Here is a 109,075-nt window from a genome sequence, read left to right as displayed (position 1 = left end):
CGCCTGGTTCGAGGACTACCTGGAGGCAGAGGCGACGGCCGCCGGGATCCACGCGTACGAGAACCAGCTGATCCCCGGACTGCTCCAGACCCCGGACTACGCACGAGCGGTCTTCAACTGCGCCAACCCGCCCTGGGACGACGACGAGCGGGAGTCCATGATCGAGACCCGTATGGCGAGACACGCGGTGTTCCGCCGAAAGCCGTTCACGCTGATCAGGTTCGTCCTGGAGAAGATCGCGCTCACCCGCCCCATCGGCGGACCGCAGATCCTCAAGGACAACCTGATCCACATCCTCGATGTAGCCCGTCTCCGCAACGTCGAGATCCAGGTCATGTCGGAGAACCGGGAGACACACGCCGGTCTCAGCGGCCCGTTCACGCTCCTGGAGACGGAAGGACGCAAGGAGCAGCTGGTCTATGTCGAGGGGCAGAGCGGGAGGTACTTTCTCACCGAACAGCCCGAGTTGGGTGATGCCTTTGCTCGATACGGTTCGCTGCGGGCCCAGGCACTCACGCCGGAAGAGTCAACAGAATTCATCGAACAGGTGGCACGGAAACTATGAGCAACGACCTCAACTGGTTCAAGAGCAGCTACAGCGGCCCACAGGGCGGCGATTGCGTCGAGGTCGCCATCTCATCCGCCCCCGACTCCGTCCACGTCCGTGACTCCAAGGACACCGCCCTCCCCTCCCTCTCCGTCTCCCCCGGCGCCTGGGCCGCCTTCCTCGACCGGATCAGCTGACCCAGGCGCCCGGGGCACGGCGGCCTCAGCGGTTCGCGAGGCGGTTCAGGTCCGTCTGGGTGCCCTTGAAGACGTCCGCGTTCACCGGGGCCTTGATGGCGTCGAAGAGCGCGGACTCCGTGTACTGCCACATCAGCCAGCTCGACGAGCCCGCCGGCAGCGGCGGCTCGGTGATCGTCTGGCGGTAGTCCGCGAGCTGGAGGCCGTACCCGGCGAAGGCCGTCGTCGAGCCCATGCAGTCGTCCAGGAACGACTTCTGGGTGTAGATGATCGGCTTCCGGCCGAACGCGGCCTCCACCCGGTCCAGCCAGGCCGTCACATCGGCGACCGAGCCGTACACCGGGCAGCGGCTTGTACCGTCGTCCATGCGCTCCAGGTCCAGAACGGGCGGCAGGTCCCCGGGGCGGTGGCCGGTGTAGCCGGTGGCGCGTACGGCGGCGATGAAACGGTCCGCCTGCGCAGGCCCCGTCGGCGCCGTCGCGGCCGTGTAGAAGTGGTACGGGGCGACCGCGAGGCCCGCCTGACGCGCCGCTTCCAGGTCGGTGGCGAGGTACGCGTCCGTGACGTTGAGGCCCCGCGTGGCCCTGACCGTCGCGAACTCGACGCCCTCCGCGCGCAGTCGCTTCCAGTCGATCGCCGCGCCCCCGGGGTGCTGGTACACGGAGGTGTCGACGCCGTCGACGGCGTAGCCCGCCGGGCGGGGCGGTTCACAGTAGGTCCCGCGCGCGGACCAGTCGGCGAGCGCGGCCCAGGTGTTCGGGCCGACGACCCCGTCGGAGCCCAGACCGGCGCACTGCTGGAACTGGACGGCCCGGGTCTCGGTCTCTCCGCCGAAGTCACCGTCGACCGCCAGCGGCGGGTAGTAGTCGGGGTTCATGGTCAGGTTCAGCCGGCACTGGGCCTCCTGGACGTCCACGCCGGTCGCACCGCGCCGCAGGGTCGGTTGTGCGTCGGAGTATCCGCACGCGGCGGCCGTCGGCCGGTCCGGGGCGCGGTGCGGGGTCGCGCCGACCGCCGTCGCCGTCGTCGCCGTCGTCGCCGTCGTCGAGGCGAGCAGCAGCGCGATCGACGCTCCCGTGAGGGTGAGTAACTCTCGGAGCTTGGTTCGTCCCATCGGTTCTCCCTGTGACTCGTGTGATTGCCGTGGCGTGCGTGTCGAGTCGTCGCTCGACGACATGCGGGCGGGCCCCCAACGACGGGACTCACCAAGGTCGTTCTGGCACATTGGGACGCCGGGGCGCCGGGGGCGTTCCGGACCTCGTCAGGAGTTCGTCTTGAATCGATTCACCGAGGCAGAGCGGTTCGCGTCCCGGCTGCGTGAGTTACGCCGGCGAGCCGACTACAGCTACGAGACCCTCGCCCAGAAGACCGGCATCAGCCGTTCCAGCGTCCACCGCTACTGCACCGGCTCCTCCGTGCCTCAGGACTACGGACCCGCCCACCGCATCGCCGTCACCTGCGGAGCGACCCCCGCCGAGCTGCGCGAGCTGCACCGGTTGTGGGCCCTGGCCGACGCGGAACGAGCCGAAGCCGCCGAACCGGCGGAACCGGCTGAACCGGCCGAACCGGCTGCACTGACAGAACCGGCCGGACAAGGCTCCCCCGAGGAGGAGGACACGCCGGCGTCGCGGCGGTCCCGGCGGCCGCTCGTCCTCTCCCTCGCCGTCGCCGGGCTCGTCCTCGCCCTCACCGCCTGGGGCGTCTCCGCCCTCTCCTCCCCCACGGAGGGCGGCGCACCGGACGGGCGGCTGCTGTTCTCGGACACCTGCGGGCCCGTGATCAGCATGGGGCAGAACGACGCATGCGTACGGGACGTGCAGCAGCGGCTCCGCGACCACGGCGCCCGCATCGGTGTCGACGGCTCCTTCGGGCCGGAGACCCTGCGCCGGGTCACGGCGTTCCAGGTGCTCACCGGCCTCGTACCGAACGGGGTCGTGGGAGACCCGACGAAGAAGGCCCTCCACGAGTCGACCGTCCGCATGGAGACCTGGTCGCCCGAGAAGGTGCGCCAACGGGTCCGCGAGGTGTTCACGGAGGCCCCCGACGACGCCGTGGCCATCGCCGACTGCCAGTCCTTCCTCGATCCCCTGCACATCCTCCCGAACACCAACGGCAGCAGGAACTGGGGGCTCTTCCAGATCTCCGACGCCCGCCTCGCCGAGCTGGGCGGCACGCCCGCCCAGGCATTGGATCCAGAATGGAATATCCAGGCCGCCCACAAGCTGTGGAGCCGCGAACGCGACTTCGGTGACTGGCCCCACTGCGAGCGCGCCCTGAAACCGACCCCGGTCACGCCCTCGGCGTCCGCGTCAGGCTGACGACGAGCGCGCGCCCGCCTCACCTCCCCCGTGAAGAGGTGAGGCAGGCGCGTGCGGATCAGCCGATGTAGTTGGCGAACCGCGCGAACGCGGCCTTGGTGCCGGCCCCGGCGATGCCGTCGATCGGACCCGTGTAGTCGAAGCGCGCCTTCAGGAACCGCTGCAGCGCCTTGATCGTGTTGGGGCCGGTGATCCCGTCGATGGAGTCGTTGTAGTCCCAGTGCGCCCTCAGGAAGCGCTGCATCGCCTTCCAGCTCTCGGTGCCCAGCTGCCCGTCGATGGCACCGTTGTAGTCCCAGCTGGTACGCGCCAGCCAGCGCTGGATGTTCTTGGCCTGCGTCTCGGTCAGGCCGAGGTTGTTCGTCGCCAGCGTGCCGAAGGCCTCCGCGCTCACCGCCTGCTGAGGCGCCTGCGGGGCTGCCGCGAAGCCGGTGCCCGCCGTCGCGAGGGTTCCCGCCGCCAGGCCGGCGACGGCGGTGGCACTGACGATGGCCCTCGTCAGAACGCTCGGTCGCATGTGCTTTCCCTTCATTCGGTGACGCTGCCCGTGTCGAACGAGAACGACGCTGGCAGGACGTCCCGAACCGCCGCAACGCACAGCGCCCCCCTGGGACGGTGGGACGGTCCCAGCCCCCTGAACAGGGCGAATGCCCCGCCCGCTGGGACGGGGCCGGGACGCGGACCTCGCGCGCGTGTCAGGCGAGGGTGGCGAGCAGGTCGTCGCAGGCCTGTTCGCAGGAGCGGCACGCCTCCGCGCAGACGCGGCAGTGTTCGTGCATCTGCGCGTGCGTCTCGCATTCCTCGGCGCACGCCTTGCAGACCATCGCGCACGCCTGGAGCATCGCGCGGGCGACGTCGGCGTCGTAGCCGGTGTGACGGGAGAGTACGGACGCGGTGGTGGTGCAGATGTCGGCGCAGTCCATGTCGGTGCGGATGCACTTGGTCAGGTTCCCGACCGCGCCTTCGGAGAGACAGGCGTCCGCGCACGCGGTACACGCCTGGGCACAGGCGACGCACTCCTCGATACAGCGGGTGAGCCTGGCCCGGTCCATGTCGCCCAGGTCGGCCGGGAAGGTGGCGAGCATGTCCTTGACGGTGGTGGTGCTGGTCATGGCAGGTGCCTCCGGGATCCCGGCAGAGGCCGACGGACCCCGGACAGGCCGCCGTACCCCCGCCCTGTCCCTCCAGCTAACCCCTTCCGGCGCGGACCTGCCTGGGCAGAGACGGAGAGCCTCGCCGTTCACGGCGTACGAACGCACATGACAGCAGAACGCGTTGATCGTCTACCCTGACCGCCGTCGGAGCCGGTAGTGCTCCACAGGGGCCTGGAAGACCAGGGAAGACAAGGGGACCGGGGATGGGGACGACGGATGTGCAGGCAGGAAACGTGACGAGACCGGTCGCCCAACCCGGCCGGGGCCGGCGTATCGGCTGCCTCGCGGCCGCGATCGTGGCCGTGCTCGCGCTGGTCGGCGGCCTCGTCTCCGGCGTCCTGATGATCACCGGGAACATGCCCGGCGACTCGATGGACACCGCCTGGGAGACGCCGACCGACTCGGCGGCCGCCGAGCACGGCAACGGCAGCTGGCAGGTCGGCGACATCCTGGTACACAGCCGCTTCGACGCGGTCACCGGCTACGGCATGCGGACCGGGAAGCAGCACTGGCAATACGTGCCGCCGGGCCGGTCCGAGATCTGCTCCACGTCCACCCCCGACGACTCCGTGCTGCTCCTCGTACACGGGGAAAACATCACAGCCCGCCAGGCCGAGGGCTGCGCCGACATCACCGCGCTCGACCTGAAGACCGGAAAGGAGCTGTGGAGCGGCTCCCGCAAGGCCTCCGCCAAGGCCACCGCAGGCGGTCCCTGGAGCGACACAGTGGCCGCGGGCGGCGGACTCGCCGTCGTCCTCGACACGTGGACGGACGAGCTCGGCAAGGCGGTCGCCGATGGGCGGAAGGCGATCCGCGCCGTCAATCTGCGAACCGGCGAGCGCCGCTGGTCGGCCACCCTTCCGAAGGACTGCCGGCCGTTCGCCGTCGGGGCCGCGAAGCGCAGGGTCGTCGCGGTCCTCAGCTGCGGGCAGGAGAACCGGACGGAGCTGACGGCCGCCGTCCTCGACCCGGCGACCGGCACGCTGCTCCACAACGAGCCGCTGGACGCGCGCCGCCCGGTCGCCTCGCTCTCGTCGTCGTCCTCGGTCCGGACGGCATTCCTGTCAATCGACCCGCTGGTGGTGTCCGTCCGTCCCTTCTATGACACCGAGTCCGGCACCGGCGCCTTCTTCTCCTTCGGCGCGGACGGTCGGCGGCAGTCCCGGATCGAGATCTCCGGCGAACACGGGAAGATCGTCGCCGCCAAGCCCTCCAAGGTCGCCGTCGACGGCGAACGCCTCTACGCGGTCGCCGAGTTCGGCAAGTCCTCCACCAGCTCCCGGGTCGTCGCCATCGACCTCAGGACCGGCCGCCTCGCCTGGCAGGCGGACTCCGGCCGGGGTGACACGGTGGCGCTCGCCGTCCACGACGGCAAGGTCACCGTCCTGCACCAGGACCGGGGCAGCTTCTCCGAAACGCTGTACGTCCTGGACGGTGCCACCGGCGAGGAACTGGACGACCGCGCCTTCTCCGTCGACGTCGACCACGACGACGGCTGGCTGGCCGGCCTCTTCGACCGCGACGGGCTGCTGATCGTCTCCCGCTACGACACCGAAGGACCGGGCCGGCCGTTCGCCGCGTACGAACGCTGGTGACCGAGGCGGTGGGGCGCGAGGTCGCCCGGTACGACGGAGGCCCCCACCCCGGCGTACCGGGGTGGGGGCCTCCGCTTCACGCGGTCGGAACGATCAGAAGGTGCCGTTCAGGCCCCACCAGTTGACGTCGTCCACGACAGCCGCGTTGAACGTGCCCGTGCCCTTGCCCGGGTAGAGGACCAGGCAGCCCACGCCGTCGCACTCGGCGGAGGTGTAGCTGCTGCCGCTGACCGTCGCCAGGTCGTTGCGGCCGTCGGCGTTGAAGTCGCCGACCGCGAGGAACGAGGCCATGGGGTTCCAGCCGGAGCCGATCAGCACGCGGGCGCCGAAGGTGCCGGTGCTGGTCGCCGGGTAGAACCAGAGCTTGCCCGTGGCGCCCTCGCGGGCGATCAGGTCGGCCCGGCCGTCGCCGTTCATGTCGCCGGGGGCGACCAGCGCGTTCATCGCGTTCCAGCCGCCCGAGCCCATGAGCTTGCGCGCACCGAGGGTGCCCGCCGAGGTGCCCGGGTAGAGCCACAGCTTGCCCGTGGACTTCTCGATGGTGAGGAGGTCCGAGCGGCCGTCGACGGTCAGGTCACCGAAGGCGGTGAGCTTGTCCATGGCGTTCCAGCCACCGGAGCCGATGAGCTTGCGGGCGCCCAGCGCGCCCGTACCCGTGCCCGGGTAGAGCCACAGCTTGCCGGTGGCGGTCTCGCGGGCGATGACGTCCTCGCGGGCGTCGCCCGTGAAGTCGCCGTGCCGGGTGAGGGCGTTCATGGCGTTCCAGCCGCTGCCGAGCAGCTTGCCCGTACCGTCGCCGGGCAGGAACCAGAGACGGCCGGCCTTGTCGCGGGCCATGACGTCCGGCTTCTTGTCGGCGTTCAGGTCACCGAAGCCCGCCACCTTGGTGCCGGTCGCCGCGTGCCACTCCGGGTACGCGGGAAGGACGCACTCGCGCTCGGTGGGCACGAACTTCAGCGAGCTGACCGAGTCGCTGCCGGGGCCGCCCCACTCGCTGCCCGACGGGCTGGAGGGAATCACACCGGCGCCCGCGTCGTCGCCGTAGTTCGGGTCGTCGTAGAGGCAGGCGAACTTGCTGGTGCGGTTGACGACCGAGCGGAACGTGTTGTCCCACGTCCCGAGCGTCGCCGTGTTCACGTTGGTCTTGTACATCGTGCCGGTGCCGTTGTCGGTCTTCCAGGCGCAGAAGTAGCCCGACGGGCAGTCGCTGACCGCGGCCTGGGCGGGTGCGCCCGTACCGAGAAAGCCGGCCGACGTGAGCCCCAGCGCCGTGGCCACCGTGGCCAGGCGCCGCAGCATGGATGTGCGCATGCATGTCCTCTCTGAGGCGGCGCGGAGAAGACCTCGGACGCGCCGCGAGAGGGAGACGCTATCCGGTCGCACGGACCCCTCCGACACGAGGGTCCGTGCGCGCCCGGAATGCGCGGCCTGGAGGAAAACACCCCTTTTGGGGGCCCCTTACGGCGTGAGGACGCCGTTCAGGAAGGGCTCCACGGTCTCTGCCCAGGCCTCCGGGTGCTCGTAGTGGAGGAGGTGGCCCGCGTCGGGGATCTCCGCGTACGCCCCGTGGGGCAGCACGCGGACCATCTCCTGGGCTTCGGCGCGACCCAGCTCGCCGTCCAGACCCCGGACGACGAGGGTCGGGCAGCGGACCTGGGCGAGCGAGTCCCAGTGGGCGTCGTGCACCCAGGTCGCGCGGGAGGTCAGCATCTGCGCGGGGTCGAAGACCGGGCGCCAGCCGTCGGGGTGCGCGGCCATGACCTCGGCGAAGAAGGCGCCCCTGGCCGGGTTGGGGCGCTCCACCCAGGCGTCCTCCTCGCCGAACCAGCGGCGGACGGCGTCGAGGGACGGGAAGGGAGCGGGCCAGCTCCGGAACCAGTCCTGCCAGGCGCGCTGCGAGGCGGCGCCGAGGGCCGAGGCCCGCATGTCGCAGATGACGAGGGCGCGGACGAGGTCGGGGCGGTCGGCGGCCAGCTGCCAGGCGGTGAGGGCGCCCATCGAGTGGCCGACGAGGGTGACGGGGCCCAGGCCGAGCTGCTCGACGGCCGCGGCGGCGTCCGCCACGTACGCCTCGCGGGTGAAGGGGCCTCCGGCCGGCTTCTCGCTGGCGCCGTGGCCGCGCTGGTCGAGGGCGACGACGCGGTGGCCGCCGGTGAGCCGGCGGACGGCGGGGGCCCAGTGGGCGGCGTGGCCCATCAGGCCGTGGAGCAGTAAGACGCCGGGGGCGGCGGCCGGGACGGTGAGGGGACGGGCGGGGCGTGGCACGGGGCCGGAGCCCGCGCCGGGGCCCGCGCCCGGGGTCGCCTGGCGGGCGATCCGTGGGGCGGTCGTCGTCCCTGGTCCGGGCGTGAAGTCCCAGGCCGCGAGGCGTACCCCGTCGGCCCCGGTGACGTCGAGTCGTCGCGCCATCCCTGGCACCCCCTCTGATTCCCGTCTGACCCCGCCAGATGTCTGCCGTCCGGCCGCGCCAGACTATCGAACTCGCATTCGAAAATGCGCTCCTGCCACGCAACACCCCTCGTTCGAGTGACACGGCTCAAGGATTGGCAGCCGCGGCCGAGGGGAGATCTTCAACGGGAGGCGGACCGCTCGGGGAAACCGGTCCGAAGGGAACGACCTTGAGAGCTCGGGGCTCCAGGTCGGAACAGGGGAGGACAGGCCCCGGCGCCCCAGGGCGCCGGGGCCCTCTGCCGTCCGGGCCCCTCCGCCCACCGGGCCGGGCGGCATCCGGCGTACGGAATCCGTCCGTCGCATGGCCCCACCCCTCCCCGGCACCGCACCGCTCAGCCCAGCGTGGCACGGCGAGGGCGCGCGCGGGGCCATTCCGGCGTAAAGCGGGGCGCACGGCGGGAGGTTGACACGTAATCGAGACGCGTGAGGGGCGTCCCGCCGGTCGGCGGGACGCCCCTCACGCGTCTCGGTACAGCCTCAGCGCTTCGCGACGAACACGTGCGCCGCGACCTCCGCGTCCAGCTCCGCGGCCTCGCCGCTGCTGCCCACGAGGACACCGCCCGGGGACTCCGTCACCGACACCACGGAACCGGGCTGCACGCCCGCGCGCCGCAGCGTGTACATCAGCTGGGCGTCCGTCTGGATCGGCTCGCCGATCCGGCGCACGACCACCGTCTTGCCGCCGCTCGCGTCCAGCTCCGCGAGGGACACCATCGAGTCGTCGAGGAAGGCCTCCGCCTCCGCCTTCTCGCCGAGCTCCTCCAGACCCGGGATCGGGTTGCCGTACGGCGACTCCGTCGGGTGGCGCAGCAGCTCGAGCACCCGCCGCTCCACGGCCTCGCTCATCACGTGCTCCCAGCGGCAGGCCTCGGCGTGCACCTGCTCCCACTCCAGGCCGATCACGTCGACGAGCAGGCACTCCGCGAGGCGGTGCTTGCGCATGACGCGGGTGGCGAGGCGGCGGCCCTCGTCCGTGAGCTCCAGGTGCCGGTCGCTGGCCACGGCCACCAGGCCGTCGCGCTCCATCCGGGCGACCGTCTGGCTCACCGTCGGGCCGCTCTGGTCGAGCCGCTCGGCGATCCGGGCGCGCATGGGGACCACACCTTCCTCCTCAAGCTCGAGGATGGTGCGGAGATACATCTCCGTTGTGTCGATCAGTCCGGACATACGTGCCCCTCGATGAGTCGTGCGCTGGCCCTGCCCCAATTCTGACGCATCGGGCGGACAACCGGGCCGCACCGACCGAAGGGCGGTATTGACAGAGCAATGGTCCAGACCGCACCGTGATCGGCGACCACGACGAGAAGGAGCCACCGCCATGGGCGAGAGCAAGCTGGCCGGACAGTTCTTCGACGCCGCGATCGGCCTGCTCAAGGAGGTCCGGGACGGGGACTCCGAGGAGATCGCCGCCGCCGGAGCCGCGATCGCCGAGGCCGTCGCGAACGGCAACCGGCTCTTCGCGTTCGGCGCCGGCCACTCGTCCCTCGCCGCCCAGGACGTCGTCTACCGGGCCGGCGGACTCGCCCTGATGAACCTGCTCGTCGTGCCCGGCGTCGTCGGCGTCGACGTCATGCCGGCGACGCTCGGCTCCGCCCTCGAACGGGTGGACGGCCTCGCCGGAGCGGTCCTGGACTCCTCCCCCGCCAAGGCGGGGGACGTCCTGATCATCATCTCCCTCTCCGGACGCAACGCCCTGCCCGTGGAGATGGCGATGAACGCCCGCGCCCTCGGCCTCACCGTCATCGGCGTGACCTCCGTGGCGTACGCGACGGAGACGAAGTCCCGGCACGTCTCGGGGACGTACCTCAAGGACCACTGCGACATCGTCCTCGACTCCCGTATCGCCGTCGGGGACGCCGAACTCACCCACGAGGGCATCGAGGCCCCGTTCGCCCCCGCCTCCACCGTCGTCACGAGCGCCCTCATGCAGGCCACGATGGCCGCCGCCGCCGAGGACCTCGTCCGGCGCGGCATCGAGCCGCCGCTGCTGCGCTCGGGGAACGTCGACGGCGGGCACGAGTGGAACGGCCGCGTGATGACGGAGTACGGCGACCGGATCTTCTACCGGCACTAGGCCGTGTCCGGCCCGGCCACCAGGTCCAGGGTCGACGCCACTCTCGACGCGACCGCCTCCGCGAAGACCACGTCCTCCCGTTCGAAGGGGGCGCGGCAGGCGGCGCGCAGGAAGGTCAGGACGCCGAGGGTCCGGCCGCGGGAGCGCAGGACCACGCAGACCGCGTGCGCCGCGTCGCCCGGCCACTGGTGGGCCTCCGCCCACACCTCGGCGGTCCGGCCCGCGCTCGCCCGTACCGTGCCGAGCCGGTCCCAGGCCTGGAGCGCCGGATGCCTCGGGCCGTACCGCAGCGGGATGCCGCCGCCCACCACCGGCGAGGCCGGTCCCGGGGCGCCCGCCGGAGTGGCGAGCGCCCGGGTCAGGCGCCGCTCGCCCGCGATCCGGTCGACCAGGGCGTGGTCGGCGAACCCGGCCAGGGCGAAGTCGAGCAGCACGGTCGCCGCCTCCGCCGGGTCCTCGCACTCCGCCGCCGCCGCGCCCGCGCGGTGCAGCTGGCTCCACCGGAACCGCAGCCGGTCCGCGTCGCGCGCCGCGAGCCGCTCCTCCGTCACGTCCTGGAACAGCCAGGCCACACCCAGCGGCACCGGCTCCTCCGCCATCGGCGACGACAGGCGCAGGAAACCGCTGCGCCAGCACCGGCGCCGCTCCCCCGTCGACGTCCTGAGCGTCACCCACACCTCCGCGGGCGCCGGCGGCGAGCCCTCCGCGAGGACGTGCTGCAGCGCGCCCTCCAGCTCCTCCGCGCCCTGCACGACGACATCGCCGAGCGGGCGCCCGAGCAGGGACGTACGCCCCGTACCGAAGGCGCGCGCCGCGTGGCCGTTGACCATGGCGGGGCGGAGATCGGCGTCGACGAGGACGACCCCCCAGGACGCGTCCTCGAAGAGCGCCTCGCTGAGCGCCACCGAGCGTTCCAGGTCGAGCTGGACATGGACCTCGCTGAACGCGCAGTACACCCCCGCCGGGCTGCCGTCCGCCCCGCGCACCCCGGCGGCCTGGCTCCGTACGAGCACCCGGCCGCCGTCCTTGCGGAGCAGCGCAAGTTCGTGGACCTGCCGCCCGGGGCCCCGCATGGCCCCCATCACCCGGCGCAGGGTCTCCTCGGCGTCCGCGCTGCGCGCGGCCCACCCCTCGAAGCCGCGCCGCCCGACGGCCTCTTCCGCGGACCAGCCGAGGATCCGCTCGGCCTCGCGGTTCCAGTGCGTGATCGTCCCGTCGGCGTCGAAGGCGCAGAGCGCCGCGTCCATCCCGTCGAGCAGCGCGGCCAGCAGATCGGCCCCCGCCCCGGGAACGGGAACGGAAGCGGTTTCGCTCGTGGATCCCGTGAAAGCACTCATGCCGCACCCCCCATGCTGCGGCCATTCAACTGGAACGTGACGCAGAGCACATCAGGTTCACCGAAATCGTTGCATCGCGGAAACGGAGTCGCACAGACGCGTACGCGCGCGTGCTCAAGGCGCCAGGCGCTCCACCCGCCACGTCTCGCCCCGCGTGTCCCCCGGGCCGTCCTCGCGGACGTAGCGGAGACGGTCGTGGAGGCGGTTCTCGTGGCCCTGCCAGAACTCGACCGCGTCCGGGACGACCCGGAAGCCGCCCCACTCCGGCGGGACCGGCACCTGCGCCTCCGCCGGGTAGCGGGCGGCCAGTTCCTCGTACCGCCCGAGGAGTTCGGCGCGGGAGGCGATCACCGAGGACTGACGGCTCGCCCAGGCTCCGAGCTGCGAGCCGTGCGGGCGGGTGCGGAAGTACGCGACCGTCTCGTCGCGGCCGACCCGCTCGGCGCGGCCCGTGACGATGACCTGGCGGGCCAGCGGGTGCCAGGGGAAGAGCAGCGAGCAGTACGGGTTGGCCGCGAGCTCCGCGCCCTTGCGGGAGTCGTAGTTGGTGAAGAAGACGAATCCGGCCTGGTCGTAGTGTTTCAGGAGGACCGTGCGGGAGGACGGCCGGCCGTCGGGGGTGGCCGTGGAGACGATCATCGCGTTCGGCTCGTGGATCGCCGGACTCGTGGCGGTCTCCTTGAACCAGCGGGCGAACTGCGCGATCGGCTCGGGTGCGAGGTCGGCCGCCGAGAGTTCGGTGGTGCGGTACTGCTCGCGCATGTCGGCGGGGTCCAGGGCGTCGTTCGCGGCGTTCACGGCGTTTACGCGGGGATCGTCCACGGCGTCTGTGAGGGGATCGTTCGCGGGATCGGTCACGGGATCGGTCACGAGGACCATCCTGCCGCAGCGCCTCATTCTGCCCGGCACCCCGTGCCGCCAATCCTCACTCGCCGGATCGGCGCAGTGTGCCGGATGTCACGCTTCCCCGCATCATCGGAACCGTACAGACTCTTGGGCTGGACGACTGTTGAATCCCCACCATCGACCACCACCTGGTTGATCGATCATCGATAGAGGAGCCGCCTGATGTCCGACTTCGTACCCGGCCTCGAAGGCGTCGTCGCGTTCGAGACGGAGATCGCCGAACCCGACAAGGAAGGCGGCGCCCTCCGCTACCGCGGCGTCGACATCGAGGACCTCGTCGGTCAGGTGTCGTTCGGCAACGTCTGGGGCCTCCTCGTCGACGGCGCCTTCAACCCCGGACTCCCCGCCGCCGAGCCGTTCCCCATCCCGGTGCACTCCGGCGACATCCGCGTCGACGTCCAGTCCGCGCTCGCCATGCTCGCGCCCGTGTGGGGCCTCAAACCGCTCCTCGACATCTCCGTCGAGCAGGCCCGCGACGACCTCGCCCGCGCGGCCGTCATGGCCCTCTCGTACGTCGCCCAGTCCGCCCGCGGCCAGGGCCAGCCCATGGTCCCGCAGAGCGAGATCGACAAGGCCGAGTCCGTCGTCGAACGCTTCATGATCCGCTGGCGCGGCGAGCCCGACCCGAAGCACGTCAAGGCCGTCGACGCCTACTGGACCTCCGCCGCCGAGCACGGCATGAACGCGTCCACGTTCACCGCGCGCGTGATCGCCTCCACCGGTGCCGACGTGGCCGCCTCCCTCTCCGGCGCCGTCGGCGCCATGTCGGGCCCGCTGCACGGCGGCGCGCCCTCGCGCGTCCTCGGCATGATCGAGGAGATCGAGCGGACCGGCGACGCCACCGCGTACGTCAAGCAGGCCCTCGACAAGGGCGAGCGCCTGATGGGCTTCGGCCACCGCGTCTACCGCGCCGAGGACCCCCGCGCGCGCGTGCTCCGCCGTACGGCCAAGGAGCTCGACGCCCCGCGCTACGAGGTGGCCGCCGCGCTCGAGAAGGCCGCCCTCGAGGAGCTGCACAGCCGGCGCCCCGACCGGATCCTGGCGACGAACGTCGAGTTCTGGGCGGCCATCGTCCTCGACTTCGCCGAGGTCCCGGCGCACATGTTCACGTCGATGTTCAGCTGCGCCCGTACGGCCGGCTGGTCGGCGCACATCCTGGAGCAGAAGCGCACCGGACGCCTGGTCCGCCCGTCCGCCCGCTACACGGGCCCGGGCAAGCGGGACCCGCGCGACATCGAGGGGTACGGGGACATCGTCGGTTAGCGGATGGAGGGCGGGGCGGATGAACGCCCCGCCCCGCCCACTCCGACGAACGGGCCGCTAGACCAGCTGGGCCTGTGGGCTCGGCTGGGTCGGGCGGCCGTCCGGGTGCAGGAGGAGCTCCGCGTGGTGGCGTGCCGCCACCAGCGGGTGGGCCCGGAGCTTGCCCTTCAGGGCGTTGAACCCGTACTCCGCGAACAGCGGGTTCGCCGGGTCGGCCGTGACGCCCGGCGCCGTCGCCGCGTGCGGGAAGGCCAGCGGCGCGATCCGGGCGTCGAGCCGCGGGTTGTAGAAGAAGGGGACGGAGAACCGTTCCGTCGCCCCGGGCGGCGAGACCACCCGGTGGTTCGTCGCGAGGAGGTAGCCGTTCGTGGCCACCTCGAGCAGCTCGCCCAGGTTCACCACGAACGCGCCCGGCAGCGGCGGCACGTCATGGAAGTTCCCGTCCTCCCGCTGGACCTGGAGCCCGCCCACCTGGTCCTGGAGCAGCAGCGTGAGGAAGCCGTAGTCCTTGTGCGCGCCGACGCCCTGGTCGTCGCCCTCGCCGCTGCTGCCGGGGTAGCGCACCAGCTTCAGCTGCGGGTGGGCGCGCGGGCCGAAGATGTCGTCGTAGAAGTCCGCGGGCGCCCCGATCGAGGCGAGCAGCTCGTGAAGGAGCCGCTCGGCGACGCCGCTGAGCCGGTCGATCCAGTGCAGGGCGGCGGTGCGCAGCTCGGGGAGCGCGGCCGGCCACTGGTTGGGGCCTTCGAGCCACCAGTACGGGGCCTCCCAGGGCGCGGGGTGGTGCGCGGGGCGCTCGGCGCCGATGTCGAGCTGGTCGCGCCAGTCGCGGGCGCCCTGGGTGCGCTCGTCGCCGATGCGGGTGTAGCCGCGGAAGTGCGGCGAGTTGAGGTTGTCGAGGGCGAGCCGGTCGGCCTCGGGCAGCGCGAAGAAGGCGTGCATCGCGGAGGTGAGGGCCCGGGTCTCGGCCTCGGTCACGCCGTGCCCGACGAGCTGGAAGAAGCCGACGTCATGGGCGGCCGAGTGGAGCTGCGCGCGCAGGAGCCTCCGGGCCTGGGGGTCACGGTCGGCCGCCGAGAGGTCGACGATGGGGAGCTGGGACGGGTACGAGCTGTTCGTCATGGGTGCATCCGCGGGGTCTACGGGTGCCCGGGGCGGCCGCCGAGGGTGGGGCGGGGGCCACGGGTGCCGGTCGGCTTGGGCTCGGACGAGGGACCCAGGGGGCGCGGTGGTGGTGCGCCCGGGAGGGTCAGGCGGAGCGGCGACAGCTCATGCTCGTGACGCGGACGAAGTCCACGTGGCGACGGCGTACGAGCGTAGGCATGCGACCAGAGTACTGCGGGCCCCGGAGATCGACTGTGGCCCGGGTCACGTCCGGCGCATCCGCCTCCGGGTCTGTTCAAAGTGCCGGGCGTGCGCGAAGATCGCCGCCACCGCGTGGTGCGTACACGCCAAGCTTCCCGTCGCAGCATCCCATCGCAGGAGGATGTCCATGACCCGCCGCACCTCTCGTGGCCTGGTCGCCGCGGCCGTCGCCACCACGGCCGTCGCCACCGCCGCGCTGTTCCCGTCGGCCGGAGCCTCCGCCGCCTCGCTCCCCCAGGCGCGTGTCTTCATGGTCAACCCGGTCCAGTCCACCGGCGACCAGTCGCTCACCGACCACAAGGACGCGGTGAGCGACGTCCCCGCCTCCGCGTACGCCCTCGTCACGCTGCGGAACCTCGACGCGAGCGGTGGCCTCTCCGGCCGGTGGGCCGACGTCCGCTCGGAGACCGGCAAGCCCGCCACGATCGCCGGCGCCACCGCGTACAACCGCTCCGACGACCAGTTCGAGCAGGTCATGGCGTACTTCTGGGTCAACGAGGCACAGGAGTACCTCCAGGGCCTCGGCTTCGGCACCGAGCTGCCCGGGGCCAACGACCGCGTGCAGCCGGTCCGGCTCAACCAGTGGGGCGCCGACAACTCGTACTTCACCGACAAGAAGGCCGAGATCCGCTTCGGCAAGGGCGGCGTGGACGACGCCGAGGACGCCGAGGTCATCGTCCACGAGTACGGCCACGCCGTGCACCACGCCCAGGTCCCCGGCTTCGGCACGACCGCCGAGTCCGGCGCGATCGGCGAGGCCTTCGGCGACTACCTGGCCGTGGCCGTCGGCACGCACGCGATCGAGAAGTACGGCTGGCCGCTCAAGGCCGACCAGGCCTGCGTCGCCGACTGGGACGCCACGGGCTACAGCGAGGCCCCGCACTGCCTGCGCCGCCTCGACGGCACCAAGACGTACGCGGACCGGGAGGGCGAGGTCCACGCCGACGGCGAGATCTGGTCCCGGGCGCTCCTCGACATCCGCACGTCCCTCGGGGCGCGGACCGCCGACCGGATCATCGTGAACGCGCAGTTCGGCTTCGCGCCCGACACCAGCTTCGCCGACGCGGCCCGCAAGACGGTCGAGACGGCGCAGAAGATGTACGGCACGTCGGCGGCGAGCGCCGTACGCGCGGCCTTCCAGGCGCGGGAGATCCCGGGCGTCTAAGGAAGCAACGCCTCGTTCACGAGCCGCGCCCACTGGGACACCACCCGTTCCCGGCGGGCGCGGTCGTCCGTCAGGAGCGTGGCGAGGCCCAGACCCCGCGCCATGTCCAGGAGGCCCTGCACGGTCTCGCGTACGCCCGGCCGGGACTCGTCCGCCCCCAGGACCTCGACGGCGATCCGGTGGGACTCGCGGCCGACACGGGCCTCCAGCTCGGCGACCCGGTCGCGGAGCTGGTCCTCGTTGGCGGCGGCGACCCACAGGTGGAGGGCGGCCCGGAAGAGGGGGCCGGTGTAGAGGCCGACGATGCCGGCGACGGCCTCCTCGCGGTTGTCGGCCGGGAGGGCGCGCAGGGCCTGGGAGCGTTCCTCGGCGACGTACTCGACGGCCGCCGTGAACAGGTCCTCGCGGGTCGGGAAGTGGTGCTGGGCGGCGCCCCGGGACACCCCGGCCCGTTCCGCGACGACGGCGACCGTCGACCCCGCCCAGCCGTGCTCGGCCAGGCAGGCCACGGCGGCCTCGAGCAGCCGCTGCCGGGTGGCGCGGCTGCGGTCCTGCTTGGGGTTCCGGTCCGGCCTGGGATTCCCGTCCTGCTTGGGGTTCCGGTCCGGCTTGGGTGCGGTCAGAGCCGCCATGCGGGGTCCCGTCGTTCGAGGAAGGCCGTCATCCCCTCGCGCGCCTCGGCGGAGGCGAAGAGCGTGGCCGAGGTCCGCACCAGGTCCTCCGCGTCGCGTTCGAAGGTCTCCAGGACTCTAGCGCTGACCAGCCGCTTCGCCTCGCGCAGGCCCTGCGAGGAGGCGGCGCGGAGGGAGTCGAGGATGCCGGGCAGGTCCTCCTCGCCCGCCGTCACAAGGCCCAGGGCGACGGCCTCGGGAACGCCGAACCGCTCCCCCGTCAGGTAGTAGCGGGCCGCCGCGCGCGGTTCCAGCTTCGGGAGGAGCGTGAGGGAGATGACGGCGGGCGCGACGCCGATCCGTACCTCCGTGAGGGCGAAGTCCGCGCCCTCCCCGGCCACCACGATGTCGCAGGCGCCGAGCAGCCCGAGGCCGCCGGCCCGGGTGTGACCGCCCGCGGTGACATGGCCGACGACCGGCTTCGGCAGCTCGACGACCTGTCGGAGCAGGTCCACGAAGACGTACGGGCTCGGCGGCGCCTTCAGGTCGGCGCCCGCGCTGAACGTGGTCCCGGTGTGGGTGAGGACCACCGCCCGGACCGCCGGGTCCTTGCCGCAGGCGGCGAGCGCGTCGGCGAGTTCGGTCACGAGCGGCGCGGAGAGCGCGTTGCGGGTGGCCGGGGAGTCCAGGGCGAGGGTGGTGATCCCCCGCTCCTCGGTGACGGCGACCAGGGTCATGTGCGGTCCCTCAACTCTCGGTCTCGGAGCGCGGCCGGTACGGCTCAAGAAGACCTTGGCAGCACTTCACCGAAAGAAACAAGCATGCATGCCTGATTCGAGGGGGCGCGCGGACCGGGGTTGTACGGGCCCGATACCGGATCGGCGGTCCGATGAAAAGGTTGTACGCGAAAGATCTTCATTTCCGGCGCCCGCAGGCCTTACGATCCGGACGTTTTCGGGACCCCTGCCTCAAGGTCCCCTTCCCCCGCCACGTCCCAGGAGGGACTTTGCACCACACGCACCGCCCGCGCCGAAGCCATCGGCTCGCGGCCTGCACGGCGTTCGCCCTCACCGTGGGCCTGGTGTCCGCAGGACCGGTCTCCACCGCCGTCGCCGCCCCCGCCGGAGCCACCGCCGCCGCGAAGCCCCGGTTCGACCTGGACGGTGACGGTCGCGGCGACCGGATCTACCGTTCGGCCGCCACCGGCAAGCTGACGATCGTCCTGTCGAAGACGGGCACCAGCGCGCCGTTCACGATCAGCCATGACGACGCCGAGGGCGCCGACGGCATGGAGATCCTGCCTGCGGACGACCTCTGGGGCACCGACACCCCGGACCTGCTGACCCTCCGCTCCGACGGCTCGCTCCGGCTGCACGCCACCACGAGCCCCACCGCCACCGACCGCGGGGCCGTCTGGCAGGGCAACGGCTGGCAGATCTACAACAAGGTCCTCGCCCCCGGAGACCTCACCAAGGACGGGTTCCAGGACCTGCTGGCCCGTACCCCCTCCGGCACGCTCTACCTGTACGTCGGCAAGGGCAGCGTCGTCGACTACACGGGCCCCTTCAAGTCCCGGATCAGGATCGGCGACGGCTGGCAGGCCTACGACCAGCTCGTCGGCGCCAACGACGTCGACGGCGACACGATCGCCGACCTCGTCGCCAAAACGCCGGCCGGCGACCTCTACTTCTACAAGGGCACCGGCTCCGCCACCGTCCCCTTCAAGCCCCGCGTCAGGGTCGGCGGCGGCTGGAACGACTACAACCAGGTCATCGGCGCCGACGACCTCAACGGCGACGGCAGGGCCGACCTGCTGGCCCGCACGCACAGCGGCGCGTTCTACCGGTACCTCTCCGCGGGCGGCGGCACGTTCACGACCCGGACGTACTTCGGCGGTGGCGGCCAGAACCTCTCGTACTACCTCGGCCAGGGCGGCGTCCCCGCCTTCGGCAAGCACAGCCTCTTCACCGTGAACGCGGCGGGCACCGCCTACACCTACGGGACGCTGACCAACGGCACCCTGACCGCGGCCAAGCAGTACGGCCAGGCCGGGGCGTACGGCCAGGAGCACTGGCGGATGACCAGCACCCACGCGCTGGACTCCGCCGACCGGGCCAACGTGCTGACCTCGTACAACCCCGGCCTGATGAGCGACCGCGGCGGCGAGGTGTCCACCAGCGCGGACTTCTACCAGAAGTACGCCGAGACGGTCTCCGTCGGTGACGTCAACGGCGACGGCAGGGCCGACATCCTCGGTCTCGACCCGTATGGCGCCCTGTTCCTCCACCCGGGCCTGAAGTACCAGAACCCGCCGCGCGTCGGCGCGGGCGTGAAGGTCGCCACCGGCTGGCAGACGGACCTCCTGGTCGGCGCCGGGGACATCACCGGTGACGGCCGCCCCGACCTCGTCACCCGGGACGGCGCCGCCCTGTACGTGCACCCGGGCACCGGCTCGGCCACCGCGCCGTTCGCGACGCGCGTCCTCATCGGAAAGGGCTGGGACGGCTACGCGCACCTGGCCGGACCCGGTGACATCAACGGCGACGGCCGCGCCGACCTGGTCGCCGTCACCCCGGCCGGTGACGTGTACCGCTACACGGCCACGGGCCTGCGCGGTACGTCCACCTTCAGCGCCCGCGTCAAGGTCGCGTCGGGCTGGAAGTACGACCACATCAGCTGACGGCGCGGGCCCCGGCTCCCCTCGACAGGGAGACGGGGCCCGCGGTGGGCTCTCGGGCCCGTCAGTTCTCGCAGGCCACGCCGTCACCGTCACGGTCGAGGTGGCTGCCGTAGCCGGGCTCGCCCGCGCGGATGGGATCGGCTCCGGCGTCCCGTACGGCCGTGCAGTTGCGGTAGTACACGCTGTCGCCGCCGGTCGTGCCCTCGTCGGCGTCCTGCGTGGGCTCCGGCGCACGGGTGCGCATCGGCTCCGGAGTGGGCGTCGGCCGCCGCGTGGTGGGCGCGGGCTTCGGAGTCGGCTTGCGCAGCACCTCGTTCGGCGACTTCGGGCAGGGGACGCCCGGCCCCGTCAGGTACACCACCGGCACCGCGGACGCGAGGGCGGCACCCGCGTCCGGGCGCTGGAAGCAGACCGTCCAGGTGTCGTAGTCGGCCGGAAGGTCGACGTCCTTGTAGGCGCCGTAGGCCCGGCCCAGATTCTCGGAGATGAACCGCTCGGCGTCCGCGTAACTGCCCCCGACGAGGCGGGGCATCGCCACGACCGTCGGGGTCGGGCTCGGAGTCGGGGTCGGCGTCGGGGTCGCGGTGGGGCTGGGCGTCGCAGAGGCCGTCGCCGACGGCTTCGGCGCCGCCTTCGCGTCGTCCTTCGTCTCGTCCGCCGAGGGGACGAGGAAAGGCAGCAGGAACCACAGGCCGGACAGCACGGTCGCCACGATCTTCTGCGACTGCTTCCAGAGGCTCGTCCAGGCGAGGGCTATGCCCCCGGGCGGGAAGATCACCAGCAGGACGATGATCAGCGCGGGGTGCTGCCACCAGCGGCGTCGCGGAGGCGCGTACGGGTGGGAATGCGGGGGCGGATACACGTACGTCTCTCCCGGGAAGCGTGAACTGCGCGTGTACGAAGTGGCGAGATCGTACACAGTTCGTTCACGAACGGCGCCTCTCCGTCAGCAGATCGAGACGCCGGCCCGCCCCCGCCCTCCCTCAGTACGACTTCGGCAGCCCCAGGGAGTGGGTCGACACGAAGTTCAGGATCATCTCCCTGCTGACCGGGGCGATCCGCGCCACCCGGGACGCCGTGATCAGCCTGGCCAGGCCGAACTCCTTGGTGAGACCGTTGCCGCCGAGGGTGTGCACGGAGGTGTCGACGGCCTTCACGCACGCCTCCGCGGCCGCGTACTTCGCCATGTTCGCCGCCTCGCCCGCGCCCAGGTCGTCGCCCGCGTCGTACAGCTTCGCCGCCTTCTGCATCATCAGGCGGGCCAGTTCCAGCTCGATGTGGGCCTGGGCCAGGGGGTGGGCGATGGCCTGGTGCGAGCCGATGGGCGCCTTCCACACCTGGCGCTCCTTCGCGTACGTCACGGCCTGCGCGAGCGCGTACCGGCCCATGCCGATCGCGAAGGCGGCCGTCATGATCCGTTCCGGGTTGAGGCCCGCGAAGAGCTGGAGGAGGCCCGCGTCCTCGTCGCCGACGAGGGCGTCCGCCGGCAGGTGCACGTCGTCGAGGGTCAGCTCGAACTGCTTCTCCTGGGCGGCGAGTTCCATCTCGATGTGGCGGCGCCCGAAGCCGGGGGTGTCACGCGGGACGATGAAGAGACAGGCCTTGAGGTTGCCGGTACGGGCGTCGGACGTCCGGCCCACGATCAGGGTCGCGTCCGCGATGTCGACGCCGGAGACGAAGACCTTCCGGCCGTTGAGGACCCAGCCCTCCTCGGTACGGGTCGCGGTGGTCGTGATGCGGTGCGAGTTCGAGCCCGCGTCGGGCTCGGTGATGCCGAACGCCATCGTCTTCGTTCCGTCCGCGAGGCCCGGGAGCCACGACCGCTTCTGCTCCTCCGTACCGAAGCGGGCGATGACCGTGCCGCAGATGGCGGGCGAGACGACCATCATCAGGAGCGGCGCCCCGGCGGCGCCCGCCTCCTCCAGGACGATGGAGAGTTCGGCCATGCCGCCGCCCCCGCCGCCGTACTCCTCGGGCAGGTTCACGCCCAGGTAGCCGAGCTTCCCGGCCTCCGCCCACAGGGCCGCCCGGTCGAAACCGGCGCCGTGGCGCCGCCCGAGCGCGGAGACGGCGGCGCGGAGTTCGGTGTGTTCCTGCGGCTCGATGTCGGTGCTCATACGGGGTCTTCCTCCTGTGCTTCGGTCGAGACATCGGTCTGTACGACGGCGAGCAGGGCACCGACCTCGACCTGGCGGCCGGGGGCGGCGTGGAGCGCGGTGAGCGTGCCGGAGGCGGGGGCGATGACGCGGTGCTCCATCTTCATGGCCTCCAGCCAGAGGAGCGGCTGCCCGGCGGCGACCCGGTCGCCGACGGCGAGGCCGTCCGCGACCCGGACGACGGTGCCGGGCATGGGGGCGAGCAGGGAGCCGGGTTCCCGCTGGTCGGCGGGGTCGGGGAAGCGGGGGCGGGCGGTGAGCCGGTGCGCGCCGACGTGGACGGCTTCGCCGTACCGGGCGACGTCGAAGTCCCGTACGACACCGGCGATGTCCAGGCGTACGCGACGGGGCTCCGCCGACACGACCCGCACGCCCTCCGGGGCCGTGACCTCGTACCCGCCTCCCCGGCTCGGCCGGTAGCGGACCTCGTGCTCCCCGTACGCCTTCACCTGGTCCTGCGAAGGAAGGTTCCGCCAGCCGCCGAACCTGCCTCCGGCCCCGGCGGCCTCCGCGAGCGCGGCGGCGACGGCCGCGTACGCCTCGCCGTCCCGGGGGCGGGTCAGCGCCTCCAGGTTCCGCCCGTAGAACCCGGTGTCCAGCCGGTCGACGTCCCGGAACTCCGGGTGCCGCAGCGAGGCGACGAGCAGGTCCCGGTTGGTGGTGGGCCCGTGGATCACCGCCCGTTCAAGGACGTGGGCCAGCTTGCGCACGGCCTCGGCACGCGTCGGCGCGTGCGCCACGACCTTGGCGAGCATGGCGTCGTAGTGCACCGGCACGGTGTCCCCCGAGGCGTACCCGGTGTCGACGCGGACGCCGGGCCCGGCCGGGAACTCGAACCGGTGCAGGACACCCGTCTGCGGTGTCCAGCCCGTGGCGGGGTCCTCGGCGTAGAGCCGCGCCTCGACCGCGTGACCGGTCTCCGTCACCTCCTCCGGCACACAGGACGACAGCGGCGCGCCCTCCGCGACGGCGATCTGGAGGGCGACGAGGTCGACGCCGTACACGGCCTCGGTCACCGGGTGCTCCACCTGGAGCCGGGTGTTCATCTCCAGGAAGTGCCAGCGGCCGTCCTCGTAGAGGAACTCCACCGTTCCCGCGCCCACGTACCCGACCCGCGACACGGCCTCCCTCACGCGCGCGTGGAGCTCACCGGTCCCGTCGGTGCGCAGGCCGGGGGCGGGCGACTCCTCGATCACCTTCTGGTGGCGGCGCTGGAGCGAGCAGTCACGGGTGCCGAGCAGCAGGACGGCGCCGTGCGCGTCCGCGAGGACCTGCACCTCCACGTGCCGGCTGTTCTCCACGTACGGCTCGACGAAGACCTCCCCGTCCCCGAAGGCACTCGCCGCCTCCGCCGACGCGGCCGCCAACTCGCCTTTCAGATCGGCCAGTTCCCGTACGATCCGCATGCCCCGGCCGCCGCCGCCCGCCGCCGCCTTCACCAGGACCGGAAGGTCCCCCTCGGTGACCTCGGTGAGCGGCTCGGCCCCCATGAGCTGCTTCGCCCGGGTCTTCGAGGCCATCGCCTCGATCGCCTCCGGCGGCGGCCCGATCCACACCAGCCCCGCGTCGAGCACGGCCCGTGCGAAGGCGGCGTTCTCGGAGAGGAAGCCGTAGCCGGGGTGGACGGCGTCCGCGCCCGCCGCGAGCGCCGCCTTCACCACCAGGTCGCCGCGCAGGTACGTCTCCGAGGGCGCGGCCCCCGGCAGCCGTACGGCCGCGTCGGCCTCCCGGACGTGCAGGGCGCCGGCGTCCGCGTCGGAGTACACGGCGACGGTGGCGATGCCGAGCTCACGGCAGGTGCGGAAGACACGGCAGGCGATCTCGCCCCGGTTGGCGACGAGGACGGAGGTGATCAGCCGGGGTGCCTCGGAGGTGATCAGCGGGGGTGCCTCGGAGGTGGTCAACGTAGGTGCCTCACATTCGGAAGACGCCGAAGCCGCCGCGCGCGCCCTCGACCGGTGCCGTGTGGATCGCGGAGAGGCACAGTCCGAGGACCGTGCGGGTGTCGCGGGGGTCGATGACCCCGTCGTCGTAGAGCCGCCCCGAGAGGAACATCGGCAGCGACTCGGACTCGATCTGCGCCTCGACCAGGGCGCGGAGACCGGCGTCGGCCTCCTCGTCGTACGGCTGCCCCTTGGCGACCGCGCTCGCCCTCGCCACGATCGACAGGACCCCGGCGAGCTGCTGCGGGCCCATGACGGCGGACTTGGCGCTCGGCCAGGCGAACAGGAACCGGGGGTCGTACGCCCGGCCGCACATGCCGTAGTGCCCGGCGCCGTACGACGCTCCCATGAGGACCGACAGATGGGGGACGCGGGAGTTCGACACCGCGTTGATCATCATGGCGCCGTGCTTGATGATGCCGCCCTGCTCGTACTCCCTGCCGACCATGTAGCCGGTGGTGTTGTGGAGGAAGACGAGCGGGATGTCCCGCTGGTTGGCGAGCTGGATGAACTGCGCCGCCTTCTGCGACTCGGGGCCGAAGAGGACGCCCTGCGCGTTGGCGAGGACGCCGACGGGATAGCCGTGCAGGCTCGCCCAGCCGGTCACCAGGCTGGGCCCGTACAGCGGCTTGAACTCGTCGAAGTCGGAGCCGTCGACGATCCGGGCGATCACCTCGCGCGGGTCGAACGGGGTCTTGAGGTCGCCGGGCACGATCCCGAGGAGTTCGTCCTCGTCGTACTTCGGAGGCTCTCCGGTGACCGGATCGGGATGCGCCTTGCGGTGGTTGAGGCGGGCGACGATCCGGCGGGCCTGGCGGATCGCGTCGGTCTCGTCGACGGCGTAGTGGTCGGCGAGCCCGGACGTCCTGGCGTGCATCTCGGCACCGCCGAGGGACTCGTCGTCGCTCTCCTCCCCCGTCGCCATCTTCACGAGCGGCGGACCGCCGAGGAACACCTTCGAGCGCTCCTTGATCATCACGGTGTGGTCGGACATCCCGGGGACGTACGCGCCGCCGGCCGTCGAGTTGCCGAACACGACCGCGACGGTGGGGATGCCGGCGGCGGAGAGGCGCGTGAGGTCGCGGAAGAGCGCCCCGCCGGGGATGAAGATCTCCTTCTGGGAGGGGAGGTCGGCGCCGCCGGACTCGACGAGCGAGATCACGGGCAGCCGGTTGGCGTACGCGATCTCGTTGGCCCGCAGAGCCTTCTTCAGCGTCCACGGGTTGGAGGCGCCGCCGCGCACGGTCGGGTCGTTGGCGGTGATCAGACACTCGACGCCCTCGACGACCCCGATCCCGGTGATCAGGGAGGCGCCGACCGTGTAATCGCTGCCCCAGGCGGCGAGCGGTGACAGTTCGAGGAACGGCGAGTCGGGGTCGACGAGCAGCTCGACCCGCTCACGGGCGAGCATCTTGCCGCGCTTCCTGTGCCGGGCCGTGTACTTCTCGCCGCCGCCCGCGAGGGCCTTGGCGTGCTCGGTGTCGAGGGCGGCCAGCTTGTCGAGCATGGCGGCGCGGTTGCTCCGGTAGTCGGGTCCGCCGGTGTCGAGGGCGGAGGCGAGGACGGTCACAGGGGTCCCTCCGGTACGTGGTGGGGTACGGGGGCGGTCACAGGAGCACGTCCGGTACGTGGTGGGGTACGGGGGCGGTCACAGGAGCACGTCCGGTACGTGGTCGGGTACGGCGGCGGTCACAGCAGCCCCTCCGGTACGTCGATGTGGCGCGCGCGGAGCCACTCGCCGAGGGCCTTCGCCTGGGGGTCGAAGCGGGCCTGGGAGGCGACGCCCTCGCCGAGGATCCCGGCGACGGTGAAGTTGAGCGCGCGGAGCCGCGGGAGGACGTGCCGGGCGACGGTCAACCCGGCGGTCTCCGGGAGGAGTTCCCTCAGCCTGTCGACCGTGAGCGCATGGGCCAGCCAGCGCCACTCCTCGTCCGTCCGCACCCAGACGCCGACGTTGGCGTCGCCGCCCTTGTCGCCGCTGCGGGCGCCCGCGATCCGGCCGAGGGGCACGCGCCGGGCGGGCCCGTCGGGGAGCGGCTCGGGAAGGTCCGGTTCGGGTACGGGCGCCGGCTCCGACGTCCGGGGCGGTACGGGGATCTCCCTACGGGTTCCGTCCGGGAGCACGGCCGTGTGCGGGACCTCGGCGGCCGGTACGTACGCGGACTCGCAGACGCCGTAGGGGGCGCCCCTTCCGGGTGGGGCGGTGACGTGGAAGCCGGGGTAGCTCGCCAGGGCCAGTTCGATCGCCGCGCCGGTGAGTGCCCGGCCGACGGCCTCGGGGCCGGGGTCACGGACGACGAGCCGGAGGAGGGCGCTCGCGGTCTCCTCGGTGTCGGCGTCGGGCCGGTCGGTCCGGGCCAGCTCCCACCGGACCTCCGCCGGGCGGGACGTCGCGAGGGCGTCCTCGATCTGGTCCCGCACGAGCCGGGCCTTGGCCTCGATGTCGAGGCCCGTGAGGACGAACACCACCTCGTTGCGGAAGCCGCCGAGCCTGCTGATCCCGACCTTGAGCGTCCGGGGCGGTGCCTCACCGCGTACGCCGTCGATCCGGACCCGGTCGGGGCCCTCCTGGGTGAGCCGTACGGTGTCGAGCCGGGCGGTGACGTCGGGGCCGGGGTAGCGGGCGCCGGCCGTCTCGTACAGGAGCTGGGCCGTGACCGTACCGATGTCGACGAGGCCGCCGGTGCCGGGGTGTTTGGTGATGACGGCGCTGCCGTCCGCGTGGAGCTCGGCGACCGGGAAGCCGGGACGGCGGAGGACCTCCGGGTCGTGGTCACGGAAGAAGGCGTAGTTGCCGCCGGTGGCCTGGGTGCCGCACTCCAGGACGTGCCCGGCGACGACCGCGCCCGCCAGCCTGTCGTACTCCTCGGGGCCCCAGCCGAAGTGCCACTGCGCGGGCCCGGTGACGAGGGCGGCGTCGGTGACGCGGCCGGTGACGACGACGTCGGCGCCCGCGGTGAGGCAGGCGGCGATCCCGGCGCCGCCGAGATAGGCGTGGGCGGCGAGGGCGCCGTCCGTGGCGGGCAGCCGGTCGCCCTCGACGTACGCGATCCGGGTCGGCAGCCCGAGCTTCGCGGCGAGGGCGCGCAGGGCGTCGGCGAGCCCGGCGGGGTTGAGGCCGCCGGCGTTGGTGACGATCCGGATCCCGCGCTCGTGGGCGAGGCCGAGGCCCTCCTCCATCTGGCGCAGGAAGGTCTTCGCGTATCCGGCGGCCGGGTCCTTCAGCTGGTCGCGGGCGAGGATGAGCATGGTGAGTTCGGCGAGGTAGTCGCCGGTGAGGACGTCGAGTTCGCCGCCGGGCCCGCCGCCGGTGAGCATCTCGCGGACGGCGTCGAAGCGGTCGCCGTAGAAGCCGGAGGCGTTGCCGATACGGAGGACCATCAGGCCCCCTCGGGAGCGCGGCCCGGTCCCGCCGGGCCCGCGAAGGCCTGGGCGATGGTGAGCCAGTGCGTGGCGTCGGGTCCTTCGGCGACGAGGGCGGTGTCGTCGCGGTGGACCCGCTGGGTGACGAGAAGGCAGAAGTCGAGCGCGGGGCCCGTGACCTTCTGGGCGGCGCCCTCGGGCCCGTACGTCCACAGCTGCCCGTCCGGCGCGAGGAGTTCGACCCGGAAGGGTTCTACGGGCGCGGGGAGGCCCCGTACGAGGTAGGCGTAGTCGCGGGCGCGGTGGCCGATCCAGGCGACGTGCCGGAGGCGGGCGGTGGGCACGCGGACGACCCCGAGGGCGTCGGCGACGTCCTGGCCGTGCGCCCAGGTCTCCATGAGCCGGGCGGTGGCCATGGCGGGGGCGCTCATCGGCGGCCCATACCAGGGGAACCGGGCCCCGGCGGGCACCGCGCGCAGAGCCGCCTGGAGCCGTTCGCGGCCCTCGCGCCAGCGGGCGAGCAGCTCGGCGGGCGGCAGCTTCGCCCCCTCCTCCGCGCCCTCGTCGACGAAGCGCTCGGGGGCGGCGAGCGCCTTCTCGGTCTCGGCGGCGAAGGCCTCGGCGTCGGTGGCGGCGAGGAACGCGGCGCGGTCGGTCCAGGCGAGGTGCGCGATCTGGTGCGCGACGGTCCAGCCGGACGCGGGGGTGGGCGCCCCCCATCGCTCCTCGCTCAACTCGCCGACCAGCCGGTCGAGTTCGCCACTCTCGTCACGCAGGTCGTCGAGCACGGCGACGGGGTCGGACACGGTGCGCTCCCCTCGGGGGACGGGCGTTCACGGGCCTTCGCCGAGGAGCATGACAGCGACGCCAGAAACAATCAAGCGCGCTTGCTTTAGTTCTGGAGGCGGGTACGGGCCCGGAGAAGCCCCGGGCCTACCGCACGAGCGTCTCGAAACCCTCCGCGTCGCAGTAGGCCACCACCCGCGACTCGGCCGCCTCGTCCCCGGCCGTGACCGCGAGCGAGGTGTCGTCGATGATGTCGCCGCCGTCCCGGCCGAGCCCCTCCCGGTCGAGCACTCCGGCGGCGATGACCGCCGAGCGGCCCAGCACATCGACATCGGCGGCCCCGTCGGGGCCCGCGGCGTCCCTCGCCTTCTGCCAGAGCCCCACCTTGGTGCAGTAGTCCGACCGCCACGCCTCGGCCTGCTCGTCGTCGCGCGACGAGCAGCCGCTCACAGGACGGCGGCGACGGCCACCGCACCCACCACCGCGCGGCTCCCCTTCCGTACGACGCCCATCCCCTAGGCACCGACGCGACGCGGCCGGGGCACCAGCTCGCCGCCGCAGTTGGGACACACCGACGCCATGGCGTCGGCGCAAGCGACGCAGAAGCTGCACTCGTACGAACAGATCCGCGCGGGCCCGTCAGGCGTCAGGGCCGCCGTCTCGCAGCGCTCGCACCGGTCCCGCATCTCCAGAGCCACGGTCGGCCCCCTCTCTCGTACGCCCACGAACACCCCATGGTCCACGGACGCCCCGACCGCTCTCCACCGCCCCGGCGGCCAATGATCGACGGAATCGGGTCAGTGCCCCCTCGCCTCAGGGCTCGGGGGCGGGTTCGGGATCTCAGGTGCTCACGGGCTCAGGAGCTCGGGAACTCAGGGACTCAGGAACTCAGGAACTCAGGAACTCAGGAACTCAGGAACTTCACCGAGTAGAAGTGGTCAGGCGCCCACTGACCGGGCTCGAGAAACGTCACCACGTCACCGATACGGCAGTCCGTACCGTGGAACAGCGCGGCTGTTCGGTCGGTGTGGTTGGACAGCTCGTTGGCCTGGCCCGGCATGTTGTAGCAGTGATCGTCCTGAGGGTCGGGCTTGTGGTATCTCCACCCGTCCACGTGGTAGGTGAAGGATCCGCGCGCCGCCTGAGCGGTCGTCGAGAACCCGCCGCACAGGACGGCGGAGGCGGCGACGGCCGTGACCAACACCTTTCCGAGGTACTTCATGAGATCGCTCCTCCGGGTGGCACCTTCTGTTTCCGACGGAGGTCAGTGTGTCCGCCCCGGCCGCGCGAGCGGCACGGCTGTCACCCGAACGGTGAGGGGAGAAACGATCCCCCTTCACCCACCGGAGCTACCAGCCGCTCCGTAAACCCCGCCCCGTTTACGGCGGCCCCGCGCCACCGGACCGGGGCGGTGCCTGACATGGCGGAACGGATTCCCGGCCCTCGGGGCGAAGACTCCGGGACTACTGCTGCGCCCACCACGTCCCCACCGCCCCGGTGGCCGTGGTGACCAGGGCGACGAGCCATCCAGGGATACGCTGGACGGTCACGTGCAGCCCTCCGACACGGAGTTCGAACTGCGGGCGTTGCGTGCTCCTGTCCCCGCCGCGAGTCGTAGTCACCATTCACAGTCCTCTCACTGGGCTTCGAGCCGTTCGGTTCGCATGTCCTCCGGCTCCTGTCGCGCGCCGTTGCGGGAGAAAAGGACACAACGCCACGACGCGACGTGGGGTGTCCGGCCGGGATCAACGTTATGCAGGGATGAGAGACGACCGGGTCGGTACGGGCCAAGTCCGCGCCCTGCGCAGGGGGTTCGGGGACACCGTGACCTGGAACGACTCAGGCGTGGTGGTGCGCTTCGAGCTGATCCCGGAGGGCTTCGCCGCCCCACGGCGTATCGCGCTGATTACGGGCTCAGCCTATTCCCCCCTCCCCCCGCCGCGTCTGTATCCGTATGCGTACAAAGCAGGGGACGGAACTTTGACACTCTGGCCAGCGTCTCGACGCGGTGGGCTCACGGCAGGTGCGATTCGGCACGGAAGGAACGCGTCTGACCCGCGGTGGAAAGGGCGCCGCTGCCACGCGTCCGGCCGTTTCGGTGTGCAGGTAGTAGCGCTGGAGGCTGCGCAGGGTCAGGGGTACGTACACGCGCATGCACACGCGCTTCGCCCCAGCGCCTCGTGGGGCCTCTGCGTCAACCGACCAGGCAGAACGGGTGGCCGGCCGGGTCCGCGTACACGCGCCAGCTCCGCGTACCGCCCCCCTCGTCCAGGACGGTCGCGCCCCGCGCCAGGACCTGCTCATGGGCGGCGTCGAGATCCGCGACGCCGAAGTCGAGGTGGAACTGCTGGGGGCGTTCGGGGTCCGGCCACGCCGGCGGGCGGTGGTCGGCGACGCCCTGGAAGCAGAGGACGAGCCCGCCGGGCGTGTGCAGCGTGGACCAGGCCTCGTCGAGGGACCAGCGCCGGTCCGGCCGGTCGACCTCCCCGCCGAGTACGGCCTGATAGAACTCCGCGAGCTCGCGGGGCGCGGGACAGTCGATGACGACGCACTGCAGTTCAGCGATCATGCGCGGATCCTAGGGGGCCTTCCCCGCGGGGCGGTGCGGGCCCCAGGGGCGGCCGCACCTCCCCTACGGCGCGCCCCTGACCTGGCTGCGGACCGCGCCCATGCTGGCCGCTATGACGAGGGCGATGGCGAGGGCGTCGAGGGCGGACAGGGCCTGGCTGAGGACGAGGAAGCCGGCGGCTGCCGCGATGGCCGGTTCCAGGCTCATCAGGATCGCGAAGGTGGGGGCCGGCAGGCGGCGCAGGGCGAGGAGTTCCAGGGTGTACGGCAGGACCGAGGACATCAGCGCGACGGCGAGGCCGAGGCCGATCGTCGACGGTACGAGGAGCTTGTCGCCCGCCTCCACGATGCCGAACGGCAGGCTGAGGACGGCGCCGAAGGCCATCGCGAGCGCCAGCCCGTCCGCCTGCGGGAAGCGCCGGCCCGTACGCGCGCTGAACACGATGTACGTGGCCCACATCGCGCCCGCCGCGAGCGCGAAGGCCGCGCCGAGCGGGTCGAGGCGGTCGAAGCCGCCGCCGCCCAGGAGGACGACACCGCCGAGGGCGAGTCCGGCCCAGAGCAGGTTCATGAGCCGGCGGGACGCGATCACGGAGAGCATCAGCGGGCCGAGCACCTCCAGGGTGACGGCGGCGCCCAGCGGGATCCGGTCGGCGGCCTGGTAGAAGAGGATGTTCATGCCCGCCATGGCGGTGCCGAAGGCGACGACCGTCCCCCAGTCGGCGCGGCCGTAGCCGCGCACCTTGGGCCTGCAGACGATCAGGAGGACGGCCGCGGCGAGCACGAGCCGCAGGGTGACGACCCCGAGGGCGCCGGCGCGCGGCATGAGAAGGACGGCGACGGCGGAGCCGAACTGCACGGAGAGCCCGCCCGCGACGACGAGCGCCACGGGCCCGAACCGGTGACCGGCCCACCCCGGTGCGGGGGCGCCCGCCGACTCGGCACCGGCCACGGCCGCCGCCGGGGTCACCTCCTTGACCGGACTGTCCACCGATCTCTCCTCCGTACTCTCACGACTGTCACGCACTAAGTTCAGCCTACTGTACTCACAGTGCAGCACAATGCACTGCCGAATAACCGGACCCTTGACTTCCCTTCTCACGCTACGAGTCCCCGCGCGGCGCCGGAAATGCCGATTGCCCTGCGGTTATGCTCCCGACGCATGAGCATCGAGCTACGCCACCTCCGCTGCTTCCTCGCCATCGCCGAGGAATCCAGCCTCACCAGGGCGGCCGCCCGGCTCCACCTCACCCAGCCCGCCGTCTCCCGCACGCTCGCCTCCCTCGAACAGCACCTCGGCGCCCGGCTCGTCGACCGCTCCACCCACCACCTCGCCCTCACCGCCGAGGGCCGCGCCTTCCAGAGCCGGGCCGAGGCCGCCCTCGCCGCCTTCGACGCCGCCGTCGACCCGGCGCGGCTCCGCCACCGCCCCCTGCGCCTCGGGCACGCCTGGTCGGCCTTCGGCCCGTACACCACTCCCCTGCTCCGGCGCTGGCAGCACGCACACCCCGAGACCCCGCTCGAACTCCTCCGCATCGACGACCGCACCGCGGGCCTCACCCGGGGCGAGGTGGACGCGGCGCTGCTCAGGGGGCCGGTGGAGGCGCCGGGCCTGGTCACCGAGGAGCTCACCACGGAGGAACGGGTCGCGGCCGTCCCCTCCGACAGTCCGCTCGCCGACCGGACGCGGCTCACCCTCGACGACCTGGCCGGCGGAACCGTCGTCCTCAACACCGTCTCCGGTACGACCACCCTCACGCTCTGGCCGCCCGCCACCCGCCCGGCGGCCACCGTCACCGTCGCCAACACCGACGACTGGCTCACGGCCATCGCGGCGGGCCGGGGCGTCGGCGTCTCGTCCGCGTCCACCGCGGCCCTGCACCCGCACCCGGGCGTCACCTACCGCCCCCTGCCCGACGCGCCACCCCTGCCGGTGGTCCTGGCCTGGCGAGACGCGTTCCCGCACCCGGCGACCGGGGCGCTGGTGACGATGGCACGGGAGATCGTCACGGCATCCGGTGGAGAAGCCGGTCGAGGAGCCGGTGCTTGAGGACCAGGTTGCGCGGCCTCAGGCGTCGTCCGGCACCGGCGTGGCCTGGTGGTAGTACATGCGCCACCCGGAGTCGTCATCCGTCTTCCGCCAGATCGAGCTCCTCCGGGCCCGCCTGCCGTCGATCACGGTCTCGAACGTCAGGTGCACGATCCCCGGCGCCAAGACGGTGCCCGTCATCTCGGTGGGCACGTACTGCGGGCCGTCCTCGGCCGCGCCCTGCATGTCCGGCAGCGACGAGACCATCGACTGGCGGTCCCACCGACGCCCCGAGGCACCCACTTCCACGTACTCCGGATCCAGGAGTTGGTCCACCCGCGCCCTGGACGACCGCACGGCCGGGCTCATCAACTGCAACTCCCGCTCGATGGCCTCGGCCACACCGCTTTCCATGTCCACGTTCATTCGCGCATCCTGCCTCAGCCGACCTCGGCGTTCACGTCACTTCGCGGGGCCCCAGGCCGCTGTCCAGCGCCTCCGCCAGCACCTCCGCCAAGTGCCGGCCCCGGGCCTCCGTCAGGTGTCCGATCTGGGTTCGGCACGAGAAGCCGTCCGCCAGGACGGTCGTGTCCGGGGCGGCCGCTCGCAGGGCCGGGAGCAGCTGGTCCTCCGCGCAGGCCACCGACACCTCGTAGTGGCCCGGTTCGAAGCCGAAGTTGCCCGCAAGGCCGCAGCAGCCACCCGCGAGTTCGCCCGTGAGGCCCGCGCGTTCGCGGAGGCGGCGGTCCGCCGCGTCGCCCAGGACCGCGTGCTGGTGGCAGTGGGTCTGGCCGGTGACCGGGCGGTTCACGCGCGGCGGCTCCCACTCCGGCGCCAGGGTCTCGAGCGTCTCGGCGAAGGTGTGGACCGACGCCGCCAGGCGGGCCGCCCTCGGGTCGTCCGGCAGCAGTTCCGGCAGGTCGGTGCGGAGGGTCGCCGCGCACGACGGTTCCAGTACGACCACCGGTCCCGCAACCCCCTCCAGTACGTCAAGGGCCCGCCGCATGACCCTCCGTGCCGCCCCCAGCTGCCCCGTCGACACATACGTGAGCCCGCAGCAGACCCTGCCCTCCGGCAGCGTCACCCCCAGGCCCGCCTCCTCCAGGACGCGGACCGCCGCCCTGCCCACCTGCGGCGCCAGGTGGTCCGTGAAGGTGTCCGGCCACAGCGTCAGGTCCGGCGGGCGCATCGATCCCCGGTCGGCGAACCACGACGTGAAGGACCGTTCCGCCACGCGCGGCATCGTCCGCTCCGGCGTCACCCCCGCAAGGCGTGCCGCGAACGGCAGCCCCATCGCCGGGTTCAGCGCCCGCCCGAAGAGATCAAGCCAGCGCGGCAGCCGGCCCATCGTCCAGTGCGAGCGCGGCCTGCGCAGGAAACCCGCCGGTCCCGCGTAGTGCCGGTCGAGGAACTCCGCCTTGTACGCGGCCATGTCGACGCCCACCGGGCAGTCGCTGCGGCAGCCCTTGCAGGACAGGCACAGGTCGAGCGCCTCCCGGACCTCCTCCGAGCGCCAGCCGTCCGTGATGACCTCGCCGAGGGCCATCTCGTGCAGCAGCCGCGCCCTGCCACGCGTGGAGTGCTTCTCCTCCCCCGTCGCCCGGTAGGACGGGCACATCACTCCCGGCCCCGAACTCGGCCCGTCCACCCGGCACTTGGCGACCCCGACGCAGCGGGCCGCCGCCCGTCCCACGCCCACCAGCGGAAGGCCCGTGAACCGCAGCCCCTCGTCCAGCGGCTTCGGCCGCACGAGCATCCCCGGATTGAGGCCGCCGTCCGGGTCCCACACGTCCTTGACCGCGCCGAAGAGACCGACGAGCTCCTCCCCGTACATCTTCGGCAGGAGTTCGGCCCGCGCCTGCCCGTCGCCGTGCTCCCCGGAGAGCGAGCCGCCGTGGGAGACCACCAGGTCCGCCACCGCCTCCGAGAACGCGCGGAACTCCCGTACGCCCTTCCCCGTCCACAGGTCGAAGTCGATCCGGACGTGCACACAGCCGTCCCCGAAGTGCCCGTACGGGACACCCCGGAGACCGAAATCGGCCAACAGCCCACGGAACTCGCGGAGGTACGCGCCCAGCCGGACCGGCGGCACCGCGCAGTCCTCCCACCCCGGCCAGGCCTCCCGCCCGTCCGGCATCCGGGTGGCCGTCCCCGCCGCGTCCTCCCTGATCCGCCACAGCGCCCGCTGCCCCGCCGGATCCCTCACGACGGCCGCGTCGAGCGCGTCCGCCGCCCTCACCAGACGCCGGGCCGCCGCGTCCCCCTCGGCCTCGCAGAACAGCCAGGCCCCGCCCCTCGGCAGCCCTTCCGCACCCCGTACGAGATCGGCCGCCATGCCCTCCACCGTCAGCGGGCCGTACTCCAGGAGCCCCGCCGCCGCCTCGGCCGCCGCGCTCTCGTCGGCGTACCCGAGGACGACGAGCACCGGCTCCTCCGGCAGCGGGACGAGCCGCACCGTCGCCTCCGTCACGACCCCGAGCGTGCCCTCGCTGCCGCAGAACGAGCGGGCCACGTCGACACCCCGCTCGGGAAGCAGCGCGTCGAGCGCGTACCCCGAGATCCGGCGCGGGAGACCCTCCGGGTAGCCGGTCCTCAGCAGGGCCAGGTGGTCGCCGACGAGGTCCAGGAGTCCGGGCGGCGCGCCCCGCCCCTCCCGCCCGAGCGTCAACCTCGCGCCCCGGTAGCTCACCGTCTCCAGCGAGCGCACGTTGTCCGCCGTGGTCCCCCAGGCCACCGAGTGCGCCCCGCAGGCGTTGTTGCCGATCATGCCGCCGAGGGTGCAGCGGCTGTGCGTGGACGGGTCGGGGCCGAAGGTCAGCCCGTACGGCCGCGCCGCCGCCCTCAGCCGGTCGAGGACGAGCCCCGGCTGGACGACCGCCGTCCGTGCCTCCGGATCCAGGGAGACGAGGCCCGTCATGTGCCGTGTGAGGTCGAGCACGACCCCCGTCCCGGTGGCCTGGCCCCCGATGGACGTACCGCCGCCGCGCGCGACGACCGGCGTCCCGTGGGCCCGGCACACCTCGAGGACGGCGGCGACGTCGTCGGCGTCGCGCGGCGCGACCGTACCGACCGGGACCCGGCGGTAGTTGGAGGCGTCCATCGTGGCCAGGGCCCTGGCCGTGGTGGAGAAGTCGACGTCTCCCGCGACGGCGGCACGCAGGGCGGCGGCGAGGCCGGACGGGTGTTCCTCGTGTGTTCCCACAGGCCCAGGATGTCTCAGAGCTCGTCTCATCGGGCGGACATCCGGAGACCGGCCCCTTCCCGACCCGATACTCTCCGCCTCGTGGCTGATATCCAGATTCCCGCTGACATCAAGCCCGCCGACGGCCGTTTCGGCGCGGGCCCCTCCAAGGTGCGTACGGAGGCGCTGGACGCCCTGGCCGCCACCGGCACCTCTCTCCTCGGCACGTCCCACCGCCAGGCTCCCGTGAAGAACCTGGTCGGCGAGGTACGTACCGGCATCCGTGACCTCTTCTCGCTCCCCGAGGGCTACGAGGTGATCCTGGGCAACGGCGGCTCCACCGCCTTCTGGGACGTCGCGACCCACGGTCTCATCGAGAACAAGTCGCAGCACCTCACCTTCGGCGAGTTCTCCTCCAAGTTCGCGAAGGCCGCCAAGCTGGCCCCGTGGCTGGCGGAGCCGACCGTCATCTCCTCCGACCCGGGCACCCACCCGGAGCCGGTGGCCGAGGCGGGCGTCGACGTCTACGCGTACACCCACAACGAGACCTCCACCGGTGTCGCCGCCCCGATCAAGCGGGTCGCCGGCGGCGACGAGGGTGCGCTCGTCCTGGTCGACGCGACCTCCGGCGCGGGCGGCCTCCCGGTCGACATCACCGAGACGGACGTCTACTACTTCGCCCCGCAGAAGTCCTTCGCCGCCGAGGGCGGCCTGTGGCTCGCGGCCTTCTCCCCGGCCGCCCTGGAGCGGGCGAAGAAGATCCACGAGTCCGGCCGGCACGTCCCCGAGTTCTTCTCGCTGCCGACGGCGATCGACAACTCGCTCAAGAACCAGACGTACAACACCCCGGCGCTCTCGACCCTCTTCCTGCTCAACGAGCAGCTGAAGTGGATCAACGGCCAGGGCGGTCTCGACTGGGCCGTGGCCCGGACGAAGGAGTCCTCAGACGCGCTGTACGGCTGGGCCGAGGAGTCCAAGTACGCGTCGCCGTTCGTCACGGACGCGGCGAAGCGCTCCCAGGTCATCGGCACGATCGACTTCGCGGACGACATCGACGCGGCGGCCGTCGCGAAGGTGCTGCGCGCGAACGGCATCGTGGACACCGAGCCGTACCGCAAGCTGGGCCGCAACCAGCTGCGGATCGCGATGTTCCCGGCGATCGACCCGGCGGACGTGCGCGCCCTGACGGCCTGCGTCGACTACGTGATCGAGAAGCTGTAACCCACCCCTTTCTCGAACGAGGGCCCGCGCCGGACACGACCGACGCCGGGCCCTTCGTCGTGTCCGGCCACGGCTCAGCGGCTCAGCCCGACTGCGCCTTCACGTGGTCGATCACGGTCAGGAACTCGGCGGTCGGCGAGAACTCCACGAAGTCGACGTCCTCAAGGGCCTCGGGGGCGTGGCCGGGACCCCAGTAGTAGGCCTGTCCGGCCTCGTAGATCTCCTCGCCCGACGCGGTCCGCATCCTGATCCGGCCGTTCAGGACGTATCCCCAGTGGGGGCACTGGCACAGATCGCCTTCGAGGCCCTTCAGTGCCGGGGCCATGTCGGTGCCCTTCGGGAGGTGGACGAAGGCGACATTCATGTCGCCGCCGGCCTCCTGCGTACGGAAGTCCACACCGCCGCCTTCGATGGCGACGGGGGTGTCCTCGCGAGTGAATGCCGTCATGGCTCCTCCACGGCTCGTCCCCGGCCTGTCCGGTCAGGTGCGGTCTCCTTCCAGTCTCGACCCGGGGCCGCGCCCGGTCGACACGGGGACTGGGGAAGTGGCGGGGCGGTGTCAGTCTCTTCGCAGGAGGCGCTTGATGCCGAAGACCAGCACGAAGGCGCCCGCGAGGACCAGGAAGCCCACCGTGGCGCTTCCTCCCTCACCGTCGGCGGCCGGTGACTTCGGTGACTCGGGCGCGCCGCCCGGGGTGTCCGCCGGTCTGTCCGAGGGGCGCGGCGCGGTCTCCTGCCGGTCCACTCGGACGACTCCGCTGCTCGGGCCCTCCGAGCCGAACATGAACGCCGAGCCGTCCGTCGTGTACGTCACCGACTCCGCCTGCCCCTGGAAGGGCGCTCCGACGGAGGTGCCGTCGCCTTCCGTACGGCCGTCCTTCCACACGTACTCCCTGGCGCTGAAGTAGCCGCGCAGGACGAGCCTGCCGCCGTCCGGGGAGAAGGCGCCGTCGGTCACCCACGGCACCTCGCCGACGCGCCGGAACACGTTGGTCCCGGAGGAGGAGAGCCGCTCGGGGCCCGCGTACAGCCCGCCGCCGTCCTCGTTCTTGCTGGCGATGTACACCCGGCCGGTCTTCGGATGGACCATCAGGGCCTCGGCGTTGCGCGGCCCGTCGGCGTACTTCACGACGTACTGCTTCGCCGCCACCTTCTGGTCCTTCAGCGCCTTCGGCTCCGGGAAGCGGTAGATCCAGACGTGGTCCCAGGAGCCGTCGAGGTTGTCGCCGATGTCGCCGACGTAGATGTCGCCGTCCGGTCCGACCGCGATGGCCTCCATGTCCCGGGGTGTGCCGACGCCCTGCATGGTGAGCGTCGCGACCGTCTCGCCCGTACGGGAGTCGATGCCGTAGATCAGGGGCGCGTCCTGGTCGTTGTGCGTCCAGTAGATCCCGGGGTGGGCGCGGCTCGCGGCGAGACCGCTGGACTCGGTGACACGGGAGTCCTCGATCGTGAAGTCCTGGTCGGGGTCCTGCCCTTGGGCACGGGCATGACCGGCCGGGAGCAGCACGAGGGCCACCGCCACGCCGAGGGCACACAGAGCAGATCGCATGTCCCCCAGCCTGCCACGGTGCGGGGGCGGGAGACCGGTCCGCTGCCCCTGAAACCTCCCTGACCTGCGCGGGGGCCGGAGTCGGGGCCGGAGTCGGGGTCGGAGTCGGGGTCGGAGCCCGGGTCGGACTCGGAACGGGGTCAGGGCCGTGGGAAACCCGGTTGACCGGCGCGGGAGGCGCTGTCATGGTCGCGATCATGCCTACCTTCCCCGCTCCCGACGGCACCGTGCTCGCCTACCACGCGTTCGGTTCCGGCTCCGGAGAGCCGTTGATCTGCCTGCCCGGCGGTCCGCTCCAGGACTCCGTCTACCTCGGTGACCTCGGCGGCCTCGCGGTCCGCCGCCCGCTGATCCGGCTCGATCTGCGGGGCACGGGCGCGTCGGCGGTGCCGGACGACCCGGCCTCGTACCGCTGCGACCGGCTCGTCGAGGACGTGGAGGCGCTGCGCGTGCACCTCGGCCTCGACACCGTCGACCTCCTGGGCCACTCGGCGGGCGCGAACCTGGCCGCGCTCTACGTCACCCGGTACCCCGGGCGGGTCGGCCGGCTCGTGCTCGTCACCCCGGGCACGGCGGCCGTCGGGCTCGACACCGCCCCGGAGGAGCGGCTCGCGGCGGCGCGGCTGCGGCGGGACGAGCCGTGGTTCGGGCCCGCGTACGCGGCTCTGGAGGACGTCACGGCGGGGCGGGGCACGGCCGAGTCGTTCGGGGCGGTGGCTCCGTTCTTCCACGGGACCTGGGACGAGGCGGCGCGGGAGCGGCACGCGGCCGGGGAGGGGCAGCGGAACGGCGAGGGCGCGGGCGTCTTCGCGGGTGAGGGTGCCTTCGACACGGCGGCCACGCGCGCGGTGTTCGCGGAGTTCGCGCGTCCGGTGCTCGTGGTGGCCGGGGAGGGGGACGTGAACACGCCGGTCCCGACGGCCGCCGCGTACGCGAAGCTGTTCCCGCAGGCCGCCCTGGCCGTCCTGGACGGGGCGGGGCACTTCCCGTGGCACGACGACGCGGAGCGGTTCGCGAAGACGGTGGACTCGTTCCTGAACGGATAGTCCCGGAAGCCCGGGGCTGAGCGGTTGGTGGCCCGTGTCCCGGATCACGTCGCAGGTCCGAGACGGCGTCCGCGATGATATGACCATGCGTTTTCTGTTCGTCGGCGACAGCATGACCATCGGACGCGCCGGCGACTGGACCTGGCGGTACCGCATGTGGCGGCACCTGGAAGCGACGCTCCCCGGCGCGTACGAGATCGTCGGCCCCCGCACCCGGCTGTACGAGCCCGCCGCCGACGCCCCGGTCTCGGACGCCTACGCCGATCCCGGCTTCCCCGCCCCCGCCCGGCGCCATCTGGCCGGCTGGGGCGAGGGCTGGCTGCACATGGCGCCGGTCATCGGCGAAACGGTCACGGCGACCGGGGCGGACGTGCTCCTGATCTCCCTCGGCCTGATCGACCTCGGTTTCTACACCGACAGCGACCAGACGCACGCCAACGTCCGGGCGTTCGTCGCAGCGGCCCGCGCCGCGAACCCACGCGTGCGGGCCGTGCTCCTGCCGGTCATACCCAACGTCCGCGCCGGGTACGACGCCCCCTTCGCGGCCGAGTGCGCCCGCTTCAACGAGCTCCTCGCGAAGGCGGTCGCCGACCTGGACACGGCCGCGTCGCCGCTGCTCCTGGCGACGGTCCCGGAGTCGTACGACCTCGGCACCGACACCTACGACGGCACCCACCCGGGTCCCTCCGGCGAGCACAAGCTGGCCGCCGCGTTCGCCGACGCGATGCACCAGGCGTGGGGCCTGGGCGGCCCGTACGGACGCGCCCGGGAGCTCACGCGGCCCGCGTGAGGCGGTTCGCGAAGGTGGAGAGGGTGTAGGCGCCGATGCCGAGGACGACCTCCAGGGCGTTGCGGCGGGTGTAGCCGGCCTTCTCGAAGGCGGCCAGGTCCCCGTCGCTCACCGCACCCGAGGTGGCGAGCACCTGGAGGGCGAACGTCCGCACGGCGTCGAGCCGTTCGGGCTCGGGCGCCGGGCCGAGGGCGGCCATCTTGGCCTCGTGCATGTCGACGCAGAGGTGGCACTGGTTGCGCGTGGCGACGGTCAGGATCACCGTCTCGCGGGCGTGCGGGTCGAGAGTGGTGGACTCGAAGATCTGACTGAGCTTCAGGAAGCCGTCGAGGGTCTCGGGGGACTCCTTGAGGAGGGCGACGGCGTTGGCGGTGCGGGCGGACAGGTCCACGGACAAGGCGTCTCCGATGCGAGCGGGCCGGACGAGAGGATAGGATCGACAACATGGTTGACCATGCCGACAGGGAGAAAGTAAACCAGGTTGTCGATCAGGGCAAGGGGATAAGCGGACCAGCCGACGGGCCCGGGTACGAACTCCCCCTGCTCCTCTTCGGCGGCTTCCGCACCCTCATCGACCGGCTGCACACCCGCCTCGCCGCCGAGGGCCACCCCGACCTGCGCCCCGCGCACGGCTTCGCCATGCAGGCCATCGGCGCCCACGGCGCCACCGCCAGCGACATCGGGCGGCGCCTCGGCGTCTCCAAGCAGGCGGCGGGAAAGACCGTCGACCGGCTGCTCACCCTCGGGTACGCCGAGCGCGCCGACGACCCCGCCGACGCCCGCCGCAAACTCGTCCACCTCACCCCGCGCGGCTACGAGGCCCTCGCCCGCTCCGCCGCGATCTTCGACGAACTGCGGGCGGAGTGGGCGGCGACCCTCGGCGCGGACCGCGTACGGGACATCGAGGCGTCCCTGCGGAACGTCGTCCCCGCCGAGACGGCGTTCCGCCTGGACGCCACGAGCTGGCTGGGCGGCGCCTGAGAAGCGACCGACTCCTGAGGAGCGACCGGCCCTTGAGGCGCGACCGCCCCTCAGGAGCGACCACTACCAGGCGAAGGCCTCCGGGGAAGGCCCCGGGCCCGGGAAGATCTCGTCGAGGCCGGACAGGAGCTCCTCGCTCAGCTCAAGCTCCAGCGCACGCAGCGCACTCGTCAGCTGCTCGGGCGTCCGGGGGCCGACGATCGGGCCCGTCACGCCCGGGCGGGTGAGCAGCCAGGCGAGAGCCGTCTCCCCCGGTTCGAGACCGTGCTTGTCGAGCAGGTCCTCGTACGCCTGGAACTGCGCCCGCGCCGCCGGGTCGGCGAGCGTGGCCGCCGCGCGTCCCTCCGTACGCCGCTTGCCCTCGGTCTCCTTCCTCAGGACACCGCCGAGCAGGCCGCCGTGGAGCGGCGACCAGGGGATGACCCCGAGGCCGTACTCCTGCGCGGCCGGGATCACCTCCATCTCCGCGCGCCGCTCGAACAGGTTGTAGAGGCACTGCTCGCTGACGAGGCCGACCGAGCCGCGCCGGGCGGCGGTCTCGTTGGCCTGGGCGATCTTGTAGCCGGGGAAGTTGGAGGAACCGGCGTAGAGGATCTTGCCCTGCCGGATCAGGACGTCGACCGCCTGCCAGATCTCGTCGAAGGGGGTCGAGCGGTCGATGTGGTGGAACTGGTAGAGGTCGATGTAGTCGGTGCCGAGGCGCTTGAGGCTGTCCTCGACCGCCCGGCGGATGTTCAGCGCCGACAGCTTGTCGTGGTTGGGCCAGGCCTCGCCGTCGGCGCCCATGTTCCCGTAGACCTTGGTGGCGATGACGGTCCTGTCGCGGCGGCCGTCGCCCTTCGCGAACCAGGAACCGATGATCTCCTCGGTCCGGCCCTTGTTCTCACCCCAGCCGTAGACGTTGGCGGTGTCGAAGAAGTTGAGCCCCACGTCCAGCGCCGTGTCCATGATGGCGTGGCTGGTGGCTTCGTCCGTCTGGGGACCGAAGTTCATCGTCCCGAGGACGAGTCGGCTGACTTTGAGTCCGGTGCGTCCGAGCTGCGTGTACTCCATGGGCGTCAAGCCAACTGCTTCGAGTGCGCTCGAAGCAAGGGGGTTCCCACGAGGTGGCGGACGAGGGCCGGCCGCGGCGTACGGCGGCCCGCGAGCGCCCGCTGAGGCGTCCGGCGGCTACAGGCCGGCCACGGATGCCACCGCGATGATCGCGAACATCAGTACGAGCACGCCGGCCATGATTCGGTTACGGGTCTTCGGATCCACCCTTCGAGGTTACCCGGCCGCCCCGACGGGCCCTTCACCCCGTCCCGTCCGCTCCCTCCAGCGGCCAGCCGTCGACCTTCTCGTACCTCGGCTGCTCGCCCGGCACCCCGCTCACCGGCAGGTTCGACCGGACCAGGGCCAGCTCGCCCACCTGCCACCGCGTGCCCTCGAAGCCGCCGAGCACGTCGAGGAAGGGGTGGAGGTCCACCACGCCCGTCCGGGCCCTGGCGACCGTCACGTGCGCCTGGTAACGGCGGTGCTCCTCCATCGGGACCCCGGCCCGGCGCGCGGCGGCGTCCGCGCGTTCGGCGAGCAGCCGCAGCTCGTCCAGGCCCCCGGCCGCCCCGGTCCACAGCGCGCGCCGCCCGAAGTGGCCGCCGCCGTGCAGCCGCAGCGGGAACGGCGGGGTGCGGTGCGCGGCCCTGGCGAGCCGTACGCGCAGCTCCGGCAGCAGCTCCTCGTCGACCTCGCCCATGAAGGCGAGCGTGAGATGCCACCCGGGCCGCGAGGTCCAGCGGAGCCCCTCGGCCCCGGGCAGCCGGTGCAGACGGTCGACGACGTCTCCGAGCTCGTCGAGCCTGCTGGGCGGCGGCAGGACGCCGGCGAAAAGCCTCATGAGGCGAGTGTGGCAGCGGTTAGCCTCGCGGGCATGAAGATCAGCATCAGGAAGGGCCGGGCGGAGGACCTCCCCGCGATACTCGGCGTCTTGGACAGTGCCGTGGTCTGGCTCAACGGCAAGGGGATCACCGCCCAGTGGGGCACGGAGCCGTTCTCGGCGCGCCCCAAGGCGGTGCGGCAGGTCGAGGACACCATGGGCGCGGGCGATCCGTGGATCGCCGAGATCGACGGCGTACCGGCGGGGACGATGACGCTGACGCCGTTCCCAGGGCAGTACGTCGAGCCGGCGGGCGAGCCGGAGGTGTACGTACGGCTCCTCGCGACGGACGTGCGGTTCCACGGGCACGGGGTGGGGGCGGCGCTCCTGGAGCACGCGGCGGCGGAGACGCGGCGGCAGGGGGTGTCACTGCTGCGTGTCGACTGCTTCGCGGGCAGCGAGGGCCGCCTGATCACGTACTACGAGAACCAGGGCTTCACCCGGACGGAGACCTTCGCGGTGGGCGAGTGGGAGGGCCAGGTCCTGGAGCGGCGGGTCTGACGGGTCCGCGACCCGGCCGCGTGCCCACGGAGCAGCGGCTGGGCACGCGGCCGGGCTGGGCACACGGCCGGCTCGGCGGGCGAACCGGCTGCCCACGCGGACAGCCGGTCACACCGCCAGCCGGTCACACGGCCAGCGGGTCACGCGGTCACGCGGACAGCCGGTCGCCGGTCATCCGGTCCCGCGATCATCCGGTCCCGCGATCAGCTGGTGAAGTACCCCGCGTGCAGCCCGATCCAGCCGACGATCCCGCGCTCATCGAAGACGCGCAGCGCCCCGTCGGAGGAGACCTCCCAGCGGACGGTGAAGGGACCGGTGACAGTGCCGGCGCCGGTCGTCTGGCCCACCATGCCCTGGCTGCGGTTGGGGCGGAGGTGCGGCGGGAGGATCAGGATCGTGTCGCCACTGGTCCACGCCTTGCCGTCGACGCGGCTCACCCGGAGGTGGAGGTCGACGCGGTTGCCCGTCTGGCGGTACTGCGGGAGGTAGGTGCCGGAGGCGGCGTAGAGGGTCTTGTCCCACTCCAGGGACGTCCACGGGACGTGGTCGCCGGTGCCGTCGGTGGTGCCGGTGATGCCGTAAAGGGCCATGTGTCGGGTTTCCTGGGTGGCGAAGCCGAACACGAGCTGCGGCCCGTCGGGCGTTCGGCGGACGGTGATGGCTTCGGTCTCGCGGTGGACCAGGTGGAGAGCGGTGGCGTTGAAGGTCCGCTCGATCACGTGGCCGGCGGTGACGTCGTAGACGTTCCACCAGGAGTTGCCCGGGCTGGGGTTGGTGGCGCTGTAGGCGCTGCCCTCGTTCTGGTAGACGAGGTTCCCGTACAGGCACCAGGACTGGGTGCGGTACTTCGCCGGGAAGCTGCGCTGCGGGGTGAACTCGCGGCGCTTGAAGGCCGCGAAGTCGTAGACGCGGTACTCCGCGACGCCGGACGACACGTGGTGCACCGCGATGCGGCCGTGGTCGACGTCCAGTGACGGGGTGATCCGGGTGGCCCCGGGGACGGGGTCGAACACCTCGACGAGCCCGCTCCCGGCGTCGACGATGGCGTCGGGCGTGAACGCGACCCGGCCGATGTGCTTGCCGTAGGCGAATTCGTCGGTGTCGGGGTTCCCGTCGCTGGTGACGGGGTCCGCGTCGGTCTCCAGCCAGAGCCAGGGCGTGCCGTCGACGTGCTCGACGCCGAGTCCGCCGCCGTGGCCGAAGCCCCTCAGGTACATGACGGCGAGGACGGTGCCGTCGGGCGCGAGCTGGTTGACGCAGAGGTGGCCCAGGCGGTTGCGGTCCTCGCCGGGCACACGAGCGGGCTCGTCCTTGAGCTGGCGGTTGCCGCTGATGAGCTGTACGGCGTAGGCCAGGCCGGTCACCGGATCGAAGGCGACCTGCTGGTGCACCCTGGTCTGGGCGAGGAGGAGCTCCTTGCCGTACAGGTCGACGGGCTCGGCCTTCAGGTCGAACCTGTGCCCCGGGGGCAGGCTGCCGGGCGGCAGGCTCCCGGCGACGGCCGCCGACGCGGACGCGGTGTGGGTGCCGGCCGCGGGCGCGGCCGCATGGGCGGCGCCGACGGGGGCGAGGGCCGGGGCGAGGGCCGGGGTGGCGGCCATCGCGGTCAGGAGGGTACGGCGGCTCAGCGGCATGACGGAACGGCTCCGATCCGTCGCTGCGGCGGTGCGGTGGCGGCCGCCGGAGCCTTCGACGAGCCGGGGCCTCGGCGGCGGCTCGGTATGTGGGCGGAACGTAGGGACATGGGCGTGTAAGCCCCCCTTTCAAGATCACTCACCTGCACGGTGCCGCGATCTTCGCACACGTGAGCGAGGGATCAAGGGAGTGATGCGGGGGGCTGGCGGGTGGCCGGAGCGGAGGCAGAAACTCCACTCCCGCCCTGGTGAGGCGGAGCCAGAGCCTCCACCTCTCCGGGGCGGGGCGGGCAGAACCCACGCCCCGCCCCCGGGAGTCAGGCCGCCGTCGCCAGCCGCTCGCGCGCCACGAACCGCACCTGCGGGTGCCCGTGGTGCCAGGTCCAGGCGACCCTGAGGCCGCCGACCCTGGCCAGGACCAGGCCCACGAGGACCGCCGCCGCCAGCGAGATCGCGCCGCCCGTGGCGAAGCCGACACGGGCGCCGTACGTGTCGGTGATCCAGCCGAGGAGCGGCGCGCCGATCGGGGTGCCGCCGGCGAAGACCATCATGTAGAGGCTCATCACCCGGCCCCGCATGGCCGGGTCCGTCGCCATCTGGACGGCGGAGTTCGCGGTGATGTTCACCGTGAGGCCGATCATGCCGATCGGCACGAGCAGTACGGCGAACAGCCAGAACGTGGGCGACAGGGCCGCCGCGATCTCCAGGACGCCGAAGACGCCGGCCGCGAGGACCAGCATCCGCAGCCGGGTCGAGCCCCGCCGGGCCGCCGCGAGGGCGCCCACGAGGGAGCCGGCCGCCATCAGGGTGTTGAGGAAGCCGTACATGCCGGCGCCGACGTGGAAGACGTCACCGGAGAAGGCCGTGAGCCAGATCGGGAAGTTGAACCCGAACGTGCCGACGAAGCCGACGAGGACGATCGGCCAGATCAGGTCCGGCCGCCCGGCCACGTACCGCAGTCCCTCCCGCAGCTGGCCCTTGCCGCGCGGCGCGCGCTCCACCTTGTGGAGTTCGCTCGTCCGCATGAGCAGGAGGCTGACGAGGGGCGCGAGGAAGGACAGGCCGTTGAGGAGGAAGGCCCAGCCGCTGCCGACCCCGGCGATGAGGACACCGGCGACCGCGGGGCCGACGAGCCGCGCGGACTGGAAGTTCGCGGAGTTGAGCGAGACGGCGTTGCGGAGCTGCTTCGGGCCGACCATCTCGGAGACGTACGCCTGCCGGGCCGGGTTGTCGACGACCGTCACCATGCCGAGGAGGAAGGCGATCAGGTAGACGTGCCAGACCTGGACGTGCCCGGAGAGGGTGAGGACGGCGAGTGCGAGGCCGCAGAGGCCGAGGGCGGCCTGGCTGAAGAGCAGCAGGCGCCGCTTCGGGTAGCGGTCGGCGATGACACCGCCGTACAGGCCGAAGAGCAGCATCGGCAGGAACTGCAGGGCCGTGGTGATGCCGACGGCGGCGGCCGAGCCGGTGAGGCTCAGGACCAGCCAGTCCTGGGTGATGCGGGCCATCCACGTACCGGTATTGGAGACGATCGCTCCGGTGAAGAACAGCCGGTAGTTGCGGATACGGAGCGAGGAGAAGGTTTCCCCCCGCCCGCGGGTCTTGAGGGTGGGTTTGTGGACGGGTGCGGAGTCTGCTCCGGGTCCCGTACTCAAAGTGCGTCGCCTCCTTGGCGCGTGGATTACAGGTGGGCGAGCTTCTCCAGGACCGGGGCGGCGGCGCGCAGCTTGGCCCATTCGTCCTCGTCCAGGCCTTCGGCGAGGGTGGCCAGCCAGGCGTTCCGCTTGCGGCGGGACTCTTCGAGCATGGCCTCGGCCCGCTCGGTCTGGCTGACGACCTTCTGCCGTCGGTCGTCGGGGTGCGGCTCGAGCCGGACCAGTCCCTTGGCTTCGAGCAGCGCGACGATGCGGGTCATCGACGGCGGCTGGACGTGCTCCTTGCGGGCCAGCTCGCCGGGGGTGGCGGAGCCGCAGAGCGCGAGGGTGCCGAGCACCGACATCTCGGTGGGGCTCAGCGACTCGTCGACGCGCTGGTGCTTGAGGCGTCGGCCGAGTCGCATGACGGAGGAGCGGAGCGCGTTCACGGCCGCGTCGTCGTCGGCGGTGCCGTGGGACAGGTCAGGCATGTTTGTTAGCCTAACTCATTACTCTCGCTAAATACCAACGGGAACGCGCCGACGTCACGCGGATCACACCCGTATCCGGCCCCGCAGGTGGCAGCACAGCGCAGGCCAGATCACACTCCGGCATCCATGTATCACCCAAACGAGTGAGTCCGATCCAGAAAGTGACGCAAAGATGCCCCGGCTGCCCCGACCCTGAACGGCATGGGATCGACAGTGCTCAGCCTGCGCATCGACGGTGAGCTGCTCGACCGGCTCAGAAGCCACGCCGCGAAAAGAGGAATGAGCGTCCAGGACTATGTCGTCCGGACGCTCATTCGGGAGGATTTCGACGAGCGGTTCCAGACCGCCGTCGACGAGACGGAGAAGTTCTACGCGGAGGAAGGGGAGGACGGCGCGGACGGCCCGGGGGCCGCCGCGCCCCCCGATCACGTGAGGCCGAGCGCCGGCATCGCGTAGTAGAAGACGAAGACCGCCGACACGGCGTACATGGCCACCGGCACCTCACGGCCCCGGCCGGCCGCGAGGCGCAGCACGCTGAACGCGATGAAGCCGATGCCGATGCCGTTCGTGATCGAGTACGTGAACGGCATCATCACCATGGCGAGGAACGCCGGCACCGCGATGGTGAAGTCGCTCCAGTCGATGTCCTTGACCGAACCGGCCAGGATCAGGAAGCCGACCGCGAGCAGCGCGGGCGTCGCCGCCTGGGACGGGACCATCGTGGCCAGCGGCGTGAGGAACAGCGCCACCGAGAACAGACCGCCGGTGACCACCGACGCGAGACCCGTACGGGCACCCTCGCCGACGCCCGCCGTGGACTCCACGAAGCAGGTGGTGGCCGAGGAGGAGGTCGCGCCGCCGGAGGCGACGGCCAGGCCGTCCACGAGGAGGACCTTGTTGATGCCGGGGAAGTTGCCGTCCCTGTCGATCAGCTTGGCCTCGTCGCCGACGCCGAGGATCGTGCCCATGGCGTCGAAGAAGCAGGACAGCAGCACGGTGAAGACGAAGAGGACGCCGGTCAGGTAGCCGACCTTCTCGAAGCCGCCGAAGAGGCTGACCTCGCCGACGAGGCCGAAGTCGGGCGAGGCGACGGGGTTGCCCGGCCACTCGGGGGTCGTGAGGCCCCAGGAGGGAACGGTCGCGACCGCGTTGATCACCATCGCCACGATCGTCATGACGACGATCGAGATGAGGATCGCGCCCGGCACCTTGCGGATGATCAGGGCGAGGGTGAGGAGCGTGCCCAGGACGAAGACCAGGACCGGCCAGCCGGTGAGGTGACCGTCGCCGCCGAGCTGGAGCGGGACGGTGGTGTGCGCGGCGTCGGGGATGCGGGAGACGAAGCCCGAGTCGACGAGGCCGATCAGCATGATGAAGAGGCCGATGCCGATCGCGATGCCCTTGCGGAGGCCGACCGGGACCGCGTTCATCACGCGCTCGCGCAGACCAGTCGCGACGAGCAGCATGACGACGACACCGGCGAGGACGACCATGCCCATCGCGTCGGCCCAGGACATCTGCGGCGCGAGCTGGAGCGCGACGACCGTGTTGACGCCGAGGCCGGCGGCGAGGGCGATCGGGACGTTGCCGATGACGCCCATGAGGAGCGTCGAGAACGCCGCCGTGAGGACGGTGGCGGTGACGAGCTGGCCGCCGTCGAGCTGGTGCCCGTACATGTCCTTGGCGCTGCCGAGGATGATCGGGTTCAGCACGATGATGTAGGCCATCGCGAAGAAGGTGGCGAAGCCGCCGCGGACCTCGCGGGCGACGGTCGAGCCGCGCTCGGAGATCTTGAAGTAGCGGTCGAGACCGGAGACGGGGCCTTCGGGGCCCTGGGGTCCCTCGGGAGATGTGGCCTTGGCGGTGGCCGTGGTGCTCATGGGGGTGGGTTCCTCTTCGGAGCGGAGAAGTCCGTTTTAAAGGGATCTTTTGGCGGTTCATACGAAGGAAACCCGCCAGAGGCAAACCGTTTCAGTATGAACACATGAGCGAGCCAGCGTCTATCTCCGCGCGTAGACCATGCGTGGGTACGATTTCGCGCCACCTAGACTGGCCCCATGGCGAAGTGGACACCGAAGCACGAGGCACCCGAGCCCCTCGAAGGGCCCGTCGTCGCCACCATCACCGGCGGAACGATCCTGTGGTTCGTCCTCTTCGTCGTCCAGGTCCCCTTCTACGGCTGGTTCGACGACCGGGACCTCACCTGGTGGGTGTGGACCTGCCTGGCCGGCGCGGGCCTCGGCCTGATCGGCATCTGGTACGTACGGAAGAGGGACGCGGCGATCAAGCGGCACGAGGCGGCGGCACGGACGGCGGGGCCGGACGCCCAGGCGCACGGGGCGTAGCCCGGAGACCCGGCGCCCGAGGCCGCCCGGCGCCCGAGAGCCGGCGCCCGAGACCCGGCGTCCGAGGCCCAACCCCTGAGACCAGCCCCCGAATCGCCCCGGCCGCGTAGCACCCGGGGACCATTCCCCTCCTCCCCCGGTCTGATCTTCGCCTTCCCCGGCAGGTGAACGCCCCGTTCCGGTCGTACCGTCGAAAACATGACTCAGCGGGCGAAGATCGACACGGACGGCAGTGAGACCGAGGCGGCCCGCCCGCCCGTCGTGCACCGCGCCGCCGGGCTCACCTCGGCCGAGGTAGCCGAGCGCGTCGCGCGCGGCGAGGTCAACGACGTACCGGTACGGAGCTCCCGCTCGGCGACCGACATCGTCCGCGCCAACGTCCTCACCCGCTTCAACGCGATCATCGGCGTCCTCTGGGTGATCATGTTCTTCGTCGCCCCGATCCAGGACAGCCTCTTCGGCTTCGTGATCATCGCCAACACCGGCATCGGCATCATCCAGGAACTCCGCGCCAAGAAGACCCTCGACGGACTCGCCGTCATCGGCGAAGCCAAGCCGACCGTCCGCAGGGACGGCGTGACCGCCGAACTCTCCACCTCCGAGATCGTCCTCGGCGACCTCATCGAACTCGGCCCCGGCGACAAGGTCGTCGTCGACGGCGAGGTCGCCGAGGCCGACAGCCTGGAGATCGACGAGTCCCTCCTCACCGGCGAGGCCGACCCGGTCGTCAAGAAACCCGGCGACCCGATGATGTCCGGCTCGTTCGTCGTCGCCGGCGGAGGCGCCTTCACCGCCACCAAGGTCGGCCGCGAGGCGTACGCGGCGCAGCTCGCCGAGGAGGCCTCCCGCTTCACGCTCGTCCACTCCGAGCTGCGCTCCGGCATCTCCACGATCCTCAAGTACGTGACGTGGATGATGGTCCCGACGGCGATCGGGCTGATCATCAGCCAGCTCGTCGCCAAGGACAACAACTTCAAGGACTCCGTCGCCCGCACGGTCGGCGGCATCGTCCCGATGATCCCCGAGGGCCTCGTCCTGCTCACCTCGGTCGCCTTCGCCATCGGAGTCGTACGCCTGGGCCGCAAGCAGTGCCTGGTGCAGGAGCTGCCCGCCATCGAGGGGCTCGCCCGCGTCGACGTCGTCTGCCTGGACAAGACGGGCACGCTCACCGAGGGCGGCATGGACGTCACGGAGCTCCGTCCCCTCAACGGCGGCGACGAGACGTACGTACGGAAGGTGCTCGGCGCCCTCGGCGACTCCGACCCGCGCCCGAACGCCTCCCTGCAGGCCATCATCGAGGCGTACCCGGACACGGTGGAGTGGCGGTGCACGCAGGCACTGCCGTTCTCCTCGGCCCGCAAGTACAGCGGGGCGTCCTTCAGCGAGGGCGACGGCGAGAACTCCACCTGGCTCCTGGGCGCCCCCGACGTGCTGCTCGCGGCCGACGACCCGACCCTGAGCGAGATCGACCACCTGAACGAACAGGGCCTGCGGGTCCTCCTCCTCGCCCGTACGGCACACGAACTCGACGACCCGGAGGTCGCCACCGACGCCCGCCCCACGGCGCTCGTCGTCCTGGAACAACGCCTCCGCCCCGACGCCGCCGACACCCTCGCCTACTTCGCCGACCAGAACGTCGCGACCAAGGTCATCTCGGGCGACAACGCGGTCTCGGTCGGCGCCGTCGCCGCGAAGCTGGACATGGCCGGCGCGGCGAACACGGTGGACGCCCGCACCCTCCCGACCGACCGGGAGGAGATGGCGAAGGTCCTCGACGAGAACGCGGTCTTCGGACGGGTCAACCCGCAGCAGAAGCGGGACATGGTGGCGGCGCTCCAGTCCCACGGCCACACCGTCGCCATGACGGGCGACGGCGTCAACGACGTCCTGGCCCTGAAGGACGCCGACATCGGCGTCTCGATGGGCTCGGGCTCGGAGGCGACGAAGGCGGTCGCGCAGATCGTCCTCCTGAACAACAGCTTCGCGACGCTGCCGTCGGTGGTGGCGGAGGGGCGCCGGGTCATCGGCAACATCACGAGGGTCGCCACCCTCTTCCTCACCAAGACCGTCTACTCGGTCCTCCTGGCGGTCCTGGTGGTGGTCTCCCAGGTCGAGTACCCCTTCCTCCCCCGCCACCTCACCCTCCTCTCCACCCTCACCATCGGCGTCCCGGCCTTCTTCCTCGCACTCGCCCCCAACAAGGAACGGGCCAAGCCGAACTTCGTACGGCGGGTCATGCGGTACGCGATCCCCGGCGGCGTCATCGCGGCGGCGGCCACCTTCACCACGTACCTCCTCGCCCGCCACCACTACCGCGGCGAAGGCGCCCTGGAAGCGGAGACGAGCGCGGCGACCCTCACCCTCTTCCTGGTCTCCATGTGGGTCCTCGCGATCATCGCCCGCCCCTACACCTGGTGGCGCCTCACCCTGGTCGCCACGATGGGCGGCGCCTTCCTCCTGGTCCTGGTCGTCCCCTGGCTCCAGGACTTCTTCGCGCTGAAGCTGGTGGGCACGACGATGCCGTGGGCGGCGGTCGCCATCGCGGCGACGGGAGGCCTGCTCCTGGAGCTCGCGTGGAGGTGGGTGGACCGACGGTTCCCGGCGGGATGAAACTCCGCACCCTCCGGGCGAGATGTCCGTTATCTATGTGAGCACTACATCCAGCACCACGCGGGAGTAAACCGATGCCACGCACGATTCCTGTCACCCTGGCCGCCCTCGTCGGGGCTGCCCTGCTCTCGGCGGGTGCCCCCGCGAGCGCCCACACCACCGAGCCGGCACCCCGCGCGGCGGCGAACGAGCTGAACTGCCGCACGTGGGTCAACGGCTACCGGGGCTTCGCGGACTGCACCAACAACACCAACCGCGCCATCGCTTTCCGAGCGACCATCGTCTGCGGCTGGTGGCCGGACACGTACGGCCAGTGGGTCACGCTGAACCCCGGTCAGCGCGGCACGTCCTCGGGCGAATGCGGAGGCGGTACGGGGGCGGGCAGCGCTTCCTGGGTCGAGGGCTGACCGTCCCTGACCGACCGCGGTTCATCTCTCCGAAGCCCCGGGCCGAAACGGCTCGGGGCTTCGGCCGTGCACGGTTACGGGTGGACGCACCCGGCGACGAGTGAGGCTCTTGGGGCGGTCGTGACTGGCGGGCTTCTGGTGGGACCGCCCTCTTTCCGAGAGTCGCTCCTTCCGGCGGCGCGTCAAGGGCGCTCCCTGCGGTCGCGTCGCTGCGCGATGGCCTCCGGCCACCCTTGACCCACCACCTCCAGGAGCGAAAACACTCTCGGAGGGCGGTCCGGGGGCCGGGGTCACCGGAGCCCCGGGCAGCGGCCGGGGCCGGACGGCGCCTGTCGGGCCGGTGAGTGGGGGCTGGGTTCGTAGCGGGGGTGGGTGGATCCGTCCCCGTCGGTTCGGGGTGCGCGAAAGTGGAATGGGGCAGCCGGACGGCGCTCAGCGTCTTGCGGTCGTGGTCGGCCGGGATTCAGGCCCCGCTGGTCCGTCTGAGTGGGTGGGAAGTCCGCGAAGGAGCACAAGCCGGGGCTAACGTGCTCCTACTCGGGGTAACCAGCCCCAAACAGGCCGAATCAGGGGAGTTACCGCGAGTAGGAGCACGTTAGCCCCCGGACGCACCTCCCCAAGCCCCGCTCCACCCACCGGGGATGACCAGCGGGGCCTGAAGCCCCGCCATCCACGACCGCAAGACGCTTAGCGCCGCCGGGCCGCCCCATTCAACTTCCGCGCACCCCGAGCCGGCCGGGACCGACGCACCCGCCCACGCTGCGAACCAAGCCCCCACCCACCCCGCCGCACCCCACAAACCAACCGGAGCGATGCCCGGCCCTCGCTCTGACCCGCAGGCGCCCACGGAGCGCGACAAAAGTCCCGCCCCCCGCGAGGACCCGTCCCCCGGGCCGCCCTCCGAGAGTCGTTCCGCGCCTTCCGTCACCGGGTCAAGGGTGGCCGCAGGCCATCGCGCAGCGACGCCGAAGGCGCCCTTGACGCGGTGGCGGAAGGTGCGACTCTCGGAAAGAGGGCGGCCGCACCAGAAGCCCCCGAAGCCGGATCACCTTAAGGACCTCGGAAACCCACCTCAGGCGGCGCGGCGGCAGTCGGAACAACCGGCGTCCGGGTCGTGGCTGCGGAAGGCCCGGTCGCACCCGTCGCAGTTGACGAGCGGCGCGGGACCGTCGGTCACGGACGACGGGGGTACGGCGGCTAGCGGGGGCGGCAGGAGCGCGGAGAGCCGGAACTCGACGAACCGGCCCGGATGATGGATGGGCACGTGGGAGGGCGGGAGGGCGGCCGTGAGAGTACGGATCACCTGCTCAGGACTCGCGTCCCTGGCCAGCCACGCGTCGACGCCGGGCGCGAGCCGCACGACGTCCCGCCAGGAGAGCAGCAGCCGGGAGTCGACGGTCCGGAGGCGGGAGAGGATCCCGGCGGCGGGGGTGTGAAGGCCGGAGGCCTTCGGGGCCGGTACGGGCCGGGGTGCGGGATCCGGCGCGGGCCCCGGTCCGGGACCGGTATCGGGCTGTACGGCCATGGGCTCGGGCTCGGGCTCCGGCTGTACGGGCTCTGGCGCGGCGGCTGACCGCCGGCTCCGCCCCGCCCCGCAGCCGGGCTTGTCGTACGACACCGTCCGCGTGGCGAACCGCCCGCCGCCGAGCGCAACCCGCCGCCGCTCCACGTACCCCTCGGCCACCAGTTCGTTGAGTGCCCGCCGGATGGTGATCTCGCCCTCGCGGAACCGCAGGGTGAGCGTCTTGACGGTGACGTCGGCGCCGTCGGGGAGCGACTGGAGGTAGACACCGAGCCCGATGGCGACGGCCGACAGGCGCTGATGCTGGGCGAGATGGTTGCCGACGACGGTGAACCGGTCGGCGTGCCGGTGACGCACGTGGATGACCCCGGAGCGAGGCGCGTCGACGGGAATCTCGAACGGAACGGGGTACGCGGAATCGGCCGCGTTAGACTGCGGATCAGCCATGGGGAAGCGCTACTTCCTACTTGGTCAGGCCCTCGCCAGGATGCCAGTCCTGTCGGGGGCCAACTTGTCATATGCCGCTATTACGGCTGACCGTAGCGCACGCGCAACCCCACCTGTTCGCGTACCGGACGCTCTTCACCCGATCGTGTGGCGAGGGGAGTTGGGGGACGGAGGGGGTGGGTTGGAAGAGTCCTCTCCCGTTAATTACAGGGCGTCGAGCAGAACCGGGACGCGCGATGGCACGACCCGGTGAGGGCGGATGTCAGCGCGGGTGGGCCTCCCGATAGCGGTTCGGCTCAGGTGCTCATGGGGCGAGCGCGTTCGAGTACCTCGCGCGCGTGGGCGTTGCCCAGGTGAGGCCGAAGGACGGAGACCATGGTCTTCACCCGGTCGTCGCAGCGGCCGGACTGCACATGCGGGTAGTCGTCCAGCACGCGGTTCCAGTCGGCGCACGCCTCCTCCAGACGCCCGAGCTCGAGTTTCCGCTCTGCAAGCATGGCGTTGTACCGCACCCGCGTGCGGCGGTAGACGGGCTCTCTCAGCCGATCGGCCAGCTCCAGCGACTCGATCGCACCGGAGACGTCGCCGAGTTCGTAGCGAACCTGCCCCACGTGGTAGTTGAGCGCGGACGGGTCGTAGGACCCGAAGGCCTTCGCCCTCGACTCCGCCCTGTCCATGGCCCGCTCGGCCTCCTGGATGCGCAGCAGGGCCCCGATACGGTCACCGGTCTGCGCGGCGGCGTGGGCCTGCTGCCCCGCGAGGAACGCGAACATGCGGGGGCCGGCCTGCGGGGCGGCCGCAGCTGCGGCGTCGGCCAGGCGCACGGCGAGAGGCCCGTGCCCGAGGTCCACGGCCTGCACGCTCATCCCACGCAGGGTGGTGCAGTAGGTCAGGTGATCACCAGCCGCGCCGGCCAGCTCGAGCGCCTTGGTGTAGTACCGCTGGGCCAGTCCGTCCTTCCGCTCGTCCATCGCCATGTACCCGGTGAGGTAACAGTGATCGGCTGCCGCAGAGCGCAGGGCGTTCTTCACGGCGTCCGAGGCGGTCGCCCGGAGCGCGGGAACAATGGTGTTCACGAGAAAGGCCGCCGCCATGGGACGGGCCATCCGACCACCGAACTTGTCGTCCAGATCGCTGACATGCTCGGTCATGGCGATGATCGCCTCGACCTCCGGATGCCCGATCCGCGTGTGGGGGTCGGCCTGCACCCTCCCCAGCCGGTCCCGCACGTCGGGCCACCCGGGAATGGACGCGGCGGCCGAGAAGACTCCGGCACCGAGCACCCCCCTGCGCGATGGGTCCATGTCCGCACTCCCGAGGTCGGCCAGACCCGCCACGGTATCCGGTGCGTCCTCGGACAGGCCGGACGCAGGGGCGAACCCGGCGGCGTGCGCGCTGACGGGACGGCCAAGCCTGCGAGCGAGAGCCTCCAGGATCAGTGGGCGGACCGGCTTCCGGGGGAGAGTACCTGCCAGCCAATGGGCCACTGCGGATTCGTCGTACTGGAACGGGAGGCCGACCTCGGACCCCACACGGGCGATGGCACGGATGAACTGCCCTCGCGACCAGCCGGTTTCCTCGAAGAGTGCGGCCAAGTCGATGTTCGGCGTACGCACCTTCATGGCTGCCCCCTGAACTTTCACGGCTTTCACGGCCCGCTGCCTCTCCCACAGTACTCACGGTGGGTGTCAACGAGTTGACTCAGCATCACATCGATCGACCGAGGCTGTTCCCGGTCGGAGAGGAGCGGGCAATGAGCGCGCCACACCTGCCTCGCAGAACGCCCGGGTCCAGCGGAAGGACGTACATCGCGTCCGAGCCGGCCCCTGGCGCCCCAAGCCGGGCGCTCCGCATGCGCGCGGCTGTCGGCTGGGTGAAGTTCATGCGCCGGGCCGAGGCCGATGACCTGAGCGCGGCGAAGACGTGAACCCGGTCGGGCCCGACGGCTACGAGCAGCACCCCTTGCTGCACAGCCGAGTCCGTGACATCGCCAGCAAGGGGGAGGGCGAACTGACGGCCGTCACCCACGAACTACACGGTGACGGCCGGACCGTCCGCGTCGCCCACATCCGGCCGGCGAACGGCGTCGAGTGGACCACCTCGGCCGACAACATCCAGGCCGCGCTCCAACCCGTCAAGCACTGACCCAACCCCCCTTGGAGTACCCCTTGTTCCACCACACGGACCGACTCCCGACCGGAACGCCCCCGCCCATGGGCCACGCCACCCCCGTCTTCGGTGCGTTCGACTTCGCCGTGGACCGGGCGGGGGCATGGTGGTTCCTGGAGTGCAACCCCTCCGGGCAGTGGGCGTGGATGGAACCGGAGACGGGACTGCCCATGGTCGCGGCCATGGCCGACCTTCTGGAACGGAAGACGACATGAGCGAGGACGAGACCCTTCGGCGGAATCTGGCCGACCGGCTCGCCGCCGACGGTCACCTCCGTTCAGGCCGATGGCGTCGGGCCGTGCTCGACACGCCCCGCCACGAGTTCCTGCGCGGCGGCTACTTCCGGCGGGTCGACGGCGACGGCCCCACCGGCTGGGAGCCGGTCATGCCGGACGATCCGGCGTGGCTCCCGGCCGCGTACTCGGACGAATCGCTGGTGACCCAGATCGCGGGGACGATCGCCCCCGGCGACATCCGGGGCCGGATCCTCCGGACCCCGACCAGCTCCAGCACCATGCCCGGCCTGGTCCTCCGGATGCTCGAAGACCTCCGCGTGCGCGACGGCATGCGGGTCCTGGAGATCGGCACCGGGAGCGGGTACTCGACGGCCCTCCTCTGCCACCGGCTCGGCGACGACCTGGTGACCTCCGTGGAGGTCGACGAGGACGTGTCCGTTCGGGCCCGCGCCGCCCTCGGCGTCACCGGGCACCTGCCACGGCTGGTCGTCGGGGACGGTCTGGCCGGGGATCCGGGCGGGGGCCCGTACGACCGGATCGTGGCCGCCTGCGGAGTTCTGCGGATCCCCCCGGCCTGGCTCGCCCAGACCAGACCCGGCGGCCAGATCCTGGCGACGGTGTGCGGCTGGATGTACTCCTCCGAACTCGCCCGCCTCACCGTCGAGAGCGACGGCACCGCTCACGGCCGGCTCCTCGGCGGCCAGGTCTCCTTCATGCTGGCCCGGCCCCACCTCCCGCCGCCCGTGGGGGTGCTCCCCAACCTCGACGACGGCGAAGAGCGCGAGTCCGCCCTCGGCCCCGACGTCCTGGACGACTGGACCACCCGGTTCGTCGCCCAGCTCGCCGCCCCGCGCGCCCAGCTTGTCCGGATCGCCGTGGACGGCGGCGAGACCAGGCCCGTACTCCTCGACGTCGAGACCGGGTCGTGGGCCGCCCTCCGCCACGACGGCAAACGCTGGACCGTCCGCCAGGGCGGCCCGGACCACCTGTGGAGCCGGATCGAGGATCACGTGTCCCGCTGGCAGCGGGCCGGTTCACCGACCCTCGACCGCTTCCGGATCACAGTCACTCCGGACGCGCAGTCCATCACCTGGCCGAGTTGATCGGCGAACGGAAGGAGTAGGGCGGCGCGTCCGGCACCCGGTGAGGCCGAAGGTCCTTGGGGTGGTCGTGTCCGGTGGGCTTCTGGTGGGACCGCCCTCTTTCCGAGAGTCGCTCCTGGAGGCGGCGCGTCAAGGGCGCTCCTTCGTCGCGTCGGCTTCGCCGATTCCGCTGCGCTCCACCCTTGACCCACCACCTCCAGGAGCGAAAGACCTCTCGGAGGGCGGTCCGGGGGCCGGAGTCACCGGAGCCCCGGGCAGTGACCGGGGCCGGAGGGCGGCCATGGGGCCGGTGGGTGGGGGCTGGGTTCGTAGCCGGGGTGGGTGCGTCCGTCCCGGTCGGTTCCCGGTGCGCGGTTGTTGAATGGGGCAGTGGGCTCCGGCTCAGCGGGCGCGCGTACCGGATGGCCGGGCTTCAGGCCCCGCTGGTCATTCCCGGTGGTCGGAAGGCCGAGAAGAAGCGAGAGCCGGGGCTAACGTGCTCCTACTCGCGGTAACCAGCCCCCAAGAGGCCGGATCAGGGGAAGTTACTGGGAGTACGAGCACCTTAGCCCCGCACCCGCGGCCGGAGACACCTCACCACCCAGCCAGACAGACCAGCGGGGCCTGAAGCCCCACCAGTCCACGACCGCACGACGCTGAGCGCCGCAGGGCCACCCCAATCCACTTCCGCGCACCCCCGGCCGGCGGAGACTGAACCACCGGCTCCGGCCACTGGCCAAGCCCCCACCCACCCCGCCGCACCCCACAAACCAACCGGAGCGATGCCCGGCCCTGCTCTGACGCGCGGGCGCCCACGGCGAGTTGAACGCCACCGCCCCCCGCGTGGACCCGTCCCCCGGGCCGCCCTCCGAGAGTCGTTGCGCGCCTTCCGGCGCCGGGTCAAGGGTGGGCGCAGCCCATCGCGCAGCGACGCCGAAGGCGCCCTTGACGCGGTGGCGGAAGGTGCGAATCTCGGAAAGAGGGCGGCCGCACCAGAAGCCTTCACCGACCCTCCGCCCCAGGGCGTACCGCAGTGCGGGCAGGTGTGGTCGTGGGCTCAGACCGTCTCCAGGAAGGGGTAGTCCGTGTAGCCTTCCGCGCCCGGTGCGTAGAAGAGTTCCGGCCTCGGCTCGTTCTCGGGGTGTCCGCCCTGCCAGCGTTCCACCAGGTCGGGGTTGGCGATCAGGGCTCGGCCCACCACCACGGCGTCGGCATGGTCGGCCTCTATCCGCCGCATCGCGTCCTCGCGGGTGGTCTGGCCCCCGAGGAAACCGCTGTTGACGAGCAGCCTGCCGTCGAAGCGCTGCCGCAGCTCCTGCACCAGCTCGCCGCCCGGCTCCGCGTGCAGCACGGAGAGGTAGGCCAGGCCCAGCGGACGCAGCTGGTCCACCAGGGCGCCGTAGGTGGCCAGGACGTCGTCCCGGTCGGTCTCGAAGGTGTCCCCGATACCGATCTCCGGGGAGATCCGCAGCCCGACCCGCTCGGCTCCGACGGCCTCCGCGACGGCTGTGACCACCTCGGCGACGAAGCGGGCGCGGTTCTGCGGCGAGCCGCCGTATTCATCGGTGCGCTGATTGGCCGCCGGGGAGAGGAACTCGTGGAGCAGGTAGCCGTTGGCACCGTGGATCTCCACGCCGTCCGCTCCCGCCTCGATGGACCTGCGGGCCGCCGCGACGAAGCCCTCCAGGGCCGTCCGGGTCTCGGCGGCGGTCATCGCTTCCGGCACGGGGTAGGGCTGTTCCCCCTTCTCCGTGTACGTCGTGCCGTCGATGGCGATCGCGCTGGGGGCGAGGACGCGACGGCCGCCGTTGATGTCGGGGTGGGTGGCACGGCCGCCGTGCATGATCTGCAGGAAGACGCGGCCGCCCTCGGCGTGCACCGCCTCGAACACCCGCCGCCAGCCCGCCGCCTGCTCGTCGGTGGCGATGCCCGGTGCACCGACCCACCCCTGCGACGCGGGGTCGGGGTAGGTGCCCTCGGTGATGATCAGGCCGACGCTCGCCCGCTGCCGGTAGTACTCGACCATCAGGTCCCCGGGGATGCCGGAGGAGCCGGCCCGGACCCGGGTCAGAGGTGCCATGACGATGCGGTTGGCGAGTTCGGTCTTCCCCAGGGAGACGGGGGAGAAAAGCGACGGGGCGGACGAAAGTTCCGAGACATCCACAGACATGGAGATCCTTAGCGATGCGGGAGGAAGCGGGATGAAGGTCATTCCGCTTCTTCACTGTAGCCCATGTACGCGCGAACGCGAACATGAAGCCGGGCGTACCCTTCCCTCATGGCCAGTCGCACCTCGTCCCCGCTCGTCCACCCCGACATGGACGACGTCGACCTCTTCAAGATCATGAGCGCCCTGGCGGACGAGACCCGGCTCACCATCGTCGTCACCCTCGCCGCCTCACCCGGCCTGGCCTGCAGCGGCTTCAACCGGAACGTCACCGCGTCCGTACTCACCCGCCACTTCCGCGTCCTGCGGGAGGCCGGTGTCATCCGGCAGCACGACGTCGGTACCCGGCGCATCAACACTCTGCGCAAGGAAGAACTGGACCAGCGGTTCCCCGGCCTTATCGACCTCGTCCTCAAGGAGAGCGTCGGCCGGGTGGAGCCCTATACGAACTGTGACAGCGAGTGACGCCTCACAGCGAACCGCTGTAGGCCCCCTCCGTCCGCGTCCTGGCGCTTGCCGTCGCGCCTTGCCGGGGCTCGCTTCGGCGCCCTTCCGCGTGGGATGATTTTGTCGTCATATCTACCCGAGGGGGCGTAATGTCCCGCATCGAAGAGACCATCGACATCGCTCGTAGCCCCGAGGACGTCTTCTCGTACGTGACGGATCCCGCGCACCTCCCGGAGTGGCAGGAAAGCGCCCTCTCCGCGAGCAAGCTCAGTGAGGGTCCGCTCGGAGTCGGTTCCCGTATTCACATGAAGCGCCGCATCGGGCGGCGTGAGATGCCCATGACCATGGAGGTCAGGGAGCTCGTCGCTCCGCGGAGCTGGCGCTTCCATGGCATCGACGGGCCCGTCCGCGGTGACGTCAGGGGCACGATCGAGCCGCTCGACGACGGCCGGCGGTCCCGGCTGACCCTGTCGCTCGACTTCGAGTCGCACGGCATCGGCAAGGTCCTCGTGCCGCTCGTGGTCAAGCCGCACGTCCGGAAGGAGATGCCTCGGAACGAGGAACACCTGAAGGAGCTCATGGAGGCGGGCGCCTCTTAGGGCGCCCCCGTCCCCACGCGTCAGTCGAACCAGCGGTCCCGCGCCAGTTCCGTCGTCCTCGACGGGTCCTCCAGGAGGGCCGCCACCTCGAAGCGGCGGGGCCACTGGCCGGCCGACCAGGCCAGGCCCGCCGCCACGCCTTCCAGGGTGGAGGCGTGGACGACGCCGTCCGGAGTACGGCGCCAGTCGAGTTCCACCCCGCCCGCGTGGAGTTCCTCGTGCTCGACGTACGAGGAGGGCGTCGCGGGTCCGAGGAGGGCGTGGACCGAGGGCGCGACCTCGTGTTCCTCGCCCACCGTCGTGACCTCCGCCTCCACCGCCTCGCTGAGCCGGCGCACCTGGAACAGTTCCGCCAGGTCCGCCGCGTGGGACGGGGACACCGGGAGCAGCGGCAGGCCGCCCGTCAGCGGCAGGAGGTCCGGGGCGTCCGCCACCAGCGCCTCCGAGGCGTCGACCACGACCAGCTCGCCGTCCACCACCGCCCGCAGTTCGTCCGGGAGCGTCACCTGGTCCGGGTCCAGTTCGGCCAGGGCCGTGTACAGGGCGTGGAGTTGCGTGGCCGACACCTCCCGCGACGGATCCGCCAGGCGGGTCAGGAGTTCCGCCGCGCCGCCCGGCTCGTCGAGGAGGGCCGGGACGGACGTGCGGACGCCCAGGGCCCGGAGGACCTGTTCGTCCTCGAAGCCGGTCGCGTCGGCGGAGTCGTACAGGCCGGCGAGGAGGGGGTCCGAGCCCGCCGCGCGCAGTCCCGCCGGGCGGCGGCCGTCCAGGACCGGGTGGTCGCGGAGCCACCACGCGGTGTACGGGCGGACGGTCTCCGTCGTGCCGTCCGGCAGGAGGACCCGTACGGGCTGGGTGAGGGCGTCCCTGAGGGGTGGCTGCGCGAGGAGCGCGAGCGCCTGCGGCCAGGCGTCGTCGGCGACGAGGTCCAGGTCCCGTACGGCCACGATCTCCGTCGCCACCGGCGGTACCGGCGATTCCGGCAGCCGGTCGAGGACGTCCTCGCACCACACGTCGACGGCGTCGAGGAGTCCGGCGTCGTCCGGCTCGGGGTAGTCGCCCTCGCGGGGTTCGACCTCGTCCGGGTCGAGGAGCAGGTCGGTGGCGCGGACGAGGGCGAAGTTCGCGAGGACCCCGCAGGCGGCGAGGGGCTGTTCGCCCCAGCGGGCGGCCAGGTCGGCGTCCACGTGGGCGAGTTCGTCCTCGCGCATGACGGCCGCGAAGGGGGAGCCCGGCAGGACCAGTTCGCTCGCCGGGGAGAGTTCGCCGTCCTCGTCGGGGAGGGCGAGCGCGCCGAGCCAGGGTTCGTCGCCGGGGTCGAGTTCCGCGTCCCTGACCAGGGCGAGGACCGTGTCCGCCAGCTCCTCCGCGTCCAGCGCGTCCTCGTCCCAGATCTCGCCCGCGTCGAGGGAGGCCGCGACCGCCGCCCGTACCTGCGGGGTCGTCAGGACCGCGCGGGGCGTGGCCGGCAGGGCACCCAGCTTCTCCAGGAGCGGGTGGGCGGCGTCGGGGTGGGCGACCTTCAGACCGAGCCGGGTCAGTTCGGCGGGGGTCCGGTCCTGCGGCAGGAGGACCTGGCGGGGGCCGATGGCCGTACGGATCCGGGCCCCCTCCTCCTGATCCGGCGCCGCCAGCGGGACCGGGAGGCCCGACAGGCGGTCCGGGTCGACGCCGGCGAGGGAGTCGTAGAGCCGCCACCACCACGTCGGGGGCCTGTCCACCCCGGCGAGGCGGTCGATCGCCTCGGTCAGGGGTACGCGGCCGATGCCGAGCGTGCGGAGTTCCGGCCGCCGCTCAAGGCCCGCCGGAAGGAGCGTCGGGAAGACCTCGGCGAGGACGTCGACGGTGTCCGCGCCCGCGCCCTCCGCGACCTCGGCCTCGATGGGGCGGAGCGCCGGGAGTTCCTCGGACGGGGCGGCGGGCGCCAGGAACGCGACCCTCGGCAGCCGGTGCAGGATCGCCTCGCGCAGCGCCCCGTCGAGGGGGCCCTTGCCGAGCGGGCCGGGGACGAGGGCGAGCGTGGCCGTCGTCACCGGCCGCCAGTCGGCGAGGAGTTCGGCGTACGCGTCGGCGGCGCGCTGCACGAGGAAGTCGGTGAGCGGCCCGGGCGCCGGGTGCCGCCGCGCGGTGTCCAGCGGGAGGGACGCGATGAGGAGGGCGGGGATGCCGAGCGGCTCGTCGGTGGGCGTGGGGGCGTGCACGACGGGGCTCGTACGGGGGTGCAGCGGGGCGCCCTCGGGGTCCACGGGTACGGCCCAGGTGACGGACCAGTGGGGGCGGAGCCGCTCCTCGACCGGGCGGTCCCTGAGCAGTCCGGCGTCGAGGGGGCCGCCGTGGGAGACGGTCCGCCAGCGGTGGGTGCCGGTGGCGGAGTCGTCGACGCGGACGTAGCCGTCGTCCTCGGAGCGGCGGAGGGTCCGTACCCCTTCCGCCGTCTCGACGACGATCTCGGCGAGGCCGGGGAGCGTGAGGAGCAGGGCGTCGTCGACGGAGGCGAGGAGCCGTTCGGCGAGGTCGCGGGCGGCGGTGTCCCGCAGGGGCAGGACGACGACGGTGTCATAGCCGTCGGGGGCGGTGCCCTCGGCGGGCAGCGGGAGCCGCAGGAGGGGTACGTGGCCGTCGCGGCGGCGCAGTTCGTCGCCGAGGCCGGGGCTGTGGCGGGCGGTCTCGGCGGCGAGTTCGCGGGCCTCGGCGAGGGACCAGCGGACGCCGCCGTGGCGGCCGAGGACGGCGGGTTCGTCGGTGACCGCGAGGACGGCGGCGAAGCCGACGCCGAAGCGGCCGACGGCGCCCTGGGTCTGCTCGCGCTTGGCGGAGGCGCGGAGCGTGGACAGCGATTCGGCGCCGGCGGCGTCCAGCGGGGCGCCGGTGTTGGCGGCGGCGAGGACGGCGGGGCCCTCGTGGTCGGCGGGGTGCAGGGTGAGGCGGAGGCGGCCGGTGACGCCGGCGCGGTGGGCGGCGTCGGCGGCGTTCTGGGCGAGTTCGACGACGAGACGGTCGCGGTAGCCGCCGAGGGCGAGGTCCTCCTCGGCGTTCGCGTCCTCCCTGAACCGTGCGGGGGAGGCGCCCCAGGCGTCGAGCACGCCCCGCCGGAGCCGTGCGGTGCCGAAGGGGTCGGTTCCGTCGGTCGACGTCCGGACGCTGACGCTCACGTCTGACTCCACTCTGCGGGGGCACCCTGCGGGGGGCTCGGTTCGGTTCCGGGACCCTGAGGCCCGGGGCCCGAAGGTACCGCGCGGCGGGGGGCGGGGGTTGCGGGGGCACGGGTGGGGGGCGGGGCGCGCGGGGGCATTCGGCGGGGCGGCGCGGTTACCGGGGGCGGGTTGCCGGTGGCACGGTTGCGGGTTGCCGGTCGCGCCGGTTGCGCGCCATCTGTTCCGCAGGGGGCGTGGGCCCCCCGTACGGAGCCTGGGGGCACAGCCCCGTACGGCACCGCGCCCGGGGTGCGGGTTCAGGCGCGGAAGCCTAGGCCCGGCAAGGGGCGCCGTCCGTTGTGCCCACCCTCCCCCAGACTCCGTCCGGGGGGACCCCCACGCCCCAGCGGAACGAATGCCCACAACGGGGGGCGCGCCGCCGCCCCCGGGACTTACGAGTGGCCCAGGTCCTCTGAGGTGTCGTCCGGTTCCGTCGTCGAGCCGGAGTCCTTGGCCGGGCGGAGGGGGAAGGCGTCCACGGCCGTCGAGTCGAAGACCGGCGGCGCCGGCCGCGGCGGCTTCGGCATGATCGCGGCCTCGGAGTGCCCGCCGCAGCCGTACGCGAGGGAGACGACCCGGCCGTCGGCCGGGGAGAACTCGTTGGCGCAGACGCCGAACGCCTGCTTCAGGGATCCGGCGAGCGGCACCAGGAAGGCGCAGGACTCGCAGGAGGCGGGCGCGGCCTGCGCCATCGGCGTCGCGGCGCCGAAGGCCTCGTCCCAGCGGTCGGCCGCCACGTGGAGGCCGTACCGGGAGAGGACTCGGGCCCGCCGCATGCCGAGTTCCTCGGCGACCGCGGCGACCGTCCCCCGCGCGGGGGTACGGGTCACGATCTCGGCGTCCTCCGCGTCGAGGTGCTCCTCCAGCTCCTCCGACACCACGGAGTTCGGCGGCGGCGCGTCCTCGCCCGTGTAGCCGGGCTCCAGGCGCAGGTCGTCCTGCTCGGTGGGGAGGAGGTCGCCGGGGCCCATGTCGCCGGGGCGGAGCCGCTCGCTCCACGGCACCCACTCGGGGGCGAGGAGGGCGTCGGAGCCGGGCAGCAGGACGGTTTCGTCAAGCGTGACGTTCTTGGCACGGGAGGCGCGGGTGACCGTCACCGCCCAGCGCCAGCCCCGGTAGCCGGGTTCCTTGGACTCGAAGTAATGGGTGACGACGCGGTCGCCCTCGGCGACCACCCCGACGTGTGCGCCGACGACGCCGGGGGCGGCCGCCTCCTCGGCGGCCTCCCGCGCGAGGTCTAGTGCCTCGGCGCACAGGCGGTCGGGGATACACGTGGCTCGCGGGGTACGCGGGGTACCGCTTCGCGTCGTCGCAGCACTCACAGGTCTCGCTTCTCTCCTACGCCGTCTCACGGGTGCGCCGGCCGAGGGGCGGGAGCGAAGCCACGGGCGGCGGGCGGAGCGGACCTGTGGGCCGCATCGACGTCCGCGCACCCGACTTGTCTCGCGTGTCTCGGGCACACCTATCGTCATCCATTCTGCGGGATGCCGAAGAGGCGCGCGGCCGAGAGCTTCCGCCGGTGACGCGCTACGCACGCTACCCCGTTCGCGGGCCTCCGCCCACCTGCCCGCCCCAAGTGGCCCGGATCACGGACAGCCGGAGACCTTCCGGGACGACCCGAAGACGGCTCGGGGGCGACCCGAAGACGACCCTAAGACGACCCGGAGATCGCCCGCCGGGGACGTTCCGGAGCGAGGCCGGAGAGGGTCGCCCGGGACGTTCCGACCCGGCTCCCCCGCCGCGCCACGGTTCGTCCGGCGTGCCGGTGGGGCACTATGACGGAGTGGCAGCCGCACGGTCTCCCGCACGATCCGAAGATCATGCCGGACCGCTCAGCCGAGCGGGCCGGTCCGTCGGGCGTGCCCTGCACCTGCCGTTCACCGGGACCGCGAAGGGCATCAGGAAGGCCACGCACGCGCATGGCGCGGGTGAGTCGGGGCTCGGGAAACTGATCGAGCTGCACGCCGTGAACGGCGCCGGGGACGTCATGATCACCGTCGCCCTCGCGTCCACCGTCTTCTTCTCCGTGCCGACCGACGAGGCCCGCGGCCGCGTCGCCCTCTACCTCGCCATCACCATGGCCCCCTTCACCCTCCTCGCCCCGGTGATCGGTCCGCTCCTGGACCGGATCCCCCACGGGCGGCGGGCGGCGATGGCCGGCGCGATGCTGACCCGCGCGGTCCTCGCGATCATGATGTCGGCGGCGGTCGCCACCGGCGGCATCGAGCTGTATCCGGCGGCGCTCGGGGTCCTGGTGGCCTCGAAGGCGTACGGCGTGGTGCGCAGCGCGGTCGTGCCACGGCTGCTCCCACCGACGTTCTCGCTGGTGAAGGCGAACTCACGGGTGACCCTCGCGGGGCTCCTCGCGACCGGGATCGCGGCGCCCGTCGGGGCGGGGCTCCAGATGCTCGGGACGCCGTATCCCCTGTACGGGGCGTGCGCGCTGTTCCTGCTCGGGGCGTTCTGGGCGCTGCGGATGCCGCCGAAGGTGGACTCGGCGAAGGGCGAGCGGCGGGCGCACCTGCTGACGCACGGCGAGCGGAAACCGAGCCTGCGGACGGTGGGTCCCTCGGTCCTGCACGGCCTGGAGGCGAACGCGGCACAGCGCATGCTGTCCGGTTTCCTGATCTTCTTCCTGGCGTTCCTGCTGCGCGAGCACCCGCTGTCGGGGCAGAGCGCCGCCGTCTCGCTCGGGATCGTGGGCGTGGCGGCGGGCGTCGGGAACGCCTGCGGTACGGCGGTCGGCTCGCTGCTCCGGGACCGGGGGCACGGCCCTGAGGTGATCATCGCCACGATGATCAGCGTGGTCTGCGGTACGGCGATCTGTACGGCGGTGTTCTTCGGCGGGGTGATGGTGGCGGTCCTGGGCGCGGTCGCGGGCATCACGCAGGCCCTGTCGAAGCTGTCCCTGGACGCGCTGATCCAGCGGGACGTGCCGGAGGTGGTGCGGACCTCGGCGTTCGCGCGGTCCGAGACGGCCCTGCAGATGGCGTGGGTGGTGGGCGGGGCGATCGGGATCGCGCTGCCGCTGAACGGGACCCTGGGCATGTCCGTCGCGGCCGGTTTCCTCGCCCTGGGCGCGCTCCTCGCGGTCCGCGGCCTCCTCGCGGCGGCCCGCCGCCGCCCCGGCTCCAGGGGCCGCCCCAAGGCCCCGGTGGCCTAGGCGGCGCCCGGCCTGATGGGCGGGGATGCCCCTCGTCACCCGCCGCACCTTCCGGGACCGGAGGGCGGCACGCCGTACCCCCGCGTGGCGCGGACGCGGCGGCCCGATAGCCTTCGGCTCATGACCGTTGCGTTCTTCTCCGGCTCGCGCCGCCGGGCCGCCGTCGCCCTCGGGGCCGTCTCCGCCGGGCTCCTCGTACTCTCCGCCTGCGACAAGCCGACTCCGATCGCGACCCTGACGGTCGGCTCCGACTCGATCAACTCCGAAGCCTCCTGTTACAACGACGGCGAGGCGATCAAGGAGTCGCAGATCCAGCAGTGCCTCAACAAGAAGGCCGAGAAGTCCATCACCGTGGCGATGGACGACAAGATCCGCTTCGGGGTCGACCCCGAGATCGCGGACAACGGCTGGACGATCTTCCTCGGCGGCCAGCAGGCCGAGCCCGAGCCGTACAAGAAGACGTACCGGACCATTCCGGCCAGCGCCTTCTTCTCCAGCCAGAGCCCCACCGGCGAGTCCACCGACGACACGCAGGTGACCATCGTCGAGAACACCGGCAAGAAGCTGACTGGTGTCTGGCACTTCCAGCTGAAGAAGGAATCCTGATCGTCCGGTGGTCCACCGGATCCTGATCGTGACGGCCGTGGCGGCGGAGGCGGACTCCGTCACCGCCGGCCTCGGCCTCGGCGGCCCCGAGCTCCTCCCGCTGCCGGGGGGCCTCGTCCTGCGCCGCCACTCGGACGGCGCCGGGGCCGCACACGAACCCGGCGACCCGCGGGCCCCACACGAGCAGGCCGCGCGCCTGCGCGTCGACGTGCTCGTCGGCGGGGTCGGGCCCGCCGCCGTGGCCGCCGCGACGGCGACAGCCCTCGCGTACGCCTCCCTCACGGAGGCCGGCACCGATGCCGCCCCTTACGACCTGATCGTCTCCGCCGGGATCGCCGGCGGGTTCCCCTCCCTCGCGCCGATCGGATCCGTCGTCGTCTCGACGGCCGTCGTCGCCGCCGACCTCGGCGCCCAGACGCCCGACGGCTACCTGACCGTCGAGGAGCTCGGCTTCGGGAGGTCGGCGCACCCCGTGCCCGCCGCTCTGACCGGCCGTATCGCCGCCGCTCTGGACGCCGGCGGCCGGGCGCACACCGTGGGCCCCGTGCTCACCGTCTCGACCGTCACCGGCACCGCGGGGCGCGCCGCCGAGCTCGCGGACCGCCATCCGGGGGCCGCCGCCGAGGCGATGGAGGGCTTCGGCGTCGCCGAGGCCGCCGCCGCGTACGGCGTGCCCGTCGTCGAGATCCGGGCCGTGTCGAACGCCGTCGGGCCCCGGGACCGGGCCACCTGGCGCATCGGCGAGGCCCTGGAAGCGCTGGGGCACGCCTTCCGGGTGCTCGGCAAGACCGTCTTCGTGGAGCTGGAGCCGTCGTGACCAAGCTGAAGATCGCCTACTCGCCCTGCCCGAACGACACCTTCGTCTTCGACGCCTGGGCCCACGGCCGCGTCCCGGGCGCCCCCCGGCTCGACGTGACCTTCGCGGACATCGACGTCACCAACGGCTGGGCGGAGAGCGGCACCGACACCCACGACGTCCTGAAGGTGTCGTACGCGGTGCTGCCGTGGATCCTCGACGAGTACGCGCTGCTGCCCTGCGGCGGCGCCCTCGGCCGCGGCTGCGGGCCGCTCGTCCTCACCCGGGAGCCCTGCACCGGCGCCGATCTGGCCGGGAAGACGGTCGCGGTCCCGAGCGAGCGCTCCACCGCGTACCTGCTGTTCCGGCTCTGGGCGGCCGAGGCCGTGCCGGGTGGCGTCGGGGACGTCGTCGTGATGCCGTTCCACGAGATCATGCCGGCCGTGCGCGACGGCAAGGTCGACGCCGGGCTCGTCATCCACGAGGCCCGCTTCACGTACCGGAACTACGGGCTCCACTGCCTCGCCGACATGGGCGAGCACTGGGAGTCGACGACCGGGCTGCCCATCCCGCTCGGCGCGATCGTCGCCCGCCGCTCGCTCGGCGCCGAGACCCTCGAACGGCTCGCCGACTCCGCCCGCGCCTCCGTCCGGATGGCCTGGGACGACCCGGCCGCCTCCCGGCCGTACGTCCTGGAACACGCCCAGGAGATGGACCCGAAGGTCGCCGACCAGCACATCGGTCTCTACGTCAACGAGTTCACGGCCGACCTCGGCGAGCACGGCTACGCGGCGGTCCGCGGGCTGCTTACCCGCGCCGCGGCCGAGGGGCTCGTACCGCCCCTCGGCCCGGACGCGCTGTCGTTCCCCTAGGGGGTGTCTTGTCGCCGCGAGCCCGGCCTGATCGGCAAGACACCCGTATAGCCGGGGCCTATACGTCGAGCTGGTCGGCGACCGCGCGCAGCAGTCCCGCGATCTTCGCGCCCTGGGTCTTCTCCGGGTAGCGGCCCCGTTCGAGGGCCGGGGTGATGTTCTCCAGGAGCGTCGTCAGGTCCTGCACGATGGACGCCAGTTCGTCGGGCTTACGGCGCTGCGCCGCGGCGACGGACGGAGTCGGGTCGAGGATGGTGACGGACAGCGCCTGGTCGCCGCGCTGACCGGCGACGACCCCGAACTCCACCCGCTGCCCCGGCTTCAGGGCGTCGACTCCGGCAGGGAGCACCGACGAGTGGACGAAGACGTCGCCGCCGTCGTCACGGGAGAGAAAGCCGAAGCCCTTCTCACTGTTGAACCACTTGACCTTGCCGGTAGGCACGTCTGTCCTCGTCCTCGTACTCGTCGATGGGTATGGCGAACAGCGGGTCCACCGACCCGCCGGCACCAGGCTAATGGCCCGGAGGCCCCTGACAAGACGGTGCCGGTGTGTTCCTGTGGCCTGGGAACTACCCTGGCCGGATGCGTAGTGAAACCCCTGCCGCACCGGAGAACGACAGCGCCCCGGGCGACGGCCTCGTCAAGGCCGGTGTGATCCTCTTCGCCGTCGGCGCCGTGGCGACGCTGGTCACCGTGGCTCCGCTGTTCCTCGGGACCGACCCGTTCCCCACCGTCGCGTACACCGTCTCCATGCTCATGGGGGTCGGGTTCGCCGTCGCCGCCGCCGGTGTGCTGCGGTCGATCGCCGCCCAGCGGCGGCAGGCGCGGGGTGGCGCCACCGCACCGGTTCAGGCCAGGTAGCCCTCCCACCAGCTGCGGAAGTCCGTCAGGTCCGGGAGGACCACGTCCGCGCCGGCGTGCTTCAGCTCCTCGGCGGCGCAGGGGCCGGTGGCGACGGCCACCGAGAAGGCGCCGGCCGTGGCCGCGCCGCGGACGTCTCCGACGTGGTCCCCCACGTACACCTGGGCGCCGTGGGCGCGCAGGGCCTCCGCCTTGCCCTCGGCCCAGAGGCCGCCGGCGACCGCGTCCGGGGCGATGCCGAGGTGCGCGAGGTGCAGCTCGGCGTGCGGGCCGTTCTTCGCGGTGACGACGATCGTGCGCCCGCCCGCCTCGCGTACGGCCTCGATGGCGTCCCGCGCGCCCGGCATCGGGAACGACGGCTCGATCGCGTACGCCGGGTACAGGGACCGGTAGCGGGTCACCATCTCCGGGACGTGCTCCTCGGGGAACCAGTACGCCATCTCGTGTTCGAGCGGCGGGCCGAGGCGGGTGATGACGAGCTCCGCGTCGATCGCGGCACCGGTCTCGGCCGCGAAGGCCTCCCAGGCCGCCTTGATGCCGGGGCGGGTGTCGATCAGCGTCAGGTCGAGGTCGAAGCCGACGGTGAGCGGGGACGTGGGGGCGGGGGGCGTCGCGGAGGTCGTCATGGGTGCCATTCTGCGGGACCTCCCGCCCCCGGTGTTCGAATCTCGGTGCTGCTTACACTGAGCCAAGCCTTACCGAACCCCGCTCCGCCCGATGCACCACCCGATGGGTCCTGATGCCAGCCGCTTTCCGTACCAGACGGGTCCTCGCGACCTCGGCGGCTCTCGTCGCCCTGCTCCTCGCCGTCCTGCTCAGCCTCGCCGTCGGCGCCCGCGCCATCGCCCCCTCCACGGTGTTCGACGCCCTGCTGCACGGCGGCACGAGCCCCGACGCGGAGGTCGTACGGCAGCTGCGCGTCCCCCGCACCCTCATCGGGCTCATGGTCGGCGCCGCGCTCGCCCTCGCCGGGACCGCCCTCCAGGGCATCACCCGCAACCCCATCGCCGACCCCGGCATCCTCGGCATCAGCCAGGGCTCCTCCGTCGGCGTCGTCATCGCCATCGCCTTCTTCGGGGTGCACAGCCTCACCGGATACGTGTGGTTCGCCTTCGCCGGAGCCGCGCTCGCCGCGGTCGCCGTCCACGCCATCGCCTCCGGCGGGCGCGGCGGGGCGACGCCCGTGAAACTGGCGCTCGGCGGGGCCGCGATCAACGCGCTGCTGCTCTCCGTCACCACCGGCATCCTCACCACCCAGGCCTCCGCGCTCGACGAGTTCCGGTTCTGGCAGATCGGCTCGCTCGACGGCCGCGACGCCCAGATCGTCGGCCAGGTCTGGCCCTTCCTGCTGCTCGGCACGGTCCTCGTCGTCTCCGTGGCCCGCGGCCTCGACGCGCTCGCGCTCGGCGAGGACGTGGCGAAGGGGCTCGGACAGCGGGTCGCGACCGTACGGATCGTCGGCGGGATCGGCGCGACCGTCCTCACGGGGGTGGCCGTGGCGGCCGCCGGGCCCGTCGCGTTCGTCGGCCTCGCCGTCCCGCACATCGCGCGGGCCGTCGTCGGCTCCGACCACCGCTGGGTCCTGCCGATGGCCGCGGTCATCGGGCCGGTGATGCTGCTCGTCGCCGACGTCGCCGGGCGGATCGTCTTCCCGCCGGGCGAGGTGCCGGCCGGGGTGATGACGGCGCTGATCGGGGTTCCGTTCCTGGTCGCACTGGTACGGCGGAAGGCGGTGCCCGCGTGAGTACGCTTCCGGTTCTTGTCGCGCCGGTACGCCGGAAGGCCGGTTCCCGCGCCTTTCCGTTCCCCGTCACACTCGTACGCCCGAAGGCGGTGCCCGCGTGAGTGCCCTTGATGTGCGTCCCGCCGGGTACGGGGTGCTGCGCGTCCGGCGCGGCTCCTTCCTGCTCCACCGGCGCTCCGCCCTCGTCGCCGTGGGCCTGCTGCTGCTCCTGGCCGTGGCCTCCGTCGCGTACCTCTGCGTCGGCGAACGGTTCGTCGGACCCACCGAGGTCGTACGGATCCTGCTCGGGCAGCCGGCGCCGTCGGCGTTCGTCGTGGAGGAGCTGCGCGAGCCCCGGCTCGTCGTCGCCCTCGCCGTCGGCGCCGCCTTCGGGATCGCGGGCGCCCTCATCCAGACCGTCGCCCGCAACCCGCTCGCCAGCCCCGACATCATCGGCATCAGCCAGGGCGCCGGGGCCGTCACCGTCGCCGCGATGACCTTCGGGCTCACCTCGTACACCGTCCTGCCGTACCTCTCGATCGCCGGTGGCGTCCTCGCCGCCGCGCTCGTGTACGCGTTCGCGTGGCGCGGCGGCCTTCACGCCACCCGGTTCGTCCTCATCGGCATCGGCTTCGCCATCGCCCTGCGGTCGCTCACCACCCTCTTCATGACCAAGGGCGACTACCTCGTCGCCCAGCAGGCGCAGATCTGGATGACCGGCTCCCTCAACGGGCGCGGCTGGGACGAGTCCGCGCCCATCCTCTGGACGCTGCTCCTCCTGCTGCCCGCCGTCCTCTGGGCGGCCCGCGCCCAGCGGACGGTGTCCCTCGACGACGACACGGCGACCGCGCTCGGCGTCTCCCTCGGCCGGGTCCGGCTCGGGCTCGTCGCCGTCGGCGTCGTCCTCGCCTCCGTGGCGACGGGGGTCGCGGGCCCCGTCGACTTCGTGGCGCTCCTCGCCCCGCAGATCGCCCGCCGCATGACGCGCACCGCGCAGATCCCGCTGCTCTGCTCCGCGCTGGTCGGCGCGGCGGTCGTCGTCCTCGCCGACCTGATCGGCCGGCGGCTCCTCTCCCCCGTCGAACTGCCGGTGGGAGTCCTCACGGCGGCGGTCGGCGCCCCGTACCTGATCTGGCTCATCGTCCGGAGCCGAGCTGTTGGAGGTAAGGCGTGAGCAGGCTGACCGCGCGCGAGCTGACGCTCGCCTACGAGGACCGCACCGTCGTCCACGGCCTCGACCTCGCCATCCCCGACGGCAAGGTGACCGTCATCGTCGGCCCCAACGCCTGCGGCAAGTCCACCACCCTGCGGGCCCTCGGGCGGCTCCTCAAGCCAGCGGGCGGCGCGGTGCTCCTCGACGGGGAGGAGCTGGCGAAGCTGCCGACGAAGCGGATCGCCCGCTCCATCGGGCTGCTGCCCCAGACCCCCGTCGCCCCCGAGGCGATCACCGTCGCCGACCTCGTCTCCCGGGGGCGGCAGCCGCATCAGGCCTGGTGGAAGCAGTGGTCCGAGGAGGACGAACAGGCCGTCTCCGACGCCATGGCCCGCACGGACGTGACCGCGCTCGCCGACCGGTCCGTCGACGCGCTCTCCGGCGGGCAGCGGCAGCGGGTGTGGATCGCGATGGCCCTCGCGCAGGAGACGGACCTGCTGCTCCTCGACGAGCCCACCACCTACCTCGACATCGCCCACCAGGTGGAGGTCCTCGACCTGGTCCGCCGGCTCAACCGGCTGCGTGGCCGCACGGTCGTCCTCGTCCTCCACGACCTGAACCAGGCGGCGCGGTACGCAGACCACCTCATCGCGATGAAGGCGGGGCGGGTGGTGGCGGAGGGGCCGCCGGGGGCCATCGTGACGGAATCGCTGGTACGGGACGTCTTCGGGCTGACGTCGGTGGTCGTCCCGGACCCGGTGACGGGGTCGCCGCTGGTGGTGCCGGGGGCGCCGTGGCATGCGGACGCGGGGGTGCCGGGGGCGGTGCAGGGCTGAGGGGCGGCGGTGCCTCCCCGTGCTGGGCGGTGCCCCACCCGTCCGGGGCCGATGTCGGGCCCGCGCCCGTCGCCCACCGCCGTGTGGGGCGTCGCCCCGCGGGGCGGTGCCCACCCGCCCGGGGGCCGACCACCTCGCGCAATCGTCCCGCCGGGACGGCGCCCACCGCCCGGTCGGCCGCGTCGCCCACCCCCGTGTGGGCAATCGTCCCGCAGGGGCGGTACCCACCCGCCCGGGGCGGCGCCTCGCCCACCACCGTGTGCGCTCGTCCGCCGGGGCGGCGCCTCGCCCACCACCGTGTGGGCAATCGTCCCGCAGGGCGGGACGGGTGGGCACACGGGACGGCGCCCTTGGCGGCGCCTCCGCCCCCTGTGCCTGGACCCGCACCGACTGTGCGCCGTACATCGGGTGCGGGTTCAGGCGCGGAAGCCTAGGCCCGGCAGGGGGCGCCGTCCGTTGTGCCCACCCGTTCCGCCCCAGCGGAACGAATGCCCACAACGGGGTGGGCGGGTGGGCGCCGGCCCGGGGGGAGGGTGCACACAACGGGGGTGGCGGGTGGGGGCCGGCCCGGTTGGGCACACAGCGGGGGTGGCGGGGCGTTGGGGTTTAGGGGCGGCGGGTGCGCCACAGGAGGTACAGGGCCGAGGCGATGGCCGCGCCGCGGAGGGTCCAGGGCCAGGTTTCCGAGATCGCCGCGCCCATCGCCTCGCCCCCCGCCGCCACCTGCGTACCCCAGCGGCCCTCGACGCGGCCCCACAGCCAGACCGCGCCCGACGCGGCGGCGAGGCCCGGGATCACCAGGACCGCCGTCCTGACCTCTCCGGGGGTCAGGCGGCGGGAGCCGTACGCGAGCAGCCAGCCCGCGGCCAGGGCGGGCAGGGAGCTGAAGATCGCGCCGCCGAGCAGGAGGAGCGCGGCGAGCAGGACGAAGGGGTTCGTGAGGCGGAGGCGGGAGGCCGGTGCGGCCGCTTCCGGTTCGGGCCGCGTCTCGGGCGGCGCGGGCTTTCGGCGCCGGAGGAGGACGCGGGCGAGACGGCGGCGCTTCCCGGGAGCGGGCTCCGGCTCGTGGTCCTCCTCCTCCGGCTCGTCCGGCGGCGGCGGTGCGAACAGGTCCGGGCGTTCGACCCCGCCCACGAAGCCCGGCAGGGCCTCGGCGGCGTCGGTCCGCCACCACTCCGGTTCGCTCTCGTCGGCGTCGGCTGTGGTCGCAGGGTCGGGTTCTCCCTTGCGGGGCTTCGGCAGCGGGGCCTCCGCGTCTCCGTTGCGCGGCTTCGGCAGTGGCGGCGGCGCGCCCGGGCCGCCCGCCCGTTCCACCACCTCGTCCGGCGTGCCGAGCGCGCCGAGGATGCCGCGTACCGCCGACGGGCTCTCCTCGCCGTGGGTGGTGCGGCGGCGGTCGATCTCGTTCCGCAGCGTCGACACCAGCCGCATCCGGTCGCTCGCCGGCAGCTGCCGCTGTTGTGCCAGGTCGCCGACCCGGCTCAGGTAGTCGTAGACCAACTGGTCGCTCTCGATGCCCACGGTGCCCCTCCACGGCCGGTTCGCCCGGTACGGCCCGACGTTAGCGCCTGCGCAGCGGCTAACGTGGTGCGGATGGGGATCGGTGAGCTCGACCGGGAGGCGCACGTGCCCGAGGTAACTGGCGCCGCCACGGCGCCCCGCACGCTCGCGGAGGCGCTGCGCGCGCGGGGCGACGAAGGGCTCGCCGCGCTGCTGCGGGCCCGGCCTGACCTGCTGAGTCCCGTCCCGAACGACCTGACGCAGCTGGCGACGCGCGCCGGTACGCGGGGTTCGGTGGTGCGTGCCCTGGAGCGGCTCGACCGGTTCGCGCTCCAGACGGCCGAGGCGCTCGCCGTCGGCCCGGACCCGACCCCGTACCCCGTACTCCTGGGGCTGCTCACCGGCGACGAGGGCGATCCGGCGATCGAGGCGGCGCTGCCGGACGCGGTGGCGCTGCTGCGCGAGCAGGCGCTCGTGTGGGGCGAGGACGACCGGCTGCGGCTCGTGCGGACCGCGCGTGAGCTGCTCGCGCCCTCGGCGCAGCACCCGTCGCCGACCGGTCTCGGCCCGACGGTCGCGGAGGCGACGTCGGGGATGTCGCCCGGCCGGGTGCAGGAGATCCTCGCGGCGGCGGGGCTTCCCACGACGCACGATCCGGTGTCGGCGGTGGCGGCGCTGACGGCGCTTTTCACCGACCGGGACCGGATGGGCGAGCTGCTCGACACGGCGCCCCCGGACGCCCTCGCCGTCCTTGACCGGCTGGTGTGGGGTCCGCCGTACGGCGAGGTGACGTCGAATCCGGCGCCCCCGGTGCGCTGGCTGCGCGATCGTGGCCTGCTGCTTCCGGTGTCGGCGCGGACGATGGTGCTGCCGCGCGAGGTGGCGCTGCATCTGCGGGGCGGGCGGGCGCACCGGTCGCCCGAGCCGGTGCCGCCGGAGCTCGCGGTGCTGCGCGAGTACCGCCCACAGGTTGTGGACAGCGCGGCGGCCGGGCAGGCACACGTGGCGCTCGCGACGGTCGAGGAGCTGTTGAAGTCCTGGGACCGCGGCGGCCCGCCGGTGCTGCGCGCGGGCGGGCTCGCGGTGCGGGACCTGAAGCGGACGGCGGCGGCCCTGGACGTCACGGAGGAGACGGCCGCGTTCTGGCTGGAGCTCTGTTACGGGGCGGGGCTGCTCGCCTCGGACGGTGAGGCGGACGAGCGGTACGCGCCGACGCCCGCCTACGACCACTGGCTGGACCTGCCGCCCGCCGAACGCTGGGCGCTGCTCGTCACCCCCTGGCTGACGGCGACCCGTACGGCGGGCCTGGTTGGCGGCCAGGACGCGAAGGGCCGCACGCTCGCCGCGCTCGGCCCGGACCTGGACCGGGCACCGGCCCCCGAGGTCCGGCACCGGGTCCTGGAGCTCCTGGCGACGCTGGCGCCGGGGGCGGCGGCCGACCCGGAGACGCTGTTGGCGCGGCTGCGCTGGGAGCGGCCGCTGCGGGGCGCCTCGCAGGTCGCCTCCGAAGGCGCGGGGGCCACGGATCTGCGGTCGCGGCTCGCCCGCTGGACGCTCGCGGAGGCGGAGTTCCTGGGGCTCACGGGGCGGGGTGCCCTGTCGGGTCCGGCGCGGGCGCTCCTCAACCTGCCCCTCGCGGAGGCCGCCGCTCTCGCCGACCACGGTGGCGGCGTCGAGCTGTCGGTGGCGGCGGCGCGGGCGGCGACCCTGCTCGCGCCGCTGCTTCCCGAGGCCGTCGACCACGTCCTCCTGCAGGCGGACCTGACGGCCGTCGCGCCGGGGCCGCTGCGGCGGCCGCTCGCGGACGCGCTCGCGGTTCTGGCGGACGTCGAGTCGAAGGGTGGCGCGACGGTCTACCGGTTCACGCCCGGGTCCGTACGGCGTGCGCTCGACTCCGGGCAGACGGCTTCGGACCTGCACGACTTCCTGAAGGCGCATTCCCGTACGCCGGTGCCGCAGCCGCTCGCGTACCTCGTGGACGACGTGGCGAGACGGCACGGGCATCTGCGGGTGGGGGCGGCGTCCGCGTACGTGCGGTGTGACGACGACACGGTCCTCGGCGAGATCCTGGCGGACCGTCGGTCGGCTTCCCTCCGTCTGCGGCGGATCGCGCCGACGGTCCTGGCGGCGCAGACGGACCCGGTGTCGCTGCTCGACGGGCTGCGGTCGATGGGGTACGCGCCGGCCGCCGAGTCGGCGGAGGGCGACGTCCTGGTCACCCGCGCCGACGCGTACCGCACGCCCGCGCGTACGGCCCCCGTCCCGGTGCCCGACGGGCCGCCCGCGCCCGACACGACGCTCCTCGGCGCGGCGGTACGGGCGATCCGGGCGGGCGACCGGGCGGCGACGGTGGTACGGAAGGAGCCGACGGCCGCCCCCGCGGCGGCGGGCGCGCTGCCGCGCACGTCGGCTGCGGAGACGCTCGCCACCGTCCAGGCGGCGGCGATGACCGGCTCGGCGGTCTGGATCGGCTACGTCAACGCGGAGGGCGCGGCGAGCCAGCGGGTCATCGCCCCGGTGCGGGTGGAGGGCGGCTTCGTGACGGGCTACGACCACACGGCGGACGAGGTCCGCACGTATCCGCTGCACCGGATCACGGGTGTCGCCGAACTGGCGGACGACCAGGTGTAGGCGGTTGGGTCCAAGGGGTGTCTTGTCGGTCAGGCCGGATCAGGGAGCGGCGTCTGGTGCCGTGCCTCGCAAGGCGGAGGAGGGGATGAAGAGGCCGTCGGGCAGGACGGCGCTCACCGCCTCAAGAACCTCGGCGTCGGCGCCTGCCGCCTGCACGGCGGCGTCCAGAAGGCCCCACAACCACCGACAGCGGCCGCGCATCGGGCAGACTGGAGGATTGGCCGTCGTTACGGAACGGCCGGGTGTCGGAAGGACCTGATCACGTGAGTGGACCGCTCATCGTCCAGAGTGACAAGACCCTGCTCCTGGAGGTCGACCACGAGCTCGCCGACGCCTGTCGGCGGGCCATCGCGCCGTTCGCGGAGCTGGAGCGGGCGCCGGAGCACATCCACACGTACCGGCTGACGCCGCTCGGCCTGTGGAACGCGCGGGCCGCCGGGCACGACGCCGAGCAGGTCGTCGACGCGCTCGTCGAGTACTCGCGCTATCCCGTGCCGCACGCGCTGCTCGTCGACATCGCCGAGACCATGGCCCGGTACGGGCGGCTCACCCTGTCCAAGCACCCCACCCACGGGCTCGTCCTCACCAGCACCGACCGGCCCGTCCTGGAGGAGATCCTGCGGTCGCGGAAGGTGCAGCCGCTGGTCGGGGAGCGGATCGACGCCGACACCGTCGTCGTGCATCCGTCCGAGCGCGGGCAGATCAAGCAGACGCTGCTCAAGCTGGGCTGGCCGGCCGAGGACCTCGCCGGGTACGTGGACGGCGAGGCGCACCGGATCGACCTGGCCGAGGACGGCTGGGCCCTGCGGCCGTACCAGAAGCAGGCCGTCGAGGGCTTCTGGCACGGCGGTTCCGGCGTGGTCGTGCTGCCCTGCGGTGCGGGGAAGACGCTGGTCGGGGCGGGGGCCATGGCGCAGGCCAAGGCGACCACGCTCATTCTCGTGACCAACACCGTCTCCGCCCGGCAGTGGAAGAGCGAGCTGGTGAAGCGGACCTCGCTGACCGAGGACGAGATCGGCGAGTACAGCGGTACGAAGAAGGAGATCCGGCCGGTCACCATCGCCACGTACCAGGTGCTCACGACCAAGCGGAAGGGCATCTACCCGCACCTGGAGCTGTTCGACTCCCGCGACTGGGGCCTCATCGTCTACGACGAGGTGCATCTGCTGCCCGCGCCCGTCTTCAAGTTCACCGCCGACCTGCAGGCCCGGCGGCGGCTCGGTCTCACCGCGACCCTGGTGCGGGAGGACGGGCGGGAGTCCGACGTCTTCTCGCTGATCGGGCCCAAGCGGTTCGACGCGCCGTGGAAGGAGATCGAGGCGCAGGGGTACATCGCGCCCGCCGACTGCGTCGAGGTCCGGGTGAACCTGACCGACTCGGAGCGGCTCGCGTACGCGACCGCCGAGGCCGAGGAGAAGTACCGCTTCTGCGCGACGACGGCGACGAAGCGGAAGGTGACGGAAGCCCTGGTGAAGCGGTTCGAGGGGCAGCAGATCCTCGTCATCGGGCAGTACATCGACCAGCTCGACGAGCTCGGCGAGCACCTGGACGCGCCCGTCATCAAGGGCGAGACGTCGAACGCGCAGCGGGAGAAGCTCTTCGACGCGTTCCGTACCGGCGAGATCAGCGTGCTCGTGGTGTCGAAGGTCGCGAACTTCTCGATCGACCTGCCGGAGGCGACCGTCGCGATCCAGGTGTCGGGCACGTTCGGCTCGCGGCAGGAGGAGGCCCAGCGCCTCGGCCGGGTGCTGCGTCCGAAGGCCGACGGGCACCAGGCGCACTTCTACTCGGTGGTCGCCCGGGACACCATCGACCAGGACTTCGCGGCGCACCGCCAGCGGTTCCTGGCCGAGCAGGGGTACGCGTACCGGATCGTCGACGCGGACGAGCTGCTGGGGTCGTGACCTGGCCGGGGCCGCCGCGGGCCTTCAGTCCATCAGGGCGAGGAGCGGGCCGGCGGCCCCCAGGCAGTACTGGGCGGTGACGAGTGCGCGGCGGGGCGCCACCAGGGCCGCCACACCGGCGACGGCTCCGAGGGCCAGGGACCAGAAGCCCGCCGTGATGAAGACGCCGCCCGAGCCGTCGCCGTCGATGGCGTCGCCGAGGGTGACCATGGCGGTGAACACCAGGCAGGCGACGAGGAAGAGCAGCCCGAAGCCTGCGGCGAGGCGCAGCCCGAGGGTGTCGGGGGTGGCCGTGCCCGGGGTGGCCGTGCCCGGGGCCGTCCTGTCCGGGGCCGTCGCGTCCAGGGCGTTCGTGTCCGGGGCCGGGGAGGGCGTCGTCGTCATGCTCCGATCACATCAGAGGCGGCCCGGTGGCGGCAGCCGCTCCCGTACTCAGTCGGGGCCGGGCGCGTACTCAGGGCGCGGGTTCCTGACCCCGGCCTCCGGTGGGCCGTAGTCGCCGAGGAGGACGACTCCGGCCGCCGCGCCGCCGAAGGCGCGGATCGCGCGGAGCGCGGTGCCGAGGGGGCGGACTCGGGGGCGGGGGATCGTGGTCACGGAGGTGAACGTCGTCGCGGTCATACCTCCATCATGGAATCCGGACATTCCGAACACATCGGCCTGGGGGCGGAACCAGGGTCCCCCTCACGTCGGACCTTGCCCCCTACGGGTACGAAAGGCCGAAAAGCATTCGCCCCGCGCTCCCGGCCGGAGTTACACTCGCCAGCTTCCCCGCCTCCCTCCGTGGAGAGCCGCCGTCCGGCCGGAAACCGGCGGCCACCTCGTCGTGTCCGCGTATCCACCTGCCCGGAGGCTTCACCGTGTCCGTACCCGCGCCCGTTTCCGACGATCCGCTCGCCCGGGAACGCGCCCATCTCGCCTCCTCCCGTGCCGCGCTGCGCGCGATGCGCGAGGACGTGGAGGCGCTCGACATCAAGGACGTCACGGCGAACTGGGTCAACGCCGTCGTCCTCGGGCGGCAGATCGAGGACCGCATCAAGGCGCTCGCCGACCTCTCCGGGCTCCCGCTGTTCTTCGGGCGGCTCGACTACCTCCACACCACGCAGGAGGGGCAGCGCTTCTACATCGGGCGGCGGCACGTCCACGACGCCGACGGCGACCCGATGGTGATCGACTGGCGCGCGCCGGTCTCGCAGCCGTACTACCAGGCGTCGAAGAAGGACCCGCAGGACGTCGGCCTGCGCCGCCGCTTCGGGTACACGGGCGGCGAACTCACCGCGTACGAGGACGAGCACCTGTCCGACCCGGAGGAGCTGGAGACGACCAGCCGGCTGCTCCAGGCGGAGATCGAGCGGCCCCGCGTCGGCCCGATGCGGGACATCGTCGCCACGATCCAGCCGGAGCAGGACGGGATCGTCCGGTCCGGTCTCTCCGGGACCGTGTGCGTGCAGGGAGGCCCTGGCACCGGCAAGACGGCCGTGGGTCTGCACCGTGTCGCGTACCTCCTGTACGCGCACCGGGAGCGGCTCGCCCGCACCGGCACGCTGGTCATCGGACCGAACCGGTCCTTCCTCCACTACATCGAGCAGGTCCTTCCCGCGCTCGGTGAGCTGGAGGTCAGGCAGGCGACGGTCGACGACCTCGTCGCGCACGTCGAGGTGCGGGGGACGGACGAGGCGGCGACGGCGGTCGTCAAGGGCGACGCCCGGATGGCGGAGGTGCTGCGCCGGGCGGTGCGTTCCCACATCACGCTGCCCACGGAACCCCTGATGGTGGTGCGCGGCTCGCGCCGCTGGCGGGTGCCCGCGTACGAACTGGAGGAGATCGTCCGCGAGTTGGCGGACCGTGACATCCGGTACGGGGCGGCCCGCGAGGCGCTGCCGCAGCGCATCGCGCACGCCGTCCTGGTGCGGATGGAGCAGGCGGGCGAGGCGCCCGACGACCGGGTGCAGAACACGGTCGCGCGGAACACGGCGGTGAAGGCGGTCGTGAAGGAGTGCTGGCCCCTGGTGGAGCCGGAGAAGCTGGTGCTCCGGCTGCTCTCGGACCCGGAGTTCCTCGCGGAGCACGCCGAGGGGCTGCTCACCGGGGACGAGCAGAAGCTGCTGCTGTGGGCGAAGCCGGCGCGGAGCGCCCGGACGGCGAAGTGGTCGGCGGCGGACGCGGTCCTCATCGACGAGGCCCGGGACCTGGTGGAGCGGACGCACTCGCTCGGGCACGTGGTCCTCGACGAGGCGCAGGACCTGTCGCCGATGCAGTACCGGGCGGTGGGCCGGCGCTGCACGACCGGTTCGGCGACGATCCTCGGCGACCTGGCGCAGGGGACGACGCCGTGGGCGACGGGGAGCTGGGCGGAGGCCCTCGGGCACCTCGGTAAGCCGGAGGCGGTGGTGGAGGAGCTGACCGCCGGTTTCCGTGTGCCGCGCGAGGTGATCGCGTACGCCTCCCGGCTCCTGCCGCACATGTCGCCGGGGCTCGCACCGGTCGAGTCGGTCCGTGAGAACCCGGGATCGCTGGACGTGCGCCGCACGGACGCCCTCGACGCGGACGTGGTCGCGGCCTGTGTCGCGTCCCTCGGCCACGAGGGTTCGATCGGGCTCATCGCCGCCGACGCGCGGATCGCCCCGCTGGCGGAGGCGCTCACGGCCGCCGGGCTCGCGTACCTCTCCCCCGGCGAGGAGACGACGGCCGAGTCCCGGCTGACGCTGGTGCCGGCCTCGCTCGCGAAGGGCCTGGAGTACGACTACGTGGTCCTGGACGAACCGGCGGCGGTCGTCGACGGCGAACCGGACGAACGGACGGGCTTGCGGCGCCTGTACGTGGCCCTGACCCGCGCGGTCTCGGGCCTGACGATCGCCCACTCGGCCCCGTTGCCACCGCAGTTGGGGGACGCGTGACCCGCGTCGGGAGCTTTTCGATCAAGGACCGATGAGTTTCCCGGCGGCCTCCGGTCCTAGGTGATAGTTGCTGCTGAGCACCAGTCACGAACCTCACGGGAGAACCCAGATGCGCACCCTGATCAGCTCCGCCTTCGTCTCGCTCGACGGCGTCGTGGAGGCACCCGGCGGCGAGGCCGGCTACCGGAACTCGGGCTGGACCTTCAAGGACATGGAGTTCGTCCCGGAGGCGTACACCATCAAGGGCCGGGAACAGGAGGAGGCCGCCGCGATGCTGTTCGGCCGGGTCAGCTACGAGGCGTTCAGCCCCGTCTGGCCGGACATGGAGGACTTCGCGGGGTACAGGACGATGCCCAAGTACGTCGTGTCCACGACCCTCTCCGAGGGCGACCTGGTGGACAACTGGGGCGAGACCACGATCCTGCGCTCCGTCGACGACGTCGCCGCGCTGAAGGAGACCGAGGGCGGGCCGATCATCATGCACGGCAGCGCCTCGCTCGGCCGGGCGCTCTCGGACGCCGGTCTGATCGACCGGTACCACCTGCTCGTCTTCCCGCTCCTGCTCGGCGCGGGCAAGCGGCTGTTCAGCCAGACGGACAAGGACGCGCAGAAGCTGAAGCTCGTCGAGCACGAGGCGTACGCGAACGGCATCCAGCTCAACGTCTTCGACGTCGTGCGTTAGGAAGGTCAGAGCGTCGTCGCGTACTCCGCGAGGGCCTCGGCGCGGGTGCGGCGGGCGACGGCCGCGAGGACCGGGTTCGTGTCCCGGTAGTAGGCCTCCGTCACCAGGCCCCAGGCGAGCGCCCAGCCCCGACCGCGCGCCCAGGTCGCGTCGTCGGCCCGCGCGGCCTCCCGGAACAGCGGGCGCGTGTCGGCGGTGAGCAGGGTCCAGGCGGGCATCATGTCGCAGGCCGGGTCGCCCGTACCGAGGCCGCCGAAGTCGATGACGGCGCTGAGCCGGCCGTCGCGGCCGAGCAGGTTGCCCGGGAGCAGGTCGCCGTGGACCCAGACGGGCGCGCCGTCCCACTGCGGGAGCCGCAGGACGGCCTCCCAGGCGGCGGTGGCGAGTTCCGCGTCGACGGCGCCGTCGGCCGCGAGGCCCCGGACGGCGCGCGGCAGGTTGCCGTCCTCCCACGCGGTGACCGGGCCGCCCCGGAAGGAGGCGGGCCCGCCGCTCGCGTCGACGGCGCGCAGGGCGGCACCGAAGCGGCCGAGTGCGACGGCCGCGTGGGCCAGGTCGGTGAGCGGCACGTCGTACGCGTCGTCGCCGTCGAGCCAGCGGTAGACGGACCAGGGCAGCGGGAACTCCGCGCTCGCCCCGGCCCGCCCGGCCGGGACGGGCACGTCGAGCGGCAGGTGCGGGGCGAGCAGGGGCAGCCAGCGCTGCTCCTTCTCGACGTGGCGTGCCGCGTACGGGACGCGGGGCAGCCGTACGACGAGGTCGTCGCCGAGCCGGAACATCGCGTTGTCCGTTCCGGCGGAGTCGACGGCCCGCAGGGGAAGCCCGGCCCACTCGGGGAACCGCCGGGCGACGAGCCGCTCGACGAGGGCGGTGTCGACGGGGAGTTCACCGGGCTGCATGGGGGTGGGTGGCATACCGGGCAGGCTAGCCATCGTCGTTCGGCCGGGCGATGCGTTTTCCGCGCGGCGTACGGGCTCCCGGGGCGGGGCGGGCTCCCGGCTCGGGCTCCGGCTCCCGCCCACGGGGACGCGCCCCCGTCGCGTCTACGCGTCCAGCGCCTCGCGCCATGCGCGGACCGCTTCTGACGAGACCGGGCGTGCCCAGCCCTCCGGGCGGGCCGCGCCGCCGATGTGGAAGGCGTCCAGGCCCGCCGCGCGGAGTTCCGGGAGGTGGTCGAGGCGCAGGCCGCCGCCGACGAGGATCCGGGCCTCGTAGCCGGGCTCGCCCGCGCGGGCCGCCTCGGCCTTGAGGGTGGTCAGGCCGTCGTCGACGCCGGTGGCCGCGCCGGCCGTCAGATAGGTGTCGAGGCCCGGCAGGTCGGCGAGGCGCTTGCGCAGCCCGTCGCGGTCGGCGGCGCGGTCGATCGCCCGGTGGAAGGTCCAGCGGCAGCCGTCGAGGACGGTGATGAGCCGCTCGACGGCCACCAGGTCGGGCTCGCCGTCCGGGGTGAGGAAGCCGAGGACGAACTCGTCGGCGCCCGCGTCGCGCAGCTCCAGGGCCCGCCGCACCAGGGCGTCGATGCCTGCGGGGCCGCCGGCGTCGAATCCGTCGGTGAGCCGGAGCATCACGCGCAGCGGGATGTCGACGGCGGCGCGGATCGTGGCGAAGCCGGTCCTGGACGGGGTGAGCCCGTCCGCCGCCATGTCGGTGACGAGTTCGAGCCGGTCGGCGCCGCCGGTCTGGGCGGCGACCGCGTCCTCCTCGTCGAGAGCGATCACCTCAAGGACTGCACGGTTGCTCATCGAAGCCCATTTCTCCACAAAAGACGGCTACAGGTCTAGTCCAATGACCAGCCTAGCCGTGCGTGTGGCCTCCCGCATCGTGCGAGGCCTCACCAGCCTCGGGAACGGGCGCTGCCGCACCGCCCGCGTTGACCGTGAAGGCCGCCGTCCGGACCTTGCCCTCGTGCTGGAAGTCGAGGAACAGACGGTACGCGCCGGGGCTGGGCGCCGTCGCCGTGAAGGAGACGTCCGGGCCGGGGCCGCCCTCGTTCGGGTGGACGTGGAGGTAGGCGAGGTCACCGGCGCGGAGGGCGACGAGGTGTCCGTACGCCCCGAGGTACGGCTCGAGGTCGGTGACGGGCTTCCCGGCCTTGCTGACGGTGAGCCGGAGCTCGCCGGCCTTGCCCGGGTTCAGGGTGCCGCCGAGCCGGACCTGGTAGCCGTCGACGGTCGCGGTCCGGTTCACGGCGGGGAGCGGCTTCGGGGCGTACGCGCCGGGGACGGCGAGGTCGGCGCCGAGCGTGATGCCCTTGGCTCCGGGCGCGGCGGGCTTGAAGTCCGCGAAGGCCTTGTAGCCGCCCGCGGCGGGAAGGTCGACGGGGGTCGTCCAGGTGCCGTCCGCCGCCTTCACGGGGTGCAGGTGCCGGAAGGTGCCGAGGTCGCGCGAGGCGACGATGAAGTGCAGCTCCTTGCCGTGCTCGGTGGCGAACGCGGTGACCTTCTTGCCGGCCGCGTCCTTGACGGAGAACTTCAGGACGCTCCTGCCGGCGGCGGGTGTCGGGGTCTCCATGGCCAGCGTGTAGCCGTCCTGGGAGACCTGGAGACCGCCGGGGAGGTTCGCGGCGGTCGACGTGTCCTTGGCCGCGCCCTCCCCGTGGCCGGCGTGGCCGTCGGCGTGCGCGTCGCTCGTGGCGGGGGCGGTCGCGGCGGCGTGGTCGCCGTGCTCCGCCTTCTTCGGCTCCTCGACGGGGCCGACCCCCTTGCCGACCCCGTACGCGGTCCCGAAGGTCGCGGCGAGCGCGGCGGCAAAGGCAGTGATCTTCACTCCGGTGTTCATGACTGCTCTCCCGTACGTGAGGGTGGCGCGGGTTCTCGTTCGATGCACTTCACCATACCCCTGGGGGGTATCAAGTCAAGTCGGGGATCCGCTTGCGTCGAATACCGCCGGGGGGTATACATGGAGCCACGACCAGATACCCCCCGAGGGTATCGGGTGACGAGGAACCGACCGAGGAGGAAGCCATGGGCTCCTGCTGCACCCCCGACAACAGCTGCTCGACCACGGAGACCACCGCCGTCGCGGTCGCCGACAGCACCGCCACGGTCTACGCCGTCTCCGGCATGACCTGCGGTCACTGCAAGACCGCGATCACCAAGTCCGTCAGCGCGCTCGACGGCGTCATCTCGGTCGACGTCGACGTCGCCGGCGGCCTGGTGACGGTGACCACGGGCGGCGAGCCCGACGACGCCGCGATCACGGCGGCCGTCGACGACGCCGGCTACGAGCTCACCGGCCGCGCCTGATCCACCCCGGCCGCCGGGGCCCGCCCAGACACGGGCCCCGGCCCCCGAAGCTTTGAAACGAGGAGCAGGAAATGACCACGACCACTCCGGGCACCGCCCAGGTCGAGCTCGCCATCGGCGGCATGACCTGCGCCTCGTGCGCGGCCCGTATCGAGAAGAAGCTGAACCGGATGGACGGGGTCGAGGCCACCGTCAACTACGCCACCGAGAAGGCGAAGGTCACCTTCGACGCCGACATCGACGTCGCGGACCTGATCGCCACCGTCGAGGCCACCGGCTACACCGCCGCCGAACCCGAGCCCGAACGCCCCGCGAACAGCGGCACACCGGACGGGCCCTCGGACGAGGAGAAGGCCGACGCGGAGCTGCGGCCCCTCAAGCAGCGCCTGATCACCGCCGTGTCGCTTGCCGTGCCGGTCATCGCGATGGCGATGATCCCCGCCCTGCAGATCGAGTACTGGCAGTGGCTCAGCCTCACCCTGGCCGCCCCCGTCGTCGTCTACGCCGCCTGGCCCTTCCACAAGGCCGCCTGGACCAACGCCAAGCACGGCGCCGCGACCATGGACACCCTGATCTCCGTCGGCACCATCGCCGCGTTCACGTGGTCGCTGTGGGCCCTGTTCTTCGGCACCGCCGGCACCCCCGGCATGACCCACCCCTTCGAGTTCACCATCGCCCGCAGCGACGGCGCCGGGAACATCTACCTCGAAGCCGCCGCCGGCGTCACCGCCTTCATCCTCGCCGGCCGCTACTTCGAAGCCCGCTCCAAGCGCAAGGCCGGCGCCGCGCTCAAGGCCCTGATGCAGCTCGGCGCCAAGGAAGTCACCGTCCTCGACAACGGCCGCGAGGTCACCGTCCCCACCGCCGAACTCCAGGTCGGGATGCGCTTCCTGGTCCGCCCCGGCGAGAAGATCGCCACCGACGGCACCGTCGTCGAAGGCTCCTCCGCCGTGGACGCCTCCATGCTCACCGGCGAATCCGTCCCCGTCGAAGTCGGAGCCGGCGACTCCGTCACCGGCGCCACCCTCAACGCCGGCGGCCGGCTCGTCGTCGAAGCCACCCGCGTCGGCGCCGACACCCAGCTCGCCCGCATGGCCAAACTCGTCGAGGACGCCCAGAACGGCAAGGCCGCCGCCCAGCGCCTCGCCGACAAGATCTCCGCGGTCTTCGTCCCCATCGTCATCGCGCTCGCCCTTGGCACCCTCGGCTTCTGGCTCGGCACCGGACAGGGCCTCACCGCCGCGTTCACCGCCGCCGTCGCCGTCCTGATCATCGCCTGCCCCTGCGCCCTCGGCCTCGCCACCCCGACCGCCCTCATGGTCGGCACCGGCCGCGGCGCCCAGCTCGGCATCCTCATCAAGGGCCCCGAAGTCCTGGAGACCACCCGCAAGGTCGACACCATCGTCCTGGACAAGACCGGCACCGTCACCACCGGCCGCATGACCCTCATCAAGGTCCACACCGCCGAGGGCACCGACGAGACCGACGTCCTGCGCCTCGCGGGCGCCCTGGAACACTCCTCCGAACACCCCATCGCCCAGGCCGTCGCCACCGGCGCCGCCAACAAGGTCGGCACCCTCCCCACCCCCGAGGACTTCGCCAACATCCCCGGCCTCGGCGTCCAGGGCATCGTCGAAGGCCACGCCGTCCTCGTCGGCCGCGAAAAGCTCCTCGACGAATGGGCCATGACCCTCCCCACCGGCCTCAAGACCGCCAAGGACGCAGCCGAGAAGGCCGGCAAGACCGCCATCGCCGTCGCCTGGGACGGCCAGGCCCGCGCCGTCCTCGAAGTCGCCGACGCCATCAAGGACACCAGCCCCGAAGCCATCCGACGGCTCCGCGCCCTCGGCCTCACCCCCATCCTGCTCACCGGTGACAACAAGGCCGTCGCCGAATCCGTCGCCGCCGAGGTCGGCATCGACGAAGTCATCGCCGAAGTCATGCCCCAGGACAAGGTCGACGTCGTCAAGCGCCTCCAGGCCGAAGGCCGCTCCGTCGCCATGGTCGGCGACGGCGTCAACGACGCCGCCGCCCTCGCCCAGGCCGACCTCGGCCTCGCCATGGGCACCGGCACCGACGCCGCCATCGAAGCCGGCGACCTCACCCTCGTCCGCGGAGACCTCCGCGCCGCCGCCGACGCCATCCGCCTCTCCCGCAAGACCCTCGGCACCATCCGCTCCAACCTCTTCTGGGCCTTCGCCTACAACGTCGCCGCCCTCCCCCTCGCCGCCGCCGGACTCCTCAACCCCATGATCGCCGGCGCCGCCATGGCCTTCTCCTCCGTCTTCGTCGTCGGCAACAGCCTCCGACTCCGCGGCTTCCAGGCCGCCGACCGCTGACGACCCGCCCTTCCCCGCCAATCCCCGAGGAGCCCGCCGTGGCCGGTTACGGACAGCACAAGGAAGACATCATCAGACGCCTCCGGCGTATCGAGGGCCAGGTCAGGGGGGTGCAGCGGATGGTCGACGAGGACGTCTACTGCATCGACGTCCTCACCCAGGTCTCCGCCATCAACGCGGCACTCCAGTCCTGCGCGGTGGCCCTGCTCGACGAGCACCTCAGCTGCTGCGTCACGGAGGCCATCGCCCAGGGCGGCGACCAGGCCAAGGCGAAGGTGGGCGAGGCGTCCAAGGCCATCGCCCGGCTCATCCGGACGTAGCCCCCGGGAAGAGAACCAGAGTTGGACCGAAGGGCCCCAGGAGGGGCCCTTCGGTGGTGTCAACCGCCCTTGCGTGCGGGGCAGTCGGCGGACAGGGTGACGCTCAGCCGGAGACAGAGACCGAGCAGCTGCCGGAGGAGCACCAGCTCCACCGAACCCGCCGGGCCGGCGTCACAGACCTTCGCGCAGGGGCCGTTCTTCAGAAGGGTCGACATCCCGCCAGCGTACCCCTGGGGGGTATACCTCGGCAGGGGAAGCGGCCCGTACGATGAGCCGCCCGTAGGGGAGGGGATGCACGTGCGCCGGCTGGGAGACCTGGAGGCCGAGATCATGGACCGGCTGTGGGCCTGGGAGCGGCCCGCCACGGTCCGCGAGATCGTCGACGACATCAATCGGGGACGCCGGGTCGCCTACACGACCGTGATGACGGTGGCGGACATCCTGCACCGCAAGGGCTGGCTCCGCCGCGAGAAGGCCGGCCGGGCCTGGCTGTACGAACCGGTCCGCAGCCGCGAGGAGTACACCGCGGGGCTCATGCGGGACGCCCTCGGCGACAGCCAGGACCGCCCCGCCGCCCTCCTGCGGTTCGTCGAGGTCATCTCGGACGAGGACATGGACGCCCTCGACGCGGCCCTGCGCGCCGCCCGGGGCGACCAGGACCCGCAGCCCGGCGGGAGCGGCGCGTGAACCACCACGCCCTCGTCCCGCTCGGGCTCGTCGCCCTCACCGGCTTCCTCCTGCCGTTAATGGTGGCCAGGGCGCGCTGGGCGCAGCAGGTGCCCCGGCTCGCCCTCGGCGTGTGGGCCGCGTGCGGCGCCGTCTTCGCCGGCGCGTCGGCCCTGCTGCCCGCGCAGATGGTCCTGTCGACCGAGAGCAGCCACCGGCTCACGGACATGGTGCTCATGCTCCGGCCGCCCACCCCCGCCCAGCTCCTCGCCCTCGACGGGCGTGAGCTGGTCGCCCTGTCGCTCTCCCTCGCCGTCCTCTCGGTGCCCGCCGCCGCGTTCGCCCGCCGGCTGTTGCGGGCCCGGCGGCTGCGGGTGCGGCACGCGGGGGTGCTGCGGCTCGTGGGGCGGTACGACGCCGCGCTGCGGGCCACCGTCCTCGACGACGCGCGGCCCGCCGTGTACTGCCTGCCCGGCCGCTCGCGCCGGGTCGTCGTCTCCTCGGGCGCGGTGCACACCCTGACCCCCGCCCAGCTGGCGGCGGCGCTCGCGCACGAGCGGGCGCACATCGCGGGGCGGCACCATCTCCTTGTCGCGGCGGCGGAGGCCTTCGCCGCCGTCTTCCCCCGCCTTCCGCTCGCGCGGCACGGCGGGACCGCCGTACCGCTGCTGCTCGAAATGGCTGCCGATGACCGGGCGTTGCGGCGGTGCACGCGGGACGCGCTGGCCACGGCGCTCTACGCGCTGGCGTCGGGGCGGGCACCCCGGTCGGCGTTCGCGGCGGGCGGGCCTTCGGCGGCGCTGCGGATGCGGCGCATCCTCACCCCGTACAGCGCGGGACATCCCGTTCTCCGGGGGCTGCTGACCGTCGGGGCGGGGGCGCTCGCGATGACGCCCTTGATCATTGCCTGCTGTTCCTTCCCCGGTTAATCGACAGGACGCGCGGGCCGACCTGCCGAACGCCCCTATTTACTAAGCGAATTCGTAGATTTCGCATCGGTCACGGACAACTTAATTCCCGGCTATTGTGGGTATGTTGGGGCTCTGGCACGGCACATCGAAGGGTACGAAACCAATGCAGCTGGCTGGAGTTCGGACGGCCGCGGCCGGTGATGCGACGACGATATCCAGGCTGCTTGCCGACGTCATTCGGAGCAGCTACACCGGAATCCTGGACGAAATCCCGATGCGGCGGCTCATCTCCGCCCAATGCGCGCTCCCCCGCATACGTGCGGAAATTGAAATTCCCGGGGGTGCGCCCGGCTGGCTCGGCTGGCTCGTCGCGAGCGACGGCGCGGGCAGGGTCGTCGGCGTCGCCGCGGGCGGCGTCCCCGTCCCCGGCGAGGGCGAGGTGTACGCCCTGGCCGTGGAGTCCGGCTCCCGCCGCCGCGGCGTCGGTACGGCCCTGATCGCCGAGGCCACGGACCGGATGCGGAGCCACGGCGCCCGGGCCCAGCACGTGGAGCTCCCCGCGGATGCCGATCCGGCCCTGCCCTTCTACGCCCACCTGGGCTTCGCGGCCCTCTCCCCCAGACGCTTCAGCCGCGCGCTCTGATCCGGACGCTCGGCCGCGCACTCCGAGCCGGCCGCTTCGGCCGCGCGCTCCGCACCCGAGGCGTGGCAGATCCACGCCATCGCGTGTTCACGCAGCCCGATCCGGTGGATCGGGACTCCCTCCCCAGGTCAGGATGGGCCCAGCGGCGCGGTCCCGGCGGCACGGGTACCTCGTCCGGACGGCATGGACCGAGCGAGCCCCTGGAGGAGCGATGCACACACCGAGCGGCATTTCCCTGCCCGTCGTGCCCGCAGCGCTCGCGCCGGTCCTGCCGTCCCGATACGACCCGTCCCGATACGACCGGGAGCAGGAGCCCGCACCCGGGGCCGGCATCCGGGTCACCTCGGACACCCTCCCCGGCCTCGAATCCGTCTCCGCCGCCGACGAGGGATCCGTCTGGCTGCACGACGCCCTGCTCGGCCCGCACAGCGCGGACATCGTCCGGTACCTCAGCCTCGCCCGCTCCACCGGCGGACCCGTCCTCGACCTCGGCTCCGGCGCCGGGCGGCTCGCCGTCCCGTTCGCCCGCCACGGCTTCGCCGTGGAAGCCGTGGACCGGGACGCCTCGGCCCTCGAGCGCCTCGAAGGCTGGGCCCGCCGGATCGGTCCGCAGGTGGCCGGGCTCGTCGTCACCCACCGGACGGACCTCACCGAACTGCGCCTCGACGGCAGCTACCGGCTCGCGCTGCTCGCGGGCGCGATGGTCACCGCCGTACCCCCGGCGCTCCGGCCGGGACTGCTGCGGGAGGTCGCCTCCCATCTGGAGACGGGCGGGGCGCTCGCCCTCGACTACACCGCACACCAGCTGCCGGGGCTGATCGCGGAGCCGCGGCGGACCTGGGCGTTCCAGGTGCCCCGCTTCGACGGGATCGACGAGTGGGTGGTGGCCCGGCAGGTCTTCGACCTGCCGTCGATGAGCGAGCGGATCACGTACTACGCGGCGAGGACCGGCAAGCTCTCCACGGAGCGGGTCGTGCTGACCACCGACAAGTGGATCGTGGACTCCGAACGGCTCGCCGCCGAACTCCACGCGGCCGGCCTGCACATCGAGGGCCGGCGGCGGCACCGGATCGACGAGCGGACCGAATCCGTCCTGCTCGTGTGCAGGATGGACGACTGACGGGCGGCACGGGACGGCCCGGGCCGACACCGGACGGCACCGGACGGCACCGGACCGGGCGGCCGGAGAACACCTGACGAGGTCGGCAGGCACCCTGACGAGGTTGACGAGCAAGAGGTACGATGCTTACAAAAGTTTGAGCCGACCAGGTGGCGGGCGGAGAAGATGGCAGTCGTGGAAGAGCTGACGGGCCGCGAGGCGGTGATCCAGCGCCTGCGCGACGTCGGGCTGCGGGTCACGGGCCCGCGCCTCGAAGTGCTCACGGTGCTCGCCGCCGGCGGCCATCTCGACGTCGAGGCGATCACCACGACCGCCCGCGAGCGGCTCGGGACGCTGACCAGCCAGGCCGTGTACGAGATGCTGCGGCACTTCCAGGAGACCAGCCTCGTCAGCAAGTTCGACCGGCCCGGTCTGCCCGCCGTCTTCGAGATCTCGGGCCCGGCCCACCAGCACGCCCTGTGCACGGTCTGCGGCCGCGTGGAGAACGTGACGTCGCCCGCGCCCGCGCCGCCCCGGGGCGCCCTGCCCGAGTGGCGTGTGGACGACGCGGAGGTCGTGTTCAAGGGCCTGTGCCCCGACTGCCGGACGAGCGTCACCGCCACCTGAGCCCTGTTCAACTCCGTGCGTGGCGTTCGATTGTGTGGCACTGTCTAGCGGGGCGATTCAACGGGTCCGGAGTGGACCGAGGGGAGTCTGCTGCGCAGTGTCCAGAAATACCGCCGTGCCGCGTGTGGGGGGCGATCAGGCTCTCGCCGTCTACCAGGAGCTCCGCATCCGCCCGGATGCCACGTTCGACGAGGTCGCGGACCGTTTCGAGCTCTCCGCCGAGGACCGGGAGCGGTGCCGGGAGGAACTCGCCGCACTGGGACTGACCGAGAGCACGGAACCGGCGGCACACGGAGCGCCCCCGGCCCGGTCCGTCGTCGACCCCGACGTCGCCCTGCTGCGGCTGCTGCGCCGGGAGCGCGACCGGCTCCAGGAACGCCTGGCCGCGACCAGCCGCGCCCACACCGCCCTCGAAGCCCTCGCCGGGCCGTTCCTCCAGGCCGGCGCCACGCCCAGGGCCGAGATCGAGGTCGAGATCGTCGACTCCCCCGAACGGGCCCGGCGGAGCGTCGCCGACCTGACGGACTCGGTCCGGACGGCCGCGCACTTCATGCACACCGGCTCCGTCCGCCGCGAGGAGACCGCCGGCGAGCTGGCGCGGGACCGGCTGTGGGCCGACCGGGGCATCCGGATCCGTGCCATGTACAGCCGGCGGGCCGGATCGGTGCCCGAGATGGCGCAGCACCTGGAGGAGCGGGCCGCGGTGGGCGTGGAGATCCGGCTGTCCTCCGTCATCCCGATGAACATGGTGCTCGCCGACGACAACTTCGCGATGCTGCCGACCGATCCGTTCGACCCGTCGTCCCCGTCGATCCTCGCGCGCGGCTCCGGTCTGGTCCGGTCCTATCTGGCGCTGTACGAGTACTGCTGGACGGCGGCGGCTCCGTACGGCCAGGAGGATCCGGCGGAGAAGGACGGCGACGGGCTCTCCGAGCAGCAGCGGGCGGCGCTGCTCATGCTCGCGTCCGGCATCAAGGACGAGCAGATCGCCCGCAATCTCGGCGTCTCGCTGAGGACGGTCAGCCGTCTCCTCTCCGAGGTGATGCAGGAGTTGGGCGCCGCGAGCCGCTTCGAAGCGGGGGTGAAGGCGGCCCGGCTCGGCCTGCTCGACAGCGAGTGGAACGACCGCGCGCTGTAGGAGGGGCTCCCCCGGAGGAGTTCGTATGACGCACGATGGGTGCGAGACCGGCATGACGGACGCCTCCGAGCCGTATGACAGGGTGAGGGCGGGGGCGACTCGAGCGAACAGGGGGTCACTTCGCCATGATCACCGGAGGCGGCGGTACGGGAGAGCGGTCACCCGATCCTGTGGTGAACCTCTATCAGGAGTTACGCAGGCGAGGTGTGTCGCGGCTCGACGAGGTGGGGGCCGAACTCCGGCTCGCACCGGAGGAGTACGAGCGATGTAGGAACGAACTGACGACGCTCGGCCTGATCGTGCCGACCAACCCCGCCCAGCACGCGGCCCGGGCGGAGTACGAGCGCGGCACGGGGCACCAGGACGGCGACACCTTCGCCGTGATCGACCCGGAGATCGCGATGCTCCGGCTGCTGCAGCGCGAGCGCGAGCAGCTGCGCGACCATCTGGACGAGGCGGACCGCGCGTACAGCACCCTCGAGACCCTGGCGGGGGCGTATCTGCGGGCCGGATCCCTCACCCGCTCGGACGCCGATGTGGAACTCCTCAGCGACTACCGGCGGATCCAGCAGGTCCTCGAGGACATCACCGACGTCATCCAGCACGGTCTGGCGTCGATGCACCTGACGTCGCTCAAGCGCGAGGTGGGGGAACGGGTGCTGAGCCGCGACCGGCGGCAGATCGAGAACGGGGTGCGCGTCCGCGCCATGTACAGCGAGCAGGTCATCTCCTCGCCCGAGGTGGCGGAGCACCTGCGGCGCCGGGTCGAGGCGGGCGTGGAGGTGCGGATCGCGACCGCGGTGCCGATGCCGCTGATCATCGCCGACGCGCAGTTCGCGGTGGTGCCGGTCGATCCGGCCGAGCCGGCGGCGGGCGCGGTGCTCGCGCGGGGCCCGGCTCTCGTCCGCTCGTATCTCGCGCTGTACGAGCACTGCTGGCACACCGCCTCGCCGTACGGGGACCGTTCCGTCCCGGAGCAGGGCGGTGACGGTCTCTCGGAGCAGCAGCGGGCGGCGCTCAGCATGCTGGCCTCCGGCATGAAGGACGAGAAGATCGCCCGCGGGCTCGGGGTGTCGCTGCGGACGGTGAGCCGCATGCTCTCGGAGCTGATGCAGGACATGGGCGCGACGAGCCGCTTCGAGGCCGGAGTGCGCGCCTATCGGCTCGGCTGGGTCGACTGACGGCGCCGAACCGCCGCCGTCCGGCGGCGAATTACCTCGGGTCCGTACCCGTAAGGGAAAAACAAAGGCTCCGTGGCCGCCCGGAAAGGGCGGCCACGGAGCCTTTTACCCGACGGCTCAATTGGCAGATATCGAGGCCGGGGAGACACGGTCCCACTCGTTTCCGTTGGACGGGGACGGCGTGGGGGTGGGGGTGGGCGTCGTCACGACGTCTTCCGTTCCTTCGGCCATCACGTGCTGCGAGGCGGACGCCGATTCGGGGGCCGTCACGAGCGCCGCACCGCCCGCGACGGAGAGACAGGCCACCGCGGCGAGCGCGAACTGACGGACGGTCTTGGGCATCCCCTTGGCGCGCACAGCAGACATGTTTCCTCCAGGATTTGGAATGTCAATTCCGCCTTCCGGGGTCCCGTGCCGCCGGGCGCTCCCTGAAGACATCTCCATTCTGTCCCGGTCCCCGAATCGAATCCAGGGATTCTCTTTGCGTGGACTCGCCATGGCGCGGATGCGTCAATCTCCTGCCCCGAACACGGAATTGAGGAATCCGGAGCTCTCCATACCTTTGGTCGAACCAAAAGAGGTGCTAGACTTGTGCAACGGCCTTCTCGTTCCTCCAGGAGAGAGGGGCCGCCGGGGCAGGGGCGTGCCGCCGCCCCTGCCCCACCCCCCGCTCCACCCCGAAGAAGACCGGCCGGGGCGCCTCCGCGAGCGCCCCCCGGTACACCTCGACGGTCCGGATGGCGGAAGCGCGCCAGCTCATCCCGCGCGCATGACCCACCGCCGCCTCCCCCATCGTCGCCACCACCTCCGGATGCGCCGCGAGCCAGCGCAGCCGGCGCGCGTACTCCAGCGGATCGTGTCCGCGCACGAGCAGCCCCGTCACCCCGTCCCACACCGCCGTCGGCAGCCCGCCCACCGCCGCCGCGAGCACCGGCGTCCCGCACGCCTGCGCCTCCAGGGCCACGAGCCCGAAGGACTCGCTGCGTGAGGGCACCACCAGCACGTCCGCCGCCCGGTACCAGTCGGCGAGACGCTCCTGCGGTACGGGCGGGCAGGACCGCAGCACATCCGTCACCCCCAGTTCCGCGGCGAGCTGCCAGGCCGTCCCCTCGCGCGTCGCGCCCGAATGCCCGCCGACCACCGGCACGAGCAGCCGGCGGCGCAGGTCCGGGGCCTCACGGAGCAGCTCGGCGATCGCCCGTACCAGCACGTCAGGGCCCTTCAGCGGCTGTATCCGGCCCGCGTAGAGCGGGATGAACGCGTCGGCGGGAAGCCCGAGCCTGACCCGCGCGGCCGCCCGGCCGTCCCCCGGATGGAAGGTCCGCAGATCGACCCCGGGGCGTACGACCTCGGTGCGCGACTCCTCCGCCCCGTACAGGGAGCGGAGCGCCTCCGCCTCGTCGGCCGTGTTGGCGATCAGCCGGTCGGCGGCGCCCACCACCTGGTGCTCGCCCCGGATCCTGAGCTCCGGCTCGGGGGTGTCACCGGCGGCGAGCGAGGCGTTCTTCACCCGGGCCAGGGTGTGGGCGGTGTGCACGAGCGGGATCCGCCAGCCCACGGAGGCGATCCGGCCGGCCTGCCCGGAGAGCCAGTAGTGCGAGTGGACCAGGTCGTAGCGCCTCTCCTCCTTGAGCAGGGCCAGGGAGAACGGCACCACGAGATCCGGCATGGCCTCCTTGGGCAGCGCCTCGCGCGGCCCGGCGTGCAGATGGCGGACCCGTACCCCGGGGGCGAGCTCGACGAGCGGGGGCAGGCCTTCGCCCCGGCAGCGGGTGAACAGATCGACCTCCGCGCCCTGTTCTGCCAGGGCGCGGGACAGCTCGACCATGTAGACGTTCATCCCGCCGGCGTCCCCCGTCCCGGGCTGGTGGAGCGGGGAGGTGTGGACGCTGAGCATGGCGACGCGCAGGGACACGTGGGGCTCCTGAGGAGTGGGGGGCCACGTGTCCCTGCGCGTCGCTCGCGCGCACGGTCACGCGGCAGGAACGTAGTTACTTAGTTGCTTAGTAGTTGCGGGGGTCGTGGTCGTCAGAACCCGAAGACCGGGCCCGACGGCGGTGCCAGGCGGGTGCCCGGCAGAGGAGGCGTCAGGGCGTGCCAGTCGACCGGCCGCCCCGGCACCACCTGGAGCGCCGCCGCGAGCCGGTCGGCGCCCTCCGGCATCACCGGACGCGCCCACGCCGACAGGGCCGAGGCCACCGCCAACTGGGCGGCGAGCGCCGGAAGATGACGGCAGGACGTGCTGGGCCGGCACCGCTCGTGGGCGTTGACGTGACCGAAGTCCGCCGTCGAGCGGACCATCTCGTCGAGGACGGCCACCGCGCGGCGCGGGTCGAAGGCGTCGGGGCCGTACGCCTCGCGCAGGTCGTCCACGCCCCGGTGCAGCCGCCGCTCCAGGATCTCCCAGCCGGTGCCGCCGGGCAGCGCCTGCGGTGCGAGGCCGGCGCACTCCTCCCGTACGGCCGCGAAGAGCCGGGACAGCCAGCTGTTCCAGTTGTCGTCCAGCTCGTGGCGGGCGGCGGCGAGCCGGTCCCGCTGGAAGACCGTGCGGCGGCCGGTCGGGCGGGCCTGGAGGACATGGCGGCGCAGGGTGTCGGAGCCGTACTCGGTGAGCAGGTCGAGCGCCCAGACGTTGCCCTCCTGGACGCCCTCCTCGATGACGTACGACTCGTTGACGTTGAAGTCCTGCGGCAGCTTGATGTCCTGCGCGAGGAGCAGCACCGGCAGCAGCACCGCGTGGCAGAAGGAGTGCCCGAAGCCGCAGAAGTGGATGGCGCGGCGGGGCAGCGGGCCCTTCGTGTCGTAACCGAAGAGGTGCATCGCGGCGGCCTCGAAGCAGCCGTCGATCCGGTGGTCGGGGAAGCCCTCGACGGGCACCTGCAGACCCCACTCGGCGGGATGCCCGACCGCGATGTCCGGCAGGCCGTCCTCGACGAGCGACTCGCACAGCGCGGCGAGCCGCGGCGGCAGGCCCGCCGTCGCCCAGTAGTCGGCGAGGGTCTCCCGGAACGGCTCCAGGGGGACGTAGAGCCGGCGGCAGCGGCGGGCCACCGCCGGGGTGTCGCAGAGGGCGCAGCGGGCGGCGATCAGGTCGCCGCCGTCGTTGGGACGCGCGCACTCGTGGCACATGCCGCCGTCGCTGACCGCGCCGCAGTGCGGGCAGGTGCCCGTCGCGTGCGCCCCGTACAGCCAGCGGTCGCAGGGCTCGCAGTACGGGAGCAGGCGGGTGCGCGGTGCGATCACGCCCTGCGCGAAGAGACGGCCGAAGAGGTCCTGCACCCAGCGTCCGTAGCCCTTGTCGCGGCGCGGGCGCACGATGTGGTCGAACTCCACGCCCGAGCGCAGCCAGTCGGCGGTGATCGCGGCACGGTAGCCCTCCGCGACCTCCTCGGGCTTGCGGTTGTGGCGCAGCGCCCGGACCTCGACGGAGCTGGCGTGGTCGGCGGTGCCGGTGGTGAACCGGACCGCCTCGCCCTCGGCGCGCAGATAGCGGGTGAGGACGTCGGCGGCGACGTACGGCCCGGCGAGGTGGCCGATGTGGAGTTCACCGTGGGTGGCGGGAGGGGTCGCGGTGATCCAGACAGGGGTGCTCATGGGACCTCCTTGACGCTGTGGTGCGGTGGGCTTCAGCGGTCGCGTGCGGCGGGGCGCTGTCGGCGCAGGGCGGGTCAGCGGGGTCGGTGGGAAGGGCTGTCAGCGGGGCTCGAAGTGGAACGAGCGGATGAAGCAGTCGCGGGGCTGCTCGACGGCGTACACGATGCATTCGAAGAGGGCCTGGGTGGTCAGCTTCTCGTCGGGCGCTATGCCGTCCGGATTCGATCCGTCCCATTCCGCGAACCGCGGGTCGGAGGTCGAGAAGTCCGGCGGGAAGAGGGAGAAGACGCGGACGCCGGAGGGCCGCAGGCGGCGCGAGAGGATGTCGGCGAATCCGGCCTGGGCGCTCTTCGCCGCCCAGAAGGCCTCGTGGGCGACGCCGGCGGTCGCCGCGGAGGCGCCCTCGGCGTCGCGGACGGCGACCATGTTGACGATGTCGGGGCGCAGCGAGCCGCGGAGCAGCGGCAGGAAGTGCTTCACCATGAGGACGGTGCCGCCGGCCGTCGACTCGATCGTCTCGACGATCTCGGCGTCGCTCGCCGCCTCCAGGTCCATGCCGTCGAGCCAGCGGGCGCCGTTGTTGACCAACAGGTCGACGCGGTCGGTGTGTTCGCCCACACGGGCCGCGAACTCGCGGATCTCGGCGGGCCGGCTGAGGTCGCAGCCGAAGGCGTGGATACGGTCACGGGCCGAGCCCATGACTTCGGTGCGGGTGCGTTCGGCCGCCTCCACGGTGCGCGCCGACACATAGACCTCAGCGCCGAGATGGGCGAAGCCGACGGCGAGCGCGCGACCGAAATAGCGGGACGCTCCGGTCACGACGACACGCAGGTTCTCGAATTTCATGGTGTCTGCTCTCCCCACGGATACCGATGGCCGGTCCATTTCAGCGTGGCAGAGGAAGCGGGCTCCGGGCCTGGTGAGCGGGGTGCGCGTTCACGCCGTTGCGTGGACACGCCACGGCAGTTCGAGCTCTTCGAGCACCTCGGCGCGCTTGTGGTGGACGCGGACGCGGTCCGGTGCCGTGGAGACGGTCACGGTGCCGCCGGGGGTGCGGACGGGGCCGCTCGTCGCGGGGACGACGGTGCCGTCGAGTGCCCCGGCCGCGGCGAGGGCGGCGGCCCCGGTCAGCGCGAGACGGGGGTGCCAGCCGCCGACGGTGAGGGCGCGGACGGAGAGGCCCCCGGGGCCGGCGGTGAAGGCGGCGATCTTGGGGAGGGCGGAGCGGGGGTCGAGGCCGAGGAGACGGGCGGCGTGCGCGCGGAGCGCGAGGAGTTGGGCCTGGAGGGCCGCGTCGGCCGCGTCGGGCTCGGGAAGGTGCTGGGCGTCGACGAAGACGTAGGGGTTGCCGTAGCGCACGATCGAGACGGGGACGCCCAGGAGGCGGTCGAGCGCCCGGCCGGTGGGGAGGACGCCGGGGGCGGTGGGGGCCTTGAGGAAACTGAGGGTGTACGCCGCCGCGTCCTCCGGCTCGCACAGCACCGTGTCCCCCGTCGTCACCGCCCGGACGGTGACGGGCCCGGGCCGCCCCTCGGCGACGACACAGGCGAGCAGGGAATGCCCGCAGCCGGCACGGAAGTCGAACCGCCCATCGGGGAGGACCTGCGTGAACCGGTAGTCGAGGGCGTGACCGGGGCGGTCGGCGGGCCCGTAGAGGGCGATCTTGCCGAGCCTGGCGTAGGGGGTACGGGCGAGGGCGACGCGCAGACGGTCGAGCTCGCCGCCCAGGGCGAGGGTCCCGGTGGGGAGTTGGTCGACCCGCAGGACGAGGGTGGGCCCGGGCGCGTCCTCGGCACGGACGACGGTGGCCTTCGTGGTCCGCGGGGCGGGGCGGGGGTCGGTGCGGACCCCGGGGGTCGGGGTCCCGGCGGCGAATCCTCCGGGCAGCGTGGCGCCCGGCGGCCGGCCGGGGTTGCCTGGCCCGGTGCCGGGCGTCGGGGCGGGGTTGCCCGGCCCGGGGCCGGGCGTGGGGCCGGGGTTGCCCGGCCTCGGGCCGGGCGTGGGGCCGGGGTCGCCCGGCCCGGTGCCTGGCGTCGGGCCGGGGTCGCCCAGCCCGGTGCCGGGCGGGGGGACCGGGGCCCCGGGTCCCACGGTTCTGGCGGGTGCGGGACGCGGAGGTCCCGGGGGTTCAGGCCGCACAGCCGGCCGGGATGCGCATGCCCTGGACCACCTCCGTCCACAGCTCGTGGACCGCGAGGGCCCACAGGGCCAGGGCGTCGTGGTGGGAGGGGCGTTCGAGGTGGCGGGCCAGGAGCTTCTGGACCCGGTCCGCGCGGACCTTGCCGCCGAGGACGAGCCTCGCCGGGGAGAGCAGTTCGCGGACGGTGTCGAGGAGCGGGCTGCCGGGCGCCAGCATCGCCGCGACGGGCAGCGTGAACGGCTGCTTGGGCCGCCGCAGGACCGAGGAAGGGAGCAGCTCCGCGCCCGCCTCGTACAGCGCCCGCTTCCCTGTCCTGCCCGCCGTCGGCAACGCGCGCGCGTGCGTCACGACGGACGGCTGGCAGAACGGCATCCGCGCCTCGACGGCCCACGCCATCGAGAGGTGGTCGACGCGCCGCAGGTGGTACGCGGGGAGCCGCCAGCGCGTCTCGAAGGCGGTCATCGCGGTGAGCCGGTCCTCGCCGACGGCCTCCGCCGAGCGCAGCTCCTGCTCGATGCGGTCGGCGGCCGAGCCCTGATCGGCGACGAACGCCCGGTAGTTGGCGGTGTAGAGGTGTTCGCGGAGGAGCCGCGGGGCCGCCGAGAGCGCGTCGGCGTAGGCGCCGGCCCAGTCGGCACCGGCCGGCGCCGCGAGGGCCTCGCGCATCCGGTCGTACCCGCCGAAGAGCTCGTCGGCGCCGTCGCCGGTGAGCGCGACGGTGAAGCCGTTCTCGCGGACGGCGCGGAAGAGCGCGTACGTGGAGAGGGTGATGGGGTCGGCGTTGGGCTGGCCGAGGTGGCGGACGGTCCTGGTGAGGAGGGAGCTCAGCTCGTCGGGGTCGACGGCGACCTCGTGGTGCACGGTGCGGGCGCGGCGGGCGACGGACCGGGCGTATGTGGCCTCGGATCCGGGCCACCGGCCGCGGTAGGTGAGGTGGAAGGTGTGCAGCGGCGGCGCGTCGGTCTCGCGGGCGTGTTCGGCGGCGAGCGCGGTGACGAGCCCGGAGTCGAGGCCGCCGCTGGTGATGGCGCAGACGGGCGCGTCGGCCTGCGCGAGCCGGCGCACCTCGTGCCGCAGGACGTCCTGGGTGTCGCCGACGGGGGCGGCGCGGTAAGCGCCCCGGCGGCGTACGAGGGGCACGGCGCCGGGCCGTACGAGAGCGGTGGCGCCGGGCGGCAGGACGCTGACGCCGTCGAGCGCGGTGTGCGTGGCGAAGGACGTACGGGTGGCGAGGACGGTGTCGAGGGCGTCCTCGCGCGGGGAGATCCGTACGCCTTCGAAGGCGAGGAGGGCGGGGATCTCGGAGGCGAAGCGGGTGGAGCCGTCGTACGGGTCGTGGTGCAGGTGGATCGGCTTCATGCCCATGTCGTCGACGGCGAGGACGAGTTGGGTGCTGCCGGGGCGGAGGTCGAGGAGCGCGACGGCGAACATGCCGTCGAGGTGCTCGGCGAAGGCGGGGCCGTACTCGGCGTAGAGCGCGGGCAGCAGGGTGCCGTCGCAGCGGTCGGGGAACCGGTGGCCGCGCGCGGCGAGGGTCCGGCGCAGCTCGGCGTGGTTGTAGATCTCGCCGTTGAGGACGGCGAGGATGCCGGGGAGGTGCGGCAGCCGGTAGGGCTGCTGTCCGCCGCAGGGGTCGGTCACGGCGAGCCGGTCGCAGCCGAGGGACCACCCCGGGCCGCTGAGCACCTGGTGTTCGTCGGGCCCGCCGTGGCGTTGGCGGGCGGACACCGCCGCGAGCTGGGCCGGCTCGGGGCGGTCAGCCCCGGCGGCGAAGGAGCCGAGAATCCTGCACATGCCGGTCACCCTCCAAGCACGTCACACGTCACACCCAATGATTTGAATCTACCAAGTTTTTGAATGGCGCGTAAGTGCCATGTCCAGTTCACGCCACGACCCGGCCTTGCGACGCCCCCACCACCCCAACAGGCTGGACCCATGGAGGACTTCAACCGCACCGCCCCAGAGTCCCTGCTGGTGGTGGCCGCCCACCCGGACGACATCGAGTTCTGCGTCAGCGGCACGGTCATGCAGTGGATCGAGCGCGGCACCCGCGTCACGTACTGCATCGTCACGGACGGCGGCGCGGGCGGTTACGACGCACAGCTCCCCCGCCAGGCCATGGCGGACCTGCGCCGCGCCGAACAGGTCCACTCCGCCAAGCTCAGCGGCGTCGCCGACGTCCGCTTCCTCGGCTACCCCGACAGCTTCGTGGAGGCCTCCGTGGAGCTCCGCCGCGACCTGTGCCGGGTCATACGGGAGGTACGGCCCCAGCGCGCGATCATCCCCTCCCCCGAGATCAACTGGGCCCGGGTCGCCGACCTCCACCCCGACCACCGCGCGGTCGGCGACGCCTGCCTGCGCGCGGTCTACCCCGAGGCCCGCAACCCCTTCGCCCACGCCGCACTGCTCAAGGACGAGGGCCTGGAACCCTGGACCGTCCACGAACTGTGGCTGATGACGGGCCCCACCCCGAACCAGTACGTCGACGTCACCTCCGTCTTCGACCGCAAGGTCGAGGCCCTGCGCATCCACACCTCGCAGACCGCCCACTTCGACGACCTCGCCGGACTCCTGCGCACCTGGCTCGGCGAGCACGCGACGGCCGGGGGGCTGCCGCCGGGCCGGATGGCGGAGGCGTTCCAGATCGTGCACATCGACTGACCCGACGGCCGGCGGCGCGCCGGTCCAGGGCGCGGCCCGGCCTTGTGAGGGCTGGGGGCACATGAGACCGTGAGCGCCACACGTGGGGGCGCGTGCGACCAACACTCGTACGGCGAGGGGGAGTTCACGGCATGACGGCGAACGTCTCGGAACTTGAAGCGGCAGTGATCGCGCACTACGGCCTCCCGTGGCCCGAGGTCGACGAGGCCGGCTACGTGCCGGTGGCGACCGCCCTGAACACCTACGCGCAGTTCACCCTGGACGACGCCTGGGCCGCGAACCGGCACGTGCAGCGCCTGCTCTCCTCCGGCCGGGGCGAGGCGTTGGACGCCCTCGCGGAGCACTGGACCCGGGTCATGGAGCAGGACATGGCACCCCTCGCCAGGTCGGCCCACGCGCTCGCCCTCGCGGTGAGCGAGATCCCCGGCGTGATCGCGACCCTCAGGCAGGCCATCGCCGTCGAGGCGGCCGCGCTCGCCGGGCGCAACGCCCTCATGCTCACCGGCGGCGCGCTGACCTTCAGCCCGGCGGCTGCGGCCACGGCGGCCGCCACCGTCACGGCGGACGCCCAGCAGACGGCCGCCCGGGTCGCCCGCCGGGTCGAGAAGACCGCGAAGGCCGTCCAGCAGAGCCTCGCGTCCCTTCTCGCACACCCGGACGTGGCCGCCCTCGAGAAGGTCCCGGCCGATCTGGCGGGCGGGGTCGGGGGCGGCGCGACGGTCGGCGGGATCGCGTCCGGGGTGTCGGGCAGCGGGACGGACGGTACGGACACCGGCCGGGCCATCGGCGGCGTCCTGCGCGTGGACCACGAGGAGCACAGGCTCGCGGCCTCCAAGCTCGCCGAGGTCGCCGTCGAGGTCCGCGGCAGGACCACCGCCGAACTGACCGCCGCCACCGGACGGCACACGGCCGTCAAGGGCAGCGGCTCCTTCGCCCGGATCGCCGCCCCGGACCTCGACCTGATCCTGGACCGCCTCGGCGCCGCCACGGCCGCGGTCGCCGCCCACCTGAGCGGCGCCCTCCCCGACGCGGTCCTCCGCGTGTCGGAGAGCCAGCAGTCCACGGACGAGGGCAACAGGCGGCGACTGGCCCAGCTGGACTAGGGCGTGTCCGGCGGATCAGGGTCGGGCAGGGCGCCGCGACCCCGGCCATGATCCGTCGGTCACGCCCCGGGGCGTGACCGGCGGGCGGACCGGGTTCCCGCCGGCGTGCGCCGGCTGACCTGGCTGTCCGGGCGGCCGGCGCCGGGTCACCCCTCCTCCGCGGCCCGCTTGACGTCGGCGAGACGCCGGTCCCAGTCGGCGGCGAGGGCCGACATCCAGCGGGCGGTCGCGTCGAGTGCGGCCGGGCGGACCGCGTAACGGACCTCCCGGCCCACGCGGGTGGCCGAGACGAGCCCGGCGGTGTCGAGGACGGCCAGGTGCTTGACGACGGCCTGGCGCGAGACGGGGAGCCCGGCGGCGAGCGCCGTCGCGGTGGCCTCCCCCCGCTCGGCCAGCAGGTCGAGCAGCAGCCGCCGGGTGGGGTCGGCGAGAGCCCCGAGCACGCCGTCGGCGGACCCGGGGCCACCGGCCCCGGACTTCGCGCCGCCCGCCCCTGCCGGCTCCGGCGTCACGAGGACGGCGCCTGCTCGGCGCGCTTCCTGAACGCGTCGAGGACCTGCGGCCAGCCGCCCGTGTTGTCCCGTACCGCCTGGGCGCGCAGCGTCTCCGACCCGGGCAGCGAGGCGAAGCCGCTCTCGACGACACGGAGCCGCGTACCGCCGTCCTCCTCCGTCAGGGTGAACTCCACGAGGGTGCTGTTGTCGTCGCGCAGCTCCTCCCCGGGGAAGGCGCTCGCCCAGCGGTACGCGACACAGGTCGGCGGCTCGACCTTCTCGACGCGTACGGGGAAGTCGCCGTGGGCGGAGTTCCTGGCGAGCATCGACTCGCCCTCGCGGGCCACGGTCCCGGCCACGTCCGCCTCGTCGGCCACCCAGAACCCGGGCTGGGCCACCAGGGTCCAGACCCGCTCCAGGGGCGCCTCGATCAGGGTGTCGCGCTCGATCCGGTCCTCGCTCATGGGGGACTCCTTCTTCGCGTAGGGAGCACCACGAAAGTAGTGCAACTCCAGGGTTGCACGTAGGGGAGGTATGCGCAACCGAACGGTTGCACACGCGTCAGGCATCGCCCCCCGTGGACGACCGGCCGTCCGAGGGCCGCCGGGTCTTCGTGTGGAGGATGTCGCGGGCCTGTTCCGCGGCGCGCGCGGTGCTCTCGGCGACGAAGTCGAGGAAGCGGGCGACGTTCTCCAGGCGGACGCCGGCCGGGGTGTCGGCGCCGAGGACGCCGACACCCTGCTGCGCGGTCTCGACGATCTGCGCGATGGACCGGGCGCTGGCGAGCATCGACTGGTACCAGATGTCGTCGTCGACGATGTAGCGCTCGCGGCGGCGTTCGTCACGCTCCCGGCGGACGAAGCCCTGTCCCTCCAGGAACGTCACGGCCTTGGAGATGGACGCCGGGCTGACCTGGAGGCGCTGGACGAGCTCCGCCGCGGTGAGATTGCCGGCGTCCGTGAGGGTGAGGCAGGCCATGACCCGGGACATCATCGTCGGCATGCCCGAGGCCAGGAGGACGGTGGTGAACGCCTCCTCGTACTCCCGCACCGCCTCGGCGTCCCGCCCGTGGGCCTGCGGGACCGCCTCCGTCCCCCGCGGCGCGGCCGGCCGGCGGCGGTGGGTGCGGCGCTCGGTGGCGCGGTGGGCGAGATCGGCCCGGTAGGCGGTGGGCCCGCCGTTCCGCATCACCTCACGCGTGACGGTCGACGTCGGCCGGTCCAGACGCCTCGCGATCTCAGCGTAGGCCAGGCCGTCGGCCAGCCCAAGGGCGATCTGCTGGCGTTCCTGCTGGGTGAGCCTGCCTCCCGGCATCGCGGTCTCCTTCGCATCCCCTGCTGTTGCTTCCTGACGCCCCGAGCATAGCGTTCAGCCTCATTTCATTGCAACGTTGAGGCGTTTGACGTTGCGTTACCTTCAAGACCGTTGCAACGAATTTCCCTCTCTGACCTGCGTTAACCTCTCCCGTGTGCAACGAAGTCGTTGCCAGACTCTCGAACGCAACGTAGCTTTTCCATCAACGGAAACGACGGGCCGACAGAGAGCCCGCCGCAGAAGAAGGAGAACACCGTGCAGAAGTTCGCCACCCCCGCCGCCATCGCCGCCGTCCTCGCCGTCCCCGCCGGACGCATCCGCTTGGTCGCCGCCGACCGGGCCGACACCACCGTCGACATCCGGCCCGCCGACGCCTCCAAGGGCCGCGACGTGAAGGCCGCGGAGCAGACGACGGTCACCTACGCCGACGGCGTCCTGCGGATCGAGGCCCCCGAGGCCACCAACCGGCTCCTCGGCGACACCGGGTCCGTCGACGTCACCGTCCAGCTGCCCGCCGGCTCCCGCGTCGAGGCGAAGACGGCCGCCGCCGAGCTCAGGAGCGTGGGACGCCTCGGCGACATCGCCTTCGAGGGCGCGTACCGCGAGATCAAGATCGACGAGGCCGCGAGCCTCCGCCTCACCGCCACCGACGGCGACGTCGAGGTCGGCCGGCTCGGCGGCCCCGCGGAGATCAGCACCGCGCGGGGCGACATCCGGATCGGCGAGGCCGTGAGCGGCACGGTCGTGCTCCGCACGCAGTCCGGCGAGATCTCGGTCGCCGCCGCCCCCGGGGTCTCCGCCTCCCTGGACGCCGGCACCTCCTTCGGCCGGATCCACAACGCGCTCCGGAACGCGGAAGGCGCCGCCGCCGGCCTGAACATCCACGCCACCACCGCGTACGGCGACATCACGGCGCGCAGCCTCTGACCGCGCGGCGGGCCGTGACTCCCGCGGCCCCGACCAGGACCCCTTCCGGAACCCCCACCCGCACGGCATCCGATCCACAAGCTGAGGAGCAACCCATCATGTCCCACCCGGCCATCGCGGCGAACGGGCTGCGCAAGTCCTACGGGGAGAAGTCGGTCCTCGACGGCGTCGACCTGACCGTCCCCGAAGGATCGGTGTTCGCCCTGCTCGGTCCGAACGGCGCCGGCAAGACCACCGCCGTGAAGATCCTCTCCACCCTCATCACCGCCGACGGCGGACAGGCGCAGGTCGCCGGCCACGACCTCACCACCCACCCCCAGGACGTCCGCGCCGCGATCGGCGTCACCGGACAGTTCTCCGCCGTCGACGGCCT

General features: G+C 72.6%; 105 protein-coding genes and 1 pseudogene. 49 read left to right on the top strand and 57 right to left on the bottom strand.

Features of this window, described 5'->3' with window-relative positions; all coding sequences use genetic code 11:
* Together ACZ4VK_RS14900 and ACZ4VK_RS14895 are read left to right on the top strand one after the other, a co-directional pair.
* The coding region (locus ACZ4VK_RS14900; protein ID WP_468352263.1) for a DUF5753 domain-containing protein at positions 1 to 565 on the top strand (565 nt) is incomplete at its 5' end.
* Complete coding sequence (locus tag ACZ4VK_RS14895; RefSeq protein ID WP_468352261.1) at positions 562 to 744, top strand: DUF397 domain-containing protein; 183 nt, start codon at positions 562 to 564, stop codon at positions 742 to 744. The genes ACZ4VK_RS14900 and ACZ4VK_RS14895, both read left to right, overlap by 4 nt.
* A gap of 25 nt (positions 745 to 769) precedes the next feature.
* Here the strand turns inward: ACZ4VK_RS14895 and ACZ4VK_RS14890 are convergent, their stop codons facing one another.
* Positions 770 to 1,858, bottom strand: coding sequence for a GH25 family lysozyme (locus ACZ4VK_RS14890; protein ID WP_468352259.1), 1,089 nt, complete (start codon positions 1,856 to 1,858; stop codon positions 770 to 772).
* Positions 1,859 to 2,018: 160 nt separating this feature from the next.
* On the opposite strand from ACZ4VK_RS14890, the gene ACZ4VK_RS14885 reads away from it, so the two are divergent.
* Positions 2,019 to 3,062 carry a helix-turn-helix domain-containing protein gene (locus ACZ4VK_RS14885; protein WP_468352257.1) on the top strand — a complete coding sequence of 348 codons (1,044 nt, stop codon included), beginning with the start codon at positions 2,019 to 2,021 and terminating at the stop codon, positions 3,060 to 3,062.
* Positions 3,063 to 3,120: 58 nt separating this feature from the next.
* Here ACZ4VK_RS14885 and ACZ4VK_RS14880 read toward each other — a convergent pair whose 3' ends face one another.
* Positions 3,121 to 3,579 (bottom strand): peptidoglycan-binding domain-containing protein, encoded by a 459-nt coding sequence (locus ACZ4VK_RS14880; protein ID WP_468352255.1) that lies wholly within the window; start codon positions 3,577 to 3,579, stop codon positions 3,121 to 3,123.
* Between the two features lie 178 nt (positions 3,580 to 3,757).
* Positions 3,758 to 4,174 carry a four-helix bundle copper-binding protein gene (locus tag ACZ4VK_RS14875; RefSeq protein WP_468352253.1) on the bottom strand — a complete coding sequence of 139 codons (417 nt, stop codon included), beginning with the start codon at positions 4,172 to 4,174 and terminating at the stop codon, positions 3,758 to 3,760.
* Between the two features lie 275 nt (positions 4,175 to 4,449).
* On the opposite strand from ACZ4VK_RS14875, the gene ACZ4VK_RS14870 reads away from it, so the two are divergent.
* Complete coding sequence (locus ACZ4VK_RS14870) at positions 4,450 to 5,811, top strand: outer membrane protein assembly factor BamB family protein (protein ID WP_468352251.1); 1,362 nt, start codon at positions 4,450 to 4,452, stop codon at positions 5,809 to 5,811.
* A 93-nt stretch (positions 5,812 to 5,904) separates the two neighbouring features.
* On the opposite strand, the gene ACZ4VK_RS14865 is transcribed toward ACZ4VK_RS14870, so the two are convergent.
* From ACZ4VK_RS14865 to ACZ4VK_RS14855, 3 genes are all read right to left on the bottom strand, one after another.
* Positions 5,905 to 7,122, bottom strand: a complete 1,218-nt coding sequence (locus ACZ4VK_RS14865; protein WP_468352249.1) for an FG-GAP-like repeat-containing protein — start codon at positions 7,120 to 7,122, stop codon at positions 5,905 to 5,907.
* Positions 7,123 to 7,269: 147 nt separating this feature from the next.
* Entirely contained in the window at positions 7,270 to 8,220 is a 951-nt protein-coding gene (locus ACZ4VK_RS14860) for an alpha/beta fold hydrolase (protein ID WP_468352247.1), read from the bottom strand.
* 519 nt (positions 8,221 to 8,739) lie between these two features.
* Positions 8,740 to 9,429: a metal-dependent transcriptional regulator gene (locus ACZ4VK_RS14855; RefSeq protein WP_073810447.1), complete on the bottom strand. Its 690-nt coding sequence runs from the start codon at positions 9,427 to 9,429 to the stop codon at positions 8,740 to 8,742.
* A gap of 151 nt (positions 9,430 to 9,580) precedes the next feature.
* Between ACZ4VK_RS14855 and ACZ4VK_RS14850 the strand changes: the two genes are divergently transcribed.
* Positions 9,581 to 10,336 carry an SIS domain-containing protein gene (locus ACZ4VK_RS14850; RefSeq protein WP_030550047.1) on the top strand — a complete coding sequence of 252 codons (756 nt, stop codon included), beginning with the start codon at positions 9,581 to 9,583 and terminating at the stop codon, positions 10,334 to 10,336.
* Here ACZ4VK_RS14850 and ACZ4VK_RS14845 read toward each other — a convergent pair.
* Together ACZ4VK_RS14845 and pdxH are read right to left on the bottom strand one after the other, a co-directional pair.
* Positions 10,333 to 11,673: a PAS domain-containing protein gene (locus ACZ4VK_RS14845; protein ID WP_468352245.1), complete on the bottom strand. Its 1,341-nt coding sequence runs from the start codon at positions 11,671 to 11,673 to the stop codon at positions 10,333 to 10,335. The genes ACZ4VK_RS14850 and ACZ4VK_RS14845 overlap by 4 nt on opposite strands.
* 114 nt (positions 11,674 to 11,787) lie before the next feature.
* The gene (pdxH, locus tag ACZ4VK_RS14840) at positions 11,788 to 12,435 is read right to left on the bottom strand and encodes a pyridoxamine 5'-phosphate oxidase (RefSeq protein WP_468353278.1); all 648 of its coding nucleotides are present in this window, start codon (positions 12,433 to 12,435) and stop codon (positions 11,788 to 11,790) included.
* A gap of 306 nt (positions 12,436 to 12,741) precedes the next feature.
* Between pdxH and ACZ4VK_RS14835 the strand changes: the two genes are divergently transcribed.
* Positions 12,742 to 13,842, top strand: coding sequence for a citrate synthase 2 (locus tag ACZ4VK_RS14835; RefSeq protein ID WP_468352243.1), 1,101 nt, complete (start codon positions 12,742 to 12,744; stop codon positions 13,840 to 13,842).
* 57 nt (positions 13,843 to 13,899) lie between these two features.
* Here the strand turns inward: ACZ4VK_RS14835 and ACZ4VK_RS14830 are convergent, their stop codons facing one another.
* The gene (locus ACZ4VK_RS14830) at positions 13,900 to 14,961 is read right to left on the bottom strand and encodes an isopenicillin N synthase family dioxygenase (protein ID WP_468352241.1); all 1,062 of its coding nucleotides are present in this window, start codon (positions 14,959 to 14,961) and stop codon (positions 13,900 to 13,902) included.
* 370 nt (positions 14,962 to 15,331) lie between these two features.
* On the opposite strand from ACZ4VK_RS14830, the gene ACZ4VK_RS14825 reads away from it, so the two are divergent.
* Positions 15,332 to 16,369 (top strand): M4 family metallopeptidase, encoded by a 1,038-nt coding sequence (locus tag ACZ4VK_RS14825; protein ID WP_468352239.1) that lies wholly within the window; start codon positions 15,332 to 15,334, stop codon positions 16,367 to 16,369.
* Here ACZ4VK_RS14825 and ACZ4VK_RS14820 read toward each other — a convergent pair.
* Both ACZ4VK_RS14820 and ACZ4VK_RS14815 read right to left on the bottom strand, forming a co-directional pair.
* Positions 16,366 to 17,001 carry a TetR/AcrR family transcriptional regulator gene (locus ACZ4VK_RS14820; RefSeq protein ID WP_468352237.1) on the bottom strand — a complete coding sequence of 212 codons (636 nt, stop codon included), beginning with the start codon at positions 16,999 to 17,001 and terminating at the stop codon, positions 16,366 to 16,368. The genes ACZ4VK_RS14825 and ACZ4VK_RS14820 overlap by 4 nt on opposite strands.
* Positions 16,989 to 17,717 (bottom strand): enoyl-CoA hydratase family protein, encoded by a 729-nt coding sequence (locus tag ACZ4VK_RS14815; RefSeq protein ID WP_468352236.1) that lies wholly within the window; start codon positions 17,715 to 17,717, stop codon positions 16,989 to 16,991. Before ACZ4VK_RS14815 ends, ACZ4VK_RS14820 begins: the two co-directional genes overlap by 13 nt.
* Before the next feature lie 344 nt (positions 17,718 to 18,061).
* Between ACZ4VK_RS14815 and ACZ4VK_RS14810 the strand changes: the two genes are divergently transcribed.
* Positions 18,062 to 19,660: an FG-GAP repeat domain-containing protein gene (locus tag ACZ4VK_RS14810; RefSeq protein WP_468352234.1), complete on the top strand. Its 1,599-nt coding sequence runs from the start codon at positions 18,062 to 18,064 to the stop codon at positions 19,658 to 19,660.
* A 61-nt stretch (positions 19,661 to 19,721) separates the two neighbouring features.
* On the opposite strand, the gene ACZ4VK_RS14805 is transcribed toward ACZ4VK_RS14810, so the two are convergent.
* The 12 genes from ACZ4VK_RS14805 to ACZ4VK_RS14750 all read right to left on the bottom strand — a co-directional run bounded on the left by ACZ4VK_RS14805 (position 19,722) and on the right by ACZ4VK_RS14750 (position 31,467).
* On the bottom strand, positions 19,722 to 20,522 hold the full coding sequence (locus ACZ4VK_RS14805) for an excalibur calcium-binding domain-containing protein (protein WP_468352233.1): 801 nt from the start codon (positions 20,520 to 20,522) through the stop codon (positions 19,722 to 19,724).
* Positions 20,523 to 20,643: 121 nt separating this feature from the next.
* On the bottom strand, positions 20,644 to 21,777 hold the full coding sequence (locus ACZ4VK_RS14800; protein ID WP_468352231.1) for an acyl-CoA dehydrogenase family protein: 1,134 nt from the start codon (positions 21,775 to 21,777) through the stop codon (positions 20,644 to 20,646).
* Entirely contained in the window at positions 21,774 to 23,672 is a 1,899-nt protein-coding gene (locus ACZ4VK_RS14795; protein WP_468353276.1) for an acetyl/propionyl/methylcrotonyl-CoA carboxylase subunit alpha, read from the bottom strand. Before ACZ4VK_RS14795 ends, ACZ4VK_RS14800 begins: the two co-directional genes overlap by 4 nt.
* A 58-nt stretch (positions 23,673 to 23,730) precedes the next feature.
* Positions 23,731 to 25,329: an acyl-CoA carboxylase subunit beta gene (locus ACZ4VK_RS14790; protein ID WP_468352229.1), complete on the bottom strand. Its 1,599-nt coding sequence runs from the start codon at positions 25,327 to 25,329 to the stop codon at positions 23,731 to 23,733.
* A 119-nt stretch (positions 25,330 to 25,448) separates the two neighbouring features.
* Positions 25,449 to 27,140, bottom strand: coding sequence for an acyclic terpene utilization AtuA family protein (locus ACZ4VK_RS14785; protein WP_468352227.1), 1,692 nt, complete (start codon positions 27,138 to 27,140; stop codon positions 25,449 to 25,451).
* Entirely contained in the window at positions 27,140 to 27,928 is a 789-nt protein-coding gene (locus ACZ4VK_RS14780) for a TIGR03084 family metal-binding protein (RefSeq protein WP_468352225.1), read from the bottom strand. The genes ACZ4VK_RS14785 and ACZ4VK_RS14780 overlap by 1 nt, the downstream gene beginning before the upstream one ends.
* 127 nt (positions 27,929 to 28,055) lie before the next feature.
* Positions 28,056 to 28,358: a hypothetical protein gene (locus ACZ4VK_RS14775; protein ID WP_468352223.1), complete on the bottom strand. Its 303-nt coding sequence runs from the start codon at positions 28,356 to 28,358 to the stop codon at positions 28,056 to 28,058.
* 65 nt (positions 28,359 to 28,423) lie between these two features.
* On the bottom strand, positions 28,424 to 28,606 hold the full coding sequence (locus ACZ4VK_RS14770; protein WP_468352221.1) for a DUF1272 domain-containing protein: 183 nt from the start codon (positions 28,604 to 28,606) through the stop codon (positions 28,424 to 28,426).
* Between the two features lie 206 nt (positions 28,607 to 28,812).
* Positions 28,813 to 29,130, bottom strand: a complete 318-nt coding sequence (locus ACZ4VK_RS14765) for a hypothetical protein (protein WP_468352220.1) — start codon at positions 29,128 to 29,130, stop codon at positions 28,813 to 28,815.
* A 241-nt stretch (positions 29,131 to 29,371) separates the two neighbouring features.
* Entirely contained in the window at positions 29,372 to 29,533 is a 162-nt protein-coding gene (locus ACZ4VK_RS14760; protein WP_468352218.1) for a hypothetical protein, read from the bottom strand.
* Between the two features lie 569 nt (positions 29,534 to 30,102).
* Positions 30,103 to 30,477, bottom strand: coding sequence for a VOC family protein (locus tag ACZ4VK_RS14755; RefSeq protein ID WP_468352216.1), 375 nt, complete (start codon positions 30,475 to 30,477; stop codon positions 30,103 to 30,105).
* 63 nt (positions 30,478 to 30,540) lie between these two features.
* Positions 30,541 to 31,467 (bottom strand): EamA family transporter, encoded by a 927-nt coding sequence (locus ACZ4VK_RS14750; RefSeq protein ID WP_468352214.1) that lies wholly within the window; start codon positions 31,465 to 31,467, stop codon positions 30,541 to 30,543.
* Between the two features lie 171 nt (positions 31,468 to 31,638).
* Here ACZ4VK_RS14750 and ACZ4VK_RS14745 point away from each other — a divergent pair, with 171 nt between their 5' ends.
* Entirely contained in the window at positions 31,639 to 32,526 is an 888-nt protein-coding gene (locus ACZ4VK_RS14745; RefSeq protein WP_468352212.1) for a LysR family transcriptional regulator, read from the top strand.
* An 18-nt stretch (positions 32,527 to 32,544) separates the two neighbouring features.
* On the opposite strand, the gene ACZ4VK_RS14740 is transcribed toward ACZ4VK_RS14745, so the two are convergent.
* Positions 32,545 to 32,919 (bottom strand): nuclear transport factor 2 family protein, encoded by a 375-nt coding sequence (locus tag ACZ4VK_RS14740; protein WP_468352210.1) that lies wholly within the window; start codon positions 32,917 to 32,919, stop codon positions 32,545 to 32,547.
* Positions 32,920 to 32,962: 43 nt separating this feature from the next.
* On the bottom strand, positions 32,963 to 35,737 hold the full coding sequence (locus ACZ4VK_RS14735; protein WP_468352208.1) for an FAD-binding and (Fe-S)-binding domain-containing protein: 2,775 nt from the start codon (positions 35,735 to 35,737) through the stop codon (positions 32,963 to 32,965).
* 51 nt (positions 35,738 to 35,788) lie between these two features.
* On the opposite strand from ACZ4VK_RS14735, the gene serC reads away from it, so the two are divergent.
* Positions 35,789 to 36,907, top strand: coding sequence for a phosphoserine transaminase (gene serC, locus ACZ4VK_RS14730; RefSeq protein WP_468352206.1), 1,119 nt, complete (start codon positions 35,789 to 35,791; stop codon positions 36,905 to 36,907).
* Positions 36,908 to 36,989: 82 nt separating this feature from the next.
* Here the strand turns inward: serC and ACZ4VK_RS14725 are convergent, their stop codons facing one another.
* Both ACZ4VK_RS14725 and ACZ4VK_RS14720 read right to left on the bottom strand, forming a co-directional pair.
* The gene (locus ACZ4VK_RS14725; protein WP_468352204.1) at positions 36,990 to 37,355 is read right to left on the bottom strand and encodes a cupin domain-containing protein; all 366 of its coding nucleotides are present in this window, start codon (positions 37,353 to 37,355) and stop codon (positions 36,990 to 36,992) included.
* Positions 37,356 to 37,466: 111 nt separating this feature from the next.
* Positions 37,467 to 38,459, bottom strand: a complete 993-nt coding sequence (locus tag ACZ4VK_RS14720) for an SdiA-regulated/phytase-like domain-containing protein (protein ID WP_468352202.1) — start codon at positions 38,457 to 38,459, stop codon at positions 37,467 to 37,469.
* A 197-nt stretch (positions 38,460 to 38,656) separates the two neighbouring features.
* On the opposite strand from ACZ4VK_RS14720, the gene ACZ4VK_RS14715 reads away from it, so the two are divergent.
* Complete coding sequence (locus tag ACZ4VK_RS14715; protein ID WP_468352200.1) at positions 38,657 to 39,505, top strand: alpha/beta fold hydrolase; 849 nt, start codon at positions 38,657 to 38,659, stop codon at positions 39,503 to 39,505.
* A gap of 85 nt (positions 39,506 to 39,590) precedes the next feature.
* Complete coding sequence (locus tag ACZ4VK_RS14710; protein WP_468352198.1) at positions 39,591 to 40,295, top strand: GDSL-type esterase/lipase family protein; 705 nt, start codon at positions 39,591 to 39,593, stop codon at positions 40,293 to 40,295.
* Here ACZ4VK_RS14710 and ACZ4VK_RS14705 read toward each other — a convergent pair.
* Positions 40,279 to 40,692, bottom strand: a complete 414-nt coding sequence (locus ACZ4VK_RS14705; RefSeq protein WP_468352196.1) for a carboxymuconolactone decarboxylase family protein — start codon at positions 40,690 to 40,692, stop codon at positions 40,279 to 40,281. The genes ACZ4VK_RS14710 and ACZ4VK_RS14705 overlap by 17 nt on opposite strands.
* Before the next feature lie 47 nt (positions 40,693 to 40,739).
* Here ACZ4VK_RS14705 and ACZ4VK_RS14700 point away from each other — a divergent pair, with 47 nt between their 5' ends.
* Positions 40,740 to 41,276, top strand: coding sequence for a MarR family winged helix-turn-helix transcriptional regulator (locus ACZ4VK_RS14700; protein ID WP_468352194.1), 537 nt, complete (start codon positions 40,740 to 40,742; stop codon positions 41,274 to 41,276).
* 63 nt (positions 41,277 to 41,339) lie between these two features.
* Here ACZ4VK_RS14700 and ACZ4VK_RS14695 read toward each other — a convergent pair whose 3' ends face one another.
* Positions 41,340 to 42,329, bottom strand: a complete 990-nt coding sequence (locus ACZ4VK_RS14695; protein WP_468352192.1) for an aldo/keto reductase — start codon at positions 42,327 to 42,329, stop codon at positions 41,340 to 41,342.
* 241 nt (positions 42,330 to 42,570) lie between these two features.
* A complete protein-coding gene (gene thpR, locus ACZ4VK_RS14690; RefSeq protein ID WP_468352190.1) occupies positions 42,571 to 43,152 on the bottom strand; it encodes an RNA 2',3'-cyclic phosphodiesterase in 582 nt (193 codons plus the stop codon).
* A gap of 33 nt (positions 43,153 to 43,185) precedes the next feature.
* Between thpR and ACZ4VK_RS14685 the strand changes: the two genes are divergently transcribed.
* Positions 43,186 to 43,692, top strand: a complete 507-nt coding sequence (locus tag ACZ4VK_RS14685) for a GNAT family N-acetyltransferase (protein WP_468352188.1) — start codon at positions 43,186 to 43,188, stop codon at positions 43,690 to 43,692.
* A 203-nt stretch (positions 43,693 to 43,895) separates the two neighbouring features.
* Here the strand turns inward: ACZ4VK_RS14685 and ACZ4VK_RS14680 are convergent, their stop codons facing one another.
* The 3 genes from ACZ4VK_RS14680 to ACZ4VK_RS14670 form a co-directional block, all read right to left on the bottom strand.
* Positions 43,896 to 45,326, bottom strand: coding sequence for a phage baseplate protein (locus tag ACZ4VK_RS14680; protein WP_468352186.1), 1,431 nt, complete (start codon positions 45,324 to 45,326; stop codon positions 43,896 to 43,898).
* Positions 45,327 to 45,643: 317 nt separating this feature from the next.
* Positions 45,644 to 46,981 carry an MFS transporter gene (locus ACZ4VK_RS14675; RefSeq protein ID WP_468352184.1) on the bottom strand — a complete coding sequence of 446 codons (1,338 nt, stop codon included), beginning with the start codon at positions 46,979 to 46,981 and terminating at the stop codon, positions 45,644 to 45,646.
* 26 nt (positions 46,982 to 47,007) lie between these two features.
* Positions 47,008 to 47,451, bottom strand: a complete 444-nt coding sequence (locus ACZ4VK_RS14670) for a MarR family winged helix-turn-helix transcriptional regulator (RefSeq protein WP_389681063.1) — start codon at positions 47,449 to 47,451, stop codon at positions 47,008 to 47,010.
* 201 nt (positions 47,452 to 47,652) lie between these two features.
* Between ACZ4VK_RS14670 and ACZ4VK_RS14665 the strand changes: the two genes are divergently transcribed.
* Positions 47,653 to 47,907, top strand: coding sequence for a hypothetical protein (locus ACZ4VK_RS14665; protein ID WP_468352182.1), 255 nt, complete (start codon positions 47,653 to 47,655; stop codon positions 47,905 to 47,907).
* On the opposite strand, the gene ACZ4VK_RS14660 is transcribed toward ACZ4VK_RS14665, so the two are convergent.
* Entirely contained in the window at positions 47,877 to 49,331 is a 1,455-nt protein-coding gene (locus ACZ4VK_RS14660) for an NCS2 family permease (protein WP_468352180.1), read from the bottom strand. The genes ACZ4VK_RS14665 and ACZ4VK_RS14660 overlap by 31 nt on opposite strands.
* A 177-nt stretch (positions 49,332 to 49,508) precedes the next feature.
* Between ACZ4VK_RS14660 and ACZ4VK_RS14655 the strand changes: the two genes are divergently transcribed.
* From ACZ4VK_RS14655 to ACZ4VK_RS14645, 3 genes are all read left to right on the top strand, one after another.
* Positions 49,509 to 49,796: a DUF2530 domain-containing protein gene (locus ACZ4VK_RS14655; protein ID WP_468352178.1), complete on the top strand. Its 288-nt coding sequence runs from the start codon at positions 49,509 to 49,511 to the stop codon at positions 49,794 to 49,796.
* A 198-nt stretch (positions 49,797 to 49,994) separates the two neighbouring features.
* The gene (locus ACZ4VK_RS14650; RefSeq protein WP_468352176.1) at positions 49,995 to 52,406 is read left to right on the top strand and encodes an HAD-IC family P-type ATPase; all 2,412 of its coding nucleotides are present in this window, start codon (positions 49,995 to 49,997) and stop codon (positions 52,404 to 52,406) included.
* Positions 52,407 to 52,480: 74 nt separating this feature from the next.
* Entirely contained in the window at positions 52,481 to 52,813 is a 333-nt protein-coding gene (locus tag ACZ4VK_RS14645; protein ID WP_468352174.1) for a hypothetical protein, read from the top strand.
* Between the two features lie 1,072 nt (positions 52,814 to 53,885).
* Here ACZ4VK_RS14645 and ACZ4VK_RS14640 read toward each other — a convergent pair.
* Together ACZ4VK_RS14640 and ACZ4VK_RS14635 are read right to left on the bottom strand one after the other, a co-directional pair.
* Positions 53,886 to 54,782: a hypothetical protein gene (locus tag ACZ4VK_RS14640; RefSeq protein WP_468352172.1), complete on the bottom strand. Its 897-nt coding sequence runs from the start codon at positions 54,780 to 54,782 to the stop codon at positions 53,886 to 53,888.
* A 296-nt stretch (positions 54,783 to 55,078) separates the two neighbouring features.
* On the bottom strand, positions 55,079 to 56,404 hold the full coding sequence (locus ACZ4VK_RS14635; RefSeq protein ID WP_468352170.1) for a tetratricopeptide repeat protein: 1,326 nt from the start codon (positions 56,402 to 56,404) through the stop codon (positions 55,079 to 55,081).
* A gap of 301 nt (positions 56,405 to 56,705) precedes the next feature.
* Between ACZ4VK_RS14635 and ACZ4VK_RS14630 the strand changes: the two genes are divergently transcribed.
* The 3 genes and pseudogenes from ACZ4VK_RS14630 to tgmC all read left to right on the top strand — a co-directional run bounded on the left by ACZ4VK_RS14630 (position 56,706) and on the right by tgmC (position 58,290).
* A complete protein-coding gene (locus ACZ4VK_RS14630) occupies positions 56,706 to 56,927 on the top strand; it encodes a hypothetical protein (RefSeq protein WP_468352168.1) in 222 nt (73 codons plus the stop codon).
* An 80-nt stretch (positions 56,928 to 57,007) separates the two neighbouring features.
* Positions 57,008 to 57,166, top strand: a pseudogene (locus ACZ4VK_RS14625) (ATP-grasp ribosomal peptide maturase); the annotation flags it as partial.
* Positions 57,163 to 58,290, top strand: a complete 1,128-nt coding sequence (gene tgmC / locus ACZ4VK_RS14620) for an ATP-grasp peptide maturase system methyltransferase (RefSeq protein ID WP_468352166.1) — start codon at positions 57,163 to 57,165, stop codon at positions 58,288 to 58,290. The pseudogene ACZ4VK_RS14625 and the gene tgmC, both read left to right, overlap by 4 nt.
* A 1,036-nt stretch (positions 58,291 to 59,326) precedes the next feature.
* Here the strand turns inward: tgmC and ACZ4VK_RS14615 are convergent.
* Positions 59,327 to 60,439, bottom strand: coding sequence for an alkene reductase (locus ACZ4VK_RS14615; RefSeq protein ID WP_468352164.1), 1,113 nt, complete (start codon positions 60,437 to 60,439; stop codon positions 59,327 to 59,329).
* A gap of 108 nt (positions 60,440 to 60,547) precedes the next feature.
* Between ACZ4VK_RS14615 and ACZ4VK_RS14610 the strand changes: the two genes are divergently transcribed.
* Together ACZ4VK_RS14610 and ACZ4VK_RS14605 are read left to right on the top strand one after the other, a co-directional pair.
* Positions 60,548 to 60,901, top strand: coding sequence for an ArsR/SmtB family transcription factor (locus ACZ4VK_RS14610; RefSeq protein ID WP_468352162.1), 354 nt, complete (start codon positions 60,548 to 60,550; stop codon positions 60,899 to 60,901).
* A 131-nt stretch (positions 60,902 to 61,032) separates the two neighbouring features.
* Positions 61,033 to 61,482 (top strand): SRPBCC family protein, encoded by a 450-nt coding sequence (locus ACZ4VK_RS14605; RefSeq protein ID WP_468352160.1) that lies wholly within the window; start codon positions 61,033 to 61,035, stop codon positions 61,480 to 61,482.
* Positions 61,483 to 61,502: 20 nt separating this feature from the next.
* On the opposite strand, the gene ACZ4VK_RS14600 is transcribed toward ACZ4VK_RS14605, so the two are convergent.
* On the bottom strand, positions 61,503 to 64,646 hold the full coding sequence (locus ACZ4VK_RS14600) for a sacsin N-terminal ATP-binding-like domain-containing protein (protein WP_468352158.1): 3,144 nt from the start codon (positions 64,644 to 64,646) through the stop codon (positions 61,503 to 61,505).
* 422 nt (positions 64,647 to 65,068) lie between these two features.
* The gene (locus ACZ4VK_RS14595; protein WP_468352156.1) at positions 65,069 to 65,998 is read right to left on the bottom strand and encodes a DUF3027 domain-containing protein; all 930 of its coding nucleotides are present in this window, start codon (positions 65,996 to 65,998) and stop codon (positions 65,069 to 65,071) included.
* A gap of 461 nt (positions 65,999 to 66,459) precedes the next feature.
* Between ACZ4VK_RS14595 and ACZ4VK_RS14590 the strand changes: the two genes are divergently transcribed.
* The 4 genes from ACZ4VK_RS14590 (at position 66,460) to ACZ4VK_RS14575 (ending at position 70,113) form a co-directional block, all read left to right on the top strand.
* Positions 66,460 to 67,839, top strand: coding sequence for an MFS transporter (locus ACZ4VK_RS14590; protein WP_468352154.1), 1,380 nt, complete (start codon positions 66,460 to 66,462; stop codon positions 67,837 to 67,839).
* Positions 67,840 to 67,959: 120 nt separating this feature from the next.
* Positions 67,960 to 68,445: a DUF2771 domain-containing protein gene (locus ACZ4VK_RS14585; RefSeq protein ID WP_468352152.1), complete on the top strand. Its 486-nt coding sequence runs from the start codon at positions 67,960 to 67,962 to the stop codon at positions 68,443 to 68,445.
* Positions 68,446 to 68,452: 7 nt separating this feature from the next.
* The gene (locus tag ACZ4VK_RS14580) at positions 68,453 to 69,262 is read left to right on the top strand and encodes a futalosine hydrolase (RefSeq protein ID WP_468352150.1); all 810 of its coding nucleotides are present in this window, start codon (positions 68,453 to 68,455) and stop codon (positions 69,260 to 69,262) included.
* On the top strand, positions 69,259 to 70,113 hold the full coding sequence (locus ACZ4VK_RS14575) for a 1,4-dihydroxy-6-naphthoate synthase (RefSeq protein WP_468352148.1): 855 nt from the start codon (positions 69,259 to 69,261) through the stop codon (positions 70,111 to 70,113). The genes ACZ4VK_RS14580 and ACZ4VK_RS14575 overlap by 4 nt, the downstream gene beginning before the upstream one ends.
* 58 nt (positions 70,114 to 70,171) lie before the next feature.
* Here the strand turns inward: ACZ4VK_RS14575 and ACZ4VK_RS14570 are convergent, their stop codons facing one another.
* Positions 70,172 to 70,555: a cold-shock protein gene (locus tag ACZ4VK_RS14570; RefSeq protein ID WP_318212558.1), complete on the bottom strand. Its 384-nt coding sequence runs from the start codon at positions 70,553 to 70,555 to the stop codon at positions 70,172 to 70,174.
* Between the two features lie 140 nt (positions 70,556 to 70,695).
* On the opposite strand from ACZ4VK_RS14570, the gene ACZ4VK_RS14565 reads away from it, so the two are divergent.
* Positions 70,696 to 70,974: a hypothetical protein gene (locus ACZ4VK_RS14565; RefSeq protein WP_468352146.1), complete on the top strand. Its 279-nt coding sequence runs from the start codon at positions 70,696 to 70,698 to the stop codon at positions 70,972 to 70,974.
* On the opposite strand, the gene ACZ4VK_RS14560 is transcribed toward ACZ4VK_RS14565, so the two are convergent.
* Positions 70,962 to 71,609 carry an HAD family hydrolase gene (locus tag ACZ4VK_RS14560; RefSeq protein ID WP_468352144.1) on the bottom strand — a complete coding sequence of 216 codons (648 nt, stop codon included), beginning with the start codon at positions 71,607 to 71,609 and terminating at the stop codon, positions 70,962 to 70,964. The two genes, ACZ4VK_RS14565 and ACZ4VK_RS14560, sit on opposite strands and share 13 nt — an antisense overlap.
* A gap of 104 nt (positions 71,610 to 71,713) precedes the next feature.
* Between ACZ4VK_RS14560 and ACZ4VK_RS14555 the strand changes: the two genes are divergently transcribed.
* The 3 genes from ACZ4VK_RS14555 to ACZ4VK_RS14545 all read left to right on the top strand — a co-directional run bounded on the left by ACZ4VK_RS14555 (position 71,714) and on the right by ACZ4VK_RS14545 (position 74,686).
* Entirely contained in the window at positions 71,714 to 72,718 is a 1,005-nt protein-coding gene (locus ACZ4VK_RS14555) for a FecCD family ABC transporter permease (RefSeq protein WP_468352142.1), read from the top strand.
* 97 nt (positions 72,719 to 72,815) lie between these two features.
* Positions 72,816 to 73,871 (top strand): FecCD family ABC transporter permease, encoded by a 1,056-nt coding sequence (locus ACZ4VK_RS14550; RefSeq protein ID WP_468352140.1) that lies wholly within the window; start codon positions 72,816 to 72,818, stop codon positions 73,869 to 73,871.
* Positions 73,868 to 74,686 (top strand): ABC transporter ATP-binding protein, encoded by an 819-nt coding sequence (locus ACZ4VK_RS14545; protein WP_468352138.1) that lies wholly within the window; start codon positions 73,868 to 73,870, stop codon positions 74,684 to 74,686. The genes ACZ4VK_RS14550 and ACZ4VK_RS14545 overlap by 4 nt, the downstream gene beginning before the upstream one ends.
* 606 nt (positions 74,687 to 75,292) lie before the next feature.
* Here the strand turns inward: ACZ4VK_RS14545 and ACZ4VK_RS14540 are convergent.
* Entirely contained in the window at positions 75,293 to 76,207 is a 915-nt protein-coding gene (locus ACZ4VK_RS14540; protein ID WP_468352136.1) for a hypothetical protein, read from the bottom strand.
* Positions 76,208 to 76,279: 72 nt separating this feature from the next.
* Here ACZ4VK_RS14540 and ACZ4VK_RS14535 point away from each other — a divergent pair, with 72 nt between their 5' ends.
* Positions 76,280 to 78,817, top strand: a complete 2,538-nt coding sequence (locus ACZ4VK_RS14535; RefSeq protein WP_468352134.1) for a helicase-associated domain-containing protein — start codon at positions 76,280 to 76,282, stop codon at positions 78,815 to 78,817.
* A 263-nt stretch (positions 78,818 to 79,080) separates the two neighbouring features.
* Complete coding sequence (locus ACZ4VK_RS14530) at positions 79,081 to 80,721, top strand: DNA repair helicase XPB (RefSeq protein ID WP_468352132.1); 1,641 nt, start codon at positions 79,081 to 79,083, stop codon at positions 80,719 to 80,721.
* 24 nt (positions 80,722 to 80,745) lie between these two features.
* Here ACZ4VK_RS14530 and ACZ4VK_RS14525 read toward each other — a convergent pair whose 3' ends face one another.
* Positions 80,746 to 81,105, bottom strand: coding sequence for a hypothetical protein (locus ACZ4VK_RS14525; RefSeq protein WP_468352130.1), 360 nt, complete (start codon positions 81,103 to 81,105; stop codon positions 80,746 to 80,748).
* Positions 81,106 to 81,153: 48 nt separating this feature from the next.
* A complete protein-coding gene (locus tag ACZ4VK_RS14520) occupies positions 81,154 to 81,342 on the bottom strand; it encodes a hypothetical protein (RefSeq protein WP_468352129.1) in 189 nt (62 codons plus the stop codon).
* Positions 81,343 to 81,581: 239 nt separating this feature from the next.
* On the opposite strand from ACZ4VK_RS14520, the gene ACZ4VK_RS14515 reads away from it, so the two are divergent.
* Together ACZ4VK_RS14515 and ACZ4VK_RS14510 are read left to right on the top strand one after the other, a co-directional pair.
* Positions 81,582 to 83,618: a HelD family protein gene (locus ACZ4VK_RS14515; RefSeq protein ID WP_468352127.1), complete on the top strand. Its 2,037-nt coding sequence runs from the start codon at positions 81,582 to 81,584 to the stop codon at positions 83,616 to 83,618.
* A gap of 109 nt (positions 83,619 to 83,727) precedes the next feature.
* A complete protein-coding gene (locus tag ACZ4VK_RS14510; RefSeq protein ID WP_468352125.1) occupies positions 83,728 to 84,300 on the top strand; it encodes a dihydrofolate reductase family protein in 573 nt (190 codons plus the stop codon).
* Between the two features lie 5 nt (positions 84,301 to 84,305).
* Here ACZ4VK_RS14510 and ACZ4VK_RS14505 read toward each other — a convergent pair whose 3' ends face one another.
* From ACZ4VK_RS14505 to ACZ4VK_RS14495, 3 genes are all read right to left on the bottom strand, one after another.
* The gene (locus ACZ4VK_RS14505; RefSeq protein ID WP_468352123.1) at positions 84,306 to 85,214 is read right to left on the bottom strand and encodes an aminoglycoside phosphotransferase family protein; all 909 of its coding nucleotides are present in this window, start codon (positions 85,212 to 85,214) and stop codon (positions 84,306 to 84,308) included.
* 129 nt (positions 85,215 to 85,343) lie between these two features.
* Positions 85,344 to 86,042, bottom strand: a complete 699-nt coding sequence (locus ACZ4VK_RS14500) for a copper homeostasis protein CutC (protein WP_468352121.1) — start codon at positions 86,040 to 86,042, stop codon at positions 85,344 to 85,346.
* Positions 86,043 to 86,094: 52 nt separating this feature from the next.
* Entirely contained in the window at positions 86,095 to 87,078 is a 984-nt protein-coding gene (locus ACZ4VK_RS14495) for a hypothetical protein (protein WP_468352119.1), read from the bottom strand.
* 185 nt (positions 87,079 to 87,263) lie between these two features.
* On the opposite strand from ACZ4VK_RS14495, the gene ACZ4VK_RS14490 reads away from it, so the two are divergent.
* The 3 genes from ACZ4VK_RS14490 (at position 87,264) to ACZ4VK_RS14480 (ending at position 90,204) form a co-directional block, all read left to right on the top strand.
* The gene (locus tag ACZ4VK_RS14490) at positions 87,264 to 87,545 is read left to right on the top strand and encodes a heavy-metal-associated domain-containing protein (RefSeq protein WP_468352117.1); all 282 of its coding nucleotides are present in this window, start codon (positions 87,264 to 87,266) and stop codon (positions 87,543 to 87,545) included.
* Positions 87,546 to 87,616: 71 nt separating this feature from the next.
* Entirely contained in the window at positions 87,617 to 89,884 is a 2,268-nt protein-coding gene (locus tag ACZ4VK_RS14485; RefSeq protein WP_468352115.1) for a heavy metal translocating P-type ATPase, read from the top strand.
* A gap of 38 nt (positions 89,885 to 89,922) precedes the next feature.
* Positions 89,923 to 90,204 carry a metal-sensitive transcriptional regulator gene (locus tag ACZ4VK_RS14480; protein ID WP_384873482.1) on the top strand — a complete coding sequence of 94 codons (282 nt, stop codon included), beginning with the start codon at positions 89,923 to 89,925 and terminating at the stop codon, positions 90,202 to 90,204.
* A gap of 59 nt (positions 90,205 to 90,263) precedes the next feature.
* Here ACZ4VK_RS14480 and ACZ4VK_RS14475 read toward each other — a convergent pair whose 3' ends face one another.
* A complete protein-coding gene (locus tag ACZ4VK_RS14475; RefSeq protein ID WP_468352112.1) occupies positions 90,264 to 90,419 on the bottom strand; it encodes a hypothetical protein in 156 nt (51 codons plus the stop codon).
* Positions 90,420 to 90,501: 82 nt separating this feature from the next.
* Here ACZ4VK_RS14475 and ACZ4VK_RS14470 point away from each other — a divergent pair, with 82 nt between their 5' ends.
* From ACZ4VK_RS14470 to ACZ4VK_RS14440, 7 genes are all read left to right on the top strand, one after another.
* Positions 90,502 to 90,891, top strand: a complete 390-nt coding sequence (locus ACZ4VK_RS14470) for a BlaI/MecI/CopY family transcriptional regulator (protein WP_468352110.1) — start codon at positions 90,502 to 90,504, stop codon at positions 90,889 to 90,891.
* Positions 90,888 to 91,799: a M56 family metallopeptidase gene (locus tag ACZ4VK_RS14465; RefSeq protein WP_468352108.1), complete on the top strand. Its 912-nt coding sequence runs from the start codon at positions 90,888 to 90,890 to the stop codon at positions 91,797 to 91,799. Before ACZ4VK_RS14470 ends, ACZ4VK_RS14465 begins: the two co-directional genes overlap by 4 nt.
* A 256-nt stretch (positions 91,800 to 92,055) precedes the next feature.
* Entirely contained in the window at positions 92,056 to 92,424 is a 369-nt protein-coding gene (locus tag ACZ4VK_RS14460; protein ID WP_468352106.1) for a GNAT family N-acetyltransferase, read from the top strand.
* 211 nt (positions 92,425 to 92,635) lie between these two features.
* Positions 92,636 to 93,544 (top strand): SAM-dependent methyltransferase, encoded by a 909-nt coding sequence (locus ACZ4VK_RS14455; protein WP_468352104.1) that lies wholly within the window; start codon positions 92,636 to 92,638, stop codon positions 93,542 to 93,544.
* Positions 93,545 to 93,709: 165 nt separating this feature from the next.
* A complete protein-coding gene (locus ACZ4VK_RS14450; protein WP_468352102.1) occupies positions 93,710 to 94,150 on the top strand; it encodes a Fur family transcriptional regulator in 441 nt (146 codons plus the stop codon).
* 115 nt (positions 94,151 to 94,265) lie between these two features.
* A complete protein-coding gene (locus tag ACZ4VK_RS14445) occupies positions 94,266 to 95,288 on the top strand; it encodes a LuxR C-terminal-related transcriptional regulator (protein WP_468352101.1) in 1,023 nt (340 codons plus the stop codon).
* A 206-nt stretch (positions 95,289 to 95,494) separates the two neighbouring features.
* The gene (locus ACZ4VK_RS14440; protein ID WP_468352099.1) at positions 95,495 to 96,469 is read left to right on the top strand and encodes a helix-turn-helix transcriptional regulator; all 975 of its coding nucleotides are present in this window, start codon (positions 95,495 to 95,497) and stop codon (positions 96,467 to 96,469) included.
* 117 nt (positions 96,470 to 96,586) lie between these two features.
* Here ACZ4VK_RS14440 and ACZ4VK_RS14435 read toward each other — a convergent pair whose 3' ends face one another.
* The 6 genes from ACZ4VK_RS14435 to asnB form a co-directional block, all read right to left on the bottom strand.
* Positions 96,587 to 96,835, bottom strand: coding sequence for a hypothetical protein (locus ACZ4VK_RS14435; protein WP_468352097.1), 249 nt, complete (start codon positions 96,833 to 96,835; stop codon positions 96,587 to 96,589).
* Between the two features lie 217 nt (positions 96,836 to 97,052).
* Positions 97,053 to 98,366, bottom strand: a complete 1,314-nt coding sequence (gene mshA / locus ACZ4VK_RS14430; protein ID WP_468353274.1) for a D-inositol-3-phosphate glycosyltransferase — start codon at positions 98,364 to 98,366, stop codon at positions 97,053 to 97,055.
* A gap of 131 nt (positions 98,367 to 98,497) precedes the next feature.
* Positions 98,498 to 100,063: a class I tRNA ligase family protein gene (locus ACZ4VK_RS14425; RefSeq protein WP_468352095.1), complete on the bottom strand. Its 1,566-nt coding sequence runs from the start codon at positions 100,061 to 100,063 to the stop codon at positions 98,498 to 98,500.
* A 99-nt stretch (positions 100,064 to 100,162) separates the two neighbouring features.
* On the bottom strand, positions 100,163 to 100,909 hold the full coding sequence (locus ACZ4VK_RS14420; RefSeq protein ID WP_266894913.1) for an SDR family oxidoreductase: 747 nt from the start codon (positions 100,907 to 100,909) through the stop codon (positions 100,163 to 100,165).
* Between the two features lie 90 nt (positions 100,910 to 100,999).
* Positions 101,000 to 102,154, bottom strand: a complete 1,155-nt coding sequence (locus ACZ4VK_RS14415) for a PrpF domain-containing protein (RefSeq protein ID WP_468352093.1) — start codon at positions 102,152 to 102,154, stop codon at positions 101,000 to 101,002.
* A gap of 37 nt (positions 102,155 to 102,191) precedes the next feature.
* On the bottom strand, positions 102,192 to 103,997 hold the full coding sequence (gene asnB, locus ACZ4VK_RS14410) for an asparagine synthase (glutamine-hydrolyzing) (protein WP_468352091.1): 1,806 nt from the start codon (positions 103,995 to 103,997) through the stop codon (positions 102,192 to 102,194).
* Positions 103,998 to 104,138: 141 nt separating this feature from the next.
* Here asnB and ACZ4VK_RS14405 point away from each other — a divergent pair, with 141 nt between their 5' ends.
* Together ACZ4VK_RS14405 and ACZ4VK_RS14400 are read left to right on the top strand one after the other, a co-directional pair.
* The gene (locus tag ACZ4VK_RS14405) at positions 104,139 to 104,864 is read left to right on the top strand and encodes a PIG-L deacetylase family protein (protein ID WP_468352090.1); all 726 of its coding nucleotides are present in this window, start codon (positions 104,139 to 104,141) and stop codon (positions 104,862 to 104,864) included.
* A 131-nt stretch (positions 104,865 to 104,995) separates the two neighbouring features.
* Complete coding sequence (locus tag ACZ4VK_RS14400; RefSeq protein ID WP_468352088.1) at positions 104,996 to 105,967, top strand: hypothetical protein; 972 nt, start codon at positions 104,996 to 104,998, stop codon at positions 105,965 to 105,967.
* Between the two features lie 146 nt (positions 105,968 to 106,113).
* Here the strand turns inward: ACZ4VK_RS14400 and ACZ4VK_RS14395 are convergent, their stop codons facing one another.
* The 3 genes from ACZ4VK_RS14395 to ACZ4VK_RS14385 all read right to left on the bottom strand — a co-directional run bounded on the left by ACZ4VK_RS14395 (position 106,114) and on the right by ACZ4VK_RS14385 (position 107,775).
* Entirely contained in the window at positions 106,114 to 106,410 is a 297-nt protein-coding gene (locus ACZ4VK_RS14395) for an ArsR/SmtB family transcription factor (RefSeq protein ID WP_468353272.1), read from the bottom strand.
* Between the two features lie 65 nt (positions 106,411 to 106,475).
* Positions 106,476 to 106,925 (bottom strand): SRPBCC domain-containing protein, encoded by a 450-nt coding sequence (locus ACZ4VK_RS14390; RefSeq protein WP_468352086.1) that lies wholly within the window; start codon positions 106,923 to 106,925, stop codon positions 106,476 to 106,478.
* Positions 106,926 to 107,022: 97 nt separating this feature from the next.
* Positions 107,023 to 107,775 (bottom strand): helix-turn-helix domain-containing protein, encoded by a 753-nt coding sequence (locus ACZ4VK_RS14385; RefSeq protein ID WP_468352084.1) that lies wholly within the window; start codon positions 107,773 to 107,775, stop codon positions 107,023 to 107,025.
* A gap of 255 nt (positions 107,776 to 108,030) precedes the next feature.
* Here ACZ4VK_RS14385 and ACZ4VK_RS14380 point away from each other — a divergent pair, with 255 nt between their 5' ends.
* The gene (locus ACZ4VK_RS14380; RefSeq protein ID WP_468352082.1) at positions 108,031 to 108,702 is read left to right on the top strand and encodes a DUF4097 family beta strand repeat-containing protein; all 672 of its coding nucleotides are present in this window, start codon (positions 108,031 to 108,033) and stop codon (positions 108,700 to 108,702) included.
* Positions 108,703 to 108,800: 98 nt separating this feature from the next.
* On the top strand, positions 108,801 to 109,075 hold a 275-nt coding region (locus ACZ4VK_RS14375), incomplete at its 3' end, for an ATP-binding cassette domain-containing protein (protein ID WP_468352079.1).

Source organism: Streptomyces sp. NPDC028711, from assembly GCF_055565415.1.
This window is presented reverse-complemented; position numbering and strand designations above follow the sequence as displayed.

Excerpts from the sequence above, each read along its gene's own strand:
- ACZ4VK_RS14835 (WP_468352243.1), top strand. The coding sequence starts at position 12,742 with ATGTCCGACTTCGTACCCGGCCTCGAAGGCGTCGTCGCGTTCGAGACG.
- ACZ4VK_RS14725 (WP_468352204.1), bottom strand. The coding sequence starts at position 37,355 with ATGACGGCATTCACTCGCGAGGACACCCCCGTCGCCATCGAAGGCGGC.
- ACZ4VK_RS14880 (WP_468352255.1), bottom strand. The coding sequence starts at position 3,579 with ATGCGACCGAGCGTTCTGACGAGGGCCATCGTCAGTGCCACCGCCGTC.
- ACZ4VK_RS14655 (WP_468352178.1), top strand. The coding sequence starts at position 49,509 with ATGGCGAAGTGGACACCGAAGCACGAGGCACCCGAGCCCCTCGAAGGG.
- ACZ4VK_RS14660 (WP_468352180.1), bottom strand. The coding sequence starts at position 49,331 with ATGAGCACCACGGCCACCGCCAAGGCCACATCTCCCGAGGGACCCCAG.
- ACZ4VK_RS14815 (WP_468352236.1), bottom strand. The coding sequence starts at position 17,717 with ATGACCCTGGTCGCCGTCACCGAGGAGCGGGGGATCACCACCCTCGCC.
- ACZ4VK_RS14565 (WP_468352146.1), top strand. The coding sequence starts at position 70,696 with ATGCGTAGTGAAACCCCTGCCGCACCGGAGAACGACAGCGCCCCGGGC.
- ACZ4VK_RS14405 (WP_468352090.1), top strand. The coding sequence starts at position 104,139 with ATGGAGGACTTCAACCGCACCGCCCCAGAGTCCCTGCTGGTGGTGGCC.
- ACZ4VK_RS14875 (WP_468352253.1), bottom strand. The coding sequence starts at position 4,174 with ATGACCAGCACCACCACCGTCAAGGACATGCTCGCCACCTTCCCGGCC.
- ACZ4VK_RS14700 (WP_468352194.1), top strand. The coding sequence starts at position 40,740 with ATGGTTGACCATGCCGACAGGGAGAAAGTAAACCAGGTTGTCGATCAG.
- ACZ4VK_RS14640 (WP_468352172.1), bottom strand. The coding sequence starts at position 54,782 with ATGGCTGATCCGCAGTCTAACGCGGCCGATTCCGCGTACCCCGTTCCG.
- ACZ4VK_RS14555 (WP_468352142.1), top strand. The coding sequence starts at position 71,714 with ATGCCAGCCGCTTTCCGTACCAGACGGGTCCTCGCGACCTCGGCGGCT.
- ACZ4VK_RS14500 (WP_468352121.1), bottom strand. The coding sequence starts at position 86,042 with ATGAGCAACCGTGCAGTCCTTGAGGTGATCGCTCTCGACGAGGAGGAC.
- ACZ4VK_RS14710 (WP_468352198.1), top strand. The coding sequence starts at position 39,591 with ATGCGTTTTCTGTTCGTCGGCGACAGCATGACCATCGGACGCGCCGGC.
- ACZ4VK_RS14560 (WP_468352144.1), bottom strand. The coding sequence starts at position 71,609 with ATGGCACCCATGACGACCTCCGCGACGCCCCCCGCCCCCACGTCCCCG.
- asnB (WP_468352091.1), bottom strand. The coding sequence starts at position 103,997 with ATGTGCAGGATTCTCGGCTCCTTCGCCGCCGGGGCTGACCGCCCCGAG.
- ACZ4VK_RS14420 (WP_266894913.1), bottom strand. The coding sequence starts at position 100,909 with ATGAAATTCGAGAACCTGCGTGTCGTCGTGACCGGAGCGTCCCGCTAT.
- ACZ4VK_RS14455 (WP_468352104.1), top strand. The coding sequence starts at position 92,636 with ATGCACACACCGAGCGGCATTTCCCTGCCCGTCGTGCCCGCAGCGCTC.
- ACZ4VK_RS14735 (WP_468352208.1), bottom strand. The coding sequence starts at position 35,737 with ATGAGACGAGCTCTGAGACATCCTGGGCCTGTGGGAACACACGAGGAA.
- ACZ4VK_RS14895 (WP_468352261.1), top strand. The coding sequence starts at position 562 with ATGAGCAACGACCTCAACTGGTTCAAGAGCAGCTACAGCGGCCCACAG.
- ACZ4VK_RS14610 (WP_468352162.1), top strand. The coding sequence starts at position 60,548 with ATGGCCAGTCGCACCTCGTCCCCGCTCGTCCACCCCGACATGGACGAC.
- ACZ4VK_RS14485 (WP_468352115.1), top strand. The coding sequence starts at position 87,617 with ATGACCACGACCACTCCGGGCACCGCCCAGGTCGAGCTCGCCATCGGC.
- ACZ4VK_RS14745 (WP_468352212.1), top strand. The coding sequence starts at position 31,639 with ATGAGCATCGAGCTACGCCACCTCCGCTGCTTCCTCGCCATCGCCGAG.
- ACZ4VK_RS14670 (WP_389681063.1), bottom strand. The coding sequence starts at position 47,451 with ATGCCTGACCTGTCCCACGGCACCGCCGACGACGACGCGGCCGTGAAC.
- ACZ4VK_RS14605 (WP_468352160.1), top strand. The coding sequence starts at position 61,033 with ATGTCCCGCATCGAAGAGACCATCGACATCGCTCGTAGCCCCGAGGAC.
- ACZ4VK_RS14535 (WP_468352134.1), top strand. The coding sequence starts at position 76,280 with ATGGGGATCGGTGAGCTCGACCGGGAGGCGCACGTGCCCGAGGTAACT.
- ACZ4VK_RS14520 (WP_468352129.1), bottom strand. The coding sequence starts at position 81,342 with ATGACCGCGACGACGTTCACCTCCGTGACCACGATCCCCCGCCCCCGA.
- ACZ4VK_RS14460 (WP_468352106.1), top strand. The coding sequence starts at position 92,056 with ATGCGGCGGCTCATCTCCGCCCAATGCGCGCTCCCCCGCATACGTGCG.
- ACZ4VK_RS14825 (WP_468352239.1), top strand. The coding sequence starts at position 15,332 with ATGACCCGCCGCACCTCTCGTGGCCTGGTCGCCGCGGCCGTCGCCACC.
- ACZ4VK_RS14865 (WP_468352249.1), bottom strand. The coding sequence starts at position 7,122 with ATGCGCACATCCATGCTGCGGCGCCTGGCCACGGTGGCCACGGCGCTG.
- ACZ4VK_RS14665 (WP_468352182.1), top strand. The coding sequence starts at position 47,653 with ATGGGATCGACAGTGCTCAGCCTGCGCATCGACGGTGAGCTGCTCGAC.
- ACZ4VK_RS14685 (WP_468352188.1), top strand. The coding sequence starts at position 43,186 with ATGAAGATCAGCATCAGGAAGGGCCGGGCGGAGGACCTCCCCGCGATA.
- ACZ4VK_RS14720 (WP_468352202.1), bottom strand. The coding sequence starts at position 38,459 with ATGCGATCTGCTCTGTGTGCCCTCGGCGTGGCGGTGGCCCTCGTGCTG.
- ACZ4VK_RS14615 (WP_468352164.1), bottom strand. The coding sequence starts at position 60,439 with ATGTCTGTGGATGTCTCGGAACTTTCGTCCGCCCCGTCGCTTTTCTCC.
- ACZ4VK_RS14850 (WP_030550047.1), top strand. The coding sequence starts at position 9,581 with ATGGGCGAGAGCAAGCTGGCCGGACAGTTCTTCGACGCCGCGATCGGC.
- ACZ4VK_RS14385 (WP_468352084.1), bottom strand. The coding sequence starts at position 107,775 with ATGCCGGGAGGCAGGCTCACCCAGCAGGAACGCCAGCAGATCGCCCTT.
- ACZ4VK_RS14845 (WP_468352245.1), bottom strand. The coding sequence starts at position 11,673 with ATGAGTGCTTTCACGGGATCCACGAGCGAAACCGCTTCCGTTCCCGTT.
- ACZ4VK_RS14830 (WP_468352241.1), bottom strand. The coding sequence starts at position 14,961 with ATGACGAACAGCTCGTACCCGTCCCAGCTCCCCATCGTCGACCTCTCG.
- ACZ4VK_RS14800 (WP_468352231.1), bottom strand. The coding sequence starts at position 21,777 with ATGAGCACCGACATCGAGCCGCAGGAACACACCGAACTCCGCGCCGCC.
- ACZ4VK_RS14490 (WP_468352117.1), top strand. The coding sequence starts at position 87,264 with ATGGGCTCCTGCTGCACCCCCGACAACAGCTGCTCGACCACGGAGACC.
- ACZ4VK_RS14820 (WP_468352237.1), bottom strand. The coding sequence starts at position 17,001 with ATGGCGGCTCTGACCGCACCCAAGCCGGACCGGAACCCCAAGCAGGAC.
- ACZ4VK_RS14425 (WP_468352095.1), bottom strand. The coding sequence starts at position 100,063 with ATGAGCACCCCTGTCTGGATCACCGCGACCCCTCCCGCCACCCACGGT.
- ACZ4VK_RS14860 (WP_468352247.1), bottom strand. The coding sequence starts at position 8,220 with ATGGCGCGACGACTCGACGTCACCGGGGCCGACGGGGTACGCCTCGCG.
- ACZ4VK_RS14585 (WP_468352152.1), top strand. The coding sequence starts at position 67,960 with ATGACCGTTGCGTTCTTCTCCGGCTCGCGCCGCCGGGCCGCCGTCGCC.
- ACZ4VK_RS14390 (WP_468352086.1), bottom strand. The coding sequence starts at position 106,925 with ATGAGCGAGGACCGGATCGAGCGCGACACCCTGATCGAGGCGCCCCTG.
- ACZ4VK_RS14785 (WP_468352227.1), bottom strand. The coding sequence starts at position 27,140 with ATGGTCCTCCGTATCGGCAACGCCTCCGGCTTCTACGGCGACCGCTTC.
- ACZ4VK_RS14760 (WP_468352218.1), bottom strand. The coding sequence starts at position 29,533 with ATGGTGACTACGACTCGCGGCGGGGACAGGAGCACGCAACGCCCGCAG.
- mshA (WP_468353274.1), bottom strand. The coding sequence starts at position 98,366 with ATGCTCAGCGTCCACACCTCCCCGCTCCACCAGCCCGGGACGGGGGAC.
- ACZ4VK_RS14475 (WP_468352112.1), bottom strand. The coding sequence starts at position 90,419 with ATGTCGACCCTTCTGAAGAACGGCCCCTGCGCGAAGGTCTGTGACGCC.
- ACZ4VK_RS14740 (WP_468352210.1), bottom strand. The coding sequence starts at position 32,919 with ATGGAAAGCGGTGTGGCCGAGGCCATCGAGCGGGAGTTGCAGTTGATG.
- ACZ4VK_RS14695 (WP_468352192.1), bottom strand. The coding sequence starts at position 42,329 with ATGGAGTACACGCAGCTCGGACGCACCGGACTCAAAGTCAGCCGACTC.
- ACZ4VK_RS14890 (WP_468352259.1), bottom strand. The coding sequence starts at position 1,858 with ATGGGACGAACCAAGCTCCGAGAGTTACTCACCCTCACGGGAGCGTCG.
- ACZ4VK_RS14400 (WP_468352088.1), top strand. The coding sequence starts at position 104,996 with ATGACGGCGAACGTCTCGGAACTTGAAGCGGCAGTGATCGCGCACTAC.
- ACZ4VK_RS14450 (WP_468352102.1), top strand. The coding sequence starts at position 93,710 with ATGGCAGTCGTGGAAGAGCTGACGGGCCGCGAGGCGGTGATCCAGCGC.
- tgmC (WP_468352166.1), top strand. The coding sequence starts at position 57,163 with ATGAGCGAGGACGAGACCCTTCGGCGGAATCTGGCCGACCGGCTCGCC.
- ACZ4VK_RS14495 (WP_468352119.1), bottom strand. The coding sequence starts at position 87,078 with ATGAACACCGGAGTGAAGATCACTGCCTTTGCCGCCGCGCTCGCCGCG.
- pdxH (WP_468353278.1), bottom strand. The coding sequence starts at position 12,435 with ATGCGCGAGCAGTACCGCACCACCGAACTCTCGGCGGCCGACCTCGCA.
- ACZ4VK_RS14680 (WP_468352186.1), bottom strand. The coding sequence starts at position 45,326 with ATGCCGCTGAGCCGCCGTACCCTCCTGACCGCGATGGCCGCCACCCCG.
- ACZ4VK_RS14715 (WP_468352200.1), top strand. The coding sequence starts at position 38,657 with ATGCCTACCTTCCCCGCTCCCGACGGCACCGTGCTCGCCTACCACGCG.
- ACZ4VK_RS14755 (WP_468352216.1), bottom strand. The coding sequence starts at position 30,477 with ATGATCGCTGAACTGCAGTGCGTCGTCATCGACTGTCCCGCGCCCCGC.
- ACZ4VK_RS14645 (WP_468352174.1), top strand. The coding sequence starts at position 52,481 with ATGCCACGCACGATTCCTGTCACCCTGGCCGCCCTCGTCGGGGCTGCC.
- ACZ4VK_RS14510 (WP_468352125.1), top strand. The coding sequence starts at position 83,728 with ATGCGCACCCTGATCAGCTCCGCCTTCGTCTCGCTCGACGGCGTCGTG.
- ACZ4VK_RS14505 (WP_468352123.1), bottom strand. The coding sequence starts at position 85,214 with ATGCCACCCACCCCCATGCAGCCCGGTGAACTCCCCGTCGACACCGCC.
- ACZ4VK_RS14435 (WP_468352097.1), bottom strand. The coding sequence starts at position 96,835 with ATGTCTGCTGTGCGCGCCAAGGGGATGCCCAAGACCGTCCGTCAGTTC.
- ACZ4VK_RS14635 (WP_468352170.1), bottom strand. The coding sequence starts at position 56,404 with ATGAAGGTGCGTACGCCGAACATCGACTTGGCCGCACTCTTCGAGGAA.
- ACZ4VK_RS14525 (WP_468352130.1), bottom strand. The coding sequence starts at position 81,105 with ATGACGACGACGCCCTCCCCGGCCCCGGACACGAACGCCCTGGACGCG.
- thpR (WP_468352190.1), bottom strand. The coding sequence starts at position 43,152 with ATGAGGCTTTTCGCCGGCGTCCTGCCGCCGCCCAGCAGGCTCGACGAG.
- ACZ4VK_RS14650 (WP_468352176.1), top strand. The coding sequence starts at position 49,995 with ATGACTCAGCGGGCGAAGATCGACACGGACGGCAGTGAGACCGAGGCG.
- ACZ4VK_RS14765 (WP_468352220.1), bottom strand. The coding sequence starts at position 29,130 with ATGAAGTACCTCGGAAAGGTGTTGGTCACGGCCGTCGCCGCCTCCGCC.
- ACZ4VK_RS14855 (WP_073810447.1), bottom strand. The coding sequence starts at position 9,429 with ATGTCCGGACTGATCGACACAACGGAGATGTATCTCCGCACCATCCTC.